Source organism: uncultured Friedmanniella sp., assembly GCF_964244005.1.
Taxonomy (GTDB): Bacteria; Actinomycetota; Actinomycetes; order Propionibacteriales; family Propionibacteriaceae; genus Microlunatus.
Genome location: NZ_CAXTHG010000008.1, coordinates 1 through 113,035, shown reverse-complemented (window position 1 = coordinate 113,035; position 113,035 = coordinate 1). Strand labels below are relative to the sequence as shown.

Annotated in this window: 108 protein-coding genes, 3 tRNA genes, 1 other RNA gene, 2 pseudogenes and 1 riboswitch (1 of these 115 cut by a window edge); of the genes and pseudogenes, 43 read left to right on the top strand and 71 right to left on the bottom strand. The window is 68.1% G+C overall.

Annotation, left to right across the window (positions count from 1 at the left end; all coding sequences use genetic code 11):
- Positions 1-109 carry the 3' portion of a hypothetical protein gene (locus ACFE76_RS07265; protein ID WP_375431075.1) on the top strand. Its footprint begins 344 nt before the window's first position, so 109 of the gene's 453 nt are visible here — the last part of the coding sequence; its start codon lies off the left edge, out of view; the stop codon is at positions 107-109.
- Positions 110-186: 77 nt separating this feature from the next.
- Here ACFE76_RS07265 and ACFE76_RS07260 read toward each other — a convergent pair.
- Positions 187-259 (bottom strand) — tRNA-Thr (locus tag ACFE76_RS07260).
- Positions 260-480: 221 nt separating this feature from the next.
- Here ACFE76_RS07260 and ACFE76_RS07255 point away from each other — a divergent pair.
- Positions 481-807, top strand: a complete 327-nt coding sequence (locus ACFE76_RS07255; RefSeq protein WP_375431074.1) for a hypothetical protein — start codon at positions 481-483, stop codon at positions 805-807.
- A gap of 15 nt (positions 808-822) precedes the next feature.
- Here the strand turns inward: ACFE76_RS07255 and ACFE76_RS07250 are convergent, their stop codons facing one another.
- From ACFE76_RS07250 to ACFE76_RS07210, 9 genes are all read right to left on the bottom strand, one after another.
- Positions 823-2,385, bottom strand: a complete 1,563-nt coding sequence (locus ACFE76_RS07250; protein WP_375431073.1) for an alpha/beta hydrolase — start codon at positions 2,383-2,385, stop codon at positions 823-825.
- 40 nt (positions 2,386-2,425) lie between these two features.
- Positions 2,426-3,352 carry a stage 0 sporulation family protein gene (locus ACFE76_RS07245; RefSeq protein ID WP_375431072.1) on the bottom strand — a complete coding sequence of 309 codons (927 nt, stop codon included), beginning with the start codon at positions 3,350-3,352 and terminating at the stop codon, positions 2,426-2,428.
- A gap of 148 nt (positions 3,353-3,500) precedes the next feature.
- Positions 3,501-4,142 (bottom strand): transglycosylase family protein, encoded by a 642-nt coding sequence (locus tag ACFE76_RS07240; RefSeq protein ID WP_375431071.1) that lies wholly within the window; start codon positions 4,140-4,142, stop codon positions 3,501-3,503.
- 7 nt (positions 4,143-4,149) lie between these two features.
- Positions 4,150-4,307, bottom strand: a riboswitch (cyclic di-AMP (ydaO/yuaA leader).
- 546 nt (positions 4,308-4,853) lie between these two features.
- Positions 4,854-6,029: a DNA polymerase III subunit delta' gene (locus tag ACFE76_RS07235; RefSeq protein ID WP_375431070.1), complete on the bottom strand. Its 1,176-nt coding sequence runs from the start codon at positions 6,027-6,029 to the stop codon at positions 4,854-4,856.
- The gene (tmk, locus tag ACFE76_RS07230) at positions 6,026-6,667 is read right to left on the bottom strand and encodes a dTMP kinase (RefSeq protein WP_375431069.1); all 642 of its coding nucleotides are present in this window, start codon (positions 6,665-6,667) and stop codon (positions 6,026-6,028) included. Before tmk ends, ACFE76_RS07235 begins: the two co-directional genes overlap by 4 nt.
- Positions 6,664-8,142 carry a hypothetical protein gene (locus ACFE76_RS07225; protein WP_375431068.1) on the bottom strand — a complete coding sequence of 493 codons (1,479 nt, stop codon included), beginning with the start codon at positions 8,140-8,142 and terminating at the stop codon, positions 6,664-6,666. The genes tmk and ACFE76_RS07225 overlap by 4 nt, the downstream gene beginning before the upstream one ends.
- 190 nt (positions 8,143-8,332) lie before the next feature.
- Positions 8,333-11,083: a type I DNA topoisomerase gene (gene topA, locus ACFE76_RS07220; RefSeq protein WP_375431067.1), complete on the bottom strand. Its 2,751-nt coding sequence runs from the start codon at positions 11,081-11,083 to the stop codon at positions 8,333-8,335.
- A 138-nt stretch (positions 11,084-11,221) separates the two neighbouring features.
- On the bottom strand, positions 11,222-12,778 hold the full coding sequence (locus ACFE76_RS07215) for a methyltransferase (protein WP_375431066.1): 1,557 nt from the start codon (positions 12,776-12,778) through the stop codon (positions 11,222-11,224).
- Between the two features lie 108 nt (positions 12,779-12,886).
- Entirely contained in the window at positions 12,887-14,779 is a 1,893-nt protein-coding gene (locus tag ACFE76_RS07210; RefSeq protein WP_375431065.1) for an AMP-binding protein, read from the bottom strand.
- Positions 14,780-14,833: 54 nt separating this feature from the next.
- Between ACFE76_RS07210 and ACFE76_RS07205 the strand changes: the two genes are divergently transcribed.
- Positions 14,834-15,775 carry an oxygenase MpaB family protein gene (locus ACFE76_RS07205; protein ID WP_375431064.1) on the top strand — a complete coding sequence of 314 codons (942 nt, stop codon included), beginning with the start codon at positions 14,834-14,836 and terminating at the stop codon, positions 15,773-15,775.
- Here ACFE76_RS07205 and ACFE76_RS07200 read toward each other — a convergent pair.
- The 3 genes from ACFE76_RS07200 to ACFE76_RS07190 all read right to left on the bottom strand — a co-directional run bounded on the left by ACFE76_RS07200 (position 15,760) and on the right by ACFE76_RS07190 (position 20,086).
- Positions 15,760-16,470, bottom strand: a complete 711-nt coding sequence (locus tag ACFE76_RS07200; RefSeq protein ID WP_375431063.1) for a DUF4184 family protein — start codon at positions 16,468-16,470, stop codon at positions 15,760-15,762. The two genes, ACFE76_RS07205 and ACFE76_RS07200, sit on opposite strands and share 16 nt — an antisense overlap.
- A gap of 18 nt (positions 16,471-16,488) precedes the next feature.
- Positions 16,489-17,595, bottom strand: coding sequence for a lysostaphin resistance A-like protein (locus ACFE76_RS07195; RefSeq protein WP_375431062.1), 1,107 nt, complete (start codon positions 17,593-17,595; stop codon positions 16,489-16,491).
- A 103-nt stretch (positions 17,596-17,698) separates the two neighbouring features.
- Positions 17,699-20,086, bottom strand: a complete 2,388-nt coding sequence (locus ACFE76_RS07190) for a sodium-translocating pyrophosphatase (RefSeq protein ID WP_375431061.1) — start codon at positions 20,084-20,086, stop codon at positions 17,699-17,701.
- Positions 20,087-20,268: 182 nt separating this feature from the next.
- Here ACFE76_RS07190 and ACFE76_RS07185 point away from each other — a divergent pair, with 182 nt between their 5' ends.
- Together ACFE76_RS07185 and ACFE76_RS07180 are read left to right on the top strand one after the other, a co-directional pair.
- Positions 20,269-22,632 carry a DEAD/DEAH box helicase gene (locus tag ACFE76_RS07185; protein ID WP_375431060.1) on the top strand — a complete coding sequence of 788 codons (2,364 nt, stop codon included), beginning with the start codon at positions 20,269-20,271 and terminating at the stop codon, positions 22,630-22,632.
- A gap of 105 nt (positions 22,633-22,737) precedes the next feature.
- On the top strand, positions 22,738-22,995 hold the full coding sequence (locus ACFE76_RS07180) for a DUF6191 domain-containing protein (RefSeq protein WP_375431059.1): 258 nt from the start codon (positions 22,738-22,740) through the stop codon (positions 22,993-22,995).
- Positions 22,996-23,012: 17 nt separating this feature from the next.
- Here ACFE76_RS07180 and ACFE76_RS07175 read toward each other — a convergent pair whose 3' ends face one another.
- From ACFE76_RS07175 to ACFE76_RS07140, 8 genes are all read right to left on the bottom strand, one after another.
- Positions 23,013-23,375 (bottom strand): Rv3654c family TadE-like protein, encoded by a 363-nt coding sequence (locus tag ACFE76_RS07175; protein ID WP_375431058.1) that lies wholly within the window; start codon positions 23,373-23,375, stop codon positions 23,013-23,015.
- Positions 23,372-23,734, bottom strand: coding sequence for a TadE family type IV pilus minor pilin (locus ACFE76_RS07170; RefSeq protein ID WP_375431057.1), 363 nt, complete (start codon positions 23,732-23,734; stop codon positions 23,372-23,374). The genes ACFE76_RS07175 and ACFE76_RS07170 overlap by 4 nt, the downstream gene beginning before the upstream one ends.
- A 29-nt stretch (positions 23,735-23,763) precedes the next feature.
- Positions 23,764-24,024 carry a DUF4244 domain-containing protein gene (locus tag ACFE76_RS07165; RefSeq protein ID WP_375431056.1) on the bottom strand — a complete coding sequence of 87 codons (261 nt, stop codon included), beginning with the start codon at positions 24,022-24,024 and terminating at the stop codon, positions 23,764-23,766.
- Positions 24,025-24,191: 167 nt separating this feature from the next.
- Positions 24,192-24,971: a type II secretion system F family protein gene (locus tag ACFE76_RS07160; protein WP_375431055.1), complete on the bottom strand. Its 780-nt coding sequence runs from the start codon at positions 24,969-24,971 to the stop codon at positions 24,192-24,194.
- A gap of 62 nt (positions 24,972-25,033) precedes the next feature.
- The gene (locus ACFE76_RS07155) at positions 25,034-25,849 is read right to left on the bottom strand and encodes a type II secretion system F family protein (RefSeq protein ID WP_375431054.1); all 816 of its coding nucleotides are present in this window, start codon (positions 25,847-25,849) and stop codon (positions 25,034-25,036) included.
- Positions 25,846-27,021 carry a TadA family conjugal transfer-associated ATPase gene (locus ACFE76_RS07150; RefSeq protein WP_375431120.1) on the bottom strand — a complete coding sequence of 392 codons (1,176 nt, stop codon included), beginning with the start codon at positions 27,019-27,021 and terminating at the stop codon, positions 25,846-25,848. Before ACFE76_RS07150 ends, ACFE76_RS07155 begins: the two co-directional genes overlap by 4 nt.
- Positions 27,022-27,026: 5 nt before the next feature.
- Positions 27,027-28,103 carry a septum site-determining protein Ssd gene (gene ssd / locus ACFE76_RS07145; RefSeq protein WP_375431053.1) on the bottom strand — a complete coding sequence of 359 codons (1,077 nt, stop codon included), beginning with the start codon at positions 28,101-28,103 and terminating at the stop codon, positions 27,027-27,029.
- Positions 28,104-28,601: 498 nt separating this feature from the next.
- A complete protein-coding gene (locus tag ACFE76_RS07140; RefSeq protein ID WP_375431052.1) occupies positions 28,602-29,297 on the bottom strand; it encodes an oxidoreductase in 696 nt (231 codons plus the stop codon).
- Between the two features lie 109 nt (positions 29,298-29,406).
- On the opposite strand from ACFE76_RS07140, the gene ACFE76_RS07135 reads away from it, so the two are divergent.
- The 6 genes from ACFE76_RS07135 (at position 29,407) to ACFE76_RS07110 (ending at position 36,389) form a co-directional block, all read left to right on the top strand.
- Positions 29,407-30,162 carry a class I SAM-dependent methyltransferase gene (locus ACFE76_RS07135; RefSeq protein ID WP_375431051.1) on the top strand — a complete coding sequence of 252 codons (756 nt, stop codon included), beginning with the start codon at positions 29,407-29,409 and terminating at the stop codon, positions 30,160-30,162.
- A 90-nt stretch (positions 30,163-30,252) separates the two neighbouring features.
- On the top strand, positions 30,253-30,624 hold the full coding sequence (locus ACFE76_RS07130; protein ID WP_375431050.1) for a DUF485 domain-containing protein: 372 nt from the start codon (positions 30,253-30,255) through the stop codon (positions 30,622-30,624).
- Positions 30,621-32,258 carry a cation acetate symporter gene (locus ACFE76_RS07125; protein ID WP_375431049.1) on the top strand — a complete coding sequence of 546 codons (1,638 nt, stop codon included), beginning with the start codon at positions 30,621-30,623 and terminating at the stop codon, positions 32,256-32,258. The genes ACFE76_RS07130 and ACFE76_RS07125 overlap by 4 nt, the downstream gene beginning before the upstream one ends.
- A 61-nt stretch (positions 32,259-32,319) precedes the next feature.
- Positions 32,320-34,314: an acetate--CoA ligase gene (acs, locus tag ACFE76_RS07120; RefSeq protein WP_375431048.1), complete on the top strand. Its 1,995-nt coding sequence runs from the start codon at positions 32,320-32,322 to the stop codon at positions 34,312-34,314.
- A gap of 97 nt (positions 34,315-34,411) precedes the next feature.
- A complete protein-coding gene (locus ACFE76_RS07115; RefSeq protein ID WP_375431047.1) occupies positions 34,412-35,917 on the top strand; it encodes a potassium/proton antiporter in 1,506 nt (501 codons plus the stop codon).
- Between the two features lie 25 nt (positions 35,918-35,942).
- On the top strand, positions 35,943-36,389 hold the full coding sequence (locus ACFE76_RS07110) for a phage holin family protein (RefSeq protein ID WP_375431046.1): 447 nt from the start codon (positions 35,943-35,945) through the stop codon (positions 36,387-36,389).
- A 172-nt stretch (positions 36,390-36,561) separates the two neighbouring features.
- On the opposite strand, the gene ACFE76_RS07105 is transcribed toward ACFE76_RS07110, so the two are convergent.
- The 6 genes from ACFE76_RS07105 to nth form a co-directional block, all read right to left on the bottom strand.
- Positions 36,562-36,747, bottom strand: a complete 186-nt coding sequence (locus tag ACFE76_RS07105) for a hypothetical protein (protein ID WP_375431045.1) — start codon at positions 36,745-36,747, stop codon at positions 36,562-36,564.
- A gap of 109 nt (positions 36,748-36,856) precedes the next feature.
- Positions 36,857-38,608, bottom strand: a complete 1,752-nt coding sequence (locus tag ACFE76_RS07100; protein ID WP_375431044.1) for an alpha-glucosidase — start codon at positions 38,606-38,608, stop codon at positions 36,857-36,859.
- An 8-nt stretch (positions 38,609-38,616) separates the two neighbouring features.
- On the bottom strand, positions 38,617-39,372 hold the full coding sequence (locus ACFE76_RS07095; protein ID WP_375431043.1) for a metal-dependent phosphohydrolase: 756 nt from the start codon (positions 39,370-39,372) through the stop codon (positions 38,617-38,619).
- Entirely contained in the window at positions 39,362-40,069 is a 708-nt protein-coding gene (locus ACFE76_RS07090; RefSeq protein WP_375431042.1) for an NUDIX hydrolase, read from the bottom strand. The genes ACFE76_RS07095 and ACFE76_RS07090 overlap by 11 nt, the downstream gene beginning before the upstream one ends.
- A complete protein-coding gene (locus tag ACFE76_RS07085) occupies positions 40,066-40,716 on the bottom strand; it encodes a TlpA family protein disulfide reductase (RefSeq protein WP_375431041.1) in 651 nt (216 codons plus the stop codon). Before ACFE76_RS07085 ends, ACFE76_RS07090 begins: the two co-directional genes overlap by 4 nt.
- Positions 40,713-41,471 carry an endonuclease III gene (nth, locus tag ACFE76_RS07080; protein ID WP_375431040.1) on the bottom strand — a complete coding sequence of 253 codons (759 nt, stop codon included), beginning with the start codon at positions 41,469-41,471 and terminating at the stop codon, positions 40,713-40,715. The genes ACFE76_RS07085 and nth overlap by 4 nt, the downstream gene beginning before the upstream one ends.
- A gap of 150 nt (positions 41,472-41,621) precedes the next feature.
- On the opposite strand from nth, the gene ACFE76_RS07075 reads away from it, so the two are divergent.
- Positions 41,622-42,299, top strand: coding sequence for a Crp/Fnr family transcriptional regulator (locus tag ACFE76_RS07075; RefSeq protein WP_375431039.1), 678 nt, complete (start codon positions 41,622-41,624; stop codon positions 42,297-42,299).
- 91 nt (positions 42,300-42,390) lie between these two features.
- On the top strand, positions 42,391-43,353 hold the full coding sequence (locus ACFE76_RS07070) for a type IV toxin-antitoxin system AbiEi family antitoxin domain-containing protein (protein WP_375431038.1): 963 nt from the start codon (positions 42,391-42,393) through the stop codon (positions 43,351-43,353).
- 53 nt (positions 43,354-43,406) lie between these two features.
- Here the strand turns inward: ACFE76_RS07070 and ACFE76_RS07065 are convergent, their stop codons facing one another.
- The 6 genes from ACFE76_RS07065 to ACFE76_RS07040 all read right to left on the bottom strand — a co-directional run bounded on the left by ACFE76_RS07065 (position 43,407) and on the right by ACFE76_RS07040 (position 47,967).
- On the bottom strand, positions 43,407-44,762 hold the full coding sequence (locus ACFE76_RS07065; protein ID WP_375431037.1) for a S1C family serine protease: 1,356 nt from the start codon (positions 44,760-44,762) through the stop codon (positions 43,407-43,409).
- Between the two features lie 101 nt (positions 44,763-44,863).
- Complete coding sequence (locus ACFE76_RS07060; protein ID WP_375431036.1) at positions 44,864-45,730, bottom strand: rhodanese-like domain-containing protein; 867 nt, start codon at positions 45,728-45,730, stop codon at positions 44,864-44,866.
- A gap of 78 nt (positions 45,731-45,808) precedes the next feature.
- Positions 45,809-46,606: an MBL fold metallo-hydrolase gene (locus tag ACFE76_RS07055; RefSeq protein WP_375431035.1), complete on the bottom strand. Its 798-nt coding sequence runs from the start codon at positions 46,604-46,606 to the stop codon at positions 45,809-45,811.
- Positions 46,603-47,310 carry an NUDIX domain-containing protein gene (locus ACFE76_RS07050; protein WP_375431034.1) on the bottom strand — a complete coding sequence of 236 codons (708 nt, stop codon included), beginning with the start codon at positions 47,308-47,310 and terminating at the stop codon, positions 46,603-46,605. Before ACFE76_RS07050 ends, ACFE76_RS07055 begins: the two co-directional genes overlap by 4 nt.
- A gap of 7 nt (positions 47,311-47,317) precedes the next feature.
- Complete coding sequence (locus ACFE76_RS07045) at positions 47,318-47,803, bottom strand: RidA family protein (protein WP_375431033.1); 486 nt, start codon at positions 47,801-47,803, stop codon at positions 47,318-47,320.
- Positions 47,800-47,967 (bottom strand): DUF4177 domain-containing protein, encoded by a 168-nt coding sequence (locus ACFE76_RS07040; protein ID WP_375431032.1) that lies wholly within the window; start codon positions 47,965-47,967, stop codon positions 47,800-47,802. The genes ACFE76_RS07045 and ACFE76_RS07040 overlap by 4 nt, the downstream gene beginning before the upstream one ends.
- Before the next feature lie 144 nt (positions 47,968-48,111).
- On the opposite strand from ACFE76_RS07040, the gene npdG reads away from it, so the two are divergent.
- The 3 genes from npdG to ACFE76_RS07025 are packed head-to-tail and all read left to right on the top strand — an operon-like array spanning position 48,112 to position 50,953.
- Positions 48,112-48,777: an NADPH-dependent F420 reductase gene (gene npdG / locus ACFE76_RS07035; protein WP_375431031.1), complete on the top strand. Its 666-nt coding sequence runs from the start codon at positions 48,112-48,114 to the stop codon at positions 48,775-48,777.
- Positions 48,774-49,772, top strand: coding sequence for an ArsA-related P-loop ATPase (locus ACFE76_RS07030; protein ID WP_375431030.1), 999 nt, complete (start codon positions 48,774-48,776; stop codon positions 49,770-49,772). The genes npdG and ACFE76_RS07030 overlap by 4 nt, the downstream gene beginning before the upstream one ends.
- Complete coding sequence (locus ACFE76_RS07025; RefSeq protein WP_375431029.1) at positions 49,772-50,953, top strand: ArsA family ATPase; 1,182 nt, start codon at positions 49,772-49,774, stop codon at positions 50,951-50,953. Before ACFE76_RS07030 ends, ACFE76_RS07025 begins: the two co-directional genes overlap by 1 nt.
- A gap of 38 nt (positions 50,954-50,991) precedes the next feature.
- On the opposite strand, the gene ACFE76_RS07020 is transcribed toward ACFE76_RS07025, so the two are convergent.
- Positions 50,992-51,258 (bottom strand): WhiB family transcriptional regulator, encoded by a 267-nt coding sequence (locus ACFE76_RS07020; protein WP_375431028.1) that lies wholly within the window; start codon positions 51,256-51,258, stop codon positions 50,992-50,994.
- A 278-nt stretch (positions 51,259-51,536) separates the two neighbouring features.
- Between ACFE76_RS07020 and ACFE76_RS07015 the strand changes: the two genes are divergently transcribed.
- On the top strand, positions 51,537-53,999 hold the full coding sequence (locus tag ACFE76_RS07015; protein WP_375431027.1) for a transglycosylase domain-containing protein: 2,463 nt from the start codon (positions 51,537-51,539) through the stop codon (positions 53,997-53,999).
- A gap of 46 nt (positions 54,000-54,045) precedes the next feature.
- On the opposite strand, the gene ACFE76_RS07010 is transcribed toward ACFE76_RS07015, so the two are convergent.
- Both ACFE76_RS07010 and ACFE76_RS07005 read right to left on the bottom strand, forming a co-directional pair.
- On the bottom strand, positions 54,046-54,585 hold the full coding sequence (locus tag ACFE76_RS07010) for a hypothetical protein (protein ID WP_375431026.1): 540 nt from the start codon (positions 54,583-54,585) through the stop codon (positions 54,046-54,048).
- Between the two features lie 139 nt (positions 54,586-54,724).
- Entirely contained in the window at positions 54,725-55,198 is a 474-nt protein-coding gene (locus tag ACFE76_RS07005) for a GatB/YqeY domain-containing protein (protein WP_375431025.1), read from the bottom strand.
- Between the two features lie 42 nt (positions 55,199-55,240).
- On the opposite strand from ACFE76_RS07005, the gene ACFE76_RS07000 reads away from it, so the two are divergent.
- The 3 genes from ACFE76_RS07000 to ACFE76_RS06990 all read left to right on the top strand — a co-directional run bounded on the left by ACFE76_RS07000 (position 55,241) and on the right by ACFE76_RS06990 (position 56,870).
- Positions 55,241-56,191, top strand: a complete 951-nt coding sequence (locus tag ACFE76_RS07000) for a metallophosphoesterase (RefSeq protein WP_375431024.1) — start codon at positions 55,241-55,243, stop codon at positions 56,189-56,191.
- A gap of 22 nt (positions 56,192-56,213) precedes the next feature.
- Positions 56,214-56,290, top strand: a tRNA-Pro gene (locus ACFE76_RS06995).
- A gap of 109 nt (positions 56,291-56,399) precedes the next feature.
- Complete coding sequence (locus tag ACFE76_RS06990) at positions 56,400-56,870, top strand: hypothetical protein (protein WP_375431023.1); 471 nt, start codon at positions 56,400-56,402, stop codon at positions 56,868-56,870.
- 249 nt (positions 56,871-57,119) lie between these two features.
- Here the strand turns inward: ACFE76_RS06990 and ACFE76_RS06985 are convergent.
- From ACFE76_RS06985 to ACFE76_RS06935, 11 genes and pseudogenes are all read right to left on the bottom strand, one after another.
- Positions 57,120-57,899: pseudogene (locus ACFE76_RS06985) on the bottom strand (recombinase family protein); the annotation flags it as partial.
- Between the two features lie 104 nt (positions 57,900-58,003).
- Entirely contained in the window at positions 58,004-58,630 is a 627-nt protein-coding gene (locus ACFE76_RS06980) for an ImmA/IrrE family metallo-endopeptidase (protein WP_375431022.1), read from the bottom strand.
- 36 nt (positions 58,631-58,666) lie between these two features.
- Positions 58,667-59,059: a helix-turn-helix domain-containing protein gene (locus ACFE76_RS06975; RefSeq protein WP_375431021.1), complete on the bottom strand. Its 393-nt coding sequence runs from the start codon at positions 59,057-59,059 to the stop codon at positions 58,667-58,669.
- An 88-nt stretch (positions 59,060-59,147) separates the two neighbouring features.
- Positions 59,148-59,771, bottom strand: coding sequence for an antirestriction protein ArdA (locus ACFE76_RS06970; RefSeq protein ID WP_375431020.1), 624 nt, complete (start codon positions 59,769-59,771; stop codon positions 59,148-59,150).
- Between the two features lie 231 nt (positions 59,772-60,002).
- The gene (locus tag ACFE76_RS06965) at positions 60,003-60,371 is read right to left on the bottom strand and encodes a hypothetical protein (RefSeq protein ID WP_375431019.1); all 369 of its coding nucleotides are present in this window, start codon (positions 60,369-60,371) and stop codon (positions 60,003-60,005) included.
- Positions 60,372-60,473: 102 nt separating this feature from the next.
- Complete coding sequence (locus ACFE76_RS06960; RefSeq protein WP_375431018.1) at positions 60,474-61,472, bottom strand: DNA-methyltransferase; 999 nt, start codon at positions 61,470-61,472, stop codon at positions 60,474-60,476.
- Complete coding sequence (locus ACFE76_RS06955) at positions 61,469-62,485, bottom strand: replication-relaxation family protein (RefSeq protein WP_375431017.1); 1,017 nt, start codon at positions 62,483-62,485, stop codon at positions 61,469-61,471. The genes ACFE76_RS06960 and ACFE76_RS06955 overlap by 4 nt, the downstream gene beginning before the upstream one ends.
- Entirely contained in the window at positions 62,482-64,620 is a 2,139-nt protein-coding gene (locus ACFE76_RS06950) for a type IV secretory system conjugative DNA transfer family protein (RefSeq protein ID WP_375431016.1), read from the bottom strand. The genes ACFE76_RS06955 and ACFE76_RS06950 overlap by 4 nt, the downstream gene beginning before the upstream one ends.
- On the bottom strand, positions 64,617-64,841 hold the full coding sequence (locus ACFE76_RS06945; protein WP_375431015.1) for a hypothetical protein: 225 nt from the start codon (positions 64,839-64,841) through the stop codon (positions 64,617-64,619). Before ACFE76_RS06945 ends, ACFE76_RS06950 begins: the two co-directional genes overlap by 4 nt.
- Before the next feature lie 373 nt (positions 64,842-65,214).
- Positions 65,215-65,436 (bottom strand): hypothetical protein, encoded by a 222-nt coding sequence (locus tag ACFE76_RS06940; protein ID WP_375431014.1) that lies wholly within the window; start codon positions 65,434-65,436, stop codon positions 65,215-65,217.
- A complete protein-coding gene (locus tag ACFE76_RS06935; RefSeq protein ID WP_375431013.1) occupies positions 65,433-65,744 on the bottom strand; it encodes a hypothetical protein in 312 nt (103 codons plus the stop codon). The genes ACFE76_RS06940 and ACFE76_RS06935 overlap by 4 nt, the downstream gene beginning before the upstream one ends.
- A 176-nt stretch (positions 65,745-65,920) precedes the next feature.
- On the opposite strand from ACFE76_RS06935, the gene ACFE76_RS06930 reads away from it, so the two are divergent.
- From ACFE76_RS06930 to ACFE76_RS06905, 6 genes are all read left to right on the top strand, one after another.
- Positions 65,921-66,256 carry a site-specific integrase gene (locus ACFE76_RS06930; protein ID WP_375431012.1) on the top strand — a complete coding sequence of 112 codons (336 nt, stop codon included), beginning with the start codon at positions 65,921-65,923 and terminating at the stop codon, positions 66,254-66,256.
- A gap of 292 nt (positions 66,257-66,548) precedes the next feature.
- Positions 66,549-67,082, top strand: a complete 534-nt coding sequence (locus ACFE76_RS06925) for a helix-turn-helix domain-containing protein (RefSeq protein ID WP_375431011.1) — start codon at positions 66,549-66,551, stop codon at positions 67,080-67,082.
- A 131-nt stretch (positions 67,083-67,213) separates the two neighbouring features.
- Positions 67,214-68,365, top strand: coding sequence for a hypothetical protein (locus ACFE76_RS06920; protein WP_375431010.1), 1,152 nt, complete (start codon positions 67,214-67,216; stop codon positions 68,363-68,365).
- 124 nt (positions 68,366-68,489) lie between these two features.
- Positions 68,490-68,747, top strand: a complete 258-nt coding sequence (locus tag ACFE76_RS06915) for a helix-turn-helix domain-containing protein (protein WP_375431009.1) — start codon at positions 68,490-68,492, stop codon at positions 68,745-68,747.
- A gap of 353 nt (positions 68,748-69,100) precedes the next feature.
- Positions 69,101-70,795 carry an SIR2 family protein gene (locus ACFE76_RS06910; RefSeq protein ID WP_375431008.1) on the top strand — a complete coding sequence of 565 codons (1,695 nt, stop codon included), beginning with the start codon at positions 69,101-69,103 and terminating at the stop codon, positions 70,793-70,795.
- A complete protein-coding gene (locus ACFE76_RS06905; protein ID WP_375431007.1) occupies positions 70,725-71,228 on the top strand; it encodes a nucleoside 2-deoxyribosyltransferase in 504 nt (167 codons plus the stop codon). The genes ACFE76_RS06910 and ACFE76_RS06905 overlap by 71 nt, the downstream gene beginning before the upstream one ends.
- A 31-nt stretch (positions 71,229-71,259) precedes the next feature.
- On the opposite strand, the gene ACFE76_RS06900 is transcribed toward ACFE76_RS06905, so the two are convergent.
- The 3 genes and pseudogenes from ACFE76_RS06900 to ACFE76_RS06890 form a co-directional block, all read right to left on the bottom strand.
- Positions 71,260-72,453 (bottom strand): DUF6884 domain-containing protein, encoded by a 1,194-nt coding sequence (locus ACFE76_RS06900; protein WP_375431119.1) that lies wholly within the window; start codon positions 72,451-72,453, stop codon positions 71,260-71,262.
- 889 nt (positions 72,454-73,342) lie between these two features.
- Complete coding sequence (locus tag ACFE76_RS06895) at positions 73,343-73,684, bottom strand: Lsr2 family protein (protein WP_375431006.1); 342 nt, start codon at positions 73,682-73,684, stop codon at positions 73,343-73,345.
- A 1,403-nt stretch (positions 73,685-75,087) separates the two neighbouring features.
- A pseudogene (locus tag ACFE76_RS06890) lies at positions 75,088-76,315 on the bottom strand (IS256 family transposase).
- A 195-nt stretch (positions 76,316-76,510) separates the two neighbouring features.
- Here ACFE76_RS06890 and ACFE76_RS06885 point away from each other — a divergent pair.
- On the top strand, positions 76,511-77,788 hold the full coding sequence (locus tag ACFE76_RS06885) for a hypothetical protein (RefSeq protein WP_375431005.1): 1,278 nt from the start codon (positions 76,511-76,513) through the stop codon (positions 77,786-77,788).
- Positions 77,789-77,790: 2 nt separating this feature from the next.
- Here ACFE76_RS06885 and ACFE76_RS06880 read toward each other — a convergent pair whose 3' ends face one another.
- The 5 genes from ACFE76_RS06880 to ACFE76_RS06860 form a co-directional block, all read right to left on the bottom strand.
- Entirely contained in the window at positions 77,791-79,422 is a 1,632-nt protein-coding gene (locus ACFE76_RS06880) for a hypothetical protein (protein WP_375431004.1), read from the bottom strand.
- 19 nt (positions 79,423-79,441) lie between these two features.
- Complete coding sequence (locus tag ACFE76_RS06875) at positions 79,442-80,443, bottom strand: hypothetical protein (RefSeq protein WP_375431003.1); 1,002 nt, start codon at positions 80,441-80,443, stop codon at positions 79,442-79,444.
- On the bottom strand, positions 80,443-82,812 hold the full coding sequence (locus ACFE76_RS06870; protein ID WP_375431002.1) for a hypothetical protein: 2,370 nt from the start codon (positions 82,810-82,812) through the stop codon (positions 80,443-80,445). Before ACFE76_RS06870 ends, ACFE76_RS06875 begins: the two co-directional genes overlap by 1 nt.
- Positions 82,796-82,990, bottom strand: coding sequence for a hypothetical protein (locus ACFE76_RS06865; protein WP_375431001.1), 195 nt, complete (start codon positions 82,988-82,990; stop codon positions 82,796-82,798). Before ACFE76_RS06865 ends, ACFE76_RS06870 begins: the two co-directional genes overlap by 17 nt.
- Before the next feature lie 1,913 nt (positions 82,991-84,903).
- Positions 84,904-85,893: a sensor histidine kinase gene (locus tag ACFE76_RS06860; protein ID WP_375431000.1), complete on the bottom strand. Its 990-nt coding sequence runs from the start codon at positions 85,891-85,893 to the stop codon at positions 84,904-84,906.
- A gap of 1,309 nt (positions 85,894-87,202) precedes the next feature.
- Here ACFE76_RS06860 and ACFE76_RS06855 point away from each other — a divergent pair.
- Positions 87,203-88,384, top strand: coding sequence for a toll/interleukin-1 receptor domain-containing protein (locus ACFE76_RS06855; RefSeq protein ID WP_375430999.1), 1,182 nt, complete (start codon positions 87,203-87,205; stop codon positions 88,382-88,384).
- Between the two features lie 160 nt (positions 88,385-88,544).
- Here ACFE76_RS06855 and ACFE76_RS06850 read toward each other — a convergent pair whose 3' ends face one another.
- The gene (locus ACFE76_RS06850; protein ID WP_375430998.1) at positions 88,545-88,691 is read right to left on the bottom strand and encodes a hypothetical protein; all 147 of its coding nucleotides are present in this window, start codon (positions 88,689-88,691) and stop codon (positions 88,545-88,547) included.
- A 64-nt stretch (positions 88,692-88,755) separates the two neighbouring features.
- Positions 88,756-88,941 (bottom strand): hypothetical protein, encoded by a 186-nt coding sequence (locus ACFE76_RS06845; protein ID WP_375430997.1) that lies wholly within the window; start codon positions 88,939-88,941, stop codon positions 88,756-88,758.
- Positions 88,942-89,403: 462 nt separating this feature from the next.
- Here ACFE76_RS06845 and ACFE76_RS06840 point away from each other — a divergent pair, with 462 nt between their 5' ends.
- Entirely contained in the window at positions 89,404-89,541 is a 138-nt protein-coding gene (locus ACFE76_RS06840) for a hypothetical protein (protein WP_375430996.1), read from the top strand.
- Positions 89,542-90,244: 703 nt separating this feature from the next.
- Here the strand turns inward: ACFE76_RS06840 and ACFE76_RS06835 are convergent.
- The 3 genes from ACFE76_RS06835 to ACFE76_RS06825 all read right to left on the bottom strand — a co-directional run bounded on the left by ACFE76_RS06835 (position 90,245) and on the right by ACFE76_RS06825 (position 93,459).
- Positions 90,245-90,721: a hypothetical protein gene (locus tag ACFE76_RS06835; RefSeq protein ID WP_375430995.1), complete on the bottom strand. Its 477-nt coding sequence runs from the start codon at positions 90,719-90,721 to the stop codon at positions 90,245-90,247.
- A 91-nt stretch (positions 90,722-90,812) separates the two neighbouring features.
- The gene (locus ACFE76_RS06830; RefSeq protein ID WP_375430994.1) at positions 90,813-91,916 is read right to left on the bottom strand and encodes a GNAT family N-acetyltransferase; all 1,104 of its coding nucleotides are present in this window, start codon (positions 91,914-91,916) and stop codon (positions 90,813-90,815) included.
- Positions 91,917-92,190: 274 nt separating this feature from the next.
- Positions 92,191-93,459, bottom strand: coding sequence for an aspartate kinase (locus tag ACFE76_RS06825; RefSeq protein WP_375430993.1), 1,269 nt, complete (start codon positions 93,457-93,459; stop codon positions 92,191-92,193).
- Positions 93,460-93,619: 160 nt separating this feature from the next.
- Here ACFE76_RS06825 and ACFE76_RS06820 point away from each other — a divergent pair, with 160 nt between their 5' ends.
- The 3 genes from ACFE76_RS06820 to ACFE76_RS06810 are packed head-to-tail and all read left to right on the top strand — an operon-like array spanning position 93,620 to position 95,784.
- On the top strand, positions 93,620-94,162 hold the full coding sequence (locus tag ACFE76_RS06820; RefSeq protein WP_375430992.1) for a DUF1707 domain-containing protein: 543 nt from the start codon (positions 93,620-93,622) through the stop codon (positions 94,160-94,162).
- A gap of 48 nt (positions 94,163-94,210) precedes the next feature.
- Positions 94,211-95,215, top strand: a complete 1,005-nt coding sequence (locus tag ACFE76_RS06815) for a Gfo/Idh/MocA family protein (RefSeq protein WP_375430991.1) — start codon at positions 94,211-94,213, stop codon at positions 95,213-95,215.
- The gene (locus ACFE76_RS06810) at positions 95,212-95,784 is read left to right on the top strand and encodes a hypothetical protein (protein WP_375430990.1); all 573 of its coding nucleotides are present in this window, start codon (positions 95,212-95,214) and stop codon (positions 95,782-95,784) included. Before ACFE76_RS06815 ends, ACFE76_RS06810 begins: the two co-directional genes overlap by 4 nt.
- Before the next feature lie 95 nt (positions 95,785-95,879).
- Here the strand turns inward: ACFE76_RS06810 and recR are convergent, their stop codons facing one another.
- The 3 genes from recR to ACFE76_RS06795 all read right to left on the bottom strand — a co-directional run bounded on the left by recR (position 95,880) and on the right by ACFE76_RS06795 (position 99,110).
- Entirely contained in the window at positions 95,880-96,479 is a 600-nt protein-coding gene (recR, locus tag ACFE76_RS06805) for a recombination mediator RecR (RefSeq protein WP_375430989.1), read from the bottom strand.
- Positions 96,480-96,561: 82 nt separating this feature from the next.
- Complete coding sequence (locus ACFE76_RS06800) at positions 96,562-96,882, bottom strand: YbaB/EbfC family nucleoid-associated protein (RefSeq protein WP_375430988.1); 321 nt, start codon at positions 96,880-96,882, stop codon at positions 96,562-96,564.
- A gap of 65 nt (positions 96,883-96,947) precedes the next feature.
- Positions 96,948-99,110, bottom strand: coding sequence for a DNA polymerase III subunit gamma and tau (locus tag ACFE76_RS06795; RefSeq protein WP_375430987.1), 2,163 nt, complete (start codon positions 99,108-99,110; stop codon positions 96,948-96,950).
- A gap of 103 nt (positions 99,111-99,213) precedes the next feature.
- On the opposite strand from ACFE76_RS06795, the gene ACFE76_RS06790 reads away from it, so the two are divergent.
- The 3 genes from ACFE76_RS06790 to ACFE76_RS06780 are packed head-to-tail and all read left to right on the top strand — an operon-like array spanning position 99,214 to position 102,491.
- A complete protein-coding gene (locus ACFE76_RS06790) occupies positions 99,214-101,028 on the top strand; it encodes an ABC transporter ATP-binding protein (RefSeq protein WP_375430986.1) in 1,815 nt (604 codons plus the stop codon).
- 13 nt (positions 101,029-101,041) lie between these two features.
- On the top strand, positions 101,042-101,860 hold the full coding sequence (locus tag ACFE76_RS06785; protein WP_375431118.1) for a DUF72 domain-containing protein: 819 nt from the start codon (positions 101,042-101,044) through the stop codon (positions 101,858-101,860).
- A 13-nt stretch (positions 101,861-101,873) separates the two neighbouring features.
- Positions 101,874-102,491, top strand: a complete 618-nt coding sequence (locus tag ACFE76_RS06780; protein ID WP_375430985.1) for an HAD family hydrolase — start codon at positions 101,874-101,876, stop codon at positions 102,489-102,491.
- Positions 102,492-102,501: 10 nt separating this feature from the next.
- On the opposite strand, the gene ffs is transcribed toward ACFE76_RS06780, so the two are convergent.
- Positions 102,502-102,598: signal recognition particle sRNA small type (ffs, locus tag ACFE76_RS06775), an RNA gene on the bottom strand.
- Positions 102,599-102,692: 94 nt separating this feature from the next.
- Between ffs and ACFE76_RS06770 the strand changes: the two genes are divergently transcribed.
- From ACFE76_RS06770 to ACFE76_RS06760, 3 genes are all read left to right on the top strand, one after another.
- Positions 102,693-102,780 (top strand) — tRNA-Ser (locus tag ACFE76_RS06770).
- A 632-nt stretch (positions 102,781-103,412) separates the two neighbouring features.
- On the top strand, positions 103,413-104,348 hold the full coding sequence (locus tag ACFE76_RS06765; protein WP_375430984.1) for a hypothetical protein: 936 nt from the start codon (positions 103,413-103,415) through the stop codon (positions 104,346-104,348).
- A gap of 120 nt (positions 104,349-104,468) precedes the next feature.
- The gene (locus tag ACFE76_RS06760; protein WP_375430983.1) at positions 104,469-104,828 is read left to right on the top strand and encodes a hypothetical protein; all 360 of its coding nucleotides are present in this window, start codon (positions 104,469-104,471) and stop codon (positions 104,826-104,828) included.
- A 128-nt stretch (positions 104,829-104,956) separates the two neighbouring features.
- On the opposite strand, the gene ACFE76_RS06755 is transcribed toward ACFE76_RS06760, so the two are convergent.
- The 4 genes from ACFE76_RS06755 to ACFE76_RS06740 form a co-directional block, all read right to left on the bottom strand.
- Positions 104,957-105,184: a hypothetical protein gene (locus tag ACFE76_RS06755; protein ID WP_375430982.1), complete on the bottom strand. Its 228-nt coding sequence runs from the start codon at positions 105,182-105,184 to the stop codon at positions 104,957-104,959.
- 489 nt (positions 105,185-105,673) lie between these two features.
- On the bottom strand, positions 105,674-107,149 hold the full coding sequence (locus tag ACFE76_RS06750) for a ThiF family adenylyltransferase (protein WP_375430981.1): 1,476 nt from the start codon (positions 107,147-107,149) through the stop codon (positions 105,674-105,676).
- Positions 107,149-107,565, bottom strand: coding sequence for a hypothetical protein (locus ACFE76_RS06745; protein ID WP_375430980.1), 417 nt, complete (start codon positions 107,563-107,565; stop codon positions 107,149-107,151). Before ACFE76_RS06745 ends, ACFE76_RS06750 begins: the two co-directional genes overlap by 1 nt.
- Positions 107,562-107,975: a hypothetical protein gene (locus tag ACFE76_RS06740; protein WP_375430979.1), complete on the bottom strand. Its 414-nt coding sequence runs from the start codon at positions 107,973-107,975 to the stop codon at positions 107,562-107,564. The genes ACFE76_RS06745 and ACFE76_RS06740 overlap by 4 nt, the downstream gene beginning before the upstream one ends.
- Positions 107,976-108,119: 144 nt before the next feature.
- Here ACFE76_RS06740 and ACFE76_RS06735 point away from each other — a divergent pair, with 144 nt between their 5' ends.
- The 4 genes from ACFE76_RS06735 (at position 108,120) to ACFE76_RS06720 (ending at position 109,875) form a co-directional block, all read left to right on the top strand.
- Positions 108,120-108,470 (top strand): hypothetical protein, encoded by a 351-nt coding sequence (locus ACFE76_RS06735; protein ID WP_375430978.1) that lies wholly within the window; start codon positions 108,120-108,122, stop codon positions 108,468-108,470.
- A gap of 2 nt (positions 108,471-108,472) precedes the next feature.
- The gene (locus ACFE76_RS06730; protein WP_375430977.1) at positions 108,473-109,042 is read left to right on the top strand and encodes an ImmA/IrrE family metallo-endopeptidase; all 570 of its coding nucleotides are present in this window, start codon (positions 108,473-108,475) and stop codon (positions 109,040-109,042) included.
- Between the two features lie 154 nt (positions 109,043-109,196).
- Complete coding sequence (locus ACFE76_RS06725; protein WP_375430976.1) at positions 109,197-109,556, top strand: type II toxin-antitoxin system RelE/ParE family toxin; 360 nt, start codon at positions 109,197-109,199, stop codon at positions 109,554-109,556.
- Position 109,557: 1 nt separating this feature from the next.
- Entirely contained in the window at positions 109,558-109,875 is a 318-nt protein-coding gene (locus ACFE76_RS06720; protein WP_375430975.1) for a helix-turn-helix domain-containing protein, read from the top strand.
- 638 nt (positions 109,876-110,513) lie between these two features.
- Here the strand turns inward: ACFE76_RS06720 and ACFE76_RS06715 are convergent.
- Positions 110,514-110,762: a hypothetical protein gene (locus tag ACFE76_RS06715; protein WP_375430974.1), complete on the bottom strand. Its 249-nt coding sequence runs from the start codon at positions 110,760-110,762 to the stop codon at positions 110,514-110,516.
- Positions 110,763-110,959: 197 nt separating this feature from the next.
- On the opposite strand from ACFE76_RS06715, the gene ACFE76_RS06710 reads away from it, so the two are divergent.
- Positions 110,960-111,301, top strand: coding sequence for a hypothetical protein (locus ACFE76_RS06710; RefSeq protein WP_375430973.1), 342 nt, complete (start codon positions 110,960-110,962; stop codon positions 111,299-111,301).
- Between the two features lie 14 nt (positions 111,302-111,315).
- On the opposite strand, the gene istB is transcribed toward ACFE76_RS06710, so the two are convergent.
- On the bottom strand, positions 111,316-112,104 hold the full coding sequence (istB, locus tag ACFE76_RS06705; protein ID WP_375430972.1) for an IS21-like element helper ATPase IstB: 789 nt from the start codon (positions 112,102-112,104) through the stop codon (positions 111,316-111,318).
- A 16-nt stretch (positions 112,105-112,120) separates the two neighbouring features.
- Positions 112,121-112,954 (bottom strand): hypothetical protein, encoded by an 834-nt coding sequence (locus ACFE76_RS06700; protein ID WP_375430971.1) that lies wholly within the window; start codon positions 112,952-112,954, stop codon positions 112,121-112,123.
- Between the last annotated feature and the right edge of the window lie 81 nt (positions 112,955-113,035).

The following is a 113,035-nucleotide window of genomic DNA, read 5'->3' as shown; positions in this document are numbered from 1 at the left end:
CTACTACTGGCGCTTCGTCGTCAGCCACCGCGGCTTCTACGGATCGACCGGCTACGCCTACGTGAAGAGCGGCTACTACTACACCCTCACCGGCGTCGCCAGCTGGTGAGCCCACCCGCAGCACCAGCAGATCAACCCGGAGCAAGAGCCCGCCGCATCCTGCGACGGGCTCTTCTCTGCTGGGTGAGCCGCCTCGGGGAATCGAACCCCGGACCTACGCATTACGAGTGCGTTGCTCTGCCATCTGAGCTAAGGCGGCGGGTGCGCAGCGACCGGAGCCGCGGCGGCACGGTCGCCCACTATATCCAGCGCTGCGCCCCGCGTCGAAGCGACAGCGGCGCGACCTCCCAGCCTGCACACAGCGGCCCGCCGTGGTCTGGACAGCCGGGTCCGGTGTTGTTGGTGATGCGCGCATCCCGGACTCGACGGGGCCCGGGTTGCGCGCCCACCCCAACCTGATGTCGCAAACGGAAGTTGATCATGGACAACGAGCAGAACCCCCAGCCCCAGCAGAACTCTGAGCCCGAAGCGACGCCGACCACCGAGCCGGCGTCGACCACCGAGCACCCCGCGCCCGGTCGCACCCGTCGCTGGCTCGCCGGCGCCACTCTCGTGACCGTCGGTCTGGTGGCCGGCAGTGGCGCGACCTACGCCTTCACCGCCACCAACAACGACGGCGGCGGCGGACCGACGGCCGGCTACGGTGCACCGGCCGGCGGCCGCGGCGGTCCGATGGGCGCCCCTCCCGGCGGCGCGGGCAGCACCGACGGCACCCAGGGCTCGACCACCGACAGCCAGCCGAGCTGAGGGCGGCCTCCCCGGTCAGGACGTGCAGCGAACGCCGTCCGGTGGGACCCGGTCCTGCACCAGGTAGGCGTGCACGAGGTCACGGACGCAGCTGCTCTGGCCGTACCCGGTGTGGCCCTCGCCCTCCAGCGTCACCAGCACCCCCGAGCTGAGCTGGCGCGCCATTCCGACGGCGTTCTCGTACGGGGTGGCGGGGTCGCCGGTCGTGCCCACCACCACGATCGGCGCCGCTCCCGGAGCGGTGATCTTCGGCTCCTTGGGCGCCGGCGCCACCGGCCACAGCGGGCAGGTCAGGTCCGGGCCCACCAGCGGTCCGAGCAGCGGCGCCTTGGCGACGGCCCGTTCGGCCGACCGCTCGGCGGCCGGCACGCTGGCGGCCTGGCTGTCCTCGCAGCGGATCGCCGGGAACGCGTAGTTGATCTGGCCGTAGCTGCCGTTGCTGCCGCGGTAGTTGCCGGCGTCGGCCAGCGCGAGCAGGTCTCGTCCGTTGCCGGAGCTGGCCTGGTCGAGCGCGCGCAGCAGCACCGGCCAGTCGCCCCGCCCGTACAGCGGGTCGAGGACCCCCTGCACTCCCTGCTGCTGGCTCAGCTGCCGCTCACCCACCTGGAGCGGCGCCGCGTCCAGGCCGGTCAGCAACGTCTTGATCCGGTCCAGCACCTCGGTCTTGCTGGTCCCGAGCGGGTGCCCGCCGTCAGCGTCGGTGGCTGCCCAGTCCGCGAAGTGGTCCAGGGCGCGTTCGAACCCTTCGACCTGGCTCACCTCCGACCCGGAGATGTTGACCGCCCCGTCCAGCACGAGATGACCCACCCGGTCGGGGAACAGCTGGGCGTAGAGGGCGCCGATCTTGGTGCCGTAGGAGGCCCCGAAGTAGTTGAGCCGCGGGTCGCCGACCAGGCTGCGCAGCAGGTCGAGGTCACCGACGGTGCTCGTCGTGGAGATGTGCGCCAGCAACGGACCCGACCGCGCCAGGCACGAGGCGCCGAAGGCGTACGTCTCCGCCCGCAACGCCTGCTGCTCCGCGGCGTCGTCGGGCGAGACGTCGACGGAGAAGTAGCGGTCGAGGTCGGCGGCGCCGAAGCAGGTCACCGGGGTCGAGCCACCGACGCCGCGGGGGTCCCAGCCGACCACGTCGTACCGCTCGAGCCCGCGCGCGTCGAACCCGCTGACGTACCCCCGGCCCGAGCCGCCCGGTCCGCCCGGGTTGACGAAGAGCGTGCCGAGCCGGTCGGCCGCCGTCGCGCTGCGCTTGGCGAGCGCCAGGGTGACCGCCGTGGCGTCCGGGTCGTCGTAGTCCAGCGGGGCGAGCACGGTCGCGCAGGTCAGGTTGCGGGCGCACGACCGCCAGCTCAACGACTGGCGTTCGTAGCGCTCCAGGCCCTGGCCGGGCGGCGGGTCGGCGAACCCGGCCGGCCGGACGTCGGGCACGGGCTGCACCGGCCGCCCCTTGGCCGGCAGCGAGGGCACGGTCGTCGGGGTGACCTCAGGCTTCGGTGACGGGGCCGGCGGCGAGGCCGAACAGGCGGCCAGCACGACCACGAGCAGCCCGACCAGGGCGGTCAGGACGCGCGCGGCAGGCATGCGGTGAGCGTACGTGGCGTTCGAGGCGCGATGCGCTCTCTCAATCCGGCTCAGGGGCGGGGTCGGGCTTGGGGTTGCGGCGACGGCGGACCCGGGCTTTGGCGGGCACGGCGGGCTCGGCCTCCTCGACCGGGGCGGTCCGGGTGGCGTAGACCTCGCGGGAACCGCAGACCCCGGCCCGGGAGCAGCTCGACACGGCGCCGCCCGCGTTCATCCGGACGAGCACGGCGTCGGCGGGCACCGAGTGACCCACCACCACCCCGTCGCCCCCCTCGGTGGTCACCGCGGAGCCGACGGCAGGTGCTTGGGCGGCGAACTCCAGGTAGAGCGGGTGCTCGTACTTGAGGCAGCACATCAGCCGGCCGCAGGCGCCGGAGATCTTCATCGGGTTGGGCGGCAGGTCCTGCACCTTGGCCATCCGCAGGCTGACCGGCTCGAAGTCCTTGAGGAACGTGGCGCAGCAGAGGTCGCGGCCACAGCTGCCCAGACCGCCGCTCAGCCGCGCGCCGTCGCGCGAACCGACCTGGCGGAGGTCGATCCGGGTTCGCAGCGCCCGGGCCAGCTCACCGACCAGGACCCGGAAGTCCACCCGGTGCGGGGCGGTGAAGTAGACGACGGTGAGCTCCTCAGCCGCGTTCTCGGTACTGATGTAGTCGATCCCGACCACCTTCATCGCCAGCTCGTGCCGCCGGATCAGCTGCTTGGCCACGAGCTTGGCCTGGGCCCGGCGGCGCCGGTTCTCCGCGTCGCGATCGAGGTGGGACTGCTCGGCCGGGCCGGCGCAGACCGGCAGGTCGTCGAAGCCACCGTCCGTCGCCCACTCGGGGGCCCAGATGCACTCGGCGACCTCGGGCCCGGACTCGGTCGGCACCAGCACCCGGTCGCCGACCCGGTAGTCGCGCTCGCCCGGGTCGAGGTAGTAGAGCCGGCCGTAGCGCTCGAACGACACCGCCATCACCCGCGCCACCGGGACAGCGTAGGCCGCGCGCGCCGCGGCGGCCAGCAGCGCCTTCGAGGGGCGTCCGGAGGTGAGGAAGCCCGGCAGATGCGGGTCTGCCGGGCTTCCTCGGGTGGGCCTTCCGGGGGCAGGGTGGCCCACCCGCGCTAGTGAACGTCTATGCGGTCTTCAGCACCTGGCCGACACTGATCCGGTTCGGGTTGGGAACCGACTTCTTGTTGAGCTTCCACAGGCCCTGCCAACCACCCTTGACCGAGTGGCGGTGCGCGATGCTGGCGAGAGTGTCGCCCTGACGGACGCGAGCGGTGTGGGCGTGGTGCTGGGTGCCCGACGTCGACTTCTTCGCCCAGCTCACCTTCTTCTTCGGCTTGGGCTGGCTCTTCTTCTTCGCCCCCGGATTGGTCGAGGGTGTCGCGTGCTTGTCCGCCTTGCCGTTGGCCTTGGTCAGGTGCGCGCGTCGGCCGCAGGACGCCCAGGCGCCGGCGCCCTGACCGGCCAGCACCCGCCGGGCGATCGCGATCTGCTCGGCCTTGCTCGCTTTGTGGGCTTTGGACGCGTACTTCTTCCCGCCGTAGCCGGACCAGGTACGGCTGGCGAACTGCAGCCCGCCGTAGTAGCCGTTACCGGTGTTGATCTTCCAGTTGCCGCCGCTCTCGCACGTGGCGACCTTGTCCCAGACCGTCTTGGCGCTGGCCGGGGTGGCGCCGGCGGCACCGATCCCGATCGCGAGGGCCACCGCGGCGATCACCCCCACCAGGCGGCGGACGAGGGGAAACGCATGCTCATGCCGTGTGGACAACGCCAGCACCCTTCCTGACGAATGCCTGCGAAGTTAGCTGACGGGTGCGGGCTCATCAGTGCCCGGCGCTCCCCGAAATGACCCAAAGAAGCGCTTTACCCCAGGAACTCCGTGACAGAGCTCCGATGGTTCCTCCACCTTCGCTGCGCTCGAGAGTTTCTCGACCAGGGAGTCCGTCCAGCGAAGCTCGGCACGACGGAGACGCGTCCCAGCCGACGCCCCGAGCGTCCGCCAGGTCTTGCTGATGGTCACGGAGCCGACACCGTCAGGTCACGGATCGATCACGAACCGGGTACAACGTAGACGTAGCCCTCTGCAGCGCGCAACCCCGGGCGGGAGCTGGTGCGTCGACCGGACCGAAGCGACGGAATCGGTCGTCGGGAGGAGAGATCGGGGCTCGATCCCGTCGGTGGGAACGGCCGGGGGCAGCAGGAAAGGTCCGCTGCCCTCACCAGGGCGACGCGGGAACGACGGCAGCACAACTCGGTCGCGGCCTGCCTTCGCAGGTACGACGCCCGATCAGGTCACGATCGAGACCGGCGAACGCCCTCCTCCGGCCAAGCAAAGAGCCCCGGGGTACGTGACCCAGGGGCTCTGCTCGACCTACGGTTTCAGTTGTCGGAGAGGACGCTCGGGGGTTCGTTCCCTCCGACAACCAGGAGTTACGTTACTGCACATCGCGGAAGAATACGACCCCGCCGACGGTTTGCTTCAACCTTCGACCAAGGCGATGAGGGTGGATTCCACCGCGAGCAGCGGCGCGACATTGCCAGCGAGTGCCGTCCGGCAGCCCAGCAGCGCGTCGATTCGACGTAGCGTCGCCTCCGGGCTGGAACGGCGCGCCAGCACATTCACCGACGGTTCAAGATCGCTGTTGACCAGGGCTGCGCCCGAGTGGGTCTGCACACTCAGCACGTCACGGTAAAAGCCCGTCAGCTCCGTCAGAGCGCGATCAATCGCGTCACGTTGAAAGCGTTTCGCCCGGGCTTTCTGCTGGTCTTCTAGCTCTTTGATCGCCGCTTGTGCCTGCCGCGGCCGAGCGCCGCGGGTGCCGAAACCGAGCGCTTCCTCCAGCGCCACTCGCTCCCGCGTGTCGACGTCCACGGTGGCCGCGGTCGCCTCGGCAGAGCAGGCCGCGACCAGCGTCGCGGCCGCACTCAGGCAGGCGCCGAGGTCGTGCAGCTCGGCGGGCACCCGCAGGATCTGGCGTCGGCGTTCCCGGGCGCCTTCGTCCCGGGCGAGAGCCCGGGCACGGCCGATGTGGCCCTGCGCCACGCGGGCGACGTAGGCCGCCAGCTCGGGCTCGACCCCGTCGCGCTGCTCGAGGAGCGCCGCCACCGCCGCCGTCCCCGGGGTCTGCAGGGTCAGGCTGCGGCAGCGCGACCGGATCGTCACCACTACGTCGTCGGGCATCGGGGCGCAGAGGACCCACACCGTCAACGGTGCCGGCTCCTCGATGCTCTTGAGCAGCGCGTCGGCTCCGCGCTCGGTCACCCGGTCGGCGTCCTCGACCACGATCACCTGGCGCCGGCGGTGCGTCGGGCTCATCGCGGCCCGCCGGACCAGCTCACGCACCTCGTCCACGCCGATCGACAGCTGCTCGGTGCGGACCAGGGTCACGTCAGGGTGGGCGCCGCTCAGCGCGGTCCGGCAGTCGTTGCAGGTGCCGTCGCCGCCGTTCGGGCACTGCAGCGCGGCGGCGAACGCGCGCGCGGCGTTCGAGCGGCCCGATCCAGGCGGGCCGGTGATCAGCCAGGCGTGGCTCATCGCGTGCGGCGCGCCGGCCACCGCCCGCTTCAGGGTGGTCACGGCGGCGTCCTGACCCACCAGGTCGCCCCAGACCCCGTCTGCCTTCATTGTCGTGGCTGCACTCGGCGTGCTCGTCATGAGGGCAGTCTGCCGGAGGGGTCTGACAACAGCGGCTGCACGCGACGCCAGACCTCCTCGGCCAGCTCGTCGCGGTCTCGCCGGGCCGCCAGGACGAGGTAGCGGCCCGGGTCGCGGTCGGCGAGGTCGAGGAAGTACGCCCGGGCTCGGTCGTGGAAGCTCGCGCCGGCCGCCTCCAGCCGGTCGTGCTCGGCCTTGACCTGCACGGCCTGCCGCGGGTCGACGTCGAGCAGCACCGTCAGCTGCGGCTGCAGGTCCTCGGTCGCCCAGCGCGCCACCTGCTCGACCTCGGCCACCTCGAGCACCCGGCCGGCGCCCTGGTAGGCGAGCATCGAGTCGACGTAGCGGTCGCAGACCACGACCGCGCCGCGCTCGAGTGCCGGACGCACGACCGCGTACAGGTGCTGGGCCTTGTCGGCGGCGTAGAGCAGCGCCTCCGCTCGCGGCGCCAGGTCACCGGTGGCGGGGTCGAGCACGATCGAGCGGATCCGCCCGCCCACCGGGGAGTCGCCGGGCTCGAACGTCCGCAGCACCTCGCGGTCCGCGGCGGCCAGCCGGCGGCAGAGCCGCTCCACCTGGGTGGTCTTCCCCACCCCGTCGCCGCCCTCGAAGACGACGAACACCCCGGCCGGTCTCACCCGGCCAACCGTCGGCACGCCTTGGCGAAGGCCTTTCCGAACGCCGCCTGCGCCTGCCGCGTCTGCTCGCGGGCCTGTTCGTACGCGCGGCCGGCGGCGAATGCCTGCTCGGGGGTGAGCCCGGAGACCTCGGCGTCGGCGAGCTCGGCGCCGGCCCGGGTGAGCAGCCGCCGAGGCTTGACCAACCGGGCGGTGACGGCAGCGGCAGCCTCGGGCCGGAGGTGACCGGCGACCGCGGCGGCGGCGTCGACCAGGGCGACCGCCCGTTGCACGTCGTCCCAGGTCCCGGCGTCGCGTGCCGCGGCGTCGATCGCCGCCTGCACCCGTTCGAGCGCCGTGGCCAGCAGCCGGTCGGCGACCGCAGCGGCGCTCCCGGGGTCGACCGCCCCCAGCTTCGGGCCGCGGGCGGCGACCACGAGCCGGTCGAGCAGCGCCAGGTAGCGCTCGCCGCGGATCCGTCCGTCGATCTGGCTCGTCGACGACGTCCCCGGGTCAGCGAGCAGCCACGCCACCTCATCAGCCAGGTCGTCGAGCCACTCAGCCTCGACCACCAGGCGGAGGCCCTGTAGCTCGGTCTGCAGCAGCCGGGCCTGCTCGACCAGCCGTTCGCCGGCGCGGAGGTCACCGCCGCGGGCGGCCAGGTCGGCCTCGACCATCCGGCGCAGCCGCAGTCCGATCAGCTGGCCGACGAATCGGCGGAACGGCACGTCCGGATCGAAGGGTACGGGCTCCCCGACGTCGCTGGGACTGGTCGCCGGCGCGCCCAGTCGGGTGACCAGCCGGCCGAACCGCGGCACCTCTGTCGACCCGGCCGCCACCAGCGCGCGGTCCAGCCAGGCGGTCTGTTCCTCGTCCAGCCCGGGCCCGACCGGGGTCAGCATCACCTCGCGGTACCGGGCCGTGGTCAAACCACCGCGACGCACCGTGACCTTGTCGTCCCGCAGCAGCGCGACCGTCACCCCGTCGTCGTTCCGCAACGCAAACTCCCGGCGGTCACAGCGCAGGCCCGCCACCGGTCCGAGCGCGGCCCGCCGGCGTAGCGGCCGGATCAGGTCGGCGAGCTCCTCCGGCAGGTCGGAGTGACCCATCAGCTCGATCCGGTCCTTGGGCAGCAGCGGCTGCCAGTCGGGGGCGGTCAGGTACCACTCGCCACGCCCGTCGAGGACCCGGTGCGCCAGCAGCACCCCCGACCGGATCAGCCGGTGGTCGGGCGCGTCCAGCAGCGTGACGTCGATCTCGTACGCGGCGTTGTGCCCGGCGCGGGCGACCAGGTTGCGCAGCCCGAGGGCCGGGTTGACCAGCCGGGGTGCCACCGCGCTGTAGGGCATGTCGTAGAGCCGCTGGCCGGGCGGCCGGACCCGTCGGTAGCGGCTCGCCGTCGGGATCAGCGGCGCCGCCCGCTCGGCCGGCGACCGGTCCACCGGCACCGGTTCGGCCGGCCACGCAGGCGCGCCCGGCCCACGACGCTCAGTCACGATCGGTCCCCGGACACACGCTCAGCCTTCCACAGGGAACGCGTCCTGAGCTGGTCGGGGCGCGCGCGACAGGAGCCCCGCAACGCGTCCCGAGCTTGTCGAGGGCCCCGAAGGGGTTGCGCTAGCTCTTGCTGATCGGTTGGCGCAACCTCTTCGAGGCCTTCGACAGGCGCAGGGAGCGTCGACTGGCTCAGGAACCGGCCGGTACCTTGGCGGGTGCCTTCTTCGCCGGAGCCTTCTTGGCTGCGGTCTTCTTGGCCGGAGCCTTCTTCGCCGCCGTCTTGCGCGCCGGTGCCGCCTTCTTGGCGGGGGCGCGCTTCTTGGGCGCCGGGCCCTTGGCCCGCTTCTCGGCCAGCAGCTCGGCGGCCCGTTCGGCGGTGATGGTCTCGATCTCGTCGTCGCGACGCAAGGTGGCGTTGAACTCCCCGTCGGTCACGTAGGCGCCGAAGCGGCCGTCCTTGATCACCATCGGCGCACCCGAGACCGGGTCGGGGCCGAGCTCCTTGAGCGGCGGCTTGGCCGCGGCGCGACCACGCTGCTTGGGCTGGGCGTAGATGGCCAGCGCCTCGTCCAGGTCGATGCTGAAGATCTGGTCCTCGGTGACCAGCGAGCGCGAGTCGTTCCCCTTCTTGAGGTACGGCCCGTAGCGGCCGTTCTGGGCGGTGATCTCCACCCCGTCGCCGTCGAGGCCGACGACCCGCGGCAGGCTCATCAGCTCGAGCGCCTGCTCGAGACTGACGGTCTCCACGCTCATCGACTGGAACAGCGAGCCGGTGCGCGCCTTGGCGTTCTTGGGCGCGTCCTCGGGCAGCACCTCGGTCACGTACGGCCCGAAGCGCCCGTTCCGCACCACCACCGGGTGACCGGTCTCGGGGTCGGTGCCCAGCTCGCGCTCTTCACCCATCGGCTTGCTGAGCAGCTCACGCGCCAGCTCGACCGTGAGCTCGTCCGGCGGCAGCTCGTCGTCGACGTTGGCCCGACGACCCTCGGCGTCCTCGACGTAGGTGCCGTAGCGCCCGACCCGGACGACGATGCCGTCGGTGTCGGTCTCCAGGTCGCCCACCGGGAAGGTGGACAGCTTGCGGGCGTCGATGTCGCCCAGCTCGGAGACCAACCGCTGCAGACCCTCGTGCTCGTCCGCGCCCTCGGCGCCCTCAGACGACCCGAAGTAGAAGTCGGTCAGCACGCCCAGCCGCTCAGCGGTGCCGCCGGCGATCAGGTCGAGCGTCTGCTCCATCTCGGCGGTGAAGGCGTAGTCGACCAGGTTGGGGAAGTGCTCCTCCAGCAGCCGGGTGACCGCGAACGCGAGCCAGGTCGGCACCAGAGCCGAGCCCTTCTTGAACACGTAGTCGCGGGAGGTGATCGTGCGGATGATCGAGGCGTACGTCGACGGCCGGCCGATCTCCAGCTCCTCGAGCTTGGCCACCAGCGACGGCTCGGTGTAGCGGGCCGGCGGCCGGGTCTCGTGCCCGGACGCGGTCACGCTCTCGGGCCGCAGGTTCTGGCCCTGGGTGAGCTGCGGCAGCCGGGTCTGGGCGTCGTCGGAGGCACTGTCGTCGTCGTGGGACTCGACGTAGGCCTTCAGGAAGCCGTGGAACGTGATCGTCCGGCCGGAGGCGACGAACGTACAGGTGTCCTCGCCAGCGCGCGCAGCCGCGATCTTGACCGTGATCGACTGACCCTCGGCGTCCTTCATCTGCGAAGCGACGGTCCGCATCCAGATCAGCTCGTACAGCCGGAACTGGTCGCCCCGCAGCTGCGTCTGGGCCGGGGTCTGGAAGCTGTCGCCGGCGGGCCGGATCGCCTCGTGCGCCTCCTGGGCGTTCTTCTGCTTGCTGGCGTAGACCCGGGGCTTGTCGGGCAGATAGCTGGCGCCGAAGAGCTGCCGCACCTGGTTGCGGGCGGCGGTCAGGGCGGTGTCGGAGAGCGTCGAGGAGTCGGTACGCATGTAGGTGATGAAGCCGGCCTCGTAGAGGTCCTGGGCCACCGACATGGCGCGCTGGGCGGTGAAGCCCAGCTTACGGCCGGCCTCCTGCTGCATGGTCGTGGTGCGGAAGGGCGCGTACGGCTTGCGGCTGTACGGCTTGGACTCCACGCTCTGCACGCTGTACGCGGCGGTCCGCAGGCCGACCGCCAAGGCCTGCGCGACGGTCTCGTCAAGGTGGGCCAGCTGCTCGCTGCCCTTGGTGAGCAGCGCGCCGTGGCTGTCGAAGTCGCGGCCCTGGGCCACCCGACGGTCACCGACGTGGGTCAGCCGGGCCGGGAACAGCGGCGGGTCGGCCGGGGCGCCGGCGTCGAGCACGGCGTCGAGGTCCCAGTATCCGGCGCTCCGGAAGGCGATCCGCTCCCGTTCGCGCTCCACCACGAGCCGGGTCGCGACCGACTGGACGCGGCCGGCCGACAGCCGGGGCATGACCTTCTTCCACAGCACCGGTGAGACCTCGTAGCCGTAGAGCCGGTCGAGGATGCGGCGGGTCTCCTGCGCGTCGACGAGGTCAGTGTCGAGGTCGCGCGGGTTGGCCACCGCCTCGGCGATGGCCTTGGCGGTGATCTCGCGGAACACCATCCGGCGGACGGGGACCTTGGGCTTGAGCTCCTGCAGCAGGTGCCAGGCGATGGCCTCGCCCTCGCGGTCATCGTCGGTGGCCAGCAACAGCTCGTCGGAGTCGGCCAGCGCGTCCTTGAGGGTGCGCATGGTGGCGCGCTTGTCGGGGCTGACCACGTAGATGGGCTCGAAGCCGTTGTCGACGTTGATGCCGGTCCGGGCCCACTTCTCGCCCTTGTACTTGGCCGGCACCTCCGCGGCACCGGTGGGCAGGTCGCGCACGTGGCCGCGGCTGGACTCGACGACGTAGCCGTCGCCGAGGTAGCCCGCGATCGTCTTCACCTTGGTGGGCGACTCCACGATCACGAGCCGCTTGCCACCTGCTTTGCCTGCCACGCTGTTGTCCTTCTCTCCTGGGCCTGGTGAGTCCGATCTCGTCCGGCCCACCGGTGGTTCCCGTCGGGATCGGGGCGCCGTCGCCCCCGCTCGGCGGCTCGGCGCGCTAACTGTACGACCGAAGTCCACGCCTGCCGCTCACCCGACCGACTTGTCAGCGTCGGTGGTCGCCCTGGCAGCCACCCACGCTGACAGGTCGGCAAGGAGAAACCCGTCGACGACGAGGGGTCGGATCCGGGGCAGCAGCTCGGCGGTCAGCGCGGCCGGATCGGCGTCCAGCAGGCCGGCCACGGAGCTGATCAGCGTGGCCAGGTCCAGGTCGCCGTCGCAGGCGCCGAGCACTCCGGCCAGCGCCGTTCCCGGCTCGATCGCCCGACGGAAACCGCGCTGCTGGCGCAGCACCAGGTGCTGCGGGTCGGCGGCGCCGGGCACGCCGGTCGTCTCTTCCACCACGTCGGGAGCGAGCAGCCACGCCCGACTCAGCAGGCCGGCGTCGTCGAGGCCGCGTTCGAGGTCGACCGCCGCCAGCTCGGCCTCGATCGCGGGCGCGATCGGCTGCTCGATCCCGTACGGCCAGTCCTCGACCCGCAGCCACGGATCGTCCCGGCCGGCGCGGTGCAGGGTGAGCCAGCCCATCCCGACCGCCTCGATGCCCAGCGTGGCGAAGTAGTCCAGCCACTCGGCGTAGCGGCGGGCGTAGTCGGGCGATCCCGCGAGGCCGGCGTCGGCCAGCCAGAGCTCGACGTACTCGTACGGGTCGAGGACCTCCCGCTGCACGACGTGCGCGTCGCAACCGGTGCCGGCCAGCCAGCCGCCAATGCGGTCCGTCCAGTCCTGGCCCCGCAGGTGGGCCCAGTTGGCCAGCACCTGCAGGGTCCCGCCCTCGGCGAGGTGGCCGACGCCGTCGCGGACCACCCGTTCCACCAGCCCGTCGGAGGTCCACGAGCCCTCCCGGTAGGCGAGCCGGTCGGCGTCGGTGCGCGGCGGGGACATCACGTACGGCGGGTTGGTGGTGACCAGGTCGAAACGCTGTCCCGCCACCGGTTCGTAGAGGCTGCCGAGCCGCAGGTCGACGTCGAGACCGTTGATGATCATGGTCAGCCGGGCCAGCTCGAGCGCCCGAGGGTTGAGGTCGGTGGCGGTGATCATCTCCGCGTGCCGGGCCAGGTGCAGGGCCTGTACCCCGCAACCCGTACCAAGATCAAGCGCGGTGGCCACCGGGTGCCGCAGGGTCAGCTGGGCCAGGGTGGACGAAGCCGAGGACACCCCGAGAACGAAGTCCGGTCTCATCGGATGAGTCTCGGTGTCGAGGTTGGGCGACAGGTCCGAGACCACCCAGCCGCTTGCGCCGTCGTCGCTGGCGTAGGGCCGGACGTCGACGAGCGCCCGGTAGGTGTCGTCCGGGCCCCTCTCGAGGACGCCCGCCTCGACCAGCGGACCGACCAGACCGGGCAGCGCCGCCTCGAGCGCGGCCGCCGGCACCGGTCGCTGCAACAGCCAGAGCCTGGTCAGCACGGCCAGCGGGTCACGGTCCTCACCCAAGGCTCGGACGCCGGCGACGGTGCTGTTGCGGCCGAGCGCGGCGTGCGCGGCCGACCCGATCCGGTCGACGACGCGGTCAACCTCGTAGCCGTGCGTGGTGAACACCGCCCGCAGGTCGGCTCCCTGAGCGGTGGTCAGGCTGGACGGGGGCATCCGATCATGCTGCCAGGTCGGCACGACCCTGAGAATCGACCCCCAGAAGACCGAAAACGCCCTTCATCGGCCCAGAGAGCTGTTCTCGGGGTCGATTCTCAGGGTCGGCTAACCGACCCTCGGGCGCAGCACAGGGCGGAGGGCTTCGACGACGGAGGCGTCCTCGACGGTCGAGGGCACGGTCCCGGGGCCGCCGTCGGCGATCTCGCGCATCGTCCGGCGGAGCACCTTGCCCGAGCGGGTCTTGGGCAGCGCCGCGACCACGTCGACCTGCCGGAGCGCGGCGACCGGGCCGATCTCGGAGCGCACCAGGGCGACCAGCTCGGCGGCGAGCTGGTCAGCCGGCATGGTCACCCCCTCCTTCACCACCACCAGCCCGCGTGGCACCTGACCCTTCAGGTCGTCGGCCACCCCGATGACAGCGCACTCGGCCACCGCCGGGTGCGTGGCCAGTACCGCCTCCATCGAGCCGGTCGAGAGCCGGTGCCCGGCGACGTTGATCACGTCGTCGGTCCGGCCCATCACGAAGACGTAGCCGTCGGCGTCGACGTGGCCGCCGTCCCCGCTGAGGTAGTAGCCCGGGTGGGCGTCGAGGTAGCCGCGCCGGAACCGCTCGTCGTCGCCCCAGACTCCTCGCAACGTGCCCGGCGGTAGGGGCAGCTTCAGGCAGATGGCGCCTTCGCCGCCCGCCGGCAGCTCGGCGCCGTCCGGACCGAGCACCCGCACGTCGAAGCCGGGGACGGGCACCGACGGCGAGCCGGCCTTCAGTGGTAGGGATTCCAAGCCGCGCGGGCTGCAGGCGATCGGCCAGCCGGTCTCGGTCTGCCACCAGTGGTCGACGACCGGGACGCCCAGCCGTTCGCCGGCCCAGGCGTAGGTGTCGGGGTCGAGCCGTTCGCCGGCCAGGAAGAGCGTCTGCAGGCTGGACAGGTCGTAGCGGCGGAGGAACTGACCCTCGGGGTCGACCTTGCGGATCGCCCGCAGCGCGGTCGGCGCGGTGAACAAGACCTTGGCCCGGTGCTCGGAGACGACCCGCCACAGCGCGCCGGCGTCCGGGGTCCCCACCGGCTTGCCCTCGTAGAGAACGGTCGTGGCGCCGACCAGCAGCGGCGCGTACACGGTGTAAGAGTGCCCCACCACCCAGCCGACGTCGCTGGCGGTGAAGATCACCTCACCGGGGCCGACGTCGTAGAGGGCGCGCATCGAGTAGGCCAGCGCGACGGCGTGGCCGCCGGTGTCGCGGACGATGCCCTTCGGCTTTCCGGTGGTGCCGGAGGTGTAGAGGACGTAGAGCGGGTCGGTCGCGGCCACCTGGGCGCACTCCGCCGGCGGGAACTGGCCGCCGCGCATCAGCGACGCAAAGTCGAGGTCGCGACCCTCGACCAGCTCAGCGCGCACCGGCTCGCGCTGGAGAACCACGCAGTAGTCGGGCTGGTGGCGGGTCCGGGCAAGCGCGGCGTCCAGCAGCGGCTTGTACGCCACGACCCGGCCCGGCTCCAGCCCGCACGAGGCCGTGATCACGACTTTCGGTTCGGCGTCGTCGATCCGAGCGGCGAGCTCGGCCGGGGCGAAACCGCCGAAGACGACCGAGTGCACGGCCCCGATCCGGGCGCAGGCGAGCATGCCGATCACCGCCTCGGCCACCATCGGGAGATAGAGGACGACCCGGTCCCCCTGGGTCACCCCCAGCTCGCGCAGCGCTCCGCCCAGCTGCGCGACCCGCTCGAGCAGCTCGGCGTAGCTGTAGGTCCGCCGGGTGCCGGAGTAGGCGGAGTGGAAGATCAGCGCCGGCTCGTCGGCCAGTCCGCGAACCACGTGCCGGTCGAGCGCGTTGTAGCAGGTGTTGAGGACCCCGTCGGGGAACCAGCGGCCCACAGGTCCCGCCTCCGGGTCGAAGACCGTACGCGGCCGGCGGTACCAGTCGAGGTCGCGCGCCTGCTCCGCCCAGAAGGCGTCCCGGTCCTCCAGACTGCGCCGGAAGGCCTCCGCGTACGCGCCCATGCGTCTCCTTCGACTCGGCCGGCGGTCTTGTGGGTCCAGCGTACGATCCGCGACGTGCCGCCCTCTCTGCTGGACTCCCGCCTCCTGGACCCCCGCACCCTGATCGCGCGCTCCCGCGCCGGACTCGCGGCCACGGTGCGGGACAAGATCGGCGGCGACAGCTTTTCCGACACCCACGAGAAGATCTGGTTCACTCCAGGCGCGCGCTGGTTCACCGAGACCGACCCGATCTGGGTGGTGCACGCCGACGCCGCGATGTTCATCGGCGGCATCCGGGCGCTGCTGCTGCAGTCGCTGCACCCGGTGGCGATGCTCGGGGTCAGCGAGCACTCCGGTTTTCGCAGCGACCCGTGGGGCCGGCTGCAGCGGACCAGCACCTATCTGGCCACCACCACCTACGGCACGGTGGCCGACGCCGAGCGCAGCATCCGGATCGTCCGGGCCATCCACGGCCGGGTCACCGGCACCACGCCCAGCGGCGAGCCGTACCGCGCCGATGACCCGCACCTGCTCGGTTGGGTGCACGTGGCCGAGGTCGACAGCTTCGTCACGGCGTTCCAGGCGTTCGGCAGCCGGCGGCTGACCGACGCGGAGGTCGACACCTACGTCGCGCAGTCGGGCTCGGTCGCCGAGCGCCTGGGCGTCGTCGACCCGCCCCAGACCTGGGCCGAGAACCAGGAGCTGCTGGCCGCGTACCGGCCGGAGCTGACGTCCTCGCCCGCGGCCCGCGACGTCGCCCACTTCCTGCTGCGGGAGCCGCCGATCACCGGTCCCGCCAAGCTCGGCTACGCCGCCCTGGCCGCCGGCGCGATCTCGCTGTTGCCGCCGTGGGTGCGCTCGACGCTGCTGCTGCCGACCCTGCCGGCGACCGACCGGCTGGTCGTCCGGCCCGTGGTGCGCTCAGCCCTGGCCACCCTGCGCTGGGCCCTCGCCGACCCGACCGGGATGCCTCATCTCGTGGCCGACGAGAAAGGAGACGGTCAGCCGCGCGACTGACTCAGCCACCAGGCCGCGCCGACGGCGAGCGTGGCCGCGCCGATGGCGCCGATCGAGGTGGTGGCCATGCCCACCGCCGTCGCCTCCAGGCTCTGGCCGGTCAGCGCCCGGACCAGTCCGGCGACGGTGGCCGCCACGACGAAGACGACCAGGAGCATGACCCAGGCCGCGGTCCGGACGGCGGGAGCGACCTGGGGACGGTCGGCCCCGGGCATGGTCCGGCGGACCCAGAACGCGACCCAGAGGGCAAGGCCGGCCAGGCCGAGGACGCCGCTGCCGAACTGGAACCACTTGTAGAGCGGCAGCGGGCCGACGGCGGCGGTCAGCCCGGCCAGGTGGGTGGTGCCCCAGCGGTCGCGGTGGGTGAACGTGTCCCAGACGACGTGGGTGAGCGCACCCAGGACCACCGAGACCGCCGCGGCCACCCACCGGCGGGCCGTCAGGGTGTTGGCCGAGGGCAGCCGCGACCGCAACCAGCGCGGCGACAGGTCGGTCAGCGGCCGGCGCAGCGCCAGCTCCCACAGGGCGAAGAGCGCGAGCCCGAGGACGAGGTCGACCGTGACCGGTCCGCTAGCGGCGTGGGTCCACGCTGAGCCGCGGTGCGGCGGCACGAAGTACGGCAGGTCCGGGATCCAGGACCCGATGATGAGTGCCGCCGGCACGAGGCGACGCCAGCGGCAGGACAGCAACGGCATGGCTGAGGGTGAACGGCACTAGGGCGTGACGTTGTCCGCGGCGACCGGGTACCAGATCGCCGGCTGGGTGGGAACGTCGGCCGGGACGGAGCGGTTCGTCAGCCCGGTGCGCTTGGCCTGCCACCAGATCAGCGCGAGCGCGATGCCGTGCACGGCCAGGGCGAGCAGGAACTCGACCGGGGTGCCCTTGGTGTCGCTGCCGACGAAGGCGTCCTGCCAGCCGCCGATGCCGATGGTGACCACGAAGACGAACACGTTGTTCACGGCGTGCATGGCGATCCCCGCCTCGAGGCCGCCGGTACGCCAGGTCGCCAGGCAGCTGGCCACGGCGAGGCAGGCGATGCTGCCCAGCACCCAGACGTCCGGGCTGCCGTGCGCGGCCGAGAACAGCACGGCGGACACGACCGTGCCGACGACCAGACCGACGACCGGGCGGGCGAACCACGAGCCGACGTTCAGCAGGATCCAGCCGCGGAAGAAGTACTCCTCACCCGCCGCCTGCAGCGGGGTCAGCACGACCATGATCAGCAGCAGGGCCACCCAGTGGGCGGGCCGGTCGACCTCGGGTGGGTCGGTCAGCACCCCGAGACCGACGTAGCCGACCCACAGCGGGACGACCACGACGAGGCAACGCAGCAGCCAACGCCAGCGAAAGCCGCCGGTCACCGAGGTGACGAACCGTGGCCGGACGCCGTAGACGATCCAGATCGACAGCATCGTGGTGGGGATCAGCACGATCAGGGACACGTTGAGCGCGATGAAGCCGACCGGACCGAGGTTGTCGACGTCGGTGAGCGTGTTCAGGAGGTAGCGGCCGAGGTTGGGCTTGCCGGTGACCAGTCCGGCGATCAGCGGCGGAACCACGGTCAGTGCGCTGGCCAGCAAGTAGAGCGCGAGGGCCAGCGCGGTGGCGAGCAGCGGCTTCCACCAACGGCGGCGCGGTCCGCGGAGCAGCTGCGGGTACCGCTGGGGCTCGGTCGGCAGAGCGGGCGGTCGGGCCGGAGGCGACCACCCGTACGGCAGCATCGGCGCGGGTCCCCAGACCGGCGGCGGGTAGCCGGCCAGCCGCGGGTCCGGCTCGGGGCGGTCGGGGGCGTCGGCGGGCGGCCCGTACGGATCAGACATCGCCGCCCAGTGTGCCATCGGCCCCGGACCAGGGTGCCTGGTTCGGGGCCGAGCGGGCAGTTCTGTGGATAACCGCAGCGACGCGCCGCGGGGGCGGAGCGCCCTAGAGCGTGTGCTCCCGCTCCGCGGCCGCCGGGGTGACCGGGACGTCCTCGGCGGCCGCGCCGGGCCCGGTGGTCGACGAGGGACCGGACGCGTCCGGGGTGTCGGCGATCGCGACGTTGCGACGGGAGCTGATCGTGACCGCGACGACGATGATGGCCAGCGCACCCAACGCGATCAGGAAACGCCACGCGCTCGGGTCATTGCTGAGCGGCGACATGGCCACCACCGCAGGAGCGATCAAGACGGCGACCAGGTTCATCACCTTGATCAGCGGGTTGATGGCCGGGCCGGCGGTGTCCTTGAACGGGTCACCGACGGTGTCACCGATGACGGTGGCCTCGTGCGCGGGGGAACCCTTGCCGCCGTGGATGCCGTCCTCGACGAGCTTCTTGGCGTTGTCCCAGGCCCCACCGGAGTTGGCCAGGAAGACCGCCATCAAGGTGCCGGACGCGATCGCCCCGCCGAGGTAGCCGGCCAGAGCCGGGGCACCGAGCCCGAACCCGACCGCGACCGGGGCAAAGATGGCGAGCAGTCCCGGGGTGGCGAGCTCGCGCAGCGAGTCCTTGGTGACGATGTCGACGACCTTGCCGTACTCAGGCTTGCCGGTCCCCTCCATGATCCCGGGGATCTCGCGGAACTGGCGGCGCACCTCGAAGACGACCGCGCCGGCGGCCCGGCCGACCGCACTGATGGCGAGGCCGGAGAAGAGGAAGACCACCGCGGCTCCGAGGATCAGCCCGACCAGGGTCTGCGGGGCGAAGACGACGGACTCGTTGGTGAACCGGGAGTAGCCCTCGCCCAGCACGTCGCGGATCGAGTCGGTGTAGGAGCCGAAGAGGGCGGTCGCCGCGAGCACGGCCGTCGAGATCGCGATGCCCTTGGTGATGGCTTTGGTGGTGTTACCGACCGCGTCCAGCTCGGTGAGGATCTGGGCGCCCTCGCCGTGCACGTCGCCCGACATCTCGGCGATGCCCTGGGCGTTGTCGGAGACCGGGCCGAAGGTGTCCATGGCCACGATCACGCCGACGGTGGTCAGCAGGCCACAGCCGGCCAGCGCGATCGCGAACAGCGCGACCACGCCCGAGCCGCCGAGCAGGAAGGAGCCGTAGACGGCCGCCGCGATGACGATGGCGGTGTAGACAGCCGACTCCATGCCGATCGAGATGCCGGAGAGCACGACGGTGGCGGCACCGGTGAGCGAGGTCTTGGCGACGTTCTGGACGGGCTTGTCCTCGGTACCGGTGTAGTAGCCGGTCAGCGACAAGATGATCACGGCCAGCACGATGCCGATCACGACCGCACCGATGGCGACCACGCGCGGGTTGTCGATCGGGCCGGTGAAGGCCGCGGCGCCGGGCACCTCGAGCCCCGCGAACGTCGACGGCAGGTAGGCGAACGCGGCGATCGCGCAGAGCACCGCGGAGATGGCCGCCGACAGGTAGAAGGAGCGGTTGATCGTCTTCAGGCCGCCCTCGCCCGCCCGGGGCCGGGTCAGGTAGATGCCGATGATGGCGGTCAGCACGCCGATGGCGGGCACGATCAGCGGGAAGACCAGGCCGGCCTCGCCGAAGGCCGCCTTGCCCAGGATGAGCGAGGCGACCAGGGTGACGGCGTAGGACTCGAAGAGGTCGGCCGCCATGCCGGCGCAGTCCCCGACGTTGTCACCGACGTTGTCGGCGATGGTCGCGGCGTTACGTGGGTCGTCCTCGGGGATGTTCTGCTCGACCTTGCCGACCAGGTCGGCGCCGACGTCAGCGGCCTTGGTGAAGATGCCACCGCCGACGCGCATGAACATGGCCAGCATGGCCGCGCCGAAACCGAAGCCCTCGAGGATCACCGGGGCGTCGCTGCGGAAGATCAGCACGACGACCGCCGCGCCGCCCAGACCCAGGCCGACCGTCGACATACCGACGTGTGCTCCGGTGCGGAAGGCGATCTTCATGGCCGGGTCGCGGCCCTCGCTACGCGCGGCAGAGGCGACGCGGACGTTGGCGCGAACGGCCAGCCACATGCCCAGATAGCCGATCAGGGCGGAGAAACCCGCTCCGGCCAAGAAGGCCAGCGAGCGGCTGATCCGTAGGGTCCATTCACCGAACTCGTCGCTACCGCGGGCCGGCAGGGCCAGCAGCAGCACGAACGCGGCGGCCGCGAAGACCACCAGGGTGCGGAACTGCCGGCCGAGGAAGGCGCTGGCCCCCTCCTGCACGGCGAGGGCGATCTCTTTCATGTTCTCGGTGCCGTCGTGAGCCCTCAGGACCTCGCGACGGAAGATGAAAGCCATGACCAGCGCCAGCAGCGCGACCGCCAAGACGATGACGACGAGGGTGAGATTGCCTCCCGAAACAGGGATGGCGGTGACTTCCAAAGGAACTGGAAGTGCGGACATATAACGCCCTCCTGAGCAGTGGTGCAGGTAATTCCGGGGCCGGTATGACCGGGTGAGTCTAACCACATGGCCTACTGGTCCGCTCGCAGCGGCCCGGGAGCGGACCAGCTTGTCCGTGCGGGGACTGTCAGACCTGGGCGTGACAGGCTGGAACGATGCGGAGCGGGCGGGACGAGCAACCGGTGCGGCCGACCCGCCTCCCGGTCGCAGGGCCGCCGGGCCCGCCGGCTGGTCTGCGCTACGTCCGTCAGCTGTCGGCCCGGGAGGGGGTCCGGACGGCCTGGCCGGACTGGCTGCCGACCGAAGTCGTGGCCGCCCTGCAGGCCCAGGGCATCCCGCAGCCGTGGGCCCACCAGGTCGAAGCCGCCGACGCGGCCTGGCAGGGCCGGCATGTCGCCCTGTCCACCGGCACGGCGTCGGGCAAGTCGCTCGGCTACCTGATGCCCGTCCTGGCCAGCACGTACGCCGGGCTGGCCCCGGCCGGCCCGCCCCGGCCAGCGCCGACAGGGACGGCCGGCTGGCGGGTCGGCGGCCGTGAGCACACCGCGCTCTACCTCTCCCCGACCAAGGCGCTCGCCCACGACCAGCTGCGGGCCTGCGCCGAGCTGGCGCTGCCCGGCTGGGCGCTCGCCGCCGTCGACGGAGACACAGCGCCGGCGGTGCGCGACTGGGCGCGCGAGCACGCCGGGTACGTCTTCACCAACCCGGACCTGCTGCACCGCTCCCTCCTGCCGGGTCACGCCCGCTGGGCGCGCTTCCTCAGCACGCTGCGCTTCGTCGTCGTCGACGAGGCCCACCGCTACCGGGGCGTCTTCGGCGCGCAGGTCGCGCTGGTGCTGCGCCGGCTGCACCGCCTCGCCGTCAGCTACGGCGCCGCGCCCACCTTCGTGACCGCGTCGGCCACGTCGACCGGGGCAGCCGCGAGCACCGCCGCCCTGCTCGGCGTCGACGTCGCCGACGTGACGGCGGTCGAGGTGGACCGGTCGGCCCGTGGGCCGGTCGAGCTCGTGCTGTGGCAGCCCGGCACCGACGCGGACGACGCGACCGCGGACCTGCTGGCCCGTTCCGTCGGCTCGGGCGCGCAGACCATCGCCTTCGTCCCGTCCCGGCGCGGAGCCGAGGTGGTGGCGCTGCGGGCGCAACGCCAGCTCGACTCCCGACCCGACTTCGTCGCCGTCCCCGAGGCCCTTTCGACCCCTGCCGACGCCGCACCGGGTCCGCTGGTGGCCGCCTACCGCGGCGGCTACCTGGCTGAGGACCGCCGCCGGCTCGAGCGGGCGCTGCAGGAGGGCCGGCTGCGCGGCGTCGCGGCCACGAACGCCCTCGAGCTGGGGGTCGACGTCGCCGGGATGGACGCGGTGATCCTGTCCGGCTTCCCGGGCACCCGGTCGGCCTTCTGGCAGCAGGCTGGGCGCGCCGGCCGTCGGGGGCGCCCGGCGACGGTGACCCTGGTGGGCCGGGCCCACCCGCTCGACGCCTACCTGATGGCCCACCCCGACGCTCTGCTCGACGAGCCGGTCGAGGCCACCGTGCTGCACCCCGACCACCCCCAGCTGCTCGGGCCGCACCTGGCCGCCGCCGCGCAGGAGCTGCCGGTGACCGAGGCCGACGCCCGCTACTTCGGTGCGGGGACGGCCGCCGCGCTCGCCCGGCTGGCGGCGGCCGGCAGCCTGCGCCGACGGCCGGACGGCTGGTACTGGACCCGACCGGAACGGGCGGTCGACGCCATCGACCTGCGGGGCTCGCGGGGCCGCTCGGTCGAGATCATCGAGGCGGGCACCGGACGGATCCTCGGTCACGTCGACCCTGTGGCCGCCGACCGCGCGGTGCACCCCGGCGCCGTCTACCTGCACCGCGGCGAGTCCTATCTCTGTGAGGAGCTCGACCACGACGCGCTGGAGGCGCTGGTCCGCCCGGCCCGACCCGGCTACCTGACCCAGCCCCGAGTGACGACCCGGGTCAGCCTGCTGCACGAGCGGGACCAACGACCGGTCGGTCGAGGGCGGCTGCACGTCGGCCGGATCGCCGTCACCACCCAGGTCACCAGCTATCTGCGGCGGGACGAGACGCTTGGCACCGTCTGGGACCAGACGCCTCTGGAGCTGCCGGAACGTCAGCTGCAGACCACGGCGACGTGGCTCACCCTCGACCTCGCCGAGATCGACGAGGCGTTGTCTCTGGCGCACATCTCCGCCGGGACCCACGGCGCGGAGCACGTCGCCCTCGCCCTGCTGCCCGCCTTCACCAGCGGTGACCGGTGGGACGTCCGCGGCCACTCCACGACCGCGGCGGTGCAGGGAGCCAGCCCGGCTGGCGGCAGCGGTCTGACGCTGGTCTGGTACGACCAGCAGCCGGCCGGGACGGGTGCGGCTGAGGAGGCCTTCGCGGTCGCCGACGCGTGGCTCGCCGCCGCGTACGACCGGGTCAGGACCTGCGGCTGCGAAGCAGGCTGTCCGGCCTGTGTGGTGAGCGCCGACTGCGGCGAACCGCAGCGCGGCCTCGACAAGCAGACCGCGGCCACCTTGCTGGCTCTGCTGCTCGACTGAGGAGGCAGCCGGCCGAACCGAACCCGCCGCAGTCCACGGCGAGGCGCGCCATACTGAGCGGGTGGCCACCCTGATGCTCCCGCCCTCGGGGCAGCGACCACGCGGGTGAGCTTCTTCGAGATCTTCTCCCCCGGCCTGCGACACCTCCACGAGGAAAGGGACAGACAGAACATGCTCGTCTCCAAGCCCACCTACGGCGGTGGCGCCCCGCTCGGGATCGACCTGGACGCCGGCGTGGCCACGATCAAGATCTCGCGACCTGCGCCAGCCCCAGCGGTCGAAGAGGACGGCCCAGCGGACGCGGCGGTCCCAGCCGCCGCCGACCCGGACGCCACGGAAGCGACGACGACCAAACCAGCCTGACCCGACGGCCCCCCTGATCATCGGACCGGCCCCGCGTACGCCTCGGCCTCCACCCGACCGGGCAGTCCGGTGACCCGACTCGGCGTCGGGATCGAGACGCGGACGGTCACCACGAAGCCGATCTGGTCGCCGACCACCGTGCAGCTCAGCAGCCCGGCGCCGTTGTCCGCGGCCGATCGGCGGGCCTGACGACAGGCGTCCCCGCCCGACCGGAAGGTCTGGGCCGCGCTCACCGCCGTCAGGTCCGCCGCTCCCCGGGCCCGGTGGTAGGCCACCGCGTACCCGGCGACGAGCATGGTCGCGTACGCCAGCAGCACGACCACCCCCATCACCCCCGCCATCAGCACCGAAGCGCTACCCCGCTCGGTGCCGACCCTCATCGCGGACTCCCCGGCTCGGGCACGACCACCGCGTCCGCGTGCAGCGGGACGGCCGGCAGACCGCGGGCGAACGACCGGACCCGTACGCTCACCGAAACTCTCACCTGCGTCGGCTGCCGCACCACGTGGATGACCGCTCCCGCCGGCGCTTCGGCTCGAGCGCGGGACACCGCGGCGGCGTCGTGCCGGGCCTCCTGCCGCGCCACCGCGGCTGCGGTGTCGACCAGCCGGAGCTGCACCACGATCAGTACCAAGCCCCAACACAGCAGCACGAAGAGGCTGAAGACCGCCAGGATGGCGACGGCCAGCTCTGCCGTCACCATCCCGCGCGCGTCCCGCCGGCGCACCCGACCCGACATTCGACGATCCTGTTCGGTCCGACCGTGGCCTAGCCGAGACCGACGGCGAAGTGCTTGATGACCAGCAGGATGAACTTCAAGATGGCCGACTCCACCGGCCCGCTCGTCACCACCGACAACAAGACGCCGGCGATCGCGATCGCGGCGATGATGCCCACCGCCCACTCCGCGCTCACCATGCCCCGCTCGGTCCGACACCGTCCGCAGGCGGGCGCCAGGGTCCCCGCCGCGATCCCGTCCTGCGCGGCGGGGGTCACCAGACCGCCCACCACGTCAATCGATTCCTTCATGGGTTCCTCCTCCGTCAACGCACCCTGGCCCGCTCCTGAGCCGATCCCAGGTGCTGCAGCCGAGCTGGCTGCACAGGGAGTCTCCGGACGTTGACCCCCACTGTGCGGTTTCGCGACTGGCCTGTGGACAGCGCGCCGACACTCCGCTGCTGTGGACGAACGACGGCTCAGGGAAAGGCCTGCACGACCGCGGACACGACGGTCGGGACCACCCCGAGCAGCAGAAAGGCCGGGATGAAGCACGTCATCAGGGGCAGCACGCTGCGGACGCCGACGCTACGGGCCACCTGCTCCAGCGCGGCCCGCCGGCGTTCCCGCGCCGCGCGGGCGTGGCTGCGCAGGGCCTCCACCATCTGGGTGCCCGACTCCACCGAGCGGGCCAGGTCGACCGCCGCCGGCCCGAGCTGAGGGTGACCCGCGAGCGCAGCCCAGGCCTCCGCGTCCGGGACGCCGAGCTCCACGGCCCGCAGCACGGGCCGCAGGTCGTCTCCCACCGGCCCGCCGAACGCGTCAGCCACGGCGGCGCACGCCAGCCGGGGCGGTGTGCCGACGGCCAGGCAGGCTGCCATCAGCTCCAACGCCTGCGGTACCTCCAGCACCAGCTGTTGCTGTCGACGCCGGACCGCCAGCGGCTCCAGCCACCCCAGGCCCAGCGCACCGGCCGCCACGATGACCGGCCACGCCGTCCAGGTCCACAGGCCCAGCGACAGCGCACCTCCGCTGAGAACGAGACAGAGCGCGGTCGCGGCGCCCACGCTCAACCAGCACCGCCGCCGCCACGGCACTGCCCCCGGTCGACCGGCGATCACCCGCCCAACCACCGGCAGTCGCTCCGGCCGGGCGGTCGGCGGCCGGACGACGCTGCCCAGTCGGACGTCAGGCCCGTCGACAAGCAGCAGGACCGCGGCCGCGGTGAGTGACGCCGCCAGTACCGCGGCCGCGCTCACGCGACACCTGCCCCGGTCGGGGGCCGTCGTCGAGCTCGTCGTGCCATCGTCGCCTCCCGGCTTCAGGCCTGGGCGGCCGCTCGGCGCGCCAGGTTCTCGATCCAGAGCACCCCGGCGCAGGCGAGCCCGACCCCTAGGAGCAGACATCCCCAGCCGGCCGGCCCGGCCACCAGCCACTGCAGCGGGTCGCCGCCGATCAGGTAGCCCATGCCGATGCCCAGTACCGGTAGCACGGCCATCAGCTTGCCGGTGGCGCGCGGCGCCGCGAGCTCGCTGCCCACCACGGCCCGCAACGACTGGTCGGCCGCCAGACCGGCGGCCACCTCCTCGAGGGTCCCCGTCAGGGACGCACCCGAGACCCCGGACACCTGCCACGCCCGGGCCAGCTCGCGCAGTCCGGCACGCCCCTCGACCGCGGACTGGCGTCGCCAGACTGCGGGGACGTCCCCGCCGATGGCCAGGGTCGCCCGGGCCTCGTCCAGGACGGGACAGCCGGCGGCGGCCTTGGTCAGGGCCTGCGCCGGCACCATCCCGACCCGGAGGTTGGCCGCCAGCACCGTGGCGGCTTCGGCGACCGCGAGCCGGCCCCGTTCGGCCGCTCGCCGCCGGCCCCGCAACCGGCCGAGGTGGGCCACCGTCGCCAGCACCAGCAGCGACGTCGCGGTGTAGACGGCTGCTCGCGGCCCGGCCAGGACGACCGTGAGGGTCAGCGCGGCGGCGACCGCAACCGCGGCGGCGACGCGGCGCCACCATTGGCGCCCGGACCGGACCGGGGTGCCCGGATCCCCGCTGGGCAGCCGTCGCAGACCCGCCGCGGCGGGCGTGGTCACCCCGAGCAGGGCAGCCAACACCGCCAGCAGCACCGACAACCCGATCATCGGTCGAGCAGCCTCTCCAGCCGCCCGGCCCCGGCCCCGAGCCGGACCCGGCCACCCGGGTCGAGCTCCACCGCCGGCTGCGTCCGGGTCAGCCCGGTCGAGGGGTCGGCGACGACGACGTGGATCTCGGCGACCCGCCGCCGGCCCTGATCGTCCCGGTCGATGTGGATCACCGCGTGCAGCGCCGACGCGATCTGCGCGTGCACGGCGGCTCGACCGAGACCGCCGAGAGCCCCGAGCGCCTCCAGCCGGGCCGGGACGTCCTCCGCCGAGTTCGCGTGCACGGTCCCGCAGCCGCCCTCGTGCCCGGTGTTCATGGCCATCAGCAGGTCGACGATCTCGGGCCCGCGCACCTCGCCGACGACCAGCCGGTCGGGCCGCATCCGCAACGACTGTCGGACCAGGTCGGTCAGGGTGACCGCCCCCGCCCCCTCCGCGTTGGCCGGCCGGCCCTCGAGCCCGACGACGTGCGGGTGGTGCGGCGCCAGCTCACGCGAGTCCTCCACGACCACGATCCGCTCGTCGGCGGGGACCAGCGCCAGCAGCGCCGCGAGCAGAGTGGTCTTGCCCGACCCGGTGCCACCGCTCACCAGGAAGGCGAGCTTCGCCGTGACCATCCGGCTCAGCAGGGCCGCTCCGCGCTCGCTCAACGAGCCGGAGGCGACGAAGTCGTCCAGGCTGAATTTCCGCGCCGCCGGAACCCGCAACGACAGGCAGGTGCCGGGACGCGCCACCGTCCCCAGCACGGCGTGCACGCGGCAGCCGTCGGCCAGCCGGGCGTCGACGAACGGGGCCGCGTCGTCGAGCCGCCGGCCGACCGAGGCCGCCAGCCGTTGCGCCAGGCTGCGGACCTCGGCGTCGGAGCCGAAGCGGACCCCGGTCAGCTCGAGCCCGCGGCCGCGGTCGACGAACACCCGGTCGGGCCCGTTGACCAGGACGTCGGTGACGCCTGGCTGGCGCAGCAACGGTTCCAACGGCCCGGCCCCGACGCTGTGCCGGCGGAGGGCCTCGACCATCGCCACCAGCGCCGAGTCGGTGACCACTCGGCCCTCGGCGCGCATCGCCTCCGCCACATCGTTCGGCGTGTGCGCGCGGCCGAGCGCCACCAACCGGGTGCGGATCGGGTCGAGCTCGGTCACGGTCGAGCCAAGGTCCACCGCCGTCGCGGACAAGGCGGTCACGCGACGGCCGGAACGGGTTCAAGCTCGGCCAGCACCCGCCGGCACGCCTTGGCCAGGCTGCTACGGGGAGCACGCGCGGGCGGGTCACCCCGTTCGGCGGCGAGGACCAGGCTGTCGTCGTGGGGCACGATGCCGATCAGGGGGAGCTCGACGGCGGCCGCCGTCGCCTCCGCGCCCAGACCGCGCGCCCGGCCCTCCCGGGCCAGCACCGCCAACCGCTCGCAGGCCGGGACCAGCTCGAGCGCGACCTCCCGGGCTGCGGCCACCCCTCGCAGGTCGGCCCGGACGAGCAACAGGGTCAGGTCGGCGGTGCGCAGCGCCTCCCGGGTCGCGGCCGTGAGCAGTCGCGGCACGTCGAGCACCACGAGCTCGTGACTGCGGAGCAGCGAGAGCAGCACCGCGTTGAGCTGGTCGGCCGGCAGCGCCGCAGCCGGCTGGGGCCGCCGGGCCATCGCCAGCAGCTCGACGCCGACCGCCGAGGGGAGCTGGCCACCGAGGTCGCCCAGCTGGCCGCGCGCTCCGGCCAACCGGGGCCACCGCCAGCCCGGCGTCTGCTCGGCGCCGAGCAGCAGGTCGAGCCCGCCACCATTCTCGTCAGCGTCCACGAGGGCTACCGGCCGGCCGGTCGCCGCCGCCGTCACCGCCAGACCGGCGGCGAACGTCGACGCGCCCACCCCGCCCGAACCGCCCAGCACGCAGACCAGCCGGCCCCGGTCACCGCGCCGACCACTGCTGGCCGCGATCGCCGCAGCCAGGACGTCGGCGCCACTGGGCAGCGTGAGGACGGCCGCGCCGAGCCGGGCCGACCAGGCCACCGCGTCCTCGGGCAGCTCGTCGTCGCCCAACAGGTAGAGGTCCGTACGGCGGGGTAGCACGAGCGCCGCCACCGGCGCGGCCTGGTCGAGGCCGACCAGCACCAGCGAGGCCGTCGCCCAGCGTCCACGCAGCGCCCCGACGTCGGGGACGACCTCGGGCTCGAGGTCGAGGGCCGCCGTCACCGAGAGCACCCGCTCGAGCAGCGCGTCGTCCCGGGTGACGACGACGACGGGCGACACGTCAGGGTGCAGATCCATGCCGTCAGTCTGAGTCGCTGACCGCCGTCGGGCGAGGGCATCGGCCAGGCTGTGGAGAAGTCGGGAACCCCCTCCGAGCCTGTGGACGACGGACGGTGTTGATCATGGAACTCGACAAGATGATCAAGGACACGACGAGCTGAGCATGGTCAACGATCAACTCGATTTGTCCGGTCAAAGCACATTGATCACCCAGGAGGGCTTCCCGGACAGGAGATCGCGAGGTAGAACTGACCTCAGAACGCACCGAACGACAAGGGCAACCGCTCATCTCGACGGGCTTGGTCGACGATCACGTCAGTCGCGGGAGACCCCCACCAATCGGTGCCGCTCGTCTCGAGTACCCACGCGGCGATCACCCATCCCTGAGGGGCAGTTGCGTCCAGGCTTGCCTGGCCAACGCGGAGAAACGGCACGCATGGTCGCTCGGACACGGGCAGGGCACGGCGTCCGTCTGACGGGCGCCGTGCCGACCATCTTTCCGGTCGGACCGGGCCCTCAGTGACGAAGCGACGTCCCGAGGAGCTCCGCACCTCGGCTGAGAGCGCCGGCGCAGTGCACGATCCAACCCCGCACCCCCGCCAGGGTGCCGGAGGCGTAGCCGTCGAGCGCCCGCCGGTAGCCGGCCGGAGCACCGGCGTGGCCGGCCTCGATCGGCACCGCGCCCCGTGGGTCGACGCCCGCCGAGACCAGCACCAGGTGTTCGGCCGCGCGGGCCACCAGCGCGTCACCCGACCCGAACGGGGCGACGCTGGCGAGCTCGGCGTGCACGACGGCCGCGAGCACGACGGCCGAGGTGCCGCCGCTGGACACGAGCAGATCGGTGAGCCCGGCCATCCGGGCCGCGGTCTCGGGGTCGGCGGTGATCCGGCCCAGGCTCTCCTCCGGTACGACGCCGCGGGCCAGCAGCACGTGGGCCCGAGCCAGCGCCTGCGCGGGCGCGACCCGGATCACCGGCGCCAGCGTCGTCAGCTCCGAGGACAAGCGGACCGCGCCCGGCAGCCAGCGGTCCGGGTCCTCGCTCAGCGCCGCGTTCCCCCGAGCACCCGTCAGCAGAGCCGCGGCCACCGCCTCGGGAGCGAGCGTACGCAGCCCGCGGTCGCGCAGCACGGCGTCCACGGAGTCGATCGCCGCGGCCACCGCCGACGGCACGCCCTCCAGGCGCGCCAGCTCCAGGAGCGGATCAGCGGTCACGACGAGTGTCCTGAGGTCGGAACCGGGTGGCGGTGAGCCCCGCCCAGGCACGCACCTCGCGGCGTTCACCGCCAAGGAACTCCACCCTCACGGCACTAGAGTCTCCCCCATGACTGAGCCGCGCCGGACGCCCTACCCGGCGCCAGCGGCGGCGTGGATGGTCGGCGAGCAGCCGGCTCGGGTGCTCGATCTCGCCTCGGGCCGGGGCAGCTTCGCGGCCATGCTGGCCGCGGAGGGCCACGAGGTCTTCGGGATCGACCGTGACGTGGCGCGGGTGGCCGGTCTCGTCGACCGGCTCGGCACCCGGCTGCACGTCGCCGGTCAGGTCGAGTCGATGCCGTACCTGTCCTGCCACTTCGACGTGGTCACCGCCTCCGACACCCTGCACCGCTTCGCGCCGGGGCTGGCTCTGACCGAGATCGCCCGCGTGCTGCGGCCCGGTGGCCACCTCGCGGTCGCGTACAACACCCGCGACGACACCGTGCCGTGGGTGCGGCGGCTGACGGCCCTGATGCGGGCGGCGGACCCGCACGCGATGGCCGGGGACTTCGGCCAGGAGGCCGTGGCCGCGGTGGCCGACAGCCCGTACTTCGTCGGTCTGGAGCGGCGGTCCTTCCGCAACTGGGTGCCGATCACCCGCCATGGGCTGCTGAGCATGGTGCACCGTCAGCCGTGGGCCGCCGGTCTGGCGCCCGCGGTCCGCGACGAGCTGCTAGCCGCGGTGGGCGAGCTCTACGACACCTCGGCCCGGCGACCGGAGCCGCTGCTGCTGCCCTTCCAGACCTCCTGCTGGCGGGCCGACGTCGACCACAGCGAGCTGGGGGTGGCCGAGGACGCGGACGACGCCCTCGAGATCCGCCTCTGACTCCTCCGCTCGTCCGGGCCGACCCGCGCCCTTCCCGCTGTCAGCGGGGGCGGCTACTGTGCGAGCACGGCAATCTGAGTGGAGGCTCCAATGACGGAGAGCACGACTCCGCGTTCCGGCACCGAAGCGGCACCGGTCAGCGCGCACGACCAGAGCGTCTACGCTGCCATCGCGGCTGAGCCCGACTTTGCCGAGCTGAAGCGGCGCTACAAGAACTTCGCCTTCCCGGCCACCATCGCCTTCATGGCCTGGTACATCGCTTATGTGCTGTGCAACAACTGGGCCCGGGGCTTCATGGACACCCCCGTCGTCGGCAACATCAACGTGGCCGTGGTCTTCGGACTGCTGCAGTTCGCGTCCACGTTCGCGATCGCCTTCCTCTACGCCCGGCACGCGAACCGGGCGCTGGACCCGCTGGCCACCAGGCTGCGGGACCGCTACGAGCGGGAGACCGGCCGATGACCACGGCGCTGCTGGTGCCGCTGGCCACCGACGACAACCGCGGCCTGACGATCGGCCTCTTCTTCGTCGTCGTGCTCATCACGCTGGGCATCACCTTCTGGGCCTCGCGGCAGAACAAGACCGCCGCCGACTACTACGCGGGCGGCCGCTCCTTCTCCGGCTTCCAGAACGGGCTGGCCATCGGCGGCGACTACATGTCGGCCGCCTCGTTCCTCGGCATCTCGGGCTCGATCGCGCTCTACGGCTATGACGGCTTTCTCTACTCGATCGGCTTCCTGGTCGCCTGGCTGGTGGCGCTGCTGCTGGTCGCGGAGCTGCTGCGCAACTCCGGCCGGTACACGATGGCCGACCAGCTGGCCTACCGGATGCGGCAGACGCCGGTGCGTTCGGCCGCCGCGTCGTCGACGATCGTGGTCTCGATCTTCTACCTGCTGGCGCAGATGGTCGGCGCCGGCAGCCTCGTCGGCCTGCTGCTCGGCGTGAGCGACCCGGCGGTGAAGAACCTGGTGATCATCGGGGTCGGCGTGCTGATGATCATCTACGTCACCCTCGGCGGCATGAAGGGCACCACGTGGGTCCAGATCGTCAAGGCGGTGCTGCTGATGGTCGGCACGCTGCTGATCACGATCTTGGTGCTGGCCCAGTTCCACTTCAACCTCTCCGAGCTGCTCGGAGCGGCGGCGGAGAAGTCCGGCAAGGGGGCGGCGTTCCTGCAGCCCGGTCAGCTCTACGGGAAGGACCTGACCGCCAAGTTCGACTTCCTCTCCCTCGGCCTGGCCCTGGTGCTGGGCACGGCGGGGCTGCCGCACATCCTGATCCGCTTCTACACCACCCCCACCGCCAACGCGGCCCGCAAGTCGGTGCTCTGGGCGATCGGGCTGATCGGCGCCTTCTACCTGATGACGCTGGTGCTGGGCTTCGGCGCGGCGGCCCTGGTCGACACCAGCAAGGGCAGCCAGATCGCCACCAGCTCCGGCAACGCGGCGTCGCCGCTGCTGGCCCAGGCCGTCGGCGGCGGCGAGGGGACGCTCGGCGGGGCGGTGCTGTTGGCCCTCATCTCCGCGGTCGCCTTCGCCACCATCTTGGCCGTGGTCGCGGGGCTGACCCTCACCTCGGCCTCCTCGGTGGCCCACGACCTCTACGCCAGCGTGATCAAGAAGGGCCTCGCCAGCGAACGGAGCGAGATGATCGTCGTGCGGATCGCCGCCTTTGCCATCGGGGCCGTGGCCATCGCGCTGGCCATCCCGGCGCAGCGGCTCAACATCGCGTTCCTGGTGGCGCTGGCCTTTGCCGTGGCTGCTTCGGCAAACCTGCCGGCGCTGATCTTCAACCTGTTCTGGCGCCGCTTCAACACTCTGGGCGCCACCTGCAGCATCTACGGCGGGCTGGCCGCGGCGGTGATCCTGGTGATCTTCTCCCCCGTCGGCTCCGGCACCGCGACCTCGCTCGCCCCGGACCTGAACTTTGCCTGGTTCCCGCTGCGCAACCCGGGGCTGGTCTCGATCCCGTTCGGTTTCCTCTGCGGCATCGTGGGCACCCTGCTGAGCCGCGACCCCGAGTCCGAACGCCGCTACGACGAGCTGTCGGTCCGCTCGTTGACCGGCGCGGGCGCTGAGAAGGCGAGCGGTCACTGACGACCGACGACGAGGTCGTACATTGCGGGAGCAGACCCGGAGCACCTGAAGGAGACCAGTTGTGAGCGACGCCGCCTCGAGCAGCGAGACCCTGTCCAACCTGGCGCACGAGGAGCGACGCTTCCCGCCGCCGCCGGAGCTGGCGGCGACCGCGAACGTCACCGAGGCGACCTACGCCGAGGCGGCCGCCGACCCGGAGGCGTTCTGGCTCCGCCAGGCCGACCGGCTCAGCTGGGAGACCGCGCCCACCCAGGGTCTGGACTGGAGCAACCCGCCGTTCGCGACGTGGTTCGCCGACGGCACGCTGAACGCGGCGTACAACTGCCTGGACCGACACGTCGAAGCCGGCCGCGGCGACCGGGTGGCCTACCACTTCGAGGGCGAGCCCGGCGACACCCGGACCATCACCTACGCCCAGCTCGCCGACGAGGTCCGCCAAGCCGCGAACGCCCTGACCGCGCTCGGCGTCGAGGCCGGCGACCGGGTGGCCATCTACCTGCCGATGATCCCTGAAGCCGTCGTCGCGATGCTGGCCTGCGCCCGGATCGGCGCTCCCCACACGGTGGTCTTCGGCGGCTTCTCCGCCGATGCGCTGGCGTCTCGGATCACCGACTGTGGCGTCGAGGTCGTGATCACCGCCGACGGCGGCTTCCGTCGCGGCGCGCCGTCGGCGCTGAAGCCGGCCGTCGACGCGGCGCTGGAGTCGTGCCCGACGGTCCACCACGTCCTGGTCATCCGGCGGACAGGTCAGGAGACGGCGATGACGGAGGGCCGCGACCTGTGGTGGGACGAGTTCGTGGCCGCCCAGTCGACCGAGCACGCGTGCCCGTTCTTCCCGGCCGAGCACCCGCTCTACATCATGTACACCTCCGGTAGCACCGGCAAGCCGAAAGGCATCCTGCACACCACCGGCGGCTACCTGGTCGGGACATCGTGGACGCACTGGGCGACGTTCGACCTGAAGGTCGAGACCGACGTCTTCTGGACCGCGGCCGACATCGGCTGGGTGACCGGCCACTCCTACCTCGTCTACGGACCGCTGGTGAACGGCGCGACGAGCGTCATGTACGAGGGCACCCCCGACACTCCGCACCAGGGCCGCTGGTGGGAGCTGATCGCCAAGTACGGCGTGACGATCCTCTACTGCGCCCCGACGGCGATCCGGACGTTCATGAAGTGGGGCAGCGAGATCCCGGAGAAGTTCGACCTGTCGTCGCTGCGCATCCTCGGCTCGGTCGGGGAGCCGATCAACCCCGAAGCCTACGTCTGGTACCGCACCCACATCGGCGGCGACCAGACGCCGGTCGTCGACACCTGGTGGCAGACCGAGACCGGGATGCACATGATCTCGCCGATGCCCGGGGTGACCGCGGGCAAGCCGGGCGCGGCCATGAGGGCGGTGCCCGGCATCTCGGTCGAGGTCGTCAACGACGAGGCACAGCCGGTCGCCAACGGCTCGGGGGGCTACCTGACCATCACCAAGCCCTGGCCCGCGATGCTGCGCACCCTGTGGGGCGACGACCAGCGCTACGTCGACACCTACTGGTCGCGCTTCCCCGGCATGTACTTCGCCGGCGACGGCGCCAAGAAGGACGACGACGGCGACATCTGGTTCCTCGGCCGGGTCGACGACGTGATGAACGTGTCCGGCCACCGGATGTCGACCACCGAGATCGAGTCGGCGCTGGTCTCGCACCCCAAGGTGGCCGAAGCCGCGGTGGTCGGCGCGACGGACCCGACCACCGGCCAGGCGATCGTGGCGTTCGTGATCCTGCGCTCCAGTGCCGTCGCGGAGGGGGCCGGTGACGGCGGACCGGACGTGGTCCAGGAGCTGCGGACGCACGTGGCCAAGCAGATCGGCGCCATCGCGAAGCCGCGGCAGATCATGGTCGTCGAGGAGCTGCCCAAGACCCGTTCGGGCAAGATCATGCGCCGGCTGCTCCGCGACATTGCCGAGAACCGTGAGCTGGGCGACGTCACCACGCTGACCGACTCCTCGGTGATGAACCTGATCAAGGACAACCTGAGCACCAGCTCCACCAGCGCGGACGGCTAGCCTGTCCTTGCCCGCGAGTCCGGGCTGGTGTGCCGGGAAGTCTGGTCGGCGAGCTGCTGCCCCCCGCCCGGATCGAGGATGTCGATGAGTACACCCCGTGGATGACGCTGTTCCGTTCGCCGAGCTCGTGCTGCTGCTGTCGGTGGCGGCGGTCGCCGCCATCCTGTCGAACCGGCTGACCGCTCGGGTGCGCCTGCCCGCGCCGGCGCTGTTCCTCGGTGCCGCGGCGCTGGGGGTAGCGGTGCTGCCGGGGCTGCACATGCCGCCGGAGCAGACGGTGGAGCGGATCGTCACGTTGGCGCTGCTGTGCATCCTGTTCGACGGCGGGATGAGCATCGGCGTGCGCCGGTTCCGTGCGGCAGCCGGCCCGATCGCGATGTCTGGAGTCGTGGGCACGTTCCTGACGACGGGGGCGGCCGCCGTCTTGATCCACACCGCGTTCGGGTTCAGCTGGTACCTGGCGCTGTTGATCGGGACTGCGGTGGCGCCGACCGACCCGGCCGTGGTGTTCTCGGTGCTGGGCCAGCAGGAGATCGCCGGCCGCTCGGCCACCATCGTGGAGGGCGAGTCCGGAGCCAACGACCCGGTCGGCATCGCGCTGTTGATCAGCCTGCTGACCGCAGGGTCGCTGAGCGGGGGCGCCGTCCTGCAGATCGGGGCTGAGTTCGTCCTGCAGATCGGGGTCGGCGCGGTCGTCGGAGTGCTGGGCGGCCGACTGATTCTCGGGTTCATGCGCCGGGTCAGCTTGCCCAGCGAGGGCCTCTACCCGCTGCGGACGCTGGCGTGCGTCTTCGCGCTCTTCGGGGCGACGACGCTGCTGCACGGCTCGGGCTTCCTGGCCGTGTTCTTGGCCGGCGTCGTCATCGGTGACGAACGCGCGCCGTTCAAGCGTGAGATCCAACGCTTCCACACCGCACTGGCCAGTCTCGGCGAGATCGTGGCGTTCGTCGTGCTGGGCCTCACGGTCGACCTGCACACGCTGGCCCGTACCGACGTCTGGGTACCCGGCGTGCTGCTCGGCCTCGCGCTGGCGCTCGTCATCCGCCCGGTCCTGGTGGGTCTCTGCCTGCTGCCCGCCCGGTTGGAACCCAACGAGCGGGCGTTCGTGCTCTTCGCTGGGCTGAAGGGGGCGGTCCCGATCCTGCTCGGCAGCTTCCTGCTGGCCGCCGGGATCCCCGGAGCCGAGCGGGCGTACGGCATCGTCGTGGTCGTGGTCGCGTTCTCGGTCGTGGTCCAGGGCAGCCTGGTGACCACGGTCGCGCGCCGGTTGCGGTTGCCCGTGCACTCGGTCCCGCCCCAGCCGTGGTCGCTCGGCGTCCGGCTCGCCGAGGAACCGGAAGGGGTGCTGCGGCTCACCGTCGAGCAGGGCTCCGCTGCGGAGGGCTGCACCGTCGACGAAGTCGCCGACACCGCCACCGACCCCGGACACGCTGACGACGTCTGGTTCTCGATGTTGGTACGGGACCAGTCGCTCGTCGCGGCCCGCGGCAGCACCTCGCTGCGGGCGGGTGACGAGCTGCTGGTCACCGCTGAGGACCGCTGGCACCCGCGCCTGAAGGCCCTGTTCCGTGGGTCGGCCGACGGTGACGGTGGCACCCGATAGGGTTGCCGCGAGGGAAGGAGCCACCGTGGCGGAACAAGGTGTGGGCGACATCGTCAAGAGCATCACCGACGACGTCAAGCTGCTGGTCAGGGACGAGATCGCGCTGGCCAAGGCCGAGCTGGTGCCCGCAGCGAAGAACGCGGGGATCGGGGCCGGCATGTTCGGCGCCGCCGGCTACTTCGCCATCTGCGCCCTGTCCGTGCTCTACTTCGCGGCCGCGTTCGGGCTGGTGGCCCTCGGCCTCAGCGAGTGGCTCGCCTTCCTCATCGTCGGCGTCGTGCTGCTGCTGATCGCGGCCGTCCTCGGCGTGATCGGGCTGACGCTGGTCAAGAAGGTCAAGGGCCCCGAGCGGACCATCGCCACCGCGAACGCCACGGTCGCCGACCTGAAGGCCGCCGTCCAGCGCGGCAACGCCGCCGCTAAGGCCCCCGAGATCGAGGGCGAGGTCGTCGCCAGCCGGGCCATCAGCTGACCCGGCCGGACCTGAGACCGGCCCTCCTGCTCAGGAGGTCACGGTCGCGCTGGGTGCCCAGGGTGGCAGGAGCAGCTATCACGACCCACCTCCTCTCCTCCTTGAGAGGGGTACGTACGACGGAGGCCACCGGTTGCGTCCGACCTCGGAGCGGCTGCGCGCGGAAAGTGGGCTAGTTCGGTCCGGGCGTGACCGGCTCGTCGTCGGGGAGGCCGCGCTCGGTGCTGGGGGCGTCCAGGTCGTCGGCGGACTGGGTGTCCGGCAACGCTGCCCCGGCCGCGCTCCGGGCCTCCTCGATCAGCTCCTTGGACTCATCGAGCTGTCGGCTGGCCTCGGGCTCGGGATCGGGCTCGGTCATCGCATCCTCCGTGGTCGGTGATCAGGTCCGGTCAGCCTCTCACGCACCCGCCCGGTCCGACCCTCGCGGTGCCTCGAGCACCCTGAGCGGCTGACCGGTCGGCTGGTGGTCAGCCGATCAGGTGGATCCGGGACTCCCACGGCGCCAGCTCCGCCGTGACCGGGCTCGGGTGGGTGCTGAGCAGCTCCCGGGCTCCGCGGATGTCCGGCACAGAGCCGGGCGGGACGGTCGCCGGCGTCGAGGAGCAGTTGGCCACCATCACCAGCACCTGGTCGCCGAGGGTGCGGGTCAGCGCCCAGATCTGCTCGTGCTCGGGCAGCAGCAGCGCGAACCGGCCCTCGACGAGCACCGGCAGCTCGTGCCGCAGGGCGATCAACCGCCGGAAGTGGTGGAAGGTCGAGTCGGGGTCGGCCACAGCGGCCGCGGCGTTGACGTAGACGTAGTTGGGGTTGACCGGCAGCCACGGGATCGCCTGGGTGAAGCCGGCGTGGGAGGTGTCGTCCCACTGCACCGGCGTCCGGGCGTTGTCTCGGCTGCGCAGCGCGAGAGCGCTCAGCACGGTCTCGGCCTGCAGGCCGACGCTCACGGCCTCGGCGTAGTAGTTGACCGACTCGATGTCGCGGTAGGAGCTGATGTCGAGGAACTGGGTGTTCGTCATCCCGAGCTCTTCGCCCTGGTAGACGTACGGCGTCCCCTGGTGCAGGTGCTGCACGGAGGCCAGGGTCTTCGCCGAGTTCACCCGGTGCTCGGGGCTGTCGTCGCCGAAGCGGGAGACCGCGCGCGGCTGGTCGTGGTTGTCCCAGTAGAGAGAGTTCCAGCCCACGTCAGCCAGCCCGACCTGCCACTCGGCGAGGTTCTGCTTGAGCCGCGGCAGCTCCAGCGGAGCCACGTCCCACTTGCCCCCGCCAGCCTGGACGTCGAGGTTCACGTGCTCGAAGGTGAAGACCATGTTGAGCTCGCGGTGCGCGGGGTCGGTGATCGAGCGGGCCAGCTCGATCGTCGAGCCGGGCATCTCCCCGACGGTGAGCAGGTGGTGCTCGTCCAGACCGACCTCGCGGTTCATCTCGACGAGGAACTCTTCCAGCCGGGGGCCGTTGCCGGTGGTCTCAAGCGCCGACGCGTACCGCCGACCAGCCGGTACGGTGCCGTCACGCAGGGTCTCGGGCTTGGAGATCAGGTTGATGACGTCCATCCGGAAGCCGTCGACCCCCCGGTCGACCCACCAGCGCATCATCGCGTAGACGGCCTGGCGGACCTCCGGGTTCTCCCAGTTGAGGTCGGGCTGCTTGGGGCTGAACAGGTGCAGGTAGTACTCCCCGCTCGCCGGGTCCAGCGTCCAGGACGGGCCCGAGAACGCCGACTCCCAGTTCGTCGGCTCGGCGCCGGCGGTCCCAGCCTCGACGCCTGGGCGCGGCTTGCGCCACCAGTACCAGTCCCGCTTGGGCGAGGCCGGGTCGCGCGACTCGACGAACCAGGGATGCTCGTCGGAGGTGTGGTTGACCACCAGGTCCATCACGAGCTTGATCCCGCGGCCGTGCAGCGCGGCGACCAGGTCGTCGAGGTCGGCGAGCGTGCCGAAGGTCGGGTCGATGTCGGTGTAGTTGCTGATGTCGTAGCCAAGGTCGTCCTGCGGCGAGGAGTACACCGGCGACAGCCAGACCACGTCGACGCCGAGCTCGGCCAGGTAGTCGACCCGGGCGGTGATCCCGGGGAGGTCACCGATGCCGTCGCCGTTGCTGTCGGCGAACGAGCGCGGATAGATCTGGTAGACCACCGCCGACTTCCACCAGCCGGCCGGGCGCTCGATCACGTTGCTCGCGGTGGTCGAGGTGGTCGGGGTCGTCGGTGAGGTGGTCGTCACGGCGTCGATCATTTCACAACGTCGTCCTCGGGCTGCTCGAGACCGAGCCGGTCTCGCAGGCTCCAGAGCTCGCGCTCGAGGTTCGCCCTAGCCGCCGGCTTGAGGCCCTGGGCCCGACCGCTGCGGAAGATCTCGGAGTCGGCCAGCGGCTCCAGCACGGCCAGCCGGCCGCTCAGGAACTCCTCCTCCGGCACCGCCGCGTACTCCAGACGGACCGCGGCGACGTAGCCGTCGTAGCGTTCGGCCGGGGCAGCCAGGATGGCCAGATCAGCGTCACAGAGCAGCTCGCCCTCGGGGTCGCGGGCCCCGGGCGCGTGGGTGGCGGTGAGCCGGACCAGCCGCGACACCTGGGTCAGGTCCTCCTGCTCGAAGCCGGCCCGGCCCAGCTCGCGGACGCTCAACCGGGCGGAGGCCTCCTCGTTGGTCAGCTCGCGCTCGGGGATGTCGTAGACCGCGTCGTGGAACCACGCGGCGAGCCGGACGACGTACACATCTGGTGCAGCGGGAGCGGAGCGACCTCCAGCCCCAGCGGCGAGCGGTGTGAGGCCCTCGTCGCCGGCGAGGGCGTCGACGCTGCGCAGCACCTGCAGCAGGTGGGCGCGGTCGTGATAGTGCCGGTGCGGTTCGGCGTAGCGGCTGACCAGCGAACGGCCCAGCTCGGGCAGCGCCGGCATCAACACGTCCCAGCGGCCGACGAGCTCGGCGTCGAGCTCGTCGGAGGTCAGCGCGAGGGTCGCGTACGGGTCGGGGGTGTCAGTGGGCATCGGGTCCTCCAGGGTCAGGCCCGGCAGCGTCGGGGTGAGCGGTCAGGTAGCGGGCGGGGATCGGCACCCGGCGGAAGGCGTCCCACGGACGCTGCCACCGTGCGAGGTCGAGAACGCCGTCGAGCAGGTGTGCGGTCAGGCCCCAGATCAGGTGGCCGTGCACCTCGAACGCGGGGCCGGTGTAGCCCGACGGGTGCGCGACGCTGGCCCGGCGGGTCGGGTCGGTGAGGTCGACCACGGCGACGACGGGGACCGAGGCGACCTCGCGGGCGTCGACGGCCCGGGCGAGTCCGGGCTCGCGCCACCAGCCGATCACGGCGGTGACGTCGAAGCCGCTGACGGCGACGTGGGCGGCGGGGAGCAGCCCGAGGATCTCGACGCCGGACCGCTCGACACCGACCTCCTCCTCGGCCTCCCGCAGGGCGGTGTCGACGAGGTCGACGTCTCCTGCGTCGGCCGCTCCGCCGGGGAAGGCGATCTGGCCGGCGTGGGTACGCAGCGTGGCCGCCCGCTCCACGAACAGGATCTCCGGGCCCCGCTCTCCCTCGCCGATCAGGACGAGCACCGCGGCCGCCCGACCGCCCACGCCCGGCCGGACGGCCACCACCTGGCGGACCCGGTCCGGCGAGGCGAGCGCCGCGACGAGCGGGTCGAGCCACACCGGACGGGCCGCGGCCACGGTGTCGTCGGCCGTCACGGCGTCACCCCGAGATAGCGCTGGCTGAGCTCGCGGACCTGGTCGACCGAGGTGAACGGGGACATGTTGCGGTAGGCGATCGTGCCGTCCGCGCGGACGAAGAAGGTGACCGGGAGGGCCGTCACCTGCAGCTCGCGGCGCAGCACCAGGTCGCGGTCCTGCAGCTGTGGGAAAGTCCAGCCGGCCGTCTGGGCGAAGGCGATCGCCCCGGCCGGGTCGGGGTCGGCGTGGTCGACGCCCAGCACCCGGACGGCGCTCGTGGTTCCGGCGACCGCAGCCAGGAACGGCGCCTCGGTGCGACAGGACGGGCACCAGGAAGCCCAGACGTTGATGATCAGCGGCTGCCCCCGCAGCCCGGACAGCCGGACGGACCGGCCTCCGCCGAGGCAGGGCAGCACGGCGTCCGGCAGCCCGTTCGCCACCGCGGGTGCGGCGTTGCCCGAGGTCGGGCAGTCCGCGATCCCGGCCGCCTTCTTGGCTGGGGCCAGCCCTGCGGAGTCCGGCGCCCGGGTCGTCGCCGTCGGCACCATCGACTGCTGCGGGCCGTTCGTGGACCGGGTCACAGCGGGGTTCTCGGTGCAGGCAGCCAGTACGAGCAGGACCGCGACCGCGACGACCGCGAGGACCGGCCGTCGGCTGAAGGTCATCCGCGCGGCTCCCGGATCAGCTTCGCCGCCTTGGTGGGGTCGGTCTCCCCCTCGCCGTACGCGGGGCACCAGCGGGCGACCGGGCAGGCGCCGCAGGCAGGGTTGCGGGCGTGGCAGCAGCGTCGGCCGTGCCAGATCACGTGGTGGCACATCTGGGTCCACTCCCGCGGCGGGAAGAGCGACCCGATCTCGGGCTCGACCTTCTCGGGGTCGACCTGCGTCGTCCAGCCGAACCGGCGCGACAGCCGGCCGACGTGGGTGTCGACGGTGATCCCCGGGACGCCGAAGGCGTTGCCGAGCACCACGTTCGCGGTCTTGCGGCCGACGCCCGGCAGAGTGACCAGCTCGGCGAGCGTGCGCGGCACCTCGCCGCCGTACTGTTCGGTCAGCGCAGACACGAGCCAGAGCAGGGCGTCGGTCTTGGCCCGGAAGAAGCCGGTCGGGGTGATCAACAGCTCGAGCTCGGCCCGGTCGGCCGCGGCGTACGCGGCGGCGTCGGGATAGCGGGCGAACAGCACCGGGGTGATCGAGTTGACCCGCTTGTCGGTGCTCTGGGCCGACAGGATGGTGGCGACCAGCAGCTCCAGCGGCGTGCTGAAGTCGAGCTCGATCACCGCATCGGGGTAGGTCTGCGCGAGCGTCCGGTTGATCGTCCGGGCCCGCCGCACCAGGGCGGTCCGCGACCGGTCATAGCCGGTCGGAACCGTCGGCTCCGGCTCCGGGCCCGAGTCACCCCGGGTCCGGCTGGTCGTCATGGCCACACCTTACGTGGTCGCGACCGGCGCGACCGCTGCTCGACCAGGCCTGCGGCGCGCGATCCCACCGCTGCCGGATCTGCCACATCGGAGGGTCGGACGGTAGCCTTGGGCCCGCCGGTTAGGTGATTCGTGACCAGGAGGTCGTACGTGGATCCGGAAGTCTTGAAGAAAGCACCGCTCTTCGCCGGCCTCGAGGACGAGGCGGCGAGCGCGCTTTCGGACGCCATGGGGACGATCCGGCTCAGCAAGGGCGACGTGTTGTTCCACGAGGGCGACGCGGAGGACCGGCTGTACGTGGTCATCACCGGCAAGATCAAGCTGGGCCGCAGCGGCTCGGCCGGCCGCGAGAACCTGCTGGCGGTCCTCGGCCCGGGCCAGATGTTCGGCGAGCTCTCCCTCTTTGACCCCGGTCCCCGCTCGACGACCGCCACCGCCGTGACCGCGTGTGAGATCCGCACCCTCGAGCACGACGAGCTGATGGGCTGGCTGACCGGCCGGCCCGAGGTGGCCCAAGGGCTCCTCGGCCAGCTCGCCGCCCGGCTGCGGCGGGCCAACGACGTCGTGGCCGACCTCGTCTTCTCCGACGTGCCCGGCCGGGTGGCCAAGCAGCTGCTCGAGCTGGCGCAGCGCTTCGGCGACAAGCGCGACGACGGCGTGCACGTGCACCACGACCTGACCCAGGAAGAGCTTGCCCAGCTGGTCGGGGCCTCGCGCGAGACCGTCAACAAGGCTCTCGCCGACTTTGCCGCCCGCGGCTGGATCCGCCTCGAACCGCGCTCCGTCACCATCTTGGACGTCGAGCGCGTGGAGCGCCGCGCCCGCTGAGGCTGTCCACAGGGCTCGCACCGTCCGAGAGTTATGCACAGATCGGGCTGAGCCTGTCGATCCTGGCTCGAAAAGCCCGACAGTGGCGGGCATGCTTACGCGACAAGATCCCACTCGTGCGCTCCTGCAGCTAGCCGAGCAGCAGGCCGGGGTGCTTACGTCCGAGCAGGTCGCTGGCCACGAGGTCTCCCGCCGGTCGGTGGAACGGCTGATCGCCCAGGGGCAGTGGCGGCGGCTCGATCGGTCGGTCTACCTGACTCACCCCGGCGAGCCCACCTGGCCGAGCTGGGCCTGGGCGGGCGTGCTCCTCGGCGGGGACCACGGCCGGCTGGGCGGACGGTCAGCGGGCTTCGTCCACGGCCTCGTGGACCAGGAGCCCCGTCCCATCACCGTGCTGGTGTCACCTCCCCACCAGATCACACGGACCCGCCCGCAGTGGGAGTTCCGACGCGAGGCGCCGGGATTCCGCGATCGGCGCTCGCCCGGTTCGCCACCGCGCACCACTGTCGAGGACACCGTCCTCGACCTCTGTGACGAAGGCACCATGACCGATGCCGTGACGTGGGTGACCACGGCTGTCCAGGCAAGACAGACGACACCGCAGCAGCTACGTCGAGCCCTGCGTCGCCGGCCACGTGCCCGGCACCGCCGGCTTCTCGAGGATCTCCTCAACGATGTCGCCGCCGGCGCCGAGTCGGCTCTGGAGCTGCGGTACCTCCGTCAGGTGGAACGTCCGCACGGACTACCCGTCGGTGATCGCCAGAACATCACCGGTCTGCCCTACCGACGCGACGTCGTCTACCGGCCGTGGGGCCTGGTCGTCGAGCTGGACGGCCGCCTCGGCCACACCGGCATGGGTCGGTTCCGCGACATGGCCCGCGACAACCGCACCCTGCTTGCCGGCGAGGTAACGCTCCGCTATGGCCTGGCCGACGTGGCCGACCTCTCCTGCGAGGTCGCTCGACAGGTCGGAACCATGCTCACCCGCCTCGGCCGCTCGGACCTGCCGCGGTCGTGCCGCTTCTGTTCCCGCGTGCCTGAGCACAGAGTGTGAGTGAAGGTCCCGATGTCGGGACACTCACTCACACTCTGTCGGCCCGCGACCGGCTACTGCTGGCCGAGGGTGACCTTGGCGGTCTGCGGGGAGCCCCCGTTGCGGGTGTAGGTGAGGTTGACCTCGGTGCCGGGTGCGTAGAAGCGGGTGGCCGCGATCAGGCCGTCGGAGGTCGTGGTGGCGAAGTCGTCGATCTTGGTGACCACGTCGCCCTGCTGCAGGCCGGCCTTGGCGGCCGCGCCGCTGCTGGTCACCGACTCGAGCGGTACGCCGGTGGCGGTGGACAGGTCCGAGTCCGTGCCGCCGACGGTGACCCCGAGCGCCGCGTTGACCGAGGTGCCGTTCGCGATCAGCTCACCCGCCACCCGGACCGCCACGTCGGAGGGGATGGCGAAGCCGATCCCGATGTTGCCCGACTGGGTGGTGCTGCCCGAGGACGAGCCCGTGCTGGCGATCGAGGAGTTGATGCCGAGGACCGACCCGTTCAGGTCGACCAGCGGACCGCCGGAGTTACCGGGGTTGATGGCGGCGTCGGTCTGCACCGCGAGGTAGACCGCGTCGTCGTTGTCACCCGACCGCACCGGACGGGCCGTGTTCGACACGATGCCGCTGGTCACCGACTCCGACAGGCCGAGCGGCGCGCCAGCAGCGACGACCGCCTGCCCGACGGTCACTCCCTCGGACTTGGCGAACACGGCCGGGGTCAGGTTCTTGACGTCGTCGACCTTGATCACCGCCAGGTCGTTGGTCTCCGAGGTGCCGACCACCTTCGCCTTGGCGGTGGTGCCGTCGTGGAACGTGACGGTGATGCTGCTCGCCGTGGAGGACTGCCCGGACTCGGTCTGGCCGGGCTCGGTCGAGCCGGGCTCGGTCGACGCGGACGAGGCGGCGACCACGTGGTCGTTGGTCAGGATGTGGCCCTCACGGTCGAGCACCACGCCGCTGCCGATGTCACCGGACTGGCCGCTCTGCACCGTGATGGTCACGACCGAGGGCTGGATCTTGGCCGCCGCCGCCGAGACGGTGCCGTTCAGCGTCGGCACCTGGCTCGCGGCAGCGGTCGTCACCGAGATGGTCGAGGCGCTGGTGGTGGGGGCGTCGGTGAGGTAAGCGTACGAACCGACGCCCGCCCCCGCGCCGATGACGGCCGACAGCGAGGCGGCGGCGAACAGGACGCCGACGCGGCGCCGGGGCTTGGTGGCCACTCCGCTGACCAGCGGCTGCGGCGCCAGCGGCGGGACGCCGGCCGGGGCCGGGAAGTCCGCCGGGGTGTAACCCGCGGCCGGTTGGGGCGCGGCGGGCTGGGCCGCGGCGTAGTCGCTGGGCAGGTACTGCGGTCCTGAGTAGCCGCCGGAGGAGTAGCTCCCCAAGGGTGGGGTGGGCAGCCCGGGCTGGTCGTCTGACGTCATGCTTCGACCATCGTCGGCGATCCTGTGCATTACCTGTGCACAGGTCCAGCGTCGGCTACGAGTCCGTCCGCACGCCGCCGCGAGCCCGCCCTAGGAGACTCCTAGTTGCGGTGGGCCGCACAGAGTGCGAAGTCGGCGCAGCCGTTGCAGAGCAGCGCGTGCGCGCTGCACAGCGGCGCGACGCACTCCCGGTAGGAGTAGGTGCTCGCGCCGCAGCTCTCGCACCGACCGATCACCGTGGGGTTCTCGCTGAAAACGATCTGAACCTGTTCACCGAGGACGTAGAGCGTGCCTTCCCACAGTCCCCGGTCGGCGAAGGCAGTGCCGTAGGAGATGATCCCGCCGTCCAACACGTACACCTCGGAAAACCCCCGGTGCCGCATCATCGAGGTGAGAATCTCCGAGCGGACCCCGCCCGTGCAGTAGGTCACCACCGGCCGGTCCCTCAGCGCGTCGAACTTGCCGCTGCGCAGGTCGCGCAGCACGTCGCGGGCCTGGTTCGCGTCCGGTACCAGGGCACCCCGGAACCGACCGACCTCTGCCTCGCGGTGGTCGCGGCCGTCGAAGAAGACGACCTCTCGGCCGCGGGCCGCCACCAGCTCGTGCACCTCGCGAGGCGTCAGGTGCACGCCGCAGCCGCCGGACTCGGTCACTTCACGCTCGGCCCGCGCCCCGAAACCCGAGACGTCCTCCTGCACCCTGACGCTCAGCTCGCCCGGCTCGGGCCCGCGACCCTCGCCCCAGCAGAAGCGGAGGTCGGTCAGCGCCGGGTGCCGCTGGGTGGCGAGCGCGTACGCACCGAGGTGGGGCAGGCTGCCTCCGACCACGCCGTGCAGCCCCTGGGGAGAGACGGCGACCCGGCCGCTGACGCCGAGTCGGGCGCCCAGCTCGACCTGCCAGAGGCGAAGGGCTTCAGGGTCAGGAAAAGGTCGCAACATGTAGTAGAAAAGGTACTTCGTTGTCGCCATCCCTGACACCTCTCACCCTAAACCTGGCCGCGCCACGCTTTCGCTTTCTGGCCCCGAAAACCCTCCGTATAGATAATGTCAGGAATCGGCAGAAAAGGAAGAAAGATAGACCAATTGAGCTTGAATTGATTGTTCAACCGCTGGCCGTACCGCCGGGTCCAGACCGGCGTAGACCCGGTCGGCCAGCTGGGCGACGTCGGCGCCGACACCTTCGGCCGCCAGCGCCTCCAGAGCCGTCCGCACCTGCTCGAGCCGCTCGTGGCGGTGCCGCTGATAGGACGTGAGCCACACCGCGGGCTCGTCGACTAGGGGTCCGTGACCGGGCAGCAGGGCGACCACCGCCTCCTCGGCGACCAGCCGCTGGAGCCGGTCCAGCGAGGTGAGGTAGGCGCCCAGGTTGCCGTCGGGATGGGTGATCACCGACGTTCCTCGGCCCAGCACGGTGTCGCCGGTCAGCAGCCAGGCGCCGGCTGGACCACGCAGCAGCAGGCAGCACGAGTCGCTGGTGTGGCCGGGGGTGGCGTACGGGGTGAGGGTCACGCCCCCGACCTCGATCGGACGGCCGTCCTCGAGGTCGTCAGCACCGATCCGCAGCTGCGGGTCGAGGGCCCGGACGCCGCAGCCCGCCCGCCGCGCCAGGTCGGCCGCGCTCTCGGAGTGGTCGAGGTGCCGGTGCGTGAGCACGATCCCGGCGAGCCGGCCACCCGCCGCGGCGAGGACGGCCGCCAGGTGCGTCTCGATCGCCGGCCCGGGATCGACCACCAGCGGCGGGCCCAGCGTCGGGTCGCCCACCAGCCAGGTGTTGGTGCCGTCCAAGGTCATCGGGCCCGGGTTGGGCGCTCGGACGAGCTGGACGTACGCGGGCAGGCCGGTCATGTCCGGTCCTTGGCCCGGCGCCCCGCCTCGGCGTCCAGGCGTGCGGCCAGAGGTGACGGGTAGCGGAAGCGCCAGCCGGCCGGTCCGCGCACCAGCTGCGGCAGCACCGGGCGCACCACCCGGTCGCGCGCGGCGCCCAGCAGCTCCGCCACGGTTGCGGCCGCGGCGAGCTCGAGCAGGACGGAGCGGGTGGGCGGCATCAAGCCGAGCTCGTCCCGGTCGGCGGCCGCCAGCGCCGACGCCGGGCTCCGCCACTCCGCCCGGTCGGTCTCACCCGAGACGTCGGCGGCCACCGCCCCACGAGGCAGCGCGGCAAGGTAGAAGGCGGTGTCGAAACGACGCGGTTCGACCTCGGGAGTCACCCAGTGCGCCCAGGGCAGCAAGGCTTCGGGGGCGAGCCGGACCCCGGTCTCCTCCTCGGTCTCGCGGACGGCGCAGGCCCGCAGCGGATCCGCCGCCGACGTGTCCGCCGGGTCCATCCCGCCGCCCGGGAAGACGACCATCGACGCCGCGAAGGACATCCGCGCGTGCCGGTGCAGGAGATAGGTCTGCACACCGGCCGCCGCGTCCCGCAGCAGGACGACGCTGGACGAGCGGCGCGGCGACGCCGGCACCGCACCGGAAGGCCATCCGGCGGCCTGCTCCGCGAGGGCCGGCGGAACGGCGGTCGGGAGCCGGCCCAGCACGTCCCAGGAGTGCGACACCGCAGGATCAGAGCGGTCGGACGGTGGGCGTGGCGGCCACCTCGACGACGAGCTCGACCTCCACCGGCGAGTCGAGCGGCAGCACGGCGACCCCCACGGCACTGCGCGCGTGCTGGCCGACGGCGCCGAAGACGTCGCGGAGCAGCTGGCTGGCCCCGTTCGCGACGTGCGCGTGCCCGGTGAAGCCGGGGTCGCTCGCCACGAAGACCGTCACCTTGACCACCCGGACGATGGCGTCGAGACCGCCGACCTCCGCGGCGATGGCGGCCAGCCCGTTCAGCACGGCGACGCCGGCGCAGGCGGCGGCCTCGTCGGGGCTGACCTCAGCCCCCACCTTGCCGGTCACGGCCAGGTGGCCCTCGACGCTGGGCAGCTGGCCGGCGGTGAAGACGAGCTGGCCCACCCGGACGGCCGGCACGTACGCCGCCAGAGGCGTCGCCACCGCCGGCAGGGTCAGGCCGAGCTCGCCGAGGCGGGCCGACGGTGAGCTCATGCCCCGGGTGAAGCGAGGGGTCGCTTGAGGTAGGCCACGAGGTTCTCGGGGTTGAGCCCGGGGACGACCTGGACCAGCTCCCAGCCGTCCTGCCCCCAGTTGTCGAGGATCTGCTTGGTCGCGTGCACCAGCAGCGGAACGGTCACGTACTCCCACTTGGTCATGGCCTCACTGTAATGAGGACGGCACTCTCACCAGGACAGCACCGTCACCAGGACAGCACCGTCATGAGGACGCACGACCGGCCCTACGCCCACCGCCACTACAATTTGCCCCATGCGCTCCCGGATCCCGTTTGGTCTGCCCCGGTGAAGGTCGGCATCCTCGGCGGGACCGGACCGCAGGGCCGTGGCCTCACCCGACGCTTCGCTGCCGCTGGCCATGAGGTGGTGATCGGCAGCCGCTCGACGACCCGCGCCGCGGAGGTCGCCGCCGGCTATGCCGAGGTCGGCCACGTCGTGGGCGGGACGAACGCCGAGGCCGCCGACGCGGACCTGGTCGTGGTGACCGTGCCGTACGAGGGCCACGCCGAGCTGCTCACCGGGTTGCGCGAGGAGCTGGCCGGCAAGATCGTGGTCGACTGCGTCAACCCGCTCGGCTTCGACGGCCAGGGCCCGTACGCGCTGCCGGTCGAGGCGGGGTCGGCGGCCCAGGAGGCGCAGCAGCTGCTGCCGGACTCGACGGTCGTCGCCGCCTTCCACCACGTCAGTGCCGTGCACCTCGACGACCCGGCCGTCACGCGGATCGAGGGTGACGTACTGGTGCTCGGCGAGGACCGCGAGGCCGTGGCCACGGTCTGCGAGCTGGCCACGGCGATCCCCGGTGCGCGCGGCGTGTACGCCGGCCGGTTGCGCCTCGCCGGTCAGGTGGAGGCGTTCACCGCGAACCTGATCGCCATCAACCGGCGCTACAAGGCCCACGCCGGGCTGACGATCACCGACCTGCCGCCGGCCGCCGCACCCACCGCCTCGTGAGCCGGACCCCCAGCCCGGACGGCCGACCCACGCCGCCCGCGCCGCGGCACGGGCTGCACATCGTCAGCGGAAAGGGCGGTACGGGCAAGACGACCATCGCGGCCGCCCTGGCTTGCGCGCTCGCGGTGGACGGTCGGCGCGTGCTGCTCTGCGAGGTCGAGGGCCGCGGCGGTCTCGCCGAGCTGTTCGGCGTCCCGGCGCTGGTCGGGGACGAGGAGCGCCGGCTCACCCGTACGCCGTCCGGCGGTCACGTGCACGGACTGTCGATCGACGCCGAGGACGCGCTGCTGGAGTACCTCGAGACCTTCTACCACCTGGGGCTGGCCGGCCGGGCCCTCGACAAGTTCGGCGCCATCGACTTCGCGACCTCCATCGCGCCCGGGCTGCGTGACGTGCTGCTGACCGGCAAGGTGTACGAGGCGGTCCGGCGCGGCCCCACCCGGCGTCCCGGCGCGTACGACGCCGTCGTCCTCGACGCCCCGCCGACCGGTCGGATCTCGCAGTTCCTGAACGTGCACGAGGCGGTCTCGGGGCTGGCCCGGATGGGCCCCATCCGCAACCAGGCCGACTCGATCATGACCGTGCTGCGGTCGGCGACCACCGTGGTGCACCTGGTGACCCTGCTCGAGGACATGCCGGTGACCGAGACCGAGGAAGCGGTGACCGCACTGCGACCGACCAGGATCGCCGTCGGGTCGGTGATCGAGAACATGGTGACCCCGACCCCGCTCGACCCCGACGAGCTCCAGCAGGCCGCCGCCGGCACGTTGACCGTCGCGGTACCCGGCTGGTCGGAAGCGCAGAACCGCGCGCTGGCCGCGGAGTTCGCTGTGGACGCGGCCCGGACCCAGCAGCAGCAGGAGCGGCACACCCGGCTGACCGGACTGTCGCTGCCGCTGGCCGCCGTCCCGTTCGACCCGGCAGGGATCGACGAGGCGGCGCTGTTCTCGATCGCCGACCAGCTGCGCGGCCAGCTCGAGCTCGAGGCCGCCTGATGGCCGCGCGCCGACCCAAGCGGCCCGCCCCGGTGGTCGACCCGGTCGCTTTCCTCGACCTGGACGCGGTGATCGCCGACCGGGGATGCGAGATCGTGATCTGTTGCGGCTCCGGCGGTGTGGGCAAGACGACCACCTCCGCAGCACTGGCCCTGCGCGCCGCCGAGGCGGGCCGCAAGGTGGTCGTGCTGACCATCGACCCGGCGCGGCGGCTCGCCCAGTCCCTCGGCCTCGGCGAGCTGGACAACACCCCGCGGCCGGTGCTCGGCGTCGACACCGCGGCGGGCGGCAGCCTCGACGCGATGATGCTCGACATGAAGCGCACGTTCGACGACGTGGTGATGGCCCACTCCACCCCTGAACGTGCTCAGGAGATCCTCTCCAACCCCTTCTACGAGGCGCTCTCCTCCTCGTTCTCGGGGACGCAGGAGTACATGGCCATGGAAAAGCTCGGCCAGCTGCACGAGCAGGCGGTCCGCGAGGGGCAGCCGAGCGCCGAGCGGCGCTGGGACCTGATCGTGGTCGACACCCCGCCGGCCCGGTCGGCGCTGGACTTCCTGGACGCACCTGAGCACTTGAGCACGCTGCTCGACGGCCGCTTCCTCCGGCTGCTGCTGGCGCCGGCCCGCGGTCCGCTGCGGCTGATGAGCGTGGGCTTCACGCTGGTCTCCTCCGCCATGAACAAGGTGCTGGGCACCCAGATCATCCGTGACCTGCAGACCTTCGTCGCCGCGTTCGAGGCTCTGTTCGGCGGGTTCCGGGCCCGCGCCGACGTCACGTACCGGCTGCTCTCGTCGCGGCACACGACGTTCGTGGTCGTGGCCACACCGCAGCGCGACGCCTTGCGCGAGGCGGCCTACTTCGTGGACCGGCTGGTCGAGGAGCAGATGCCGCTGTCCGGGCTGGTGGTCAACCGGGTCCACACCAGTGCGTTGTCGGTGTCGGCCGACCGGGCCCGGTCGCTGGCCGAGGACCTGCCCGAGGACGCCCGGATCGAGGTCGAGGCACTGCGCCGGCACGCCGACCTGATGCGGGTCGTCGAGGCCGAGGAGCAGCTGCTCAGCCGGTTCTCGGGGTCACGACCGCGAGTGGCGCGCACCCTGGTGGAGATCCTGCCGACCGACGTCACCGACCTGGCCAGCCTGCGCCAGGTCGGTGCGCTGCTGGCCAAGCAGGACTGAGCTAGCCAACGCTGGGTCACCGCCCGGGACGCCTGGGGTCAGGACTTGCCGACCAGCAACGTGCTCCAGGAGGTGACGTCGGAACGCTGCCGCAGCAGCAGCCGGCGCTCGCGTTCGGTCATGCCACCCCAGATCCCCCACTCGATCCGGTTGTCCAGCGCCTCGGCCAGACACTCGTAACGCACCGGGCAGCCAGCGCAGATCTGGCGGGCGCGCTTCTGGTCGGCGGCCTCGGGAAAGAGGCCATCTTCGAGGCCGCGACACTTTGCGCGCGTGGTCCAGTCCTGGTCGTGCAGTGTGGTCATGGTTCTACTTCCCCTTAGGCGACGTCGCACCAGGCTTCCCCGGCCTCGTGCGGTGCGACTCTCGTATGCTATGGACAGGGGTCAATCCCTGGCTAGGGGGAGGACTTGAACCTTTTCCCATTCGTGATCTTCGGCTCCGCCCGTGACCCACCTCTAGCGCCGTCGCCAGGTGACGGCCGCGACACCCCCAGACGGCGCTTGGACACCCTGCCGACACGGTCCGCGTGGACGCAGCGGAGATTTCGGCGCGGCAGGAAACCTCCCGTACCCTGGCACGCATGCCATTCAGCCCGAAGCGCGCGGGGAGCGTCGTGTACTCGCTGGTGATGTTCGTCATCGTCAGCGTGCTCGCCGGGGTCCTGGTTGCTGGTCTTTTCGTCCCCATCGCCGGCATGGCCGGAGTCGGCAGCAAGGCAGCCGCGACCGAGCTGGAGAGCCTGCCGGCCGAGCTGGCCACCCCGGCCCCACCCACCCGGTCGCGGGTGCTGATGGGCAACGGCAAGACGCTGGGCTACTTCTTCGACGAGAACCGCGTCCCGATCAAGCTGAGCCAGGTGGCGCCGGTGATGCGGCAGGCTCAGCTCGCCATCGAGGACCACCGCTACTACGAGCACGGCGCCATCGACCTCAAGGGCACCCTGCGCGCGCTGATCCGCAACCAGACGAGCGACACCGGCACCCAGGGCGGCTCCTCGATCACCCAGCAGTACGTCAAGATGGTCCAGATCGAGGCCTGCAAGAGCGACAAGAAGTGCGTGGCCGCCGCACAGGTCCGGACGATGAAGCGCAAGATCCGTGAGCTCCGGTACGCGGTCGCTCTCGAGCGCAAGTTCACCAAGGACCAGATCCTCGAGCGCTACCTCAACATCGCCTACTACGGCGACGGCGCGTACGGCATCCAGTCGGCCGCGAAGCACTACTTCGACGTGCCGGCCAGTGAGCTCACGCTGCCGCAGGCCGCGATGCTCGCCGGCCTGGTGCAGAACCCGGACTCCTACAACCCCGTGCAGCACCCCGCGGCGGCCTCCGACCGTCGCGACGTGGTGCTCAACCGGATGGTCGAGCTGAAGATCATCACCCTCGCTCAGTCCAAGAAGGCCAAGAAGGTCGAGTTCGACACCAAGGACGTCAAGGTCGTCCAGGCGGGCTGCAACGACACCCGCTACCCGTTCCTCTGCGACTACGTGAAGCGCACGCTCCTCGACAGCCCGGCCTTGGGCAAGACCGCGACCCAGCGCCGCGACGCGCTCTACCGGGGCGGCCTGACCATCAAGACCGCGATCGACCCGAAGACCCAAGACCTGGCACAGGAGAAGGTCTCCTCGGTCGTCGCGCCGACCGACCCGCTGATCTCGACGATGAACATGATCCAGCCGGGCACCGGACTGATCGTGGCGTCGGCGCAGAGCCGGCCGGTGATGGGCAGCAACGAGAAGAAGGGCCAGACCTACTGGAACCTGTCGGCTGACGTCGAGCACGGCGGTATCCAGGGCTACCAGGCCGGGTCCACCTTCAAGGCCTTCACGATCGCGGCGGCCCTGGAAAAGGGCATCCCGATCAGCAAGAAGTTCAACGCGAAGTCGCCGATGGACTTCTCGGGCAAGCGGTACGAGTCCTGCAGCGGCAACGTCCCGGTCTACGGCAAGTTCAAGGTCGCCAACTCCGTCCTCGGCTACAACCGGACCATCAACATGACCACGGCGGCCGAGGGTTCGGTGAACACCTACTTCGTCCAGCTCGAGCTGGCCGCCGGCATGTGCAACGTGACCAAGATGGCGCAGAAGCTCGGCGTCAAGGTAGGCCAGCAGATCGGTGACCCGCCCGTGGACATCGTCAAGGAGTACAACGACAAGCCTTCGTTCACCCTCGGTACGGCCGAGGTCAGCCCGATGTCGATGGCCGAGGCCTACGCGACTTTCGCGGCGCGGGGTGTGCACTGTGACCCGATCATCGTCTCCAAGATCACCAACGCCGCCGGCAAGTCGATCCCGGTGCCCAGCGCCAACTGCAAGCAGGTACTCGACCCGGACGTCGCCGATGGAGTCAGCAAAGTCCTCAAGTCCGTGATGGACAACGGCACCGGCAAGCGAGCGAAGGTGCTGAACGGGTACGACCAGGCCGGCAAGACCGGCACCATCGACAGCAACCGTGCGGTCTGGTTCGCCGGCTACACCCCCGAAGCTGCCGGCGTGGCCATGATCAGCGTCGACGGCACCCGTAAGCCGTTCGATCGGGACAAGTCGGGCTACATCAGCACGGGCGTGAAGCACTACTACGTCCCCTCGACCGACAGAGAGCTGGAGGGTTCGGGCAGCGGTGACGCGGGGGCGAAGATCTGGGAACCGGTGATGGAGAAGTACCTCAAGACCCTGCCGGACACCAAGTTCGAGCAGCCCTCCCGCAACCTCGTGGTGGGCAAGAAGGTCCGGCTGCCCTACCTCAGCTACGACATCGACGCTGCCACCAAGAAGCTGGAAAAGCTGGGCTTCACCGTCGAGCGCCGCTACGTCTACAGCTCGCGCGACAAGTACGCCTTCCTGGGCTGGTCGCCGGGCTCCTACGCCACGGTGCCGCAGTACAGCACCGTCTACGCGAACTTCTCGAAGGGCAAGGACCCAGCCATCGAGAAGGCGAAGAAGGCGGCGGCCAAGGAAAAGGCCGCCAAGGAGAAGGCCGCCAAGGAGAAGGCCGCTGCCGCCAAGAAGGCGGCCGAGGACAAGAAGAAGAAAGCCGGCGGCTAGCAGGGGCTGGAGCGCGGGTTGCCGCCGATCGTTCGTGCCCTTCAGCTCAGAGAGCCGGCGGAGCGTTGAGGATCGGAACGACGAAGCGGTCCCACACCGCTACTTGAACGACGCTCAGGCCAACGAAGGCGAGTGCTGGGATGAGCGCTCGCCACCACCACGGACGAGACCTGCCCAGTGTCGCCATCACGAGCATCAGTACGCAGGTCGCCATGAGCGGCAGAGCAAGCAGAGCTTCCTGGTAGCCGCGCGGCCAGCACGAGCGGTACACGCAGTGCGAGTCGAGGCCGGTGAACTCCCATCCGGTACCCAGGAAGGTGCAGCCGCCCAGGCAGATGAGCGTCCACGCCGCTGCCCCGAGCTGCAGGACGTCAAGACGACCTTCGACCCACGCTCGGGATCCCGTCGCCAAGACAGCGCCGACGGCCGTACAGATGACCATGAGCCCCCACGGTCCAGCGGGGGCGGTGGTATCACTCACCACATCGACCTGGGTAGTGAGCACCGTCGCCAGGCCGGCCTTGGTGAGGCCGACCCAGCCGGCGGCGACCAGTAGGATCAGGTACCCCAACACTTCACCGAGCACCGTGAGTGATCGGAGACTGCGCGAGCGTCCCGCTGGAGCGTGTTTGTCCGGACCCGTCAGGCTCGGTGGATTGCTCATGCGGATAGTTGACCAGGGTTTGATCCAGAACGGGTCAAGCCCTCCATGCTCCTGATGGAGGTCAGCCGGCGAGCTGGCGCCGCACCTCGGCGGCGACGGAACCGCCGTCGGCCTTGCCCTTGGTCTGTGGTGTGACCACGCCCATCACCGTGCCCATGGCTTTGAGCCCGAGGGCCGCGGCCCCGGTCTGCTCGATCGCGGCCTGGACGATCGCGGTCACCTCCGCAGCACTCAGCGCCTGCGGCAGGTAGTCGGCGAGCACGGCCGCCTCGGCGCGCTCCTTGTCGGCGAGCTCGGACCGACCGGCGGCGAGGAAGGCCTCCTCGGCCTCCCGGCGCTTCTTGGCCTCCCGGATGACTACGTCGAGCACCTGCGGCTCCGAGAGGGACACCGCCTCGGTACCGGCGACCTCGGCCGCGCTGATGGCCGACAGCACCATCCGGATGGTGCCGGAGCGGACCTTGTCGCGGCCACGGATGGCGGCGGTCAGGTCGGTACGGAGACGGTCCTTGAGCGGGGTCGAAGCGTTGGACATGCCTCCAGTCTGGCAGGACGGAACGCTTGTAGCCTTCGGGTTATGTCTGCCGCGAGTGCCACCACCACGCTGAGCCGGGCGGCGCTGGGCGCCGTCGGAGTGGGCGCCGCGTGCCTGGCGTACGCCGGCCTGGTCGAGGTACGGGCCTTTACCCTGCGGCGCGTGCAGGTGCCGGTCCTGCCGCCCGGATCGGAACCGGTCCGCGTCCTTCACGTCTCCGACCTGCACCTGACCCCCTCCTCGCGCGAGCGGCAGGCGTGGGTGGCCGGCCTCGCCGCGCTCGAACCGGACCTGGTCATCGACACCGGCGACAACCTTGCCCACCCCGACGCCGTCCCCTACGTGCTGCAAAGCCTGGGGCGGCTGCTGGAGGTTCCCGGGGTCTACGTCTGGGGCTCCAACGACTACGTCGCGCCGACGTTCAAGAACCCGCTCAGCTATCTCCGCCGGCCCAGCGAGCCGCACCGGCTGAACCAGGCCGAGCTGCCCTGGCCGGACCTCGACGCCGGCTTCCGGCGAGCCGGCTGGACCAATCTCACCCACGTCCGGACCACGCTGGAGATCCGAGGGGTCCGCATCGGCTTCCGCGGTACCGACGACGGCCACCTCGGGCGCGCCCGCTACGAGGAGGTCGCTGGGCCGGTCGACCGGGACGCCGTCGACGTCAGCCTGGCGGTCACGCACGCCCCCTACCTGCGCCTGCTCGACGCGATGGCGACCGACGGCCTCGACCTGATCGTCGCCGGCCACACCCACGGCGGCCAGGTCTGCATCCCCGGCTACGGCGCGCTGGTGACCAACTGCGACCTCGACACGCGCCGGGTCAAGGGCCTCTCCCAGCACACCGCCGGGGGGCACACGTCCTGGCTGCACGTCTCGGCCGGACTGGGCACCTCGCCGTACGCGCCGCTCCGCTTTGCCTGCCGGCCCGAGGCCACGCTGCTGACCCTGACCGCCCGTCCAGATGCGGGGGCGACGCCCGCGATGGGCTAGACTCTCCGAGGCTCTTGGGCCACGGGGTGTGGCGCAGCTTGGTAGCGCGCGTCGTTCGGGACGACGAGGTCGCAGGTTCGAATCCTGTCACCCCGACCATAAGCGTCTTACTCGAACCACCGTCCAAAAAAACAGCGGACAGGACGGTTCGGTCGTCTAGGGAGAGCCTGTCTGTGAGGACAGGCTCTCCTTCTTTCTTCTGCTTACCTTGCATCGCCAGACCGAAGGCTCGGTTGCCGTCCTGAAACTCGACCATGGGCTCCGTCAGCACCGCTTCGACTACACCCCGATCGTCGAGGAACAGTCGCTCGAAGAAGGTCAGGTTCAGCTCGCGGCGAGCGTCGTCGCTGGCCCGCCCGTACAGCTCGCGCGGCTGGTCGAGCAGGCGGAGGTAGGTCTGCAGTACCTCGGCTCCGACAACGAGCTGTCGGCCAGTCTCCTTGAGCCCTTGCGTGGCCCGCCCCCGCTCGATCTGCACCTGGCGCAGGCGGGCGTGGATCTTCTCCCGGGGAAGTTCACCGTCAGCGGCGAGGTCGAGGAGTCGCTCCTCCTTGACGTCCAAGCTGCGCAGCTGCTTTCGGAAGCCATCCTGAAGATCTCGAACGGTCTGCTGCTCATCGCGCATGACAGCTTCGACAAGGCCGCTCGTCTCCGCCAGGAAGTCCGGGGTGAGCTGTAGCAGTCCGTAGTAGCGGGTGACCACATCCTCAACCTGCCGCAGTGGCAGATGGGGCAGCGTGCAAACGCCGTCCTGACGTCCCCGGCAGAGGTAGTACTCGTAGACGACGCCACCCCGGCCCTTCGCCTCGGTGTAGATCAGTCGGCTCGTGCGACCCGCCTTCTGGCAGCGGTCGCAGAACAGGAGCCCTTTCAGGTAGTGGCGGAGAACACGGTCTCGTTGCCCTCGAGCCGAGCGGTGCTCAAGAACCGTTTGTACTCGGTCGAACAGCTCCTGGCTGACGATCGCGTCGTGCCGACCAGCGAAGATTTCGCCTTGGTAGACCACGACACCGGTGTAGTAGGGGTCGCTGAGCATCCGGTGCAGCTGACTTGCGGCCAGCGGCTGGGCGGGGCTTCGTCGGGACGGCCGGGTGGTTAAGCCGAGATCGGCCATGGTCGCGTACAGCCGCTCGATGGAGTACTCCCCCGTCGAGTACAACTCCCAAGCCGTGCGGACCAGGGGCGCGCGGTCGGCGTCCAGTCCAACGGTGTTGACCATTCGGCCGTCGTACTCGACCCGAACGTTCTTGTAGCCCAATCGCGCCCGCGAGATGGTCCCGCCATTCTCAGCCTTGTGCCGCATCTTGACGCGGATATCCTCGCCGCTCATACGCACTTGCACTTCGTTGATAATGTCGGTAACGGCCTCCATGGCGTCAGCCATGATGCCCTCGCCGAAGTCTTCCTTCGCAGACAGCAGTCTGATGTCCATCCGCGCGAGCCGGCGTTTGGTCACGACGGCGTCGCCGAGGTTACGGAAGGCCCGCGATCTCATGTAGATGATGACATAATCGACGCCCGGGTTCTCTGTCAGGAAGGCCAACAGCTCCCGAAAAACTGGGCGCTTCTCGATAGTCTGAGCCGAGTTTCCCGGTTCAACAAATTCACGGACGACAGTCGCATCAACCTTCCGAGCCTTCGCCAGGCAGAATTCTCTTTGGGTAGCGATCGAGTTACCTTCGGGATCGACATCCGCGGCGGTGTCCATCTGCCGCTTTGATGAGACACGCAGGTAGACAACGGCTTGCGGTTGCGGAGCCCGAACGGGCTCGAGCGGTACGGGTGCCGGCGTCACCGTCCTCAAGGCTCTTGTCATGCTGCTTCCGTTCGATAGGACTTCGGGCTGTTGGTTTGAGGAGTGCTTTTAGGCATAAGTTTGAGCTGCGCCAGCCGCACTTCCATCGCTCGTTCGGAGACGTCGAACCGAATCGCCAGATCTTGCGGGCGGCGGATGCCGCTATTCCAGGCGCGGATGACGAGGGTGCGCGGCATGAGTGTGCAGCCAGCGAAGTAGTCGGCGATGAACTCGGCGGCTGGCTGGCTGTAGCGCTGCTGGTCAGCGGATTCGAGAAGCTCGGGCTGGTCGTGATCGAGGATGTGCTTGTACTCATGCAGCAGGGTGAAGCGTTGCCGGGTGTGTGACTGGCTGGCGTTGATCGTGATCACCCAAGTACGGCTCTGACTGTCCCAGTGACAGGCACCGGACGCCGAGTCCGGCATGTCGAAGTCGTACTCCACCATGACCCGGCGCTGGCAGGTGATGACTTCGTTCGGCACCGGCAGTTCGTGGACGCCCGCGCTAAGCAGCAGGCTGGTCGCCTGGAGCTCGGCGACGCGACGCGCTTCGTCAACGGTGAGCGGACGAGCCGGAGCGAGGCGGCGCAGCCTGGCTATCACGCTGGCCACCTCAGTTTTCGTCTTCCTGATGTTGGGCTGCATGGGCTCCTCCTTTCGAAGTTCACGTTGGCTATCTGGCTAGTGCTCGTCCTCGCGGTCAACGGGACCGCTCCCTCCGCCGCGCCGGGCTTGCAGCCGGGTGAGGTAGTCGTCGATCTCGGCCGCGTCGCGGCTGCCGAGGCCGTACTTGGCGCGTAGGTAGGGCTGGAGGCTCGGCAGCTCACGTCTCGGGAGCCAGTCGGCAATCGCGAACAGGTCGCTGCTGGAAATTTCGAGCGCTTCGGCAACCGCCTTCAAGAGATCTGGCCGGGGTGCTAGCCGGGCAGCGTGCTCGAGCACATTGACGTAACTCGGGCTGACTCCGGCTTGGGATGCAACAGCCCGTACGGATAGGCCGAGCTCGGCGCGCCGGTCACGGAAGAGACGGGCAATTTCCTGTGCTTGGTGCATGGTGAGGTTATTTCGCGTCATGACATATCTATTGTAATACATTCTTGTCTTCAAACGTAGACATGACGCACATTTCACAACACCCCGGAAAACACCAGGACAGGCTCTCCTAATCGTTCCGAAAGATATAGATGCCGCCTTCATCGGAATGGGCATAGATGATGTCTCCACCAAATTGCAGGTCATGAGCGAAGAGCTCATAGTCGATTTTGGCGTACGACCGGACATCCCGCCGAAGTTCGTCGAGAGCGTCGTCGAAGCCCAGATCGCTTGCCAGCTGACGGGCATAGTCGACGACAGAGTCGTAGCGGCCGAGGTAGCTCTCCCGGAATCGCTCGACGGTCGCCTCCTCGGAGTCGCAGACGCGGTCGTTGGCGAAGACTGCGAAGGCTGGTCCATGAGTCGCGATGGCTTGGGCGAGGCGGCTGACCTCCTCGATACGTTCGTACTCGCCGAGCTGGAGCGGCCCGAAGCCCTGGTGGTCGAAGATGCCCCACTCCTCAGGGGTCTCCCCTCGACGGGCGGCGGGGCCGCTCGCCAGGATCCGCTGAATGTCGGCGTGGATCTCCTCCGGCTTCCGGGCAGCGTCCATCCAGTCGCCGTGCAGGTCGCCGTTGTTGTAGTCGGCCAGCGAGCCAATCCAGATCTCTGGATGTTCGTACTCAGCGTGCTCCGGATTCGCTCCAGGCTGCGACTCCTCATTTTCTGGTCTCGGTTGTTCTTCATGCGTCATAGCACCTCCTTTCGTTTACTGCTGATACTTGGGGTTACTGGCAGGGCGAAGCGGCGAGACGAATGTCGTCTCGAGTCGCGTGCCCTGCCAGGGTTTGGGGTGCACCGAGCGGTCAGAGCGGGCTGTGCGCACGCTTCCGCCTCTGAGGTTTGGCCAGGACACCAGCCGACTGTGCGGTCGACGTCCTGGCCTTTCAAGCCACCTCCTATCAGCTCACCGGCCGTTGGCTGCTCAGGCAGTCGGTTCGGTGTTCGAACCACGGCCCTTGCGGCGGCTGGCAGTCGGCTCGCTTGCGTCGGCGTCCTGCTCGCTGGCCGCACTGGGTGCAGTGGGGGCGAACAGCGTGGCGATGGCCGCGCGGCGGGCGACTGCTTCGCGTTCGATGGCGTCCAGGACGTCGTCGGCGCGGGCAGCGAGGTCGGGCTGGGCCTTGACGGACGCGATGTGCGTCGTCAGAGCGGCTCGGATCTCGTCGGTGATGGTGCTGCCACGGAGCTGAGCGATCAGGCTCAGTTGGGCGTGGATGTCAGGCTCCAGTCGGATCGCCAGCGTCTTGACGCCGCGGTCGGAACCGTTACCTGGGGTGTCCAGAGTGGACATTTGCGCTACCTCCTCGGTGCGGTGCGGTCGACGATTCGTCACTTGGGGACGGATCACGGGAATCGACCGCATGACAGCGACGAGCGGTGTGGGGCCGATGGGCTACTTCGGCCCGGCGCGGGCCTCAGGCAGCCGGTGCGCGGCCTCGCGGGCGAAGTCGGGGTTGAGCTCGATGCCGAGCCAGTCGCGGCCGAGCCGCTCAGCGGCCAGGCCGGTGCTGCCGACACCGAAGAACGGATCAAGAACGAGGCCAGGACGGTGCCCCGCGGCACAGCCACAGGTCGCGGCCAGCGCCCCGCGGACGGCACTCCCGCCGAGCTGGCGGATCAGCGGTCGACGCCATGGCTGGCGGCAGCTCACGCAAGCGGCTTCCGGGCAGCCGGCCTGGATCGCCCGTTCGGCCAGTGGCAGCGGAAATGTCGCCGGGTGGGGGCCGCGGTAGGCACTGGTGGCCAGCTGCCAGACGTCACCGGGGTTCTTGCCGAGCGGGTGCCCTGGCAAACCAGCGGCTTTGAGCGCTCGGAGGCCGTTGTCACCAGTGGCGTTCGGTCCCCGCCAGATGGCGCGATGATCGGCTGCCTGGCGCCTCGGCGGTGTCGACGGACGGGAACGGTGCGGCACCCGGACGGCGTCGAGATCGAAGAAGTAGGACGGACTGCGGGTCAGCAGGAACAGCGACTCGTGCGTCGAGGCGAAGCGGGTGCGAGCCGAGGTTGGCATCGGGTTGGTCTTGGCCCAGACGATCTTGTTACGGACCAGCCAGCCGTCCGCCTGCAGGGTCAGCAGCAGCCGCTCCGGGCCGAGCAGCAGCGATCGACTAGCACCACCCTGCCGCGGATGCGCCGAGTAGGTGTCGGCGACGTTCAGCCAGAAGCTGCCACTCGGTGTCAGCACGCGGGCGACCTCAGCGGCGACGGCGCGCAGCTGCGTCACCCAGTCGTCGACGTGGTCCTCGGCACCCAGCTGACCACTGACGCGGTAGTTGCGCAGCCGGAAGTACGGCGGGCTGGTCAGCACCATGTCGATACTGGCGTCGGCGAGGGACTGCACCGTTTCTCGGGCATCGCCGATCAGGACCTTGCTACGTGGCGCGTCAGTCATCGGTCGGCCTCTAGCACTGCCGGAATCAGCTCGTTGATCGTCGTCAGGCGATGCAGGTTGCGGTCGAGGGTGCGAGCGCGGCCCAGCGCCTCGGCCAGTCCCTGGCGGCGCTGCTGACTCGGCAGCAGCCAGAGGACACGGGGAAAGACGCCCTGCGCCTGCTGCTCGACGCCGGCCCGGCGGTACTGCTCGTACTGGACGCACTTGCCGAGCAGCGTCGGGATGCTCTCGGTGGCCCGGTCGACCTCGATGAACCAGTGATCTTCGTAAGCACCACCTGGCGCAGCGGTCACGGCGTAGAGGTCGGGCTTCAGCACGCCGCGGGCGGCACCGGGGCCGAGGTAGGACCGCCAGCAGGTCGGTTCGGCCTCGACGCGGATGACCTCGAGCTCGCCGCGCTGACCGGCCTCGAGCAACCGGATGTGGGTTTCGGCAGCCAGTAGGCAATGTTCCAGGTAGCGCAGCGACGGTTCCTTTCGGCGCAGCCGTCCGCCCTCGTTGTGCGTGAGCCGCAGCAGCCGATCGCCGACGGGGCCAATCCGCCAGACGTAGGACGCTGAGCCAGCGCGCACACCGCCAACGCGGCGGTCGAGGTGCTCGATGATCCGCAGACCGGCCAGCCGCTTGAGCACACGACGGCAGACCCGACCGGCCGCACCGTCCGTGGCGTGACTCGCGAAGTGCAGTCGTTGCAGTTGGGCGGTTATCAGGTAGGGATGTTGGTCAAGACTGGCCAGGACGAGTTGGTCACGGGAGCTGAGACCGTCGCGGACAGCGACGAGTTGGGCAGCAGTCAGTCGCCGCGCCGGAGCGAAAAACTCGGCGGCAGGACCGCCGCGGCGCTCGGAGGGCGTCGCCGGGCGCGCCGCAGGAGAGCTAGACGAAGCAGCGATACTTTCGGGCGCCTTAGCTGCCAGGAAGATGCGCTGATCAGGTGCGATGCCTGCCATCTGATCGACGCGGCTGGAGCGGCGACTGGAATAGCCGCCATCCACGAAAGCTGCGTCGCTCATACCGACCTCCGTCGACGTCCGGTTGGCCCGAGGTCGCCGCCGGTTGGGCTGAGCAGTGCCGCGAAGCTGGCTTCGACCTCGTCGAGTGGACGTCCAAAGCGGGTGGCCGAGGCCCGCCGGATGGCCTGGATGTCGGCGCTGGCTTGCTCGGGCGGCAGAGCCGTCCCGGAGGCGTACGGTCGGACCGCACCGCGGCCGAAGAGACTGGCGTACAGCTCGTACTGGCCGAGGCTCGTCAGATCGGCAGCTTCCAGTTCGGGATGTCCCTTGACGACCGCGGCGGCGTCCCCGTGGGGCAGCTGAAAGCAGACCCGCGAGCGGGCGTTGGCCAGCAGCCCGTCGCGCATCTCCGGGCTCAGCTGGCTGAGGAACTGGTGGGCCAGGGTGAATCCGACACCGAGCCCGCGGGCTTGAGCCAGCGCTTCGGCGATGTCGGTGGGCAGATGCAGGAAGTCCTGGACCTCGTCGATGTAGACCAGCACGGGGTGCCGCCGAGACGGTGCAATGCTGCCGCGGCTGAGGGTGGCCTGCCACAGGCGGGCGACGACCAGCGAGCCGATGAGGGCGGCGGCTTCCGGGCCCAGCCGGGCGCGGTTGAGTGGCACCAGCAGGATCTTGCGTTCGGTGAAGACCTGGCGGACGTCGAAGCGGGGCTCACGCTGCCCGAGGACGGCTCGGACACCGGGCCGCAGCAGCGGACGGAGCTTGTTCATAACGGGGGCGATCGCGGCCTGGCGCTCGCCGTCCGACCAGGCCTCGTATGCCGCCCAGAACGGACCGAGCGAGATCGGGTCGTGGATCGTGGCCGTCAGCGAGCGCCGGAAGCCGGGGTCGGTCAGCAGCAGCGGCAGCATGACCAGCGAGGCATCTGGGCGCTGCGCCAGCGTCAGCAGACCGGCGTGCAGGATGTCGGCGCTGCGCGGCCCGATGGCCGTGCCGTACAGGCCGCGGAAAACCGCCAGGACGCCGTCGGCGACCAGCTCCGGCGGTGTACCCGCGCTCGAGAGCGGATTCAATCCGACGGGTGCCGGGTCAGCGGGATCGAGGACGACAACGTCCTGTTGCCGCTCGGGCGGGATGCGGCCGAGCACCTCGTCGATAAGGTCACCCTTCGGTTCGATGACGACGACGGCTCGGCCGGCCCGGATGTCCTGGCTGATGAGACCGGCGAGCAGGGTGCTCTTGCCGGTACCGGTCGGACCAAGGACGTGCAGATGATGCAGCGCATCGGTCGCGCTGAGACCGATGGGTCGGCGGCTGCCGAGCGGGGACCGCGCCAGGACGCGGCCGGCGGTAGCTGTCGTGCCGGGTGCCGGTGGCAGCCGCCGCGGGTGGACGGCCGCGTAGCCCGGCAGATCATCACCACCGAGCGGCCAGCCAAGCAGTCCAACCAGCTCGGTGACGTTCAGTCGCAGCGGCCATCGCCAGGGTGCCCGGGCATCATTCAGCAGCTTGGGTTTTTCTCCGACGATGCGAAGTTGGAGACCGGCGGATTCACCGGTGCGCAGCGCCGCCAACATGCCGAGGAGCAGGCTGCGGCGACGAGCTGGGGTAGCGGCGTTCACCCCGAGCCGGACGACACAGGCGAAGCCATGCTCGCCGACCTTGCTCCGCAGCGCCGCCCGCTTTTCGCTGTCGACAGTCTTGCCGTTACCGCGGCAGGCGATCTCCCACCACGGCGAGACGATCGAGGACGGGCTGTTCGTCGGGATAGCCAGCGGCACCCGGCGGGGACCGAGCAGTACCTGGACGACCAGTTCCTCACTGCCGCGAACCTGGCGCAGCGCACTGGCCAGAGCCCGGACGGTAAAGAGCGGGTCGTCCAGGCGCAGCGCCCGGTGACGGGTCGATGCCTTGACCCGTGTAGCAGTAGTTGCGGCTCGGCGCGGGGAATCGGCGGAGGTCACAGTCGTACCAGGCAGGGCGTCCAGCAGGAGCGCGACGGCTTGCTGCAGCGCCTGGGGCCGACCGCCGAGGTAATTCGTCGTTCCGCTGGCCGTCGCTCTCGTCTCCAGAACCAGCTGGGGACTACGACCGTCGGCGGCCAGGTGGCGGAGCAGTCCGCTAGTGCGAGCCGGGTCGAGCGGTCGCTGCCAGTGCAGCTGTTGCCAGCTGATTCCAACGGGGGCGGTCATTCGGCACTCCCGTCCTCGATAGGACGGCTGTCGTCGTCAGCTGTCGACGACGACTGGCTGGCTTGGGCCTGGGCATCCGCTTCGGCCTGCGCAGCGAGCGCCATGGCAACGACGGCTCGGCCGAGCCGGGCGATGTCGGGCTGCTCGCGCCGGACAGCCCGAACGGAAATGTGGCGCGGTTTGCCGCGGCCTTTCATGGTGGTTCGCTTGGGTTTGGACATGGCTTCGCCCTCCTTTCAAATTAGTTGATGGATTCGCACGCGTCTGTTTATGAACAGAGACATTCGTGACTACTGCTATTTAATGTCTTTAGTCGTAGACAGTCAATGTCGCTTGCGGATTTCACAACACCGACTGGAACAAGTCGATTACTGGTCAGAAGCGTAAGATTCCGCTGGACAAATCCGAGCTACCAGCGGCTGTTGCGTTGCCGAACAAGCGCCACAAGTCCCACGACTGCCATTACGACGCCCGCCCCGATCGCCAGCTGCGGCCAGATCTCCTCGAAGATGCGCACCGCCCAGCGCAGCATGAGTGCCGCCAAGAGGACAGCTAGACATATGGCGAGGAGCTGCCGGGTGAGGCCGGCGTGGTTCATCGGCGAGGGTCGAGGTCACTTAGGGAGCGCCGCGCTTCGTCGAGCAGCTCGGACAGCGCCAGGTATGTCATGCGCTGCAGTTGGAGATCGGTCAGCGTGACCTCGAGGCGCCGTCTCCGGTTCCGCCGCTCGGTAAGCCACACCCGGCCGAATCGGCGTGCGACAAGACCGACGACGATGACGAACGCCGTGACAAGAATCGACATCAGGACGGTCACGAGAGTCGCCGCGGGGCCTGGGCGACGACCTCCGCGGTGGCCAGGGCGTGCATGTCCCCGATCGCCTGCAGACGGGACGTGGCCAGCGGCACGACCTGAGCCAGCTGCTGCTCGAGCTGACTGACGAGAGCGACGCCCTGCATGGCCCGGCCGGCGATCTGCTGGAGGGCGTCGAGCTTGGCGGACTCGATCTCGGCGACGGCGTTCGTGCGGGCGACGGCGACCTGGGCTTGCTGGCCAATGCGGGCGACGGCGCGGCCCTGCCCGGACAGGACTGACGGTGGTGCGTACGGCTGAAGGTTGGACATGAGATGACTCCTCGGTCGATGTGACGGGCGCCCGGCTTGCGGGGCTGATGCCGAGTGGATGACTACGAGATCGACCGTAGGCCCTAGTCAGAAGGCATAAAAGCATGAGCGTGATAACACTGCTACAGCCACCTGGAGTGCAACTGCGTACGGCGCAGCGTGCTAGAACAGGCATCATGCCGTCCCCGACGCCGCCCAACGACGCCCCGGCTGCCGCGCGCTATCCGACGGACCGCATGCCGCTGGCAGCCGCCCTGCCAGTCCGTGATCAGCGCTTCGAAGACCTCCGCGAAGACTTCCTCTTGGGCTACACCTACAACACCGCACGGGCCTATTGGTCGGACCTCGAACAGATCCATGACTGGGCGGCTGAGCGCGGCAAGGAGGTTCTGACTCTGTCTGATGCGGACATCAAGCAGTACTGCGCCCTCCTAAGACGGCGGAAGTACAGCGAGAACACGATCCGCCGACGCCAGGTCGTGTGGCGGGCGTTCGATAAGCACCGCAGCTGATAGGCAACTCCGTGACACGGTCTCAGATTGACTCAATGCTGCCTGGATCCGTGCCGCCGCGTTATGGCACGAGAGGGGAGAGAGCAGTCTCTCCCCGAAAGACATCTCGGGCGAACACGAATCACTTCGACTCGACTGTTCTCTCTCCTCCAGCTCGCGGTCTTGTCTGTCCGCAGTCCTCTGAACGATAGGAGGCCGCAGATGCCAGGCGAGTTCGGTCCAACAGAGTGAACCGGTCGTCGACAGTCCAAGGACGGCGCTTGCTGCACCATCCGTTGCTAGCCTTGCCATCGTGGGCGAGGCAGAAGACGAGGCCGCACGCCAACTGGCGGGTCTGTTTCGGAGCATACGTGAGGCTCACGAGGCAGCTGGTCGGCCGTCGATCAGAGAGCTCGAGCGGCAGACAGGCGTCAGCAATTCCGTCGTGAGCCGAGCTTTGTCAGGTGCCCGCGTCCCGTCCCGCGGTGCACTGAGTGGGATTGCAAGGGCGCTGCATGCTGACGAGGTCGACTGGGCGCTTCGCTGGGACGAGCTGCATGCAGTCGTACGTCGAACTTCTGCGGCGAAACGTGCAGCACTTCCCGCCGGCGACTGCGCGGTCTCCGGTTGCCCCAACAAGCCAAATGGATCACTCTGTACGACCCACCAACAACATCGAAAGCTGTATGGCGATCCGACAGCCGGACGCTTCTCGCCGAAGGTGCATCCCGCGACGTGCTGGGTGGACGATTGCTCTCGCACGTATTACGCGCGGGGATTGTGTCGAGCCCACTACGAGCGCGCTCGCAGCGGACGCCTCCAGGCCAGTGCGGCCGAAGCAGAGTAGCGCGCCTCAGGAACTGGCAGCGCGACCGCAGAAGCTGTTTGCGAGCTTGGGTCAAGATGGGCGCCTCCCGTGGCGCGAAGGCTGAAGATTGGACTTAACAATATTGCCCGAAGCTGAGACAATAAGAGTGAATGGACAACCCACTCCAGCGCATCTATAAACTGAAGGTCACGCTGCTCGCGGTAGTCACGGCGGTCGCCGGTCTGGCGCTGCTGTTCGTGGCAAAGCTTGCGGAAGGCAACGCCGCATCCAGCTGGCTCCGCCACTTGCCGGTGTTTGAGCTTGGCTCGACGCTCTTCATCACCGGGGCCTTCGTGGTTGCCTACAACTACGTCGACGGCCGCGACAAGGAACAGCGTGAGGACGAGCGCATTCGTCGTTTGCTCGGTGAGTCGGCGCCGGCTTTCCGCGACGCCGTGGTTCGCGGCTTCGCCGTTAACAGCGACGATCTCAAGCGCGTGGCTACGCCGGAGCTGCTCGACGACATCGCAACGAACGTGCTCGCGCTGCGGCTCGGCGACCGGCAGTTCGCCCAGGAGATCTACACCCAGGTGCGCGACCAGGCTATCCGTGCGCCGGAGCGCTGGTATGACGTCGATGTCTCGGTACGGCTCTCATCCATGGATGAGAGGGACGCCATCGGCGTCCCTCGTTTCAGCGTCAGCGTCCAGTGGGAGTACACCGTGACGCCGAGCCACCCCGTGCAGCGCTTCGCTTGCGTCTCCGACCGTGACGAGTTCCACGAGCTGGTGACGGATGTCCCGGCCACCTCAACCTGGTTGATGACGCCGCGACCCGGCTTCGATGCCAGCCAGCGTGAGGCCTTCGAGCTCCTGCAGTTCAGCGTCGACGGAGAAGCGCGCCCCATCCGGCGCAGTGCCAAGAAGTCGGGCCAGGTCTATAGTGCCTCGATTGGCGAGGACGTCGTCCGGGCTGGCAAGCCAGTGCGCATCCGGCATCTCTACCGCGTCATCACGCCGCAGTCGGGCCACCGCCTGTTCTTCGAGCTCACGCAACCAACCAGAGACATGACGCTCCAGGTGGATTACACCCAGACCGCGATCTCGCACCTCAGCGTGGGCGACCTGGTCTCGACCACCCAGCAGAGCCGCATCTCACAGCTGCCAAGCGAGCTCGACGCCAAGGTCATCGACATCGAGCTGCCCGGCTGGCTGCTACCGAAGGCTGGCCTTACCTTCGTGTGGACACTGGCTAGCGAGGAACGCCTGCCCCGCGCCGCAGACGGTCCCATGCCCGTCGCACCCACGACCCGTACCGCGTGACCGTCGACCCCGTGAAGTCCCCACCGCTCATGATCTACTCCTCGTCTCGTCCCTGCCCGGACGGCCGATGCTACTCATAAGTATGTAGACCTACAAGTAGCACTCCGGAACGCTCGACCACGACATGGAAGGCGATCTGCAGCGGAGGGTTGGCCAGAACCTGCGGGCCTACCGTGCCAGCCGCGGACTCAGCCAGGAGGCCTTCGCCGAGGTGATCGGCGTCCACCGGACTTACATGGGCGGGTTGGAGCGCGGCGAGCGGAACCTGACCTTACGGTCTTTGGAGCGGATTGCCGAGGCGATCGGTGCTGAGCCAGCCAATTTGATCGCCCGCCCAGTACCGTTATCTGCGGATGGTAGTGGTTCACGCCTTGAGATGTAAGGTACCGCTTGAATAGGAGGCTTTCGAGAGAATGACTTTTACTATGCTTCCTCCGACGTGTGCCATTCAACATTCCATCCGTCGATGCATCACTCCTGAGGACGTTCCGGAGATACTCGCTCAGCACGGCGAGGTGTCAGCCGACAGCAGCCTCGACTACACTCAGTGCAGACCGCCAGTTTTAACATTCCCTGCATAAGATAGACTTTATGAATTAAAACTGTTTAACAGGAGATTTGGTAACGGACGCCAAGTTCATCGGTTATGTCGTTGCACTGACTTGCAGAGTCGCCAGTTTGTCAGCGGCGCCCAAAGGCCTAATTCTCGTCGAGCTTTTGATTTGGAGGGATCTGTTGTCTGATGCCGAATACGATCGGGTATTGATCAAATACCCGAAAGCTATAGCCCACCTGCGTCGCCAACTCGAAGATCGCCGACTTGGATTCATTCTAGGAGCGGGCGTCTCGACGCCCTATAGCTTCCCAGACTGGTCCAAACTTGTTGAACGCGTAGCTATGGATCCAGAAGTCAATGCGGGATCCGACTATGCAGACTCAGCGTTTTTGCCCCTCCCGATCCTAACCGAGGTGCTATACCAGCGATTTAGGGAATTGAACTACGAGCAGTGCCGGATCGTGAGTAGCAGCATTGGCGACGTTGAGAGGCTCCTCTTAGCTAAGTGGCGTCGCGTTCTCCATCGTGCCTTGTACGCGGGCACACCTACGAATGACGAAGAATTATTGAAGGTAGACTCCGCGTACAAGCATTTTCTTGGTTCGATCCGGCAATCATCGCTCACGGTCACATATAACTTCGATGATGTCCTTGAGCGGTTACTCCTGCAGAGTAGAACTTCGGATCAGAAACGCACTTCCCAGACGTTTCAAACTATCGTTGATCCGCGTCCGCCATTCCGCAGAGGTCTCGCGATAATCCTTCACCCTAACGGCTACCTGCCGTATAACTTGATGGAGGTCCCGAGCGGTACGGTAGTCTTTAGCGAAGGAAGCTTCGCGGATCAGTTGATAGACGTTATGGCGGGCCAGTATAGTACGCTTCTTCACTATCTCACCAAACACACGTTTCTGCTGATTGGTTTGAGCCTGAGCGACGAATCACTTCGTCATATGCTACGCCAGGCCGCTCGTCTCAGTCCAGGTGGTTACCACTACTACATCAGGTTTGTTCCCGCTGGCAGTGAGATCTCCGAAGCAGCGAAGCGGGCGGAGGTGGCGAGCAACTTCGAAACATATAACTTGGTTACATTGCATCTAAGCTCGTCGGAGATAAATGCACTAGGGGATATCCTCGGCGACGATGTCGATGATTTGCGGGCGCGCGCAGAAGAGCTTGGCGTGAATCTTCAGTATACCTATTACTTGGCAGGCGTGCCTGGAGCTGGTAAGACGACAACCTTCAGTCACTTCAATAGTTTTGTAACTCACGACGAATGGCTCGAACCCCGTCTCGCCTTGATGTCGAAGCCATTCACTGAGCTTACAAAGGAGCAAGAGACGCAGGTCGATGAGTGGGTACTAAATCAGATCGGCCTAAAAAATCGGAAGATGCTCGATATCGCAACGAAGGGCTCGCCCGGCATCCACCTGATCGACAGATGCCCTCCGGATGCAATCAGTTTCACCAATCCTGCTGACTGGTCGTCGAAGGCTAAGCAAGTCCGGGCAGCTATCAGCCCAAGGCAATCAAAGCGTCAACTCCATGACGGGCATGTGATACTCCTTGCGGCGCAGCCTGAGGAAGTGGTAGTGCGTGCTGCTCTTTGTGGCAAAGAGACTTCGGTTCCGTACACTATGGAACGGCACGAAGATCTCCAAATGTTGTACCTCGGGTCAGGTACAACGGAGCTGGAGGTCCAGAGAATGAGTCCTACAGACGTCGTAAAAGAGGTTGCGCGTCTTGTCTACTTCTCCGAATATACAACAGCAGAGCTGGACCGCCGACTGAAAGAGGTAGAAGATGGAACAAGACAATCGCCGGCCCGTCGCCAGCAGTCCGAGTCAGCCCCTGCCGACCATCCTCCGACCTAGGCTAATTTACCTAGCGGCGCCTCTTTTTACGCAGGCGGAGAGGTCAGCAAATCTTGGGCTGTGTAAGCAGCTAGAGGAGCATATCGGAGATGTCTTTCTACCTCAACGAGATGGCCTACTGCTTCAGGATATCCGCGGGACCGGCACTGCCAGGCAAAGCACTGCCGTGGGAGAGGTTTTTTCATCTGATCTTAGGGCCTTAGAGCAGAGCATGATAGTTGTAGCCGTACTTGATGGCGTAGCGGTTGATGAAGGTGTAGCTTTTGAGCTTGGCTATGCTTATGCCAAAGGGAAATTTTGCGTAGGTTTTTCAACGGACAGCCGCCGAGGTGCTGGCTACTTCAAGAACCCGATGTGCGAAGGCTCGATCGTCGATACGTTCTGTCACGAATCTAGCCTGATTCAAAGATTGAAGCAGTTTGCAAGAGCATAGTAAGAATTTTAGGGCATTTGGCGAAGCGCCTTCATATTGGCAACTGCACTTGGCCGGACCTGGCCGCCTTCCAATTTCTCGGTGCTAGTGATTCGCCCGCGGAAGCTTTCCCGTCTAGGGTTATATCGACATACTTTTCAAAAACGGACAGGAAACTGCCATCGACCGCTATGTCTCCGGCGTGTTCGACGTTCCAGAGTCCACTGAGTCTTATGGCCTCGCGGGAGCTAGCCGTTCCGAGCCATCCGGGTGACGGTGGATCAAAAGTCGGTCCGACGGTCGAGAGTAGCGAAATCGAGTTTTGTTCTAAGTAGGCTCTATCGCTCGAAGCGCTTGGTGTATCTGATACTGAAACCCACGACACCAGCGTTTCACGCATGAACTTGCTCACTTCACTCTCCAGGAGAGATTCATTGCTTCTTACAGAAGTTGTAGCAGTCTGACCCAACCCCCACGATGAATTTGCTAAAGTAGGCGTTCGATTAGATAGCGCGTCTCCGACGTGGCGCCTAAAGACCGAGGAACGATGGCTGCCCCCGCCTGCCTGAGTACCTAAGTGAGTTCGAAGCCTGCCCCGCATCGAGGATTTAGCATTGATGCTGACACCATGCGTACCAACCCGGACAACTCTAAGTTGACCGGTCCATCGAGCCTCACTCGGCTCGAAGAAATAGTATACTCCTCGCTCTGGAAGCGTCGTCTCACTGAGCTGCCACAACGGTGTCGGCCCCTGAGTCTTGATTAGCCTTGAGATTTGTTGATAGAAACATTCTAGATAGATCGCGGGAATTGGACAGTTAGTCGCAGCTAATAGCCACTTCAATCGCCGCCCAATGCCCCGCTGCCTTAGCGGCTCTAGAACTTCTGTGAAATGCTGTCTCAGGGGCCGCAATAGCGGATCGGAGTAGTCGGAACCCGCGAGCATCACAATTCGCGTAGCCGGAGGGACCCTGCGAACCAAGTCACGGATAACTGACTCAGCCCAACTGGCGCGCTGCATTCGAGAAAGGGATGTTAGGCTAATGTCGTAGGGTTCGATGACGGTCGATGGTTGAAGAAGCCCATGCTTTGCGGATAAGATCATCTGGCGGCTGCCCGGCACGGCCCTTGCAAGATCCATACTCTTCCGAAATAGTGCTGATATATATATAGACTCCGCTGGCAGTCGTTGTGTGGACTTGGTCGCGGAGCATTGTACGAGGAACAAAAAGTCTGAGCCGGGCATGATCACCTTCAATTGTTGCATACTGTCATGAGTAGGGCAATGTTCTAGATTTGGGAACCCACCGCTTGAGGTTTATAAATCGACGGAGTGGACTTCGTCCATATTGCACTGTTGGATGAGCCCGTATGAACACCGCGAGCAATTTCGGAACTATAGTCTCCGGACGCAGCAACTCAGAGCAGTCCATGACCCATTTCCAAATGGCGCAGGTGGTGAACGAGTTCTACGTGGGGCGCATGGGATTAGCAGCTCGTCTGGAGCGTTCGTAGTGCCCTCGGCAAATTCCCTTGGCATGATACGGCCGATCACAGCCCTCGACCTCGCATGTGTCAGAGTGGTTCATCGATCTGAAGGGGCCGGCGGTCGCGTCGCCGTAACCCTGCTGGTGCCACTCGTGTGTTCTGCACAGTCGTCCATCTGCATTATTGGGGCATGCGTCGACTTGGCAGCGGCACAGGTCTTCGTCGAGAGGCCTAGTCCAGCGGGCGCCGGGCACCGTCCGCCATGCCGCATCAAGACCATCCCAGTGCGTTCCCAAACCTGCGGGTCGCCTCCCAGAGCTCTAGCCAAGGTTACCACCACTCGGCGAGACGGTCGACGGCGACCGCTGAGCGCATCGCATACTTCGGCCTCCTTAAGGCCAGCAGCGGTACTCGTACTGCTGATCGACGGGCGCCCAGCCGCCTCACGCAGCGCACGAACGCCGACGGCGAACTCAGCCGACAGTTCTGCCCGCCGCGCGTCCACACCCGCAACATAGAGCACTCCGGCGCTGTCGGGGCCGATGCTGAGAACCTACCGCGAGCAGTGCTAGTCGATCGATAGCTTGGTCCGCGCAAGCCACGCACGTCTTCCTCTGCCGCGTCCGCCAGCTCTTAGATTTCACGATCTAGTGAGCTGCCTCGTATGCGCTGACGATGTCCCCGGAGACGCGGCCACGGTCGGACACCTTGTGACCCTGAGCCTTGGCCCACTCACGGACGGCTTGGGTATCGATCCCTGACTTCGTCGGAGCAGGAGATGACGTACGAGTGCGCCGAGCCGCGGAGCTACCGCCCGACTTCCGACCAGCCGCCATGTAGGGCTGCAGGAACTCCGAGACCTTCTCGAAGTTTTTCTGAGACAAATCGAGTTCGACGGCCTGACCATCGAGACTGAGAGAGACAGTCCGAATCTCCTCGGTGCTGCCGTCGAGGTCGTCGAAAAGTGTGACTGTTGTGCGAGATCCCATGGCTCCAATCCTGCGGTATAAGTCCGCCGAATCCAAGTCCGACTCACCTTCCAGGCCGACGCGAACCAGCCAACGGGTTCATTCGGCTCGTGTTAACGAACGATTTGGCGGATCGGCGCGCAGTCGAGTGGGCAATATCGGTCAAGATCAGAGCTGATTACCGAAGTCATGCTCACTCAGTAGATGGAGCGCCATCCATCTCGAGACGCTGGCTGATCTGGGTCTCGATCAGCGCAACATGGCCTGTCTCGTAGTACCTCGCTGCGCTGACTTGGCTCGGCTGAAGCATCGAGGCGGTCCACCCTGACGAGTTCAGCCTCAAGCTCGCCCGTCAGTATCCACCCACTTGGGTTCGGTTGTTGGAGACTGCGCGTGACCGCACGATGGATCTCCTGCAGAAGCCGTCGTAAGCGCGTTCGCCCTCTGGATACTCGGCCAACAGGTCGCGGTTGTAGTCGTCGGCCATGTGCTGGCGGACAGTTTCAGCCCAACGCCGCCTAGACGTGCACGTGGATAGATCGCGTTGGCGCACTTGCGCTCCGCTGCCCACAGCAGCTCCTGATAATTGGCGATCGCCTGCAGGAAGGCGTCGTTCTTGGCGATGCTCGCCGCCTCTTCGTCCCACGACGCAGTGGACTGCGCGACACCGCTATTCGGGTCGACCGCCGCCTTGTCCAAACACCCTTGATGCTGACCAGCCACGCGTTGGCCTGCTCCCGGATGGCCGCGACCGCCTTCTTGATCGTCCGCGCCTCTTCGGTGAACACCTCGAGGGCCGTCGCAGCCTTGTCCAGGTTCGAGCCAAAGGTCGCGCCATTGGTCTTTACCGGGTTCATCGCCTGCAGCAGGGCCGCCGACTCCGGCGCCTCGTAGTCCGCTTTCAGCTTCCCCCAGGAGGAGACGACCGTCGCCGCTTGGCTGCTCACCTGGCTTCCCACCACACGGATGTCAGCCGCCGCGGTCAGGATCTCCTGCGGGAAGACGTCGTCCCCGGGCAGCGTGGTGGTATCGCGATCGGGTCAGGCATGCTGGCTCAGTCCTCACCCCGCTGCCACCGGTCCCCTCCGAAGGCGAGGACCGCACGATAACGGACAGGCAGTCCTCGGAGAGCAGCGTTGAATCAAGCAGTCTGGACTCCGAGTCAGCTCGGTGGTGGAGGCAGAAACCTGCATGGTTGGTCGGAATCCGCTCAACGAGCGCCAGCTCGAGGTGCTGCGCTGGATCGTTGCCGGGTGTCCCAAGCGTGACTGGCCTGATGCGACCTACAATCTACGGCGGTCGCTCTGCAGAGTCGACGGATCGCAGTCCCGACAACGGTCCTAGCACACGGGGTGCGGGGCGCTGCCACGTGGCGGAAAGGATTGAGTCCCGCCCGGTGGTGGGCTTTCGGGTGATTCTCGATGTCAGTCGCCGGCTCCGATTGCGGCGACCACATCAGTATCGCTGGCTGGGTGGAGCTTGGCCATGGAGGTCTCGGAGAGGTAGCGGCGGTCGGAGACCTGCCATTCGTCGTGGGCGTCGTTCAACACCGCACCGACCAGGCGGATGACGGAGGCGTCGTTGGGAAAGATGCCGACGACGCGGGCTCGGCGTTTGATCTCGCGGTTGAGCCGTTCGATCGGGTTGGTCGACCAGACCTTGACCCAGTGGCTGCGGGGAAAGGCGGTGAACGCCAGCACTTCGGCTTTCGCGTCATCCATCAGCGGCCCGATCTTGGGGAAGGTGCCGGCGAGCTGGTCACGGACCTGGTCCCAGGCCTGGGCGACGGCGGCAGCGTCGGGTTGGGCGAACGCGGTCCGAAACACCGCAGCGACCGTGTCCTTGTGAGACTTCGGCACCAGGGCGAGGAGGTTGCGGGCGAAGTGGACCCGGCACCGTTGGTGGACCACCCCTGCAGCTGCCGGGCGAGGGGCGGCGACCAGACCAGCGGTGCTGGTCGGAGATGACCAGCCGGACCCCGGACAGGCCGCGTTCGCGCAGGGTGCGGAGGAACCCGCGCCAGAACACCTCGTCCTCGGAGTCGCCGATGTCGACACCGAGGATCTCTCGGCCGCCGTTGGCGGTGACGCCGGTCGCGACCACCACCGCCATGGTGGTGACCTGACCGGTGCGGCGGACATGCAGATAGGTGGCGTCCACGAACACGTACGGAAACGTCGTGTGGTGCAGCGGACGGGACCGGAACGCCTCGACCTGCTCGTCCAGGCCGGCGCAGATCCGCGACACCTCCGACTTGGAGATGCCCGAGCCGATCCCGAGGGCAGCGACCAGATCGTCGACCGCCCGGTTCGAGACGCCGTCGACCCACGCCTCCATCACCACCGCATACAGGGCCTGGTCGATCCGCCGCCGCCGCTCGAGGATGACGGGGAAGAACGACCCCTGCCGCAGCTTCGGGATCGCCAGTTCCACATCCCCGGCCTGGGTGGAGATCAGCTTCGACCTCGACCCGTTGCGCTGGGTGGTGGGGGTCTCGGTGCGCTCGTAGCGGCCGGCGCCGATCTGCTCGGCCGCGTCGACCTCGATCAGGTCCTGCATGACCAACCGCACCGATTCGCGGATCAGGTCCACACCCTCCCCGGCCCGGAAGGCCTCTAACAGCTCGGATGCGACAGACTGGGACAACGCCATTGGCGGGAACCTCCTGGTGAGTACTTGCCGGTACACACCGAGAATCCCGCCGATGGCGCCCTCACCTGCAGCGACTCACCGAACCCCAAAACCCCACCACGCCAGGGGACCCACACGCGGAAAGGCACTCCGCCGTGGTGGAATGGCACCATGCGACCCGACGACATGCCTCGTGAGACAGGATCGTGGCCACCGGTGACCGGGTCGGGTGTTGGTCGAAGCCACGGGACAAGTCGAACGACCTCGTTCGATCGCTGGTTTCGCTACCCAGCTGGGTTTGCGGCCGACTACGTGGGGATGCTTCTGGACGAAATAGGGGTCACCGAGGGAACAGTCACTGATTGCTTTACGGGCTCTGGAGTCACCGGTACAGCTGCTCGTCAGCGAGGTCTCAACTTCACGGGGATCGAGGCACACCCGCTCATCGCGGAACTGGCGGCGCTAAAGCTACGTAATCCCACACCGAGTCCTAATGAAATTACAGTGGCTGGACTTGATTTATCCGATGCAGCGGAGGCAGCAGTCCGCGTGAAACACGAACGGGACATTTCCGAGGAGACGTCGCTAGTTATTCGCAGCTTCTTGCCGGCCACCCTTCTTGCGCTCCTCGAGCTGCGCGACCGCATCAAGAAAGAACCTTGGTCCGATTCATTACCGTACTTGAAGTGGGCGCTACTCGGCACCCTTCGAGATGTTGCCGCCGTCAAAGTGGGCTGGCCCTATCAGCGCCCAGGGATAGCGCGGGTACCGAAGCATCCGGACGTATTTCTGCGGTTTAAAGAACGTCTACGGTTCATGACGGCCGACATCAGCGGGCTCGACGATAGAGCGGCATCGTTCTCTAGTGTGATTGTGCGTGGCGATTCGCGGTCTACCGCTGCATGGAGAGCCATGCCGACAAGGTCTCAAGCTTGCATATCCTCGCCACCCTATCTCAACAATTTTGACTACGCCGACGCGACTCGATTGGAGCTCTACTTTTGGGGAGAGGTACGGACTTGGCGCGACATGTGTATCGAAGTTCGCTCGGATATGATCACCGCCACGACACAGCAGTCGTCAAAGGGCGACAAGCTCGCCGCCATTGATATCTTGAAGTCAGACGACGACGTGCCGAGCAGGAAAGTGATAGGTATCGTAGATGACTTGGCACGACTACGGAGCGAGCGGACGGGTCGACCGAAAGAATACGACCAGGTCGTGCCGTCCTACTTCGTCGCAATGAAGTCCGTACTCAAGAATCTTTTCAACCACCTCGAACCGGGATCTCCGGCGCTATGGTTGATCGGCGACAGCGCGCCCTATGGTGTATATATTGACACACCAGCGCTTATCGGTGCTTTCGCCCAGGAGCAAGGCTTCGAGTTGAAGGAGGACGTCGCCCTCCGGCAGCGCGGTGACCGGTGGTCGACAAACACCGGTCGCTCACAGGCGAAACTCTCAGAGCGAGCGCTGGTTCTACATCGTCCCTGACGTTACTCACTCAGCATCTCGCGAAAGTGACGGAAGAAAGTGTCGGCGGTCTGCGTGATAGTTCGTTCACGAAGCGTCTCCGGAAGACTGGCAGAGCGCCAAGCCGGCTGACGATACCTCGCGACCCACTCCTCAACATGTGGGTCTACGAACGGCGAGACCCACATCTCTAGGGCACGATAGGCGAATTGTTGCGTCTGCGTAACGGCTGTAATGTCAGGGTCACGCATACTGCATCCCACGTACAACCACTTGACGGAGCCGCCCTCGCCGGGAACGAGATGTCGTAAAAGATTCGCCGCGTGCTCATTCAGCCCGGGTAGCGTAACATCGAGGTTGGCGCGAACGGTGTTTAAGCGATCGATCGTTCCGTGCAATTTGACGAGTGGAACGGCACCGCCATTCAATCGGTAATTGTCATAGTATGTCGGAAACGCCTTGAAGTCGCTCGGTGTCACGAACATGCGGACGGACGCTGCCTCTCCTGGGTGGCGCGGCCGGGAGTCAAGTGGATCCGAGGCACCGGGGTCAAGTACCAGGCTATCGTGTTCAATCATTTGGTCGAAGTTGACCGTAAGCAGAACAAGTCGACGCCTCAGGTGCAGCAGTTCGCGCAAGTCACTCATAGACGGCCCAGGCGAGTCCAGGACCATCTTCTGACGCTCGTCAAACTGGATGAGGGTCGGGAGAGGTTCTTCATGGGCTCGCCCGCGTACCTCCTCACGCAGTACCCGTTCGAGTGTGAGCGTCTTGATGAAGTCTTCTTCCCGGATTCCGGCCTCGGACGGCATGAGCCGACGGTCGGAAGCAACCTGTCGGTAGAACTCGCCGGCCTGCTCGCGGAAACTCTTTCCCTGATTCGCTAGATTCGGTACGAGACGAGCTAACGCGCTGTTGCGGAGTTCATCTCCGAGCGGCAGGTCGGAGCTCATCGACGCGCCAGCCCCGAGCATGAGCACGATCGTGTCGTCGTCGGCAGTAGTTTTTGCGATACGGCTAACGTCCGTCTGAGACCGCTGACGCCATCGAATGTTGCCGTTTTCAAACGCCCAGCGTGCTCCAGCGCCCTCGCGGCAGTGACGGCCATACTCCATCGTGACGCAACCAACCAGCACAACCAGCGTCTTACAAATTGACCCAAGAGACTGCAAATCCTTGAGAATAAAGTTCCACATTCGCTCCCTACTATCAGCCGACAGGTCAGTCTCGTCATACGCTATGACTGCGGCTGAATGGGCCCGAAGCTCTCGGTCAAATAGCGTTGTCAAGAGCCCCAGCTGGTTGCGGTCGCCCGGGTTTGTTGGCACGCCGTTCTTCCCAATCCGCACCTGTAGATTACCGTTTTCGACAGTCACGCAGAGGCTCTCGCTGGTGCCACTACCGGTGGAGTCGAGAGACAATCTCTCGATTTTTTCTTTCAGAGTATCGTTGGGGTCAAGGTTCTCATCGAGCCATGGGAGGCTGTCAACCACAGACTCTGCGAGGAGGAACGGCAAACCGGCATGCCGGCACACCTCGGTCAGAAGCGGCAGTAGGCTTGCGAGGTCATCCATCACGACGACGGGGATCACGTTTAGCTCGGAACCGGTGCTTCGATCCGCCTCCTCTAGTACATCAATGAGGAATTCGAGCACTCTGGTGGTCGAGTAATCACTACTCATTAGCACCCGATGAATCCCAGGCGCTGCGGAAGGCTTCGCGCAGCTGAATCGCGTCGCTCGGCTTGCCCTGCGCAAGTCCGTACTGCGCGAGCGAAGGTCGCAGTACTTCGTATCGCTGAATTAGGGCCTCCAAGGCTGCCTGCGCCAGATGGGCCGGGACCTTTCGACGCCGCAGATCGCCAACGAGCCGCTCCGTGACTCGTTGGCGGCTACCGCTGGCGAGGTAGACCGGGTTTTCCGCGAGGTCTGATCCAAGTCGTCGACGAGCCTCTGATACGGCATAGCCGCTGTATAGGCTATAGGCACCGGAAGCGCGACCCCGCTTCGACGGCGCGATGCACTCCGCGAAAGCTGACACGACCTGGGCTACAGCATCGTCGAGGACCTCGCGATCGAGAGTATCGACCGGACGACGCAAGGCTCGCTCGGGTCCAAAGTTCCCATTGAGAATGAGGAGTAAGATTTGGCCAATTGCCTGGGGAAGTAGTGGCGCGCCATCGCCGGATCGAAGGTCGATTACCGAATGCAGTTTCGAAAGGACGGCGGATCGATACTCGTTCAACAGCGCGCGTTCGGCCGCGTCTGTCTCTGACCAGCGGAGACGGACTCGATTAGTGTCTGACTGCGCTTGCAGCTGTTTGAAGAGCAGGCCGAAGTAGGCGTGACCCTCCATGCTAACGAGGGACCGGCTTTCGTTCACAACCAAGACGAGTGGAGCGCCGAGATTGAGCGAATCCCAACTCGGGACGAGCTCGCGTACGGGCGGTAGGCTGTCGATCGCCGAGCGCAATCGTGCGCCACGGGCGAGCGGGTCGAACCATGCTTTTCGAATGGCGGCGTCGTCCTTGGCTCCCGCGGCTCGCCCCTGAGCGGCCCATACTGTGGACAGTGCTTTCGCTAGGTCCACTGCGTGTTCACGAGCGTAGACACGAGGCATCCCATACCAGCTCTCGGCGTCTGGCAACACCGACTGCTCGTCGCCCGGTTCCACCATCAGCTAATCACGCTCGCCACATAGCCGCCTCGTTGCACAAGTTCTTGTTGCTCACTCTCGGTAGGAGTTCGCCGAAGGGGAAGGATGAGGACGATCTTGTCAGCGGCCCTTCCGAGTGCCTGGGACTTTAAGAACCTCTTTAGTTCCTCGAAACGGTCTTGTGCGACGAAGCTGCCGAACTCGTCGAGGAAGATCACGCGGTTCTCGGCTCGATCACTAGTCAGGCGCTCTACCTGGACCCGAGTGTAGGCGAAGGCACGCTCGCCGCTGGAAAAGGCCTCCAATGGGCGCGTGTTGCGCTGCCCACTCGGCAGCGTCCAACTGGTTGACATGGTCCGTAGATCGACGGAAATGCCAGACCCGTTGGAGAACAGTGCAGCACGAACCATGTCTGTCGACAATTCATCAGCGAAGCGTCGCTGATAATGAAGTTCGACCCGGGCCGAGAATTCTCCGCGCTGGCCGGCCTGTAGTTGTCCAGCGGTGCCGCTCGCGCGCAGACGTGTCTCCAAACCAAACAGGGCCCGCTCAAGTGACTGTTGTTCGTTCAGCGTGCGAAGGAGCAGGTCGTCAACCCTGGAGGCGCCCTTCCCAAGAGCGCGCAGCGCGTCCAACTGCGCTTCTATCGACGCGGACGCTTGTGGCATTGGAAGCCCCTCGGCCTTCAGCCAGACGTGACGCGGGTTCTTGGAAAGCTCGGCTGTCGCACCGCGTACTGCTGACTCGGCCTGCACGAACTCAGTGCGAACGCGGTCCCGACTCTCCGTGACATTACGGAGTGAACCAGTCGCAGCCATAAGCTCGCGGAGCACGCCGCTCCGGAAGACCGCCCAGCCGTCAGCGTCTGTCGGCTGAGCCCGCGTGCCGAGGCCTGCAATCTGCTCCTGGACAAGGCGAGCTAGATCGCCCTCGTCCCCCTCTGCGAGCAATTCCGAACGCTCAGCCTCAGCTTGGGCGCGCTCCTCCACGAGTGCCGTCAACTCATCGAGCCGCTCGACCCGCTGCTTATTTACCGTCTCATAGTCGCCGGCGACGCCGTCAGCGAGCGTGCGCAGGAACTCTGCGAGCTGATCCTCTGTCTCTTGCAGGTCGGTCTCAGCGCGCGTCAATAGCCGCACTGCATCAGGCAGATCTGCACAGGCCGCGAGTTGGCGATCAATCTCGGCCACGGCACCGGTAATTTCGTCACCGGCGCTGCGCTCAATCTGATCTAGTACTTGGCGACGCACGGTCAGTCCGTGATCGAGTTCGTCCAGACTGAGTGGCCCGGCTGGCAGCTGGGCCACGACCTCTTCGGCGAGGCGGGCGCTCATCCCACGGTCGATCGGACCATCTAGCGCGTCTAGAAGCTCGAGTACCAAGCCCGCTCTGTCAACAGTCTGCCGCTCCTGCTCCAGGTCAGCTCGGCGAGCTCTTAGTAATTCGACCTCGGCCTGTGCCGCAGTTAGATCGACGGGGACGCTGACGCCCGCCGCGCGGCTCAGTTCCGCGACATCACGCCGACGCCGCTCCCGACGATCTCGACGCTTGCGTTGTAGAGCCGTCAAGCGGTTGACGTTCGACCATACCTCGTCCGTCTGCTGCGACTTTGTCAGTACTTCCGCTGCGCGCTCGTCGAGTTCCTGAGCCGCTGCGCGAATCGCTTCCTCGGACGAGGTCAGGTCGGCGATGCGTTTCGTCAATACAGGTCGCTTCGCAATGACGGCGTTGCGGCGGTCGTGTAAGCGCTCAGCCTCGGCCATCTTGTCGGCACGTACTTGCGCGGTCTCCAGCCGCCTCGCTACATCGACGACTTCCTCTTCTGACTTCGCAATGACTGATCGGAGTCGAGCGAAATCGAATGCGGCTGGAATTTCCGTCAGAAGCCGAAGCGCGCCGATCCGCTCGTTCCAGTTCCTTCGTGAGGGCTCCTGCTGACGAGTAACCTGACGGATTAACTCGGCGTCGGTCGCTACCTGCGCTGCCAGCGATTCGCCAAGAGTTTCGTCGCCGCCGATGCGACGGACTTGAAGGAGTGGAGGTACTGCTGACCACGGGACTTGCTCGTCATTGAGGTATACCGATCCGAGCCAGTCACCAGGCGACGACGGCTCGGGCGGCCACTCGTCAGGGTCGAGTTCAAATCGCAGCGTCTTCCCGCCTCGAAGACCCTCGGCCCAAATCGTGACCGGTTTGAGATTATCCTTTAGCGTCGTCCAGCTTTGCGGCTTGTCAGCGAAGGGTTGGGAGGTAGTGACCAGTTGGAGGAGACGGATGGCAAGGGTTTTGCCGATGCCGTTCCGGCCATCAATTTGCACCAGCTCCCCGTCCGGAACCCTCGATATGACTCGAAGGCCACCCTTCGGTGCTGCCTCAATCCTGAACTGCACGACGCATCCATGCAACGAGTTCGGGAATGCTCGAGCCCACGTCACCACTCAGCGCCCTGATGAAGTCCATCCGCTCATCCAGCGGCGAATCCGGGTCTTCGGTCCAGATGCTGCGCATCAGGTCGAAGGCCATGGGTGCGGGGTCCGATTGGAAGCCGAACTCCTCCGCTATCGTCATAGGTCGACCCTACTGCGTGCACGGCGTGGCCGCGTCCAACGAAGCTACGGCCGACGTCAGCGCCCAGCGAACTGCGGACTACCTGGTCGAGGTTGCGTCTCCTACCTGTCGGCGTGGTGGACGAGCCGTTCCAGGGCAGCGAGCGAGCGGCCCTCCCGATCGAACCGACAACCAGTAGTCCCGTCACCCTCCATGCTGTCGGCGCCAGGTCGGGTTGCAGGCGGAGAGCCAGGTCTCAAACACCTGGCTGAGTCGGCCCTAGACCCATGTCGAGCGGCTGCAGCATCACACGCCGACACAGGATGCCGGTGGGATCGCGGATGACTGCGAAGTAGTTAGGTACGAGGAGTGGGAGGGGTGAAATCGCCAATAGCCCAGAGCAGAACGCACGCCCTCGCTCCGGATGGGACCGGTGGTCATCAGCGACAAGAGGAGTGGGTCTCTGACGATGGGCGTCAAGCCCGCGTTCAGCCTTGCTCCTGCCATGAGGGCGATGGCCGCCACGTAGCGGGCTTAGAGAGGATGTCCAGATCTTCTCGACCAGGCCTTGCGGCGCCTCCGGTCTTGCAGTATCGTCCGAGCCATCGCAAGCTCTCAAAGGCAAGTGATTTCTTCTTACCGGGGATCGGGCTCCAACCCAGTAGGCATATATGCACTGGGAAATTCCAGACGGACCGGGCGCGAGCGCTTGTCGTCGTGTGTAGTTTCCACCTATAACTGACCCGGCGAATCGAAAGGTAAGCCCTGGCGAAGATGTTCTTACGGCTCAAGATCCTTCGAATTGTTTGAGCTGCAGCTGGGTCACCACCAGATAATCAGAAAACGGTTCGTGACTTCAGATTTAACCGGATGGGTTCGCATGAAAAGAATAGAAAGGGTTGACATGAGAAGGTTGTCAAAGCGTCTCTGCATCGGGGCTGCTGGGTTAGGACTGATCGCGGGAGGCGTAGTTGCCAGCACGCCGGCTGCTCAAGCGAGTGCGGTCAATGGGTTTCACCTCTACGTTACCGAAGCTAGTTTTGACGCTTTCGTGATCTACAAGGGCGCTAATTGTACGGGCGTTTCACACATCCTTGACAACAGGGAAGCCGCCCAGAGTACTGCTTGGGTGTCGTTCAAGCCATATGTGGCCTCCAAGCACACCGTGCAGGTGAGCGTCTACAACGGTTCTACCGGAGCCTACATTACTAGTAGGTTTTACTCGACCTCAACCTGTGTCAAAGCCTACGCGAGTAACGATTATGAGCTTGAGACAAACATTTATATCATTCCTTAAAGGCACGGCAACCCTCTTACACCTTAGCTCAAACAAGGTTCTGAGACGAGGACCGTTCATCCGATCGTGGCCTCACTTGGTCCTCATAACACACCCATACTGTGAGCGGCCGCGCCGGTAGCGGCGTGCCGAAAGCAATCTGGTCGAGCAATCTACAAGTTATTTTTTGACGACGCTCCGTCTTCTCGGCAGCCAGCCCGATATTACCGTCCGGTCACGGGCGGCTACCGTACCAGCCAGCCAAACCTTCCCGTATACTTGCTGGCGTGTCTGCAGACAACGAAGAGGGCCTTCGTCCGATGCACATTGCTCTCGCCGAGGTCGCGGTGGGAATGGCTGAAGTTGGCCTCAGTAATTACGAGATAGCAAAAGCAATCGGGTACCGACTTGTACGACTGGGAGCTTTCAGCTCATCGAACGTACGAGGGATAGCCGCTGCCATTTCGGTATTGCCACAACCAGTTGACCAGAATAGCGAGCGCCGCGAGATCCGCAGACAACTAGAGGAGCCGCTTGGTATACCGGGACCGGAACAGAGGCTTGCAGCGGCACTTCGAGCGCGAGAGGCCCTCACCGACCTTGCTTCAACGTTGGAGAAAAAGCAGTCAGCGTCGTAATAGCCTCGAATCTGTCGGAGCTAACTGCTACTTCTAACGAGGTGGAGTGTCACCGTAGTGCCGGAGGGGCTGCTCGAGATCTCCGCCCGGCCGTGCTGGCTCTCCATAAGTGCCCAAACTATAGCAAGGCCTAAGCCAGTACTTTGGCCTTCAGATGACCTTGAACGGCTTGAGTCAGCACGAGTAAAGCGTTCAAACGCCATCCTGGTCATTTCAGGGGACATTCCGGGTCCGTTATCTTCAACGCATATTACAGCACCGGTATTCGTCGTTCGCAGGATCACCGTCGCGGTTGTACCTTCAGGCGTGTGCTTCCTAACGTTCGCTAAGAGGTTGACTAGGATTTGATGAAGTCGCTCGGGATTCGCGGAGACCAACACTGTTTCCGCAGGTAGATCGACACCCCAGTCGTAGTCCGGACCTGCGGCCATAGCATCGGAGACGGCGTCCATGATCAGCGAATTGGCTTCTACTTCGGTAACGGCGATCGGGACATTCAGATCCAGCCTGGCGAGTAGAAGTAAGTCCTCCACTAACGACGACATCCGTTTGGACTCCGAATCTATCCGAATTAGAGCTCGATGCACCTCTGCAGGAACACTCTCTGAGAACCGGAGGCTTAGCTCAGAGTACCCGCGTATGGCGGCTAGCGGGTTCCGTAACTCATGAGAGGCGTCTGCAACAAACCGTCTTACCTGTGTCTCACTCGCTTGTCTAGATTCGAGAGCGGCTGCCACGTTGTCAAGCATATAGTTGAATGACTGAGCAACTTGATCAATTTCAGTGGGCCCATTCCGTTTTAATGAAGATACTCTCACAGATAGGTCGACAGAGCCGGTTGCGAGCTGCATCTGTGAGACGCGCTGCGATGCACGTTGGAGGCTTCTAAGAGGCCGCAGCGCGCGTGCCGTAACCGATCGAACGGCAGCCCAAGCTAGTAATACGGCAATTATAGAAGCGCTGAAGATCACGACTGCGAGGTCACGTGTCGTCGAATCTATCTCCGACATTGAAAGTCCGACCACAACCGTTGACGCACCTTGTTGCCGGGCCGACATCCTGTAGTGCCCGACGCCCGATAGCTGCACTGACCTGACTCGGTCGTCGGCAGACGTCGACACGATTTGGGCGACTACGGCGGTTGTGACTTCAACTGGAAGGCCCGCGTCACCCAGAACAGCGCACTCCCCCGCGCTGGCGTCAAATTGACATACGAGGGTCCCGGTACGCTGGCCAGGCCGGTTAAGTCCATTTCCACCCGGTGGACGCCCCGTATTCACAGGTGTCAATTGTCTACCCAGCGTCATCAGAAGCTCGCGGTCCAGGTTCGACAGAAGTACAGAGCGAACACTGAAGACAGCCGTCAGAGAAATCAAGGCGAGAACAATTACGATGACTCCGAGGACGCGTACTAAGAGCGCACGTCCTAGTGAACCCTTGTCGAACGAGGGGCGTTGCTCTGCATTAGCCGAGTTGCGCTTCAACTCGAAAGCGGCGCGAAACCGTCGTCGTAGATTCCAAACATTCATGACCCCAGTTTCGCACAGTCTCTACAGGCGCCGGCTATGTGCGCGCTGTCAGCTGGCTGTGTATGACCCCGTCAAAGTGTGTTGCATCGGCGCTCGCCGACCCGGGCGGTGACGCTCAGTCTACATATCTGGCAGAGCCCAATTTGCTGAGGAATCAGCCGTCGAAACGTTCTGCTGCGAGCATCACAATGCTGGGGCCCTATGTCGCCCTAAGGCCTCGAATGATGTCATTATACACCTACTGTTACAAACAGCCTCAGTACGGACGACGCCTTGCCGAGGCTGTACTTCTCCTGAAGCTCGGTCGAGCACATGCTGGCGGCGTAGTCGGCCACCAGGGCTGTCAGCCTCGCTGGATCCAGCCGCTGCTCCAGCTTGTGGACGTGTCGGGATGAGTTAGAACTCACCGGTTCGACCGGTTGGGGTGGCGCGTCCAGGATCTTCTGAACCCGCGTCGCTATCCGCCAGAGGTGCGGTTGCCTCGAGTAACGCCGCAGGACGCCGACCAGACAGACACCTTGTGTGGCTTACTCGAGACACCTGCGTCAGGGGTGGCGAAGTACCGATGGCCTCGTAGCTGCCGTCCTTCCGGCCTAAGCAGCCAAAGTGCACTGATCGGACGTGCAGCCTTGTCGAGAGAAGGCTGCGCTGAGGGAGCATTGGTACCTGTTTGCGGCTTTGTAGTCACAGAGGTCGATGTAGCAGCGGCAGCAGATGCAGCAATCGACGTTGAGTATAGTTGTGCTGTATTCAATGCTATCCAGTGTTACCCGGCATCCGTAGGCTTATAATGTCTCTCATCATGGTTCAACTTGCCCAACAGTCAGACTTCTTCATCAGCTATAATCACGCCGATCAGTCATGGGCTGAGTGGATGGCATGGGCCCTGGAACAGGAGGGCTACCGAGTAGTAGTCCAAGCCTGGGACTTCCGCCCCGGCAGTAATTTTGTGCTGGAGATGCACCAAGGGCTCGCTGGAACTGACCGCGTCATCGCGATCGTCTCGCCCGAGTTCCTGGCGTCAACGTTCACGGCTCCAGAGTGGGCAGCCGCTTTTGCCACTGATCCGACAGGTGCTAAGCGGAACTTGATCCCGGTACGGGTCAAAGAGTGTGATGTCAGCGGCTTGCTCGGGCAGGTAGTCAGAATCGACCTCGTTGGGTTGGACCAAGAGGCAGCACGCCGGGAGCTGCTGTCCGGCCTCCAGCTCGGTCGTAGCAAGCCTCTGACCCCGCCAAGCTTCCCTGGGGCAGTCACGGCATCCGACGATAATAACGATCTAGTATCAGGGCCTCAAGAGGCCAACAGTCCGTCACCGTCTACGGCGGACCCAGCTCTCACCTGGCGGCTCCTCGAGACGACTCTGCCAGTCGCCTGGCGCGAGAAGAGCCGCTATGGGTCGTCCGAGCACGCTGCGCTTGAGGTGCATCTTGTCCCTGTGGGGCCTCAGCGCATCGAGGTTCGTCGGCTGGCGGCGCTTGGCAACGACCTTGGGCGGGCCATGAGAGATAGTGGTCTGGTTGGCATGTCGGAAGGAATTGACCTGTCGACCAATGATCAACGAGCCATTGCGCAAATTTCTAATGCGAATAAGAGTGTGAGTGGCTTGGCGGTAGGTCGGAATGGTCAGCGCGGTGGGTGGTTTAGCCTCCCGCGCGATAACATGGGCGCGATCTTTGACCGAGATGACTTGGAAAGTAGAGTCGCAGCACTCCTTCGGCTCCTGATCGATCTGCCGATTTCGGTCGCCTCAGAGTATGCCGTGGCTTGTGGTCTAACTGATTACGGGATGCTCACCATTGGGAAAGCCAGTAGTTTGAGGGGACGGACGTCGGCATCACTCGCGTTTTCAAGCCGACCGGATCTCCGGATAGATGCAGAAGATGCTCTACCTTCGTCTGCGATACAGGCACACGCTCAAGAGGCCAGCGAAGAAATCGTGGCCCGCATCGAAGCACGATTAGCAACTTGAGTTGGTCGTACGTATGGCTCGCGTGTGCAGGACGAACTGGGCCAACTTTCACGTACCGGCCTCGATGAACAGTTGGTCGAAGGTACGTGCCGATACCAGAACGACGCTCGAGTCGATCAATACGGCCCAATCTCCATCAGTGAAGTGGAACTCAGGACCATCATTGAATATGTGAAGCCCGCCCGGACGTATTGGAGTGGCTGATTCTGCGACCAGTTTGCTTAATCAGGCCAGCAATTTCCATCTCATTCTCGTTCCTGCGGTACTGAACGGCCTCCACCGGTTTTGCAAGCAGGTACTTTTTCATGACTCCCTCATATCTCATTATGGGTAGTCGCGACGGAGGAAGCTCCGAGGGGGTCGGCGATGAGCTACGCGTGCAGCTTACTGTTGTCATCTCTCTTTATGAGATAGCTGATGGCGTCGGCCAGCGCACGCAGATCCTCGACGACCGATCTCGAGAACTCTTTCGGATCTGAGGCATCGTTGGTTTGGAAGTCGCGTGCGCGGGCAGCGATTTCTTGCATTCGAGCAATGTATTCTTCTGATGTACTCATCCGAACATCGTACGGCCTATTGCCAATCGATGTTCAGTCTCGGCATCTTTGCCTTGAGCATAGAACCGGATCGTCAACATTCGTACTCCTCGACGGCAGCCGGGCGAAAATTCAAGTATAAGTGCTTCCCGGCGTACTAACGCTCCGACCGTGGATGTCGCTGAAGGCGCAAGTTACGAACCTGGCTCGGCCCGTCGGTGCCGGCCACCGGCGCGCATCTGAACGCCCCCGTCAAGCTCTGTCGCGCATCTTCACCCCCGCCTCAGGAACTAGCTTGAGTACCAACGCCTTCCCGAGACCATACTCCTCCAGCGGCACCAAACCTGGACCGCTTTAGTTGGAGCCATAGTCCCTTGCTGAGGTCCTACCTTCATCGCGGCTCGGTCGATCTCATTCCGCTTCCGTAGTCGCCGGCCGGGCAGCGAGTGTCTCCTCGTCCAGCCGCGGCGCCAGCTTGTAGGCATGAGCATCCACCTCAACTCCACATGGCTCATGGTCGCCACTCGGATCTCGGTCAGCGTGCGCAACGAGCTCAAGAAGCATCTTCGCAGCGACGATGAGCTGCCGGTAACTGACGTTTCCGGTGATGCAGCCGCCTAGAAAAGGCTTCAGCAATGACGGCAGTACCTGGCTCAAAACCAATTCTGTGAGCATGGCATGAAGCGGTCAACCTGTGCTAGCGGGCTCCGAAGGGTGCGAGTTCGCCCCGCTGCTGGATTGAACCAACGATCCAAGACACCGAATCGGGACCACGGAATAGGCCGTGGTCCCGATTCTGATCACTCGTCGGTGCTGTCTTCGTGACCACCTCGAGATCGGCGGCCGACGAAGAGTGAGCCTGCCGCCCAAAGCACCTCTGCACGGTGTTGGGGTGGGACTCCTCGGATGACCATCGCGACTACGATGATCTTGGTGATGCTGATGACGGCTACGACCAGGAGCGAGACCCAGCCGACCGGCACCACGAGCGGACCGAGTGCTTCCATCTGACCCCCGAGCAACTAGACCGACCAGGCTCAGCACGCTGGGTAGACCCTCAGCCGCGCCGCCTGCTCGGGGGTTCAGGAACGACGGCCTTGACGTGTGGAGCGGTTCGGCCGAGTAAGTCACTGGTGGAGACATGGCTCTCGTCCGTGCTGACGGGACTGCTCCTGCCAGCTGAGACCAAGCATCAGGGTCGTTGGGTGCATTTTTCAAGGCCTTGACCGAACTGGAACCAACTTGAGTTCCATATTTTGGAGGAGGTCTGCCAATACTCGATCGCGCGGAAAGCCAAGCTGCGGGAGTAGAGAGGACTCTAGGTCTAGTCCCCTCGGCGCTGCCGCCCACCCGTTCGCATTTTCGTGCCCGACCGGCGTAGTGCGTCCTGCACCGTCGTCTTCGGGAGGCCCATCTCCGCCGCGACGCCGCGGATGTCCAGCCCAGCTTGGTATCGCTCGACCACACGGGTGACTTGCTCAGGCTTCAGGCTCCGTCGCCGCATCTCCACGCCTGCCTCTGCCAGCAGCCTCAGCACCGACGCCTTCCCGAGGCTGTACTTCTCCTGCAGCTCCGTCGAGCTCATGCCGGCGGCGTAGTCGTCCACCAGGGCTGCCAGCGTCGCTGGATCGAGCCTGTGCTCCAGCTTGTGAACGTGCCGCATCTGGTCCGGGCCAATCTCTTCAATCGGTTGAGGCCGTTCGTCGAGGATCTTCTGGACCCGCTTCGCTATCCGCCAGAGGTGCGGTTGCCTCGAGTAACGCCGCAGGACGCCGACCACATGTGTCGTGCTCGACACCACCGGTGAAAGCTCACCGGACAGCTTGGTCGACCGTTCGCGGAGAGTGCGTCCGCCAGCACAGACTCTCCTTGGTCGTTCTCGTTCCCAGACGTCAGGTCAAGCGTCGGTGATCGCCGGCGCTGCCGGGTCGCACCAGCTCGCTGACCCACAGGCCGGGCCGCACCTCGACGTCCATCCGGTGCACGAAACCCAGTCCTGCGTACAGCTGCTGGGCGGGAAGGTTCGCCCGGCCCGTCGCTACGACCGTCCGTCGCTGACCGGCACGGCGCAGGGCGGCCTCGACGAGGGTCCGGCCGATGCCTCGGTGCAGCGCGGACGGGTCGACCACCAGTCGGTGGAGCTCCAGCTCGGTCGACGTCTCGGTCCACGCCACCGCACCGACCAGGGCACCCTGCTCGAAAGCCCCGCGCCAGGTGAGACCGGCGGCGCGGAGATCCTCGAGGTCCTCGTGCAGCGCAGGGATGCGGTCGTCGCCGATGAGCTCAGCCTCGAGCCGGTACGCGGCCCGCTGCAGCGCGAGCACGGCTGAGGCGCTGACGTCGTCGTCAGCGGGAGCAAGGTCACGCAGCTGGAGCCCGGTTCCTCGTGGGGTCTGCGGTCCGGGGCACCGGCGGACGGCGCCGGTCGGCGAGCCGAACCAGAGGTGCTCCAGCCGCAGGGCCCTCAGCTGGGTCCCCCGGGGCGAGGCGTCCAGCAGGGTTCCGGCGTCGAGGGGCTCGTCCTCGGCGTGGCAGAAGTAGACGGCCTGGGTGAAGTCGCCGTTGTCGTGCAGCCCGACCAGCCCCCCGATCACCCGCGGGCTCAACGCGCTCACCCGCTCGACCAGCTGCGACGTGACCTCCGCACCGCGACGCCGCGGCACCCGACCCACCAGCACCTCCACCAGCGCGGCGTCCTCGGAGCCACCGTCGCCGAACAGGGTCACCCCGTCGTAGTTGTCGAAGCTCACGTCGCCGGCGAAGACCGTCGCGCTCTCGGCCCACCACTGCGCCTGCTCGACCCGGTCGCTGCTGTGCCGGGCGTCCGCGGCCGAGGCGAAGCGGACGAAGGAGATCAGCTCATGGTTTCGGGTCACGCCGGCGGTCGTGCCGAGCCATCCGCGGGTTCCTGGCGCCAGCTGCTGCAGCCACAGGTCGAGGCGCGCAAAGGTCAGTTCTGGATCGCGGACCACCCCGCGCACCACCTGGACGAACACCCACCACCGCCCGCCTGTCTTGACGACGCTGCCAAGGCCTCCATCATGCCTGCTACCGGGAATCGGTGGGAGAGGTGACGATCAATTCGAGAAAGTCCCTCGGCGCGCCGGGTGGCACGCCGAGGAACCCCTCGCCCCTGTGCGGTGATGCATCGCCTGTTGGTTCCAGACGTCCAGGCCCTCTTCGGTGCTAACCGGGGACCTGCATCTGCACGGGATTCGACGCCCACCGCGGGGCGGATTGGTCGATCCGAAAAAAACTTCTCGGTGCGGCTCAGCGACCCGTACCGGCGTAGACCACGGCTTGGGAGTCGGTGCTGTCGAGCCCGAAGGCCGTGTGGGCGGCGACGACCGCGCGGTCCACGTCGTCTCCGTCGACGACCACCGAGATCCGGATCTCAGAGGTGGAGATCATCCCGATGTTGACCCCGGCGTTGGCGAGGGCGGAGAAGAACTTGGCGGTCACGCCGGGGTGGGAGCGCATACCGACCCCGACCACCGAGACCTTGCCGATCAGGTCGTCGTAGAGCACGTCAGCAAAACCCACGTCGGCCTTGAGCGCGTTCAGGGTGGCCATGGCGGCGCGGCCGTCGGTCTGGGGCAGGGTGAACGAGATGTCGGTCCGGCCGGTCTCCACCGCCGAGACGTTCTGCACGATCATGTCCACGTTGATCTCGGTGGCCGCCACCGCCTCGAAGATCCGGGCCGCCTCGCCCACCCGGTCAGGGACGCCGACGATCGTGATCTTCGCCTCGCTCCGGTCGTGGGCCACGCCCGAGATGATCGCCTGCTCCATCACGCTTCCTTCCGTTCGTTCCTGCACCCAGGTGCCGTCGAGGTTGGAGAAGGAGGACCGGACGTGCACCCGGACGTTCTCCCGGCGCGCGTACTCCACGCAGCGCAGGTGCAGGATCTTGGCGCCGCAGGCCGCCATCTCCAGCATCTCCTCATAGCTGATGTCAGGGATCCGCCGGGCGCTCGGGACGATCCGCGGGTCGGCGGTGAAGACCCCGTCCACGTCGGTGTAGATCTCGCAGTAGTCCGCGTCGAGCGCGGCCGCCAGAGCTACGGCCGTGGTGTCGGACGCCCCCCGACCGAGCGTGGTCACGTCCTTGGTGTCCTGGGCGACCCCCTGGAACCCGGCGACGATGACGATGTCGTCCCGGTCGAGCGCGCTGGTGATCCGGCCCGGCGTGATGTCGATGATCCGCGCGTTGCCGTGGGTGCCGGTGGTGATGATCCCGGCCTGCGAACCGGTCAGCGAGCGGGCGTGCAAACCCTGGTCGTGGATGGCCATCGCCAGCAGCGCAGCACTCATCCGCTCGCCGGCGGTGAGCAGCATGTCCAGCTCGCGGGGCGGTGGCAGCGGCGAGACCCGCAGCGCCAGCTCCATCAGCTCATCGGTTGTGTCGCCCATCGCGGAGATGACGACGACCACGTCGTTGCCCGCCTGCTTGGTGGCCACCACGCGCTTGGCCACGCGCTTGATGCTGTCGGCGTCGGCGACGGAGGACCCTCCGTACTTCTGCACTACCCGACCCACACCGGCTCCTCCGTCTCGTACGGTTCCCGCGCGCGTCCCTGACGACCATCGCCTTGGCGCACCTGCTCGGACCGCCGCCCACTGTAGTGCTCGGGGCCCCGCATCCCGGCCCCCGCCGAACCGCGGACAGCGGTGCTCACCTCGGTGCGATACTCGGTTGGTGACCGTGTCCGGGAACCCAGAGCCCGACCAACCGGCCGACCGGCCGGCGCCGCTCCAGCGGCGGATCGGCGACGCCGAACGCGACCAGGCGGTCAACCACCTGCAAGAGCACATGGCCCAAGGCCGGCTGGACCGAGACGAGTTCGACGAACGACTGACCACCGCGCTGAACGCCAAGACCGCCGCCGACCTCGACCCGCTGTTCAGCGACCTGCCAGAACCGCGCCCGGCAGGGTTGGCCTCGCAGTCGCCCTTCACCCCGCCGCCGTGGTCGGGGAATGCTGCCGCTGCGGTGCCGGCGCCCATACCACCGGCCGTCCCGACGCCCCGCGAGGACACCCTGCCCCGCGGCGCCGGGATCGCCATCGCAGCGATCTGGCCGGCGGCGATCATCTTCTCCTTCGCCACCGACTTCCGGTTCTGGTGGATCTGGTTCGTCGCCGCCATGGCGACGTACTTCGTCCGGCGCGCGTTCGGCCCCGGCTCAGACCAGCACCGCGTCCGCGGCCGCGACGACGACCCGCGCTCGCTCGGACACTGAGGCTGCTGCTGCGCCCGAACACCTCAGCTCCCGTCCTACAGTGGCGGGGTGAGCAGCGCACACACCGTCCGGTGGGGCATCGTCGGGCCCGGTCGGATCGCCCGGTTGGTCGTCCGCGACTTCGGCCAGGTGGACGGGGCCGAGGTGGTCGCCGTCGCCAGCCGGTCCGCCGAACGGGCCCAGGCGTTCGCCGACGAGTTCGCCGTCCCGACCGCGTACGGTTCGTACGGCGAGATCATCGCGGCCAGCGACGTCGACGTCCTCTACATCGCCACCCCGCACCCGCAGCACCAGGTGATCGCGGTCGCGGCGCTCGAAGCGGGCAAGGCCGTCCTGGTCGAGAAGACGTTCACCGCCACGCTCGCCGGGGCCGAACGCGTGGTCGAGACCGCCCGCCGCTGCCAGGTCTTCGCCATGGAAGCGATGTGGACCCGCTTCCAGCCCGCCATCGTCGCGGCGCGCCGGCTGATCGACGACGGCGCCATCGGCGAAGTCCGCCAGGTGCAGGCCGACCTCGGCGTGGACCGACCGTTCGACCCGACGGACCGGCTGTACGACCTCGCCCAGGGTGGCGGCGCCCTGCTCGACCTCGGGGTGTACGTCGTCTCGTTCGCCCAGTACTTCCTCGGTACGCCCGACCGCGTCGTCGCGACCGGGTCGCTCGCCCCGACCGGCGTGGACGCGGAGGCCGGGCTGCTGCTGGGCTACGACGACGGTCGGGCCGCCGCCCTGCTCGCCACCATCCGACACCAGACCCCCGGAGCCGCGCGTATCCACGGCACGTCCGGCTGGATCGACGTCCGACCGCGCTTCCACCACCCGACGACGATCGTGCTGAGCCGACGCGGGCACGACCCCGAGACCATCACCAGCCCGCCGCGCGGTGGCGGCTACGCCCACGAGCTCGAGGAGGTCACCGCCGCCGTGCGCGCAGGACGTCTGGAGAGCACGATCATGCCGCTGGCCGACACGCTCGCGGTGCAACGCATCCTCGAGGACGCCAGCCGACAGCTCGGTGTCAGCCAGCACGACGACACGGAGATGACCTTGTGACCACCCTGCCCGCTGACGGCCCCACGTACCACCGTGATGTGCCTGGGCGGGCCGACTTCGGGTCGAACCCACCGGCACCGCCGCGGGAGTCCTCGCTCGTGCTGATCGGGGCCGCCGCCGGCGCATCCTCCTCGCTCGCGGTGATGTTCGTCTACCAGCTGGTGCGGATCGGCTGGCAGCTCGTGCAGGAGCTGACCCGGCACGGCGCCACGCCGGCCAGCGGGATGGAGTCCCCGGACCGCATCTTCGGTGTACTGGTGATGGGCGGCCTGCTCAGCCTCGCCCCGGCCGTGCTGGCCGGCCTGGTCCTCGGCGCGCTGCTCGGCGCGTTCCTCTCCTGGAGCGCGCGCCGCCAGGGTCCGGTCCGGGCCTGGCTCAGCGGCAGTCTGCTCGCCTACGTCGCCGCGCTGATCGTCAACGTGTCGGTGCTGGCCCGGCACCGGGGAGAGCCGCTGGAGTACCTGGAGTGGCGGCGTCTGGTCGGGCTGCCCTCGCTGCTGTTCGTGCTGATCTTCGGTGGCGTCGGGGTCTACCTGCACTACCGCCAGACCCGCCGCTCCCCCGACTGACCCGACCGACGCGTCCTGAGCTTGTCGAAGGACCCGAAGGGGTTGCGCTGATCGTCAGCTGGGACACCTCGACGCTGGTCACACTTCGACGCTGGTCACACTTCTACAAACCTACGGCCCTCGAACGCCCGGCCGAGGGTGACCTCGTCGGCGTACTCGAGGTCGCCGCCCACCGGCAGCCCGCTCGCCAACCGGCTGACCCGGACGCCCAACGGCAGCAGCAACCGGCTCAGGTACGTCGCGGTCGCCTCACCCTCGAGGTTGGGGTCGGTGGCCAGGATGACCTCAGTGACCGTGCCGTCGGCCAACCGCAGGCAGAGCTCGCGGACCTTCAGGTCGGCCGGGCCGATGCCGTCGATGGGGCTGATGGCCCCGCCGAGGACGTGGTAGCGACCTCGGAACTCCCGGGTGCGCTCGACCGCGACGACGTCCTTGGACTCCTCGACGACGCAGATCGTCGCCAGGTCGCGCCGCGGGTCGCGGCAGACCCGACACTGGGCCTCTTCGGAGACGTTGAAGCAGATCTCGCAGAACCGGACCGTGTCCTTGACCAGCTTGAGCACGTCCGCCAGCCGCATCACGTCGTCCGGGTCGGCGGCGAGGATGTGGAAGGCCAGCCGCTGGGCGCTCTTCGGCCCGATACCGGGCAGCCTCCCGAGCTCGTCGATCAGATCCTGGACCGGACCTTCGTACACTCCTGCTCCTCCACCTGCTGGTCCTGCTGCGAGCGGCTGCCGAGAGGCAGCCCGCCGTCGACCCGCCGAGCGGCGGGCCTGATCAGAAGGGCAGCCCGCCGCCCATGCCGCCGGCCAGCGGACCCAGCTTGGCCGCGGCCAGCGCCTGGGACTTGCCCGTGGCGTCGCGAACGGCCGCCAGGACCAGGTCGGCGAGGGTCTCGGTGTCGTCGGGGTCGACGGCCTCGGGCTTGATCACCAGACCGACCAGCTCACCCGAGCCGGTGATGGTGGCAGTCACCAGGTCACCTCCGGACGTGCCCTCGACCCGCGCCTCGGCGAGCTCGCTCTGGGCGTCGAGCAGCTGCTGCTGCATGGCCTGGGCCTGGGCCAAGAAGCCGGACATGTCACCTTCGGGAATCATCGTCGCGCTCCTCGGTCCTACGTTGCTCGGGTCGTGCTCACGGCCGTGCGGCTGTCCAGGCCAGCCTATGCGCGTTCCTCCTCCTCGCCGATGATCTCGGCGCCGAGGTGGCGGGCGAGCAGCTCGGTGTGGGACTCCGTCGAGTCCTCCAGGTCGCTGTCCAGCCGGCTGGCCACGGCGTCGCGCTCGTCGTCCGCCCCACCGACCGCCGTCCCCTGCCGGGTCGGCCGGATCTGCGACCGAGCACGTGCGCGGTCCGCCGTGTCGTTGGGGTGGGCCGTGTCGTTGGGGTGGGCCGCGGCGGTCGGCGACGGCTCGGCGGGAACCTCGGCCGCCGGCGCCTGGGCAGGCGGGGGGGCGGGTGCGTTCCACGAGGCGGCAGCCGACTCGCTCACCGGCGCAGGTCGGACCGCCGGGGTGGGTGAGCTGGGACCGCCCTCGACGATGGTCTCGATCCGGAAGTCGGCGCCCAGGACCACGACGAGCGCCTCGCGCAGGACGTCCTCGTTGCCGCCGCGGGAAAAGCTGTCGCGGGCGCCGACGTTGGCCATGGCCAGCGCCATCACGCCGTTCCGCAGCTCGGCGACCTGCGCGTTCTGGCTGAGCAGGATCCAGGTGAACCGGCGCTTGCCCTTGACCTCCTCGAGCACCTCGGGCCAGAGCCGGCGGACGTCGGTCACCGTCAGCTGAGCGCCCGCTCCGGCACTGGCGCTCGCCGCCGGCTCCTCGGCCGGCCCGAGCTCGGTGTCGTCGGACTCACCACCCGCGGGTCCGCGGAAGTCCGACGGGCCGCCGCTCGCGGGCTCGGGTGTCGGCGGCACGGCGGCCGGAGCGACCGTTGGCTGTTCCACCTCGACGTCGGTAGGCGTCACCGGCGCTGATGCGGTGGACGGGACGACGCTGGCCGGCGGGGTCGCCGCGGCGGCCCGTTCTGGGGGCGCGGCGGGGCTGGTCACCGTGCCGGGGGCGGCGGCCGGCATCCCCAGCCGACGTTCGAGCCGGTCGAGCCGGGCGTGGACCCCCCGCTGGTCGACGTCGGCGCCGGGCAGCAGCACCCGCGCGCACATCAGCTCCAGGTGCAGCCGGGGCGCGGTCGTCCCCCGCATGTCGGTCAGGCCGGCCGCGAGCACCTCCGCGGCCCGGGTCAGCTCGCCGGGCCCGAGCGCGGCCGCCTGCGAGGACAGCCGTTCCGCCTGGTCAGCCGCGACGTCGACCAGGCCCGAGCGCAGAGCGTCCGGTACCGCCGCCACGATCACCAGGTCACGGAGGCGCCGCAGCAGGTCCTCGGCAAACCGGCGCGGGTCCTGACCCACCTCGATCACCTTGTCGACGCAGGAGAACACCCCTCCGGCGTCTCCGGCGGCGAACGCGTCGACGAACTCGTCCAGCAGTGAGTCGGGGGTGTAGCCGAGCAGGGCCGTGGCCTGCCGGTAGCCGACGCCGGACTCCTCGGCGCCGCCCAGCAGCTGGTCGAGCACCGACAGCGAGTCCCGCACCGAACCGGCCCCGGCCCGGACGACCAGTGGCAGCACGGCCGGTTCGACCGTGATGCCCTCGGCCGCGCAGAGCTTGGCTAGGTAGTCGGTCAGCACCCGCGGCGGTACCAGCCGGAACGGGTAGTGGTGGGTGCGCGACCGGATGGTACCGATCACCTTGTCCGGCTCGGTGGTGGCGAAGATGAACTTGACGTGCGGCGGCGGCTCCTCGACCAGCTTCAGCAGGGCGTTGAAGCCCGCCGTGGTCACCATGTGCGCCTCGTCGACGATGTAGATCTTGTAGCGGCTCTGCACGGGAGCGAAGAAGGCCCGTTCGCGGAGGTCGCGCGCGTCGTCCACTCCACCGTGGCTGGCGGCGTCGATCTCGATCACGTCGATGCTGCCGGCCGCACCGCGGGCCAGGTCGCGGCAGGAGCGGCAGCGTCCGCACGGCTCGGCGACCGGGCCCTGCTCGCAGTTGAGGCAGCGGGCGAGGATGCGGGCCGAGGTGGTCTTGCCGCAGCCCCGGGGACCGGAGAACAGGTACGCGTGGTTGACCCGGTTGTTGGTCAGGGCCCGCTGCAGCGGCTCGGTGACGTGCTCCTGGCCGATCACGTCCGCAAAGGTGTCCGGGCGGTAGCGGCGATAGAGGGCCAACGGTGCGCGCTCGGCTGAGGACGCGCCGTCGTCGAACAGCGCATCGTCTGGGCTGTGCTCGGTCTCGAGCAGGGCGTCCTCCACGTCGAGAACCATATGCCCCGGGACTGACAGTTCTCGTGGACGAGTCGGCGCCGCAGGACCGCCGCAAGCCCGGCCGGTGCCAGCTGCGGGGGTCCAGCTATGGCTACCCTCAGCTGTGCGCAACGACCCTCAGCCCCTGCGTGCCCTCTGGCGTCACCACCGCCGGCACCGTCCTCGGGTCGTCGCGGCGGTCGCGGCCACCACGGTCAACACCGCCGCTGACGTCGCCCCGGAGCTGCTGCTCGGCGTGGCGGTCGACATCGTCGTCCGGGGCGCCGACTCGTTCGCCTCGTCCCTGTTCGGCATCGAGAGCCGCTTCGGCCAGCTGGTCGCCGTGGCCGTGATCAACGTCGTCGTCTGGGTGATCGAGTCGGCGACGGACTACCTGGCGGCCGTGCTGTGGCGCGGGCTGTCGCAGTCCGTCGAGCACGAGCTGCGGGTCCAGACGTACGCGAACGTGCAGGAGCTCGACGTCTCCTGGCACGAGGGCTCCGCGCCGGGCCGGGTCCTGTCGGTGATCAGCGAGGACGTCAACCAGCTCGAGCGGTTCCTCGACGTCGGTGCGCGCGTCATCCTGCACACCTTCTGGACGGTGGTCTTCGTCGGCGCCGTCTTCGCGGCCTCGTCGTGGCCGCTGATGGTGCTGGCCTTCCTGCCGGTGCCGGTCATCGTCTGGGGCTCGATCCGGTTCCAGCGCATCCTCGAACCTCGGTACAAGCGGGTGCGCGAGGCTGCCGGCGACGTGAGTGCCACCGTCTCGACCAACCTGGGCGGGCTCAGCACCATCAAGGCCTTCACCGCAGAGAGCCGTGAGGTCGAACGGGTCCGTGCCGTCAGCCAGGGCTACCTGGACGCCAACACAGCGGCCATCCGGTCCTCAGCCGCGTTCGTGCCGCTGATCCGGATGGCGATCCTCGTCGGCTTCACCTCGACGCTGCTGCTGGGCGGCTGGTTGGTCCTCGACGGGCGGCTCGAGATCGGCCTGTACACCGTGCTGGTCTTCATGACCCAGCGGCTGCTCTGGCCGCTGACGGACCTGGGCGAGACCCTCGACCTCTACCAGCGCGCCATGGCCTCGACCCGGCGGATCTTTGCCCTGATGGAGGAGCGCGGGCAGCAGCAGCCGGGCCCGGCCGCGCTGGAGCGCCCGGTCCGCGGCCGGCTCGAGCTGCGCGGCGTCCGCTTCGGGTACGCCGACGGGCCCGACGTCCTGCAGGGTCTTGACCTCGTGGTCCCGGCCGGCGAGACGCACGCCGTCGTCGGAGCGACCGGGGCCGGCAAGTCGAGCGTGCTGCGGCTCGTGCTGCGCTTCTCCGACCCGCGCGAGGGTGAGGTGCTGCTGGACGGCACCGACGTCCGCACCCTGTCCTGGGACTCGTTGCGGGGAGCGATCGGCTACGTCAGCCAGGACGTCTTCCTCTTCCACGGCACGGTGCGCGAGAACATCGCCTACGGCCGGCCGGACGCGAGCGAGGCCGACGTCCGCGAGGCCGCCCGGCTGGCCGAGGCGTCGGGCTTCATCGAGGCCCTGGCGCAGGGCTACGACACCGTGGTGGGCGAACGCGGACTGACCCTCTCGGGCGGGCAGCGGCAGCGGATCGCCTTGGCCAGGGCGATCCTGCGCGATCCCGCTGTCCTGGTGCTGGACGAAGCGACCTCGGCCGTCGACAACGAGACCGAGGCGGCCATCCAACGCTCGCTGGCCGCGGTCACCGCGCACCGGACCGCACTGGTCGTCGCGCACCGCCTGTCGACCGTGCGCGACGCGGACCGGATCTGGGTGCTGGCCGAGGGTCGGGTGGCCGAAGCCGGCAGCCACGACGAGCTGGTGGACGCGGGCGGCCTGTACGCCGCGCTCTGGGCGGTCCAGACCGGCGAAGCGGGGCACGCCGTCGCGCAGCCGGTCGAGGCGGGGGTGAGGCGGGGGTGACGTCCGGGTCGGCATCTCGGGCTGGACCTACCCGCCGTGGCGGGGCAGCTTCTATCCGCCCGGTCTGGTGCACCGGCGCGAGCTGGGCTACGTCGCGGAACGGCTGAACAGCCTGGAGATCAACGGGACCTTCTACGCCCGGCAGCGGCCGACCAGCTTCGCGAGCTGGGCCGCGTCCGTGCCCGAGGACTTCGTCTTTGCCGTCAAGGGTCCGCGCTTCATCACCCACCTGAAGAAGCTGGGTGACGTCGCGGTGCCGCTCGCCAACTTCTACGCTTCCGGCGTGCTGGCCTTGGGCCGGCGGCTGGGCCCGTTCCTGTGGCAGCTGCCGCCCAACCTCGGCTACGACGCCGAACGGATGGCCACCTTCTTCGACCTGCTCCCCCGGACCGCCGGCGAGGCCGCGGCGCTCGCCGCCTTCCACGACGCGCGGGTGCCCGAGGACCAGGCCCTGACCACCGCGGCCGACCCGGGGCTCCGGCTGCGGCACGCCGTCGAGGTGCGGCACGAGACCTTTCGCGACCCCGCCTTCTACGCCCTGCTGCGGGCGCACGACATCGGGCTCGTCGTCGCGGACAACCCGGGCAAGTGGCCGATCATCGAAGAAGTGACCAGTGACTTCATGTACGTCCGGCTGCACGGGCACGAGGAGCTGTACGCGAGCGGCTACTCCGACGCGGCGCTCGACGGCTGGGCGGCCAAGCTGCGGGGTTGGGCCGCCGCCGGCCTGGACGGCTACGTCTACTGCGACAACGACGTCAAGGTCCGGGCCCCGTACGACGCCATGGGCCTGCTGCGGCGGGTACAGGACGCCGGCGCCCAGCCCGGCTGAGAGGATGGGCGATATGGCCGTCCCTCCGCGCGCGATCCTCTTCGACGCCGACGGGGTGCTGCAGCACATGACCGTCGAGTGGCGCGACGAGCTCAGCGAACGATCGGGCGAGGAAGGTCCGGAGACCGACCGCCTGCACGACGCCATCGCCCAAGCCGAGAAGCCGACGATGACGGGGGAGATTGACCTGGCGGACTCGCTGGTCCAGGTGCTCGACGACCACGACACCGACCTCGAGGTGCACGAGGTCCTCGAGGTCTGGCAGAACATCGAGGTGGACGAGGCGGTCCTCGACGGCGTCCGTTCCCTGGCCGGCCGCGGCATCATCCGGGCCCTGACCACCAACCAGGCCGAGCAGCGGGCGGCGTGGATGCGGGCGAACCTGCCGTACGACGACCTGTTCGACGCGCACTTCTACTCCTGCGAGATCGGCCTGGCCAAGCCGGACCCCGACTATTTCCGGCACGTCCTGGACGCGCTCGGGGTGGCGGCCGAGGACGCACTGTTCATGGACGACACGCTGGTGAACGTCGAGTCGGCCGCAGAGCTGGGCCTGCGGGCTGAGCTGTTCGCGCGTGACGGTGGCCGCGCCGAGCTGGACCGCATCCTCGGGCTGCACGGCCTGCTCTGAGCCGGCCGGTGTGAGGAGCCCCCCGCGCACCCGACAGAGCTCACTTACCCTTGCTGCCGTCAAGCCCTGGGGGAGTTGGGCGAGATGCCGCCACGCGGGGGACCGAAAACGAGTGTACGGGATCGGTCCGGGCCCGCTCCGCGTGGCGGAGGGCCGTTCTCGGTTTCGTCCCGGCTCGGGTCACCGGGTAAGGTTCCGCGCGGAGGATTCGCCTAGAGGCCTATGGCGCTCGCTTGGAAAGCGGGTTGGGTTCACGCCCTCACGAGTTCGAATCTCGTATCCTCCGCCAGGCTGACCAGGGCAGACGTCGACGCTCGCTGTTCGATTACTGCTCGGTGCGCCAGGCGTGGTCTCAGTTTTGGTCCAAGATCCCTTGCGCCGGAGATAGACGACGACACGTGCAGACGAACACCACCAAACGTCGGCGCACCTCAAGGGACCCTGATCTGAGGCTCAAAGGTCTGCGGCCAACTCGGAAAGCGGGTTGATCGCGTTCGTCCACGATCGCGAGCGGTCGCCAGACAGTCTCGGTGCGAGGGCTCGGACCCGGCGTGGTCGCTTCGCATCTTCTGGGCTGTTGGCTTCTTGACGCTGCGCTCGACCGTCGGCTCGCTAGCAGTTCTCGCGGACATATCGCCACCTCGGTACTGGACGCCGTCCACGCTGCCCACCGCAGCTCACTCACTGCAGCCAAGCCAAGTTCCGCGGCCTCCCCGAAGCCGCTGTTGCCTTCGCGATAGGAAGCCGGGCGGAGATGACGCCGACCTCGCCGAGTACCAAGGGACCAGCGTCCAGACCTGCGGTCTGTGGCCATGGCGGCCGGCTCCAACCGGCCCAACATCGGCATGCCGATCGGTCCTGACCTGGTCACCGGGGCCACCGTGTGCTGCGACCCGCTCTCGTTGGTTCCGGAATGGCTTCATGTCTTCACCTTCGATGGCGGTGTTCGAGCTGCCGGGGTTCGGTAAGTCGTCGTTCGCGGGCCGTCAGATCGTCGGTCTGGCGCACCAGGGCGTCGCGTCTCTGGTAACCGACCTAAAGGCGGAGTACAGCCCGCTGGTTGGGCCTCTCGGCGGCCAGGTGATGGAGTTCGGCAAGGGCTACCGGCTCAACCTGCTCGACCTCGGTGCGATGGGTGACGCTGCCCGACGCATTGGCGGCAGCCGAGGCCAGGCGCTGCGCGAGCTAGCGGTCGGCCGGGTGGTGGACGCGGTCTCCGCCAAGGTGCAGCTCGTCCGCCGGCAGCCGGTCGGGACCTGGGAGGTCACCCTCCTGACAACAGCGGTGTGGGCCCTCGACCTCGCGTTCCGTCGCAAGAGAGCAGCCCCAACTTGGTCGGACCTGGTCCGGGTCGTCCAGAACCCCACCGACGGCATGCTGACCGCGGTCCTGGCGAAGGACGCTGCGGACTACCAGGAGCTGGCGACGGGGTTGCAGCGGTCCCTGCAGGCGGTGCTGGAGGGACCGCTGGGCCGGCTGTACGACGGCCAGACCACCGATCGGCTGCGGACGGACGCGCCCACGGTGAGCATCGACATCTCCGCGATCAGCCGTCAGTCGGAGAGCATCCTGGCCTCGGTGATGCTGGCGAGCTGGGGCGAGACGTTCGCGGCGGTGGAGACTGCGAATGCGTTGACCGACGCCGGCCTGACGCCGCAACGGAACTACCTGGTCGTCTTGGACGAGCTGTGGCGGCCGATGAGGCTGGAGGGCGCCGGTCTGGTCGACAAGGTCGACTCGGTCACCCGCCTCAACCGGGCGGCCGGGGTCGGGAACATTCTTGTCACCCACTCGCTGCGCGACCTGCAGTCGATGAGCTCCGAGGCCGACAACCGGAAGGCGGCCGGCCCCCGGTGACCCGCTGCGGCTGTTCGTCGACCTGGTCCGCGGCCACGCCCGCTGGACTCCCGCCGACACCTGGGCCGCCGCCGGCACGGCCGTCCTGGTCCTGGTCGGAGTCGTCGCCGGAATCCTGCTGTGGCCGAAGAGGCGGAAGGTCGAGGCGGACCGCGCCGCCCGGCACCTGGTACCAGCGCTGCTACCTCGCCACCGCCCACGCCCACCTCGGCGTCCTGCAGCCGCTGCAGACCGGTCACCAACGCCGAGGCCCGCGAGGTCACGGCCAGCGTCCAGCACGGCCAGGCCCGACAGCTGATCGGGACCGACGGCGTCCCGCTGGTCACCGCCCACGGCACCGCCATCACCGATACCGACCGGCGCCTCGCCGCCGGCGAGACAGGCGTCGTGGCGCCGCCAGAGCTGCGGGTGACCAACCCCGTGCTGCGGCTCCAGGTGTTCACAAGATACCGGGACCGGACTTACGTCGATTGGGGATGATCGGCTTGGATTACGGGATGGATCCCGAGACCAAGTCGTACCTCCAGGCGATGGAGGCTTGTGCCAGCGACCTCGATCGTTGGCGGGTCCGCGTTGGCTCTCTCGAGGTGCCTCAGAACGGCAGTCAACTACACGCCGACGACCGGATCTTTCCGTTTCACCGCATCAGCGAGACCGCTCGGCAAACTCTTGCGTCGGCAGGGGAGCACCTGCGCCTGGCCTGGATCGTGATTGAAGGCGGACACCTGTTTCCCAGCAGCCACTTCACGGTCTTGCGTGGAGCTCTGGCTGGTGCCGCGCAGGCCGTGTGGATGCTGGACCCCGTTGACGATCTCGAGCGTCGTGACCGAGGTCATCAAGTGATCCAGGAGATGTACGTCCAGTTGCGGAAGTTTCAACAAACCAACACCACGCTCCACGACTTGGCCTCAGCCGAGCTTCAGACCGTGCTGGCGCAGATAGCTTGGATCGACGAGCGGCTGGCCTCGCTGGCCGCCGTTCGAAGCACGAACAGACCGCTCAACCAGACCGACTACATCGCCGCCGCAGCGAAGATCATGTACACCGACGGGGGCAAGCAGGACCAGGTTCGGCTGTTATGGCGACAGATGAGTTGTGACGCTCATGTGCTGGGCTGGTCCATGTGGATGCGTGGGCAGACCGGGCCCACGAGTCGGACGACGGGGCTCTCGACCGGCACCGTAACCGGGGATGTTGGGCAGATTGCGCAGCCGTTTATCGCCTCGTTTGATCTGCTTAAGAGGGGCTGGAGCTGTATGACCAACGGTGCGAAGGCTCGTAGCGGATGGCTAACGGCGCTGGAGTCGCGAAGGGGAACCGGGCCCTTAGGTGCGGCCAGTCAGGTTGTGGAAAAAGCGCTCGGCCAGCACAGCCGGTTGCAGGCGCAGCGGAGTGCGCCGTGCATGGCGGTCGGCGACGAGCTGTCGCCATCCGGCTTGGCGCTCGGTCAGGGCGGGACGCCGGTCACCGGTGCCGCTTTGGGGCTCGTAGGGGCAGCACGCCGCGGTGGTGGCCTGGGAGTGCTCGAGTTGGTGGGGCGCGAGCAGGTAGCGCAGGGCGGCGGGGACGCCGCGGCCGCCGGGGTGTGCGGTCAGGCTGACGAACTGGGCGAGTAGCGCGGCACTCACGCTGGCCGAAAGCGCGGCGACGTTCTGGCGGGCTGGGACTGTTCGGCCGGAGCTTGCGATGTAGGTCGGGTCGTCGAGCAGGCCCTGCCGGTCGAGGGCCAGCTCGCCGAGGTCGAGCTGGCCAAGGCAGGCCATGCAGGGCCGGCCCGGGAGGAGAGTGTGGCTGCGCCAGGTTCCTGAGCGCAGTCGTCCGTCGGGGAACGGGTCGAGACCGATGCCGCCGTCAATCACCGGGATCAGGTCGGTGTAGGCCATCAGGTTGAGTACGGCACGGGGCCAGGGCCGGTCGACGCAGGAGAAGACGACGTCGTAGTCGAGGGCGGCTGCGAGGCCGTCGGGGTCGGTGATGCTGGCCTCGTGCACATGGGGGATGAACCGAGCGGCCGTGGCGGCGGTGGTCATTAGGCGGGTGGCGACGTCGACTTTGGCCCGGCCGATTGCGGCGTCAAGCCGGGTCGCGCCGATCATGCGGTCGAGGTTGACCACCTCGACCGCGTCAATGTCCATCACGCCAACGTCGAGCAGGCCGGTGGCAGCCAGCCGCTGGGCGACGTCGAGGCCGACGCTGCCGACACCGACCACCAGGACCCGCGTCCGGGCAATGGATGCCTGGGCGCGTTCGCCCCAGGCCGACACCGTGCGCAGCTGGGAGTCGGTCGGGGTCGGCGCGGGTCGCAGCGCGTCGTTCCAGCTGATCGTGAGCCGCTCGTCGACTGAACGCACCGACTCAGCACAAGTGGGCTGCTGGTGGTCCGACCAGAACCGGGCCGACCAGGCCAGGTCTTGTCCGGCCAGGGTCATCCCGACGAGCGGCAGCTCAGTGAAGCTGCGCGCGACCCGCTCGTAGTCGGCTTCGGTGTCGTGGTCCATGCCGCTCAGTCGCTGCCAGCCGGTCCCGCGGGGGTGGGAGTGGAGCAGCACGAGGCCCTCGCCGCGGGTGCGGGCCTGCGCGGCCGCGCGCAGCACGTAGCCGCTGGTGAACGACGCGTTGCCGTGCACCAGCCGGTCGCCCTCACCGGGTAACACCATGCTGCGCAGCAGCGCGGTGGTGCGGGCGCGGCCGGTCGAGGGCTGGTAGGTCGCGACAACCACGTCCTCCTGGCCGTCGGCGCGGACCAGCGACTGCCGTAGTTCGGCCTCCACGTCGCGGGTCAGGGCCACCGAGTAGCGCATCAGGTTGCCGGGCGGGCGATGGCGAGCAGCCCTCGGACGTGCCGCAGCCAGGTGCGGGCGAGCGGGATGGAGAGGTCGACGGGGCCGAGGTCGCGTGAGTGACGACGCCACCCGGGTGGGCAGTCGGTGGTGTCGCTGTTGGTCGGCTCGATGACCACACTGTCGGGCACGTGCACCCAGTGCGGCGGGGACAGCGGCCAGCCCTGGACCTCCGAGACGCTGACTCCAGTCGCCACGGTCTGTCCGGCCAGCGGCCCGGACGGGACCAGCACGTCGAACAGCAGCTGGTTGCCCGCGCCGCGGATCGGGGCGCCCTCAGCGGCCATGTCGGCCGTGAACCGCTCGGTGGGCGTCGCCGGCGTCGCGGCCGTCAGCGGCACAAGGGACACCGGGTCCCGGCCGGGTGGCTCGGTCACGCGACGCCGCCGACGCGCTTGGCGGTGACGAACTGATCCTCGTTGTGGATGGTCACGATCTGTCCGGCGCTGAAGGTCTCCGGAGTGTCGGAGACCCGGGAGAGGTCGTAGCCGGCTGGATCGACCTGGGCGAGGCGCAGCAGGTCACCTGCGGTCTGGTCCTCGTCGTAGGTCGTGTGCTGCTCGCCGTCGATGCTGAAGTGCAGCTTGCGGCGGGCGCGGAAGTGCTGACCGTCGGCTAGGTCGACGATCTGGGCGTCGTGGATGCGGTCCTCGACGCCGTGCCGGATGCGGAACAGATCGAAGTACTTCGGGTCGTGGCCGGCGAGGCGGAGCAGCGCGGCAGCGGTCTGGTCGTCGTCGGCGGTGGCGTAGGACGTGTCGTCGATATTGATGTGGATGGTTGGCATGGTGCCTCCTGTTCTAGTTCGAAAACAAGTGTTCCAGTTCCACAAGCATTGCGCAACTGGAACACTTGTTCCGGCCGGTGTAGGTTCGCGTCGTGACCCGACATGGCTAGCTCGTCCATCGACGTCGCAGCACTAGCCGCGGCTATGGAAGACCGCGTGAAGAACGATCACATTTCCTGGCGCACCGCGGCTGGCAGCATCGGCGTCAGCCCCTCCCTGCTGACCCGGCTACGCAACGGGCAGCGGCCCGATCTGGAGGCCTTTGCCGCCATCACCCGGTGGTTGGGGCACCGGGCTGACGATTACCTGATCGACCCGCGACGCGGACCCGAGAACAGCGGCGCACGACCGGAGGCGCCGCTGGAGTCGTCGGTGGCTGCGCTGCTGCGAGCCCGGTCCGACCTTAACGAGGTCGACAAGACGTTCCTGCACAGCATCCTCTCGGCCGGGATCCAAAGCGTGCAGCAGCGCCAGAAAGCCGAGGACGACCAGTAGCAGTGCGCACCAAGGCGGAGCTCGGCCGGCTGGCCCAGGCGGTCCGGGAGGAGACCGGGTGCGGCCGGTTCGAGCCGTTCGACCCGTGGGCGTGGTCGAAGGACAACGGCGTGCCGTTCCTCTCCCTCGACGATCTCGACATCAGCGCCGAGGCGCGGGACCACTTCACCGTCGACCGACCCGGGGCATGGTCTGCTGCGCTCACTCGAGCTGGCATGCAGCACCTGGTCATCTACAACCCCTCGCACTCCGCGGAACGAACCCGGTCGAACCTCGCCCATGAGGTCGCCCACTTCGCCGCCGAGCACGCACTATCCGACGCCTGGATGGACGACTCCGGACGGTGCGGTGCAACGTCAAAATCTGACGAGAAGGAAGCCACCGAGCTGGCTGGCGCCTTACTCGTGCCAGCCGAGGTGGCGAAGGCGCACGCCATCAGAGGCAAGACCGCCGAGTCGCTGGCCGAGACGTACGGCGTCAGTGCAGAGATGGCCAACTGGCGGATGCAGATGTCGGGAGGACCGACCATCGCCAAGCGCTCGGTGAGCAGGCGCGGCCTACGCCGCGGTTGAGCGCGACCGGGGGGATCGTCAACAACCGCCTCATCGTCGGCAGCTGCGGGACCGCTCGACGTGACGCCTTGGAACAGCATCACCACGCGGACCTAGGCTGTCACCGCGCTAGTATGACCTTGACATCATATGCCTTGTAGGTAATACTTTTGGGGTGTGGGAAGTGATCCTGCTCGACGAGGTCGACAACTGGTTCCTCAACCTCGTCAAGTCCGACCCAGTCGAGGCGGAAGCAGTTGCAGGTGCCATCGACCTGTTGGAGGCCGAAGGCCCAAGCCTTGGACGTCCGGCTGTGGATCGACTGAAGGGGTCGAAGCGGCACAATCTAAAAGAGTTACGTCCCCTCGGCACCTCGATTCGGATCCTGTTCGTTTTCGATCCGAAACGCCAAGCAGTCCTATTGGTTGCCGGGGATAAGGCCGGGTCTTGGAAAGAGTGGTACGTAGATAACATCCCGGTCGCCGAGCAGCGCTACAGCGCATGGCTCGACGGCCACTACGGTAGGAGTGATTGACATGGCGCGTTCGTGGTCGACCGTTCGGCACAGCGTTGTTGAGGCGGGGCTGATTGACGAGCAGAAGGTGACCAACGCTCGCAAGGAGCTGCATGAGGCAGTTCGGGCACAGCACCTCGTTGATCTCCGTAAGGAGCAGGGCTCCACCCAGGTACAGGTGGCCAGAACGATCGGCGTAACCCAGGGGTATGTTTCGAGACTGGAGCGCGGCGATCTTGCACACACGGAACTCGGAACGCTTGAGTCTTACGTGGAAGCATTGGGCGGCAGGTTGCGGGTCACAGTAGAGATCGGCGACGCCATCGTTACCCTCCACTAACAGGTCGAGCAGTGGGCTGGGCGGCAGCGAGTCACACGGACCAGCGCCCCGCGGCCGGCGGCCCCGTCCTGAGAGCGATGTGGGGACGGCAAGTTGTCCGGCGTGGCCTTCGCAGGGGATAGATAAAGGACATTGTCTATCCGCAGGGCGGTGGGTTGGACGACCCGCCAGTCGCTTATCTGCTCAGACCGCTCACGTCGAGCCAGCGCCTGCGGCGGTCGTGGCGAGCCCGATGGGATACTCCACCCGGCTTCATCGGGGGCCGTTCACTGCGCTCCTCTGGACGGTCTCAGTTTTGGTCTCAGTTCTCTGCGTCCGGCTCCGTGCACGACCGTCCCAAAGCCGACGAGCCAAGCGCGACAGCGCTGCACCAGACGTCGGCGGACCCCGACTTGCAGTCTTGGAAAGCGGGTTGGGTTCACGCCCTCACGAGTTCGAATCTCGTATCCTCCGCCAGGCTGACCAGGGCAGACGTCGACGCTCGCTGTTCGATTACTGCTCGGTGCGCCAGGCGTGGTCTCAGTTTTGGTCCAAGATCCCTTGCGCCGGAGATAGACGACGACACGTGCAGACGAACACCACCAAACGTCGGCGCACCTCAAGGGACCCTGATCTGAGGCTCAAAGGTCTGCGCCAACTCAGAAAGCGGGTTGAGTTGCGTTCGCCAGCCATCGCGACGCGACCAGATGCAGCTCATCGAGGCGGGACTGCTTCGCGAGCTTCGAGACCTCGCGCCCCATGCCCCCCAGGGCGTCGGCACCGTCGTTCGAGCAGGTCTGCGACGCGATCCCACCAAACGAATGCAGACTCCGCTCGACTTCGGTAATGCACTGGCGCACGCCGCCAGCAACATCCGTGACTTGGCGGCGCGAGGACACGCAGGTCACCGAATGTGCCTCGTCGGCGCTCCGCAAGGCACCAAGAAGGAAGTGCGGGTCTGTTGCATCGACGCTGCAGGTCGAGTGTCGGTCGCAGCGAGATACGCATGGCTATGTCAACTCGAGTTGGCCCCGGTGTGACGGCTTGATCTGGCCCCGGTATTTGAGGGTGCGGGGTCTTGGGGTCTTAGACGATGATGTTGACGGTGGAGACGGTGACGTTGTGGCGTCCGGTAGGTCCCGAGGAGCTCGCTCTGGTCGAGGCGGCTGGCTGGTCAGCGTGGCCGCCGCGGTTGCCGGAGCAGCCGATCTTTTATCCGGTGTTGAACGAGGAGTACGCGACCAAGATCGCTCGGGATTGGAACGTGCGGGCTAGCGGGGCCGGGTTCGTGACGCGGTTCGAGGTGCGGAAGGCGTATCTCGATCGGTATGAGGTTCACCAGGTGGGCGGTCGGACGATCCTGGAGTACTGGATCCCAGCCGAAGATGTTGACGAGTTGAACCGCAATCTGGTCGGCCAGATTACGGTGGTGGCCTCGTTCTCGTAGACGCCGCCTGGCCCTCACTGGGCCGAGGCCGAAGGCCTCAGCGATCGGGCGTGGGCGAGGCGGTAGCTGGTGGTGCCGGTCTCGATGATGTGACCGTTATAGGTGAGGCGGTCGACGATGGCGGCGCAGAGGCGGGGGTCAGTGAAGGTCTTGGTCCAGCCGGAGAAGGGCTCGTTGCTCGCGATCGCGACGGCCGAGCGTTCCTCACGCTCAGTGAGAACCTGAAACAGCAGTTCGGCTCCTCGGCGGTCGAGCTGGAGGTAGCCGAGCTCGTCAATTGGGAGCAGGTCGGAGCGGCCGTAGCGGGCGATGGTGCGGGCGAGTTGCCGTTCGTCGGCGGCTTCGGCGAGCTCGTTGACGAGTTTCGCGGCGAGGACGTAGCGGACGCTGTGGCCGCGTTCGGCGGCGGCGGTGCCGAGGCTGATGAGCAGGTGCCTCTTGCCGGTGCCGGAGTCGCCGATCAGGCAGAGCGGCCGTCCTTGTCGGACCCAGTCGCTGGTGGCGAGCTGGCCAATCAGGGCCGGGTTCAGCACGGGGTTGGCGGTGAAGTCGAAGTCGTCGAGCCGCTTCGACCTGGGGAACCCGGCCGCGTGCAGGCGGCGCTGGGTGCGTCGGATGGTGCGGTCGTCGCACTCGGCCATGACCAGCTCGGCGAGGAACCCGAGGTAGGACAGCTGCTCCCGTTCGGCCTGGGCGGCGACCTCACCGAACCGGGCCCGCATCGTCGGCAACCGCAGGGTCCGGCAGCCGGCGTCGATCGCGGCCTCGACCGCCGGCTGCGTCGGTTGACGCCGCCCGGTCACCACGTCTGGTCCTTCATCACATGGCCTGCGCTTTCGTCGTGGTGTTGTGGGTGAGGAGCTGGTCGTACTGGTGGACCGTCGGCAGCGGCCGCGGGTCCGTCGGGAGGACGACGACGGGGTGGTCGGGCTGGCCGTGGCGGCCGTGGTCGATCGGCGCCCGCCGTTTGAGGGCGAGGGAGAACGGGACCGGGCCGGTGTCGGGCTGGCCGTCGGCCTTGCGGGCCTCGAGGGCGACGACGTCCGATGAGGGCGACTGCAGCCGCAGCGCAGCGGTCAGGCCGGTCTCGACGTCGCCGGCGGGAATGTGGCGGTGCAGCAGCAGCACCTCGACCAATGCGCGAGTGCCGGCACTGTCGCCGAGCTTGGACCGGGCCATCGCCCAGAACGCGTCGTGCGCGGGGGTGAATGTGCCAGCCGCCCGCGCCTGGGCCAGCGCGGTCGCGCCGGGCAGAGCGCCGGGCTTGCGGGCCAGGACCTCGAGGTAGTGGTCCAAGATCAGCGACTGCCCACCCCGGGCGATGACCCGCTCGTGCACCGCGACCTGGCGCGGCCCGTCGAACACCGTCACCGAAGACGCACCGAGCTGGACCCGAACCTGGCGTCCGATCAGCCTGGCAGGGACCGAGTATTGGGCCTGGCGGACGGTGACCCGGGCATACCGGTCGACCCGTGGCGTCAACGTCAACCAGGTCGGAAACGCCTCGACCGGCAGCGGGCGGAGCAGGGTGCGTTCGAACGCGGCGTCGTGGCCGACGGTCTGGACCCGATTGCTGATGCGCCGATAGGCATCCTTGACGTCGGCCGCGGCGAGGTGTTCGTTGAGCTCGGCGATCGAGTCCACCACGGGCATCGGGACGCAGTGGGTGCGGCGGAACCGAGCCTGTCAAGATGTCTGTGTGAGTGATCTGGGTCACAGGGGTTAGAGGTAGGG

Coding starts and splice junctions, on each gene's coding strand:
- ACFE76_RS07255 (WP_375431074.1), top strand. CDS start 481: ATGGACAACGAGCAGAACCCCCAGCCCCAGCAGAACTCTGAGCCCGAA.
- ACFE76_RS07250 (WP_375431073.1), bottom strand. CDS start 2,385: ATGCCTGCCGCGCGCGTCCTGACCGCCCTGGTCGGGCTGCTCGTGGTC.
- ACFE76_RS07235 (WP_375431070.1), bottom strand. CDS start 6,029: ATGACGAGCACGCCGAGTGCAGCCACGACAATGAAGGCAGACGGGGTC.
- ACFE76_RS07215 (WP_375431066.1), bottom strand. CDS start 12,778: ATGCCCCCGTCCAGCCTGACCACCGCTCAGGGAGCCGACCTGCGGGCG.
- ACFE76_RS07210 (WP_375431065.1), bottom strand. CDS start 14,779: ATGGGCGCGTACGCGGAGGCCTTCCGGCGCAGTCTGGAGGACCGGGAC.
- ACFE76_RS07200 (WP_375431063.1), bottom strand. CDS start 16,470: ATGCCGTTGCTGTCCTGCCGCTGGCGTCGCCTCGTGCCGGCGGCACTC.
- ACFE76_RS07195 (WP_375431062.1), bottom strand. CDS start 17,595: ATGTCTGATCCGTACGGGCCGCCCGCCGACGCCCCCGACCGCCCCGAG.
- ACFE76_RS07190 (WP_375431061.1), bottom strand. CDS start 20,086: ATGTCCGCACTTCCAGTTCCTTTGGAAGTCACCGCCATCCCTGTTTCG.
- ACFE76_RS07175 (WP_375431058.1), bottom strand. CDS start 23,375: ATGAGGGTCGGCACCGAGCGGGGTAGCGCTTCGGTGCTGATGGCGGGG.
- ACFE76_RS07170 (WP_375431057.1), bottom strand. CDS start 23,734: ATGTCGGGTCGGGTGCGCCGGCGGGACGCGCGCGGGATGGTGACGGCA.
- ACFE76_RS07165 (WP_375431056.1), bottom strand. CDS start 24,024: ATGAAGGAATCGATTGACGTGGTGGGCGGTCTGGTGACCCCCGCCGCG.
- ACFE76_RS07155 (WP_375431054.1), bottom strand. CDS start 25,849: ATGATCGGGTTGTCGGTGCTGCTGGCGGTGTTGGCTGCCCTGCTCGGG.
- ssd (WP_375431053.1), bottom strand. CDS start 28,103: ATGGATCTGCACCCTGACGTGTCGCCCGTCGTCGTCGTCACCCGGGAC.
- ACFE76_RS07135 (WP_375431051.1), top strand. CDS start 29,407: ATGACTGAGCCGCGCCGGACGCCCTACCCGGCGCCAGCGGCGGCGTGG.
- ACFE76_RS07130 (WP_375431050.1), top strand. CDS start 30,253: ATGACGGAGAGCACGACTCCGCGTTCCGGCACCGAAGCGGCACCGGTC.
- ACFE76_RS07125 (WP_375431049.1), top strand. CDS start 30,621: ATGACCACGGCGCTGCTGGTGCCGCTGGCCACCGACGACAACCGCGGC.
- ACFE76_RS07105 (WP_375431045.1), bottom strand. CDS start 36,747: ATGACCGAGCCCGATCCCGAGCCCGAGGCCAGCCGACAGCTCGATGAG.
- ACFE76_RS07095 (WP_375431043.1), bottom strand. CDS start 39,372: ATGCCCACTGACACCCCCGACCCGTACGCGACCCTCGCGCTGACCTCC.
- ACFE76_RS07085 (WP_375431041.1), bottom strand. CDS start 40,716: ATGACCTTCAGCCGACGGCCGGTCCTCGCGGTCGTCGCGGTCGCGGTC.
- nth (WP_375431040.1), bottom strand. CDS start 41,471: ATGACGACCAGCCGGACCCGGGGTGACTCGGGCCCGGAGCCGGAGCCG.
- ACFE76_RS07070 (WP_375431038.1), top strand. CDS start 42,391: ATGCTTACGCGACAAGATCCCACTCGTGCGCTCCTGCAGCTAGCCGAG.
- ACFE76_RS07065 (WP_375431037.1), bottom strand. CDS start 44,762: ATGACGTCAGACGACCAGCCCGGGCTGCCCACCCCACCCTTGGGGAGC.
- ACFE76_RS07060 (WP_375431036.1), bottom strand. CDS start 45,730: ATGGCGACAACGAAGTACCTTTTCTACTACATGTTGCGACCTTTTCCT.
- ACFE76_RS07055 (WP_375431035.1), bottom strand. CDS start 46,606: ATGACCGGCCTGCCCGCGTACGTCCAGCTCGTCCGAGCGCCCAACCCG.
- ACFE76_RS07045 (WP_375431033.1), bottom strand. CDS start 47,803: ATGAGCTCACCGTCGGCCCGCCTCGGCGAGCTCGGCCTGACCCTGCCG.
- ACFE76_RS07040 (WP_375431032.1), bottom strand. CDS start 47,967: ATGACCAAGTGGGAGTACGTGACCGTTCCGCTGCTGGTGCACGCGACC.
- ACFE76_RS07025 (WP_375431029.1), top strand. CDS start 49,772: ATGGCCGCGCGCCGACCCAAGCGGCCCGCCCCGGTGGTCGACCCGGTC.
- ACFE76_RS07020 (WP_375431028.1), bottom strand. CDS start 51,258: ATGACCACACTGCACGACCAGGACTGGACCACGCGCGCAAAGTGTCGC.
- ACFE76_RS07015 (WP_375431027.1), top strand. CDS start 51,537: ATGCCATTCAGCCCGAAGCGCGCGGGGAGCGTCGTGTACTCGCTGGTG.
- ACFE76_RS07005 (WP_375431025.1), bottom strand. CDS start 55,198: ATGTCCAACGCTTCGACCCCGCTCAAGGACCGTCTCCGTACCGACCTG.
- ACFE76_RS07000 (WP_375431024.1), top strand. CDS start 55,241: ATGTCTGCCGCGAGTGCCACCACCACGCTGAGCCGGGCGGCGCTGGGC.
- ACFE76_RS06980 (WP_375431022.1), bottom strand. CDS start 58,630: ATGCAGCCCAACATCAGGAAGACGAAAACTGAGGTGGCCAGCGTGATA.
- ACFE76_RS06975 (WP_375431021.1), bottom strand. CDS start 59,059: ATGACGCGAAATAACCTCACCATGCACCAAGCACAGGAAATTGCCCGT.
- ACFE76_RS06970 (WP_375431020.1), bottom strand. CDS start 59,771: ATGACGCATGAAGAACAACCGAGACCAGAAAATGAGGAGTCGCAGCCT.
- ACFE76_RS06965 (WP_375431019.1), bottom strand. CDS start 60,371: ATGTCCACTCTGGACACCCCAGGTAACGGTTCCGACCGCGGCGTCAAG.
- ACFE76_RS06960 (WP_375431018.1), bottom strand. CDS start 61,472: ATGACTGACGCGCCACGTAGCAAGGTCCTGATCGGCGATGCCCGAGAA.
- ACFE76_RS06955 (WP_375431017.1), bottom strand. CDS start 62,485: ATGAGCGACGCAGCTTTCGTGGATGGCGGCTATTCCAGTCGCCGCTCC.
- ACFE76_RS06950 (WP_375431016.1), bottom strand. CDS start 64,620: ATGACCGCCCCCGTTGGAATCAGCTGGCAACAGCTGCACTGGCAGCGA.
- ACFE76_RS06945 (WP_375431015.1), bottom strand. CDS start 64,841: ATGTCCAAACCCAAGCGAACCACCATGAAAGGCCGCGGCAAACCGCGC.
- ACFE76_RS06935 (WP_375431013.1), bottom strand. CDS start 65,744: ATGTCCAACCTTCAGCCGTACGCACCACCGTCAGTCCTGTCCGGGCAG.
- ACFE76_RS06930 (WP_375431012.1), top strand. CDS start 65,921: ATGCCGTCCCCGACGCCGCCCAACGACGCCCCGGCTGCCGCGCGCTAT.
- ACFE76_RS06920 (WP_375431010.1), top strand. CDS start 67,214: ATGGACAACCCACTCCAGCGCATCTATAAACTGAAGGTCACGCTGCTC.
- ACFE76_RS06915 (WP_375431009.1), top strand. CDS start 68,490: ATGGAAGGCGATCTGCAGCGGAGGGTTGGCCAGAACCTGCGGGCCTAC.
- ACFE76_RS06905 (WP_375431007.1), top strand. CDS start 70,725: ATGGAACAAGACAATCGCCGGCCCGTCGCCAGCAGTCCGAGTCAGCCC.
- ACFE76_RS06900 (WP_375431119.1), bottom strand. CDS start 72,453: ATGCCCGGCTCAGACTTTTTGTTCCTCGTACAATGCTCCGCGACCAAG.
- ACFE76_RS06895 (WP_375431006.1), bottom strand. CDS start 73,684: ATGGGATCTCGCACAACAGTCACACTTTTCGACGACCTCGACGGCAGC.
- ACFE76_RS06875 (WP_375431003.1), bottom strand. CDS start 80,443: ATGGTGGAACCGGGCGACGAGCAGTCGGTGTTGCCAGACGCCGAGAGC.
- ACFE76_RS06865 (WP_375431001.1), bottom strand. CDS start 82,990: ATGACGATAGCGGAGGAGTTCGGCTTCCAATCGGACCCCGCACCCATG.
- ACFE76_RS06860 (WP_375431000.1), bottom strand. CDS start 85,893: ATGTCGGAGATAGATTCGACGACACGTGACCTCGCAGTCGTGATCTTC.
- ACFE76_RS06855 (WP_375430999.1), top strand. CDS start 87,203: ATGTCTCTCATCATGGTTCAACTTGCCCAACAGTCAGACTTCTTCATC.
- ACFE76_RS06850 (WP_375430998.1), bottom strand. CDS start 88,691: ATGAAAAAGTACCTGCTTGCAAAACCGGTGGAGGCCGTTCAGTACCGC.
- ACFE76_RS06845 (WP_375430997.1), bottom strand. CDS start 88,941: ATGAGTACATCAGAAGAATACATTGCTCGAATGCAAGAAATCGCTGCC.
- ACFE76_RS06840 (WP_375430996.1), top strand. CDS start 89,404: ATGAGCATCCACCTCAACTCCACATGGCTCATGGTCGCCACTCGGATC.
- ACFE76_RS06800 (WP_375430988.1), bottom strand. CDS start 96,882: ATGATTCCCGAAGGTGACATGTCCGGCTTCTTGGCCCAGGCCCAGGCC.
- ACFE76_RS06795 (WP_375430987.1), bottom strand. CDS start 99,110: ATGGTTCTCGACGTGGAGGACGCCCTGCTCGAGACCGAGCACAGCCCA.
- ACFE76_RS06780 (WP_375430985.1), top strand. CDS start 101,874: ATGGCCGTCCCTCCGCGCGCGATCCTCTTCGACGCCGACGGGGTGCTG.
- ACFE76_RS06765 (WP_375430984.1), top strand. CDS start 103,413: ATGTCTTCACCTTCGATGGCGGTGTTCGAGCTGCCGGGGTTCGGTAAG.
- ACFE76_RS06755 (WP_375430982.1), bottom strand. CDS start 105,184: ATGACCTCGGTCACGACGCTCGAGATCGTCAACGGGGTCCAGCATCCA.
- ACFE76_RS06750 (WP_375430981.1), bottom strand. CDS start 107,149: ATGCGCTACTCGGTGGCCCTGACCCGCGACGTGGAGGCCGAACTACGG.
- ACFE76_RS06740 (WP_375430979.1), bottom strand. CDS start 107,975: ATGCCAACCATCCACATCAATATCGACGACACGTCCTACGCCACCGCC.
- ACFE76_RS06735 (WP_375430978.1), top strand. CDS start 108,120: ATGGAAGACCGCGTGAAGAACGATCACATTTCCTGGCGCACCGCGGCT.
- ACFE76_RS06720 (WP_375430975.1), top strand. CDS start 109,558: ATGGCGCGTTCGTGGTCGACCGTTCGGCACAGCGTTGTTGAGGCGGGG.
- ACFE76_RS06700 (WP_375430971.1), bottom strand. CDS start 112,954: ATGCCCGTGGTGGACTCGATCGCCGAGCTCAACGAACACCTCGCCGCG.